This window comes from Rothia sp. LK2492 (genome assembly GCF_040946345.1).
Taxonomy (GTDB): Bacteria; Actinomycetota; Actinomycetes; order Actinomycetales; family Micrococcaceae; genus Rothia; species Rothia endophytica.
The window spans coordinates 1-115,343 of the sequence record NZ_JAYWLX010000007.1; the positions used below are offsets into that span (position 1 = coordinate 1).

Consider the following 115,343-nt stretch of genomic DNA (forward strand, 5'->3'; position numbering starts at 1 on the left):
TATATATCTTGTTTCAAACCTACCAGCAACCATATTTACCCAAGACATATGGACTCTTGAAATTAACAAGGCCAAAATCCAAATTTCAGCACCGTACAATGTATACATTGTATTGGAAACAATTGAATTGTTATCAACAAACCCAACAGGAATATAATCTCGGTTATCTGAAGTTATACTCGGGACTACAACGGCCGCACCCGTAACTTGTTCCCGAAATTTCCATGGAACGTCAGCGATTCTTCTAGCTCCCGAATCTTTACTTTCACTCCGAGCCTGGCTAACCAGCTTTAGCCTTCTTTGGATCTCATCAATGTTTTTTGCATCTTCTAGATTTCTTTCGTCAATCCAAATACAAACCCTATCAATGCCTTTAATAAAATTGTCAGAACCATAAAAATTTTTCAAAAAAGGCACACATTCTGGGTGCTTATCAATAAAAATAGGTGTTTCTTTAGCCGATAGAGCCAAGTGACCACCATCAACCGGCATATTTCCTCGCCTCATAAGTGGAAGTTGGTGTGAGATAGGTTTTTTTCTCGCAGACACTAAAAGATTTCTTCCACCCATAAGGTAACCGTTTATGTTTTCAACTTGTGTTATTAGTCCATCAGCAAAGATATATTTAGATTTGTTTGAAATATTCCTCAAACCAATAACTACAACCGTAACACCAGCATTTTTCTTAGCATTATTTTCCCACTTAAATGAGCTATATGCAAAATCAATTTCCACATCACAATTTAATATGTGTGGAAAAAAGAGACCAACCAAATCACCTTGCGTAATTGAATTTGTGCTGACAAATGCTAATTTCGACCTTGAATCACAGATATAGTCAGCTCCCTTTACAAACCAAAGAGCAATGTAATCTAGTTTTTTCGAGAATGGGCGGGCCCCAAAGACATAAGGAAAGTCCTGTTTCTGATCCTTCGTTTGCATCGAAGAGCCAACATAGGGTGGGTTACCAATCAGATAGATTTCATCAATTCTGTTGTTAGGGCACACTCTGTTCCAGTCCAGCCGGGTAGCATTCCCCACCACGATTTTGCCGTGTTCCTTCAGAGGAATCAAGGGAATGCTCACGCTGAACTTATCGTAGAACTCCCTGTTCATCTGGTGCTTAGCAATCCAGAGGGACAGCATCGCGACTTCTACTGCGAAGTCGTCAATCTCAATGCCAAAGAAGTTCTCGATAGAGATGCGGGAGTCGTGGAAAGCAAAGCCGTACTTGTTACCGCCAATGGTATGGAGCTGTTCCAGAATAGAGTGCTCCAGGCGGCGCAGCTCCTTATAGGCAATAATCAAGAAGTTCCCGGATCCACAGGCAGGATCAAAAATCTTAATTTCTGAAATCCGGTCGAGCAGTTTTTCCAGCTTCTTCACGTTATCGAAGGCTGCGTCGAACTCCTCGCGCAGCTCATCTAAGAACAGAGGCTCGATGGTTTTCAGAATGTTAGGCACCGAGGTGTAATGCTGACCAAGGTCTGAACGTTGGCCCGGGGTAACGATTGCCTGGAACATGGAACCAAAGATATCCGGGTTAATTTCCTGCCATTGCAAGGTTCCCAGTTCAATCAGAGCTTGACGCGCTGAGCTGGTAAATTGGGGAACGACCAGCCCATCAACAGAGCGGCTAAATAAACGTCCGTTCACGTAGGGGAAGTCAGCTACCACGCCACTTTTGTCATCGGGATTTGCAGTATCTAGGGCGTCGAAAACAGCTGTCAAGAACTCCTGGGCGTCGCTGCCGTCCTTCTGCGTATAGCTACTCACTGCATTGGTAAAGAGGTTATCAGTAAAGATACCGGTATCCTCTGCGAAGAAACAGAAAAGCAAACGGGTGAAGAAGACGTTGAGCATGTGCCTGTCATGCGCTGAAGATGTGACATGGGGGTTAGCGCTGATAAGCTCATCAAAGAGCTTGCCCATCTTCTCCGCTGCTTTAACATCTGCGTGAGCTTCAGAAGTGTACTGGGCTTTTTCCATACCTGCCCAGGGCAGGAAGAAGGTGAACTTCTCGTCAATCTGAGCAATAGGGGTAGCCAGGGTTTCACCGGTTTTAGTATCTGCCGCCAACAGTTCTCGATAGTCGGTAACCAACACAAAGCGGGGAGTGAAACGCTTGACGTGCGCAGCTGTGCGCAGTTCGTCCAAGGTAGCTAGGGTGTTTTCGCCTGGCTCAATTTCCTTGAAGTAGATGGTGTTTTTCAGGGCAATTTCATGCGTTGGGTCTTCGGCAACGTTGAGGTTACCGCTGCGGAGGCGGCTGATGGTGCTCTTAGGTTTGCCGTAGGCTCCTAGCAGGTCAAAGATAATTTCTTTATCGTAGTTTACGCGTTTGCCCAGTGGCTTCATGCGGTCTTCGATTGCTGCAAGGTTAAGCCTAGCCATGTGATCCCTTTCGAGGTGTAAGCGTGTCTATATCAGGATACCGCCACGATCAACAGCGCAGCAGGTATTACCCCAGCATGCTCAGTTCCAGCTCCCCTGCGCACGGAAGATTGGCTGGTTCTAAACGAAAACCTCAGCATGTTTTACTGGAACTATGGTTTGCTCAATCTTCATAGACCTTTGGTCTTTTCTCAAAACAGAAGCTGCGCCTCTCACAGTACTCACTGCGGTATTAGGCATCATCTTCGCTGTCCTCAACCTCATGAAACTAGTCTCTGATTCTCGCGAACGCACTAGGCCTTACATCGCTCTAGAACCGCGCCCGGGAGTTCATCTCAACGGATCAGTCGACCTGGTCGTCACGAACTATGGACAATCACCGGCACAGAATATTACTTTAAAACCACTTGAACCTTTAGAGCCGGGGGAAAATGAATACATCTTGCCACTTCTCAATAAATTGTTTGAAAGAAGTTTCTATATGGCTCCTCACGCTAGCTTTAGGCTTATGTGGCGTAGCGTTGCAAGCGGTGGAAAATGCGGAGCCCCTGAGGTGTGCCAGGTCGAAGTGGTCTACCAAAGCACAAAAGCTAACTAGCTTCGCAAGCAGAAAACCTATAAAGAAATTGTCATCGTTGATACTGGATTTATTGTTGCAGCACCGGAACCTGTCGACGGCGCTAACACGGCTGGGTCCGGCACACCGGAACAAAAAGCGCTCAAGAATATCAACCTAGCCCTTAGAACTCTCAACCAACACATTGCTAATCGTTACTAGGACTCAGAGTGAATAGAAGGCAGGGGTTGCTCATCCTGCCTCGCTGTTTACTCGTCCACCGATGTCCGGCATCTAGGCACTCGTATAGACTATGCGTATCGTTCTGCCCGTACCAGTTGAATTTCTTATCTCCCCACCACTGCAATAATTGTTCAACGTTCTCGCCATTATGCTCGGGCTCAAAAGCGTAATCCAAAGACAGAATTCTCCCCTAGGGGTCTTCAGCTGTAGCAGCCATCACGAACCCATACCCAGTTGAAGCGAATAGACCGCTACCAGCGTTCCGTTCATCCGACCAGTAATGTTTTTGTGTTTCACAACGATCACATTCCAATTGAGATACATCAACGCTGCAATCTTCCCACTCGATAGGTCCAAACTTTCCCAGTAGCTCAGGTGGGTAAGTCGGCTCTTCACCGCTGAAAGACTTCACATCAACCTCTCTAACAACATGTCGCTCCCAGCAGACCGGGAAAGAGCTCCCAACAGCGGTGCCATTGAGCCAGTAATTCATATTGAGGTTCATGCCAACCTGCCACCGGAGCTCTGGAGTCTCCGAGGTGGATTTATCTGTCGTCCAGTTATGAGCATCCACTTCAACATGTGGAGCGACTCCATGGTCTACGAGAAATTCAGAGAAAAGCTGCTCTGTTCTAGCCCGAATCTGCTCAACCAGAGGCATTAAATCTGCGGAAGGCTGCACTACAATAGACGTTGACATCAGCTTTGCTCCTTCGCAAAATTCAGCACATCTACGGTTGGGGTAATTCTATTCCAGCCACGCAATCTGAAGGCTGATTCTTTGATAACTAATGAGGCAGGACCCTTACCCCGAGACAGCGACTAGTACCCTCTGCCACGGAGCAAAACCCCTGCCTCATTGTTTTATGCACCTAAACCATAGAGTTCCGCCTTATTTATGGTCTTTAGACGTTTCTGGGAAGGCCAGTCCTCCCCAAAACCTAGGTATAACGGAGTATGTGCTGTATAGCTGGGGCAGCGTCGTCGTCCGAATCTTTGACCTAGCGCTGGTGCCGCGCAGGTCGATGGTGCGCAGCATTGGGGCTGCCGGGCTCTGGGTGCTATCGATGGTGCTCACACCTCCATTTTATAGGGGGCGTCAAATACAAGCATCTATGACAGGCATGACTCAGCGAGTTCAGTTGGTTAACACTTTTATCCTCTGAGCAATGTAACTAGGGGCACATTTCCCCTGCTACCATGGTGAATACCACTCGGGGTGCGCCGTCTCTGGCGCTGAGATCAAACCCGTTGAACCTGCTCTAGTTAGTATTAGCGAAGGGAATGTGCGATGACTTCATCCAGCATGCCAATTGAGACCATTAACCGTACTCTCCGGGATCGCAACCCTCTGGTGCACTGTCTGACCAATTCTGTAGTTCAGGAAATTTCAGCCAATGTTCTTCTGGCAGTGGGTGCCTCCCCCGCGATGGTGAGCCACCCCGAGGAATCCGGCCAATTCGCAGCAGTGGCAGATGCCCTGCTCATTAACGTGGGTAATCCAGACCCCTACTATGTGGAATCCATGCGTAGCGCCGTAAAAGTAGCGACTGACCACGGTACACCCTGGGTTCTTGACCCGGTAGCTGTTGGCGGATTGACGGTTCGCACTGAACTAGCTGTCGAGTTACTTGCCTCCAAACCCACCGTTATTCGCGGGAACCCCTCAGAAATTCTCAACCTTCACGCTGCTTTTACCCAGCAAGAACGCTCCGGAGGCCGAGGAGTTGACTCCACCGATTCTGCTGAAGCGGCCCTGGACGCGGCAATAGCCCTAGCTCGCGAAACCGGCGGGGTGGTTGCCCTCTCAGGGGCCACCGATATCATTGTCTCCGACCATCGAGTTACACGTATTAGCGGCGGCAGTGCCTTCATGCCTTTAGTAATCGGCACAGGCTGCTCTCTGGGTGCCGTCGTCGCTGCGTACTTGGCAGCCTGGGATGATGCCCACGAAGCCGCAGCCGCCGCTCACGCCACCTTCGCTACGGCTGCCGAATACGCCCACCCCCTTGCAAAAGGTCCGGGAACGTTCCGTGAGGCATGGCTCGACGGGCTTCATCTTGCTGAACGATGCACCGCCAGCTGTAAAACCGAGGTGCTCTAATGATAGGTAACTACGGCCTATACCTGGTGACGGATTCTGGTATGGCTGGCGGGTGGCAGAAGGTAGCAGGAGTGGTTGCCGAAGCCATTGACGGTGGCGTGAATACCGTCCAGGTACGCGACAAAGAGCTCGACGATACAACCTTCTCAGCTCTCGTTGAGTCAGTTCTTTCCGTCACCGAACCCGCAAAAGTTCCCCTCATCGTCAATGATCGGGTGGAGGTAGCTGCCCACTTTAGCCTTGATGTGCACATCGGTCAGGGCGATATGCCCCTGGAGGCCGCCCGTGAATTACTCGGGGCTGGACCCCGAATCGGACTGTCGGTGGGAACCCACGCCGAGCTCCGGGCAGCGCTGAGTGGTAGCGTCCGCCCCGACCTTGTCGGGATGGGGCCGGTCTACGCCACCAGCACAAAGAAGGATGCGGGCGCAGCGCTTGGCGTGAATACCTTGCAGGCGCTAGCGGCCGATGCCGCTGAATCAGATATTTGTTCGGTCGCCATTGGCGGGCTCAATACCAGCAACATCGCTGAGGTCAGCAGGACGGGTGTTGCAGGTTGCTGCGTGGTGTCTGCGATTATGGCAGCTACTGATCCGGCCGAGGCTGCCCGTTCTTTGAAGGAGTTGATGGCATGATGGCTCGTGTCCTTTCTATTGCCGGTACCGACCCCACGGGGGGGCGCAGGTTTACAGGCTGATGTGAAGTCCATTGCTGCAGCCGGTGGCTACGGGATGGGAGTGGTAACCTCTCTGGTGGTGCAGAACACCCGTGGGGTCCAGCAGGTGCATACCCCTGACCCGGATTTTTTGGAAGCCCAGCTACGGGCTGTCAGTGATGATGTAACTATTGATGCGGTAAAGGTCGGGATGATTGCCGACCCGGCCTCTGCTGCGGTGGTGGTGAACTGGTTGCGCAACCTGCCCGCCAATATCTCTGTGGTCGTTGACCCGGTGATGGTGGCAAGTTCGGGTCAGGCACTGGCTAATTCGGTGTCCGCTGACCTGCTTACCTGCGCCACCGTGCTGACCCCAAACGTGGACGAACTGGCAGCCCTCGTGGGTAAACCGGCGGCGAGCAACCGAGCTGAGCTGATTGCCCAGGCACGGGTTTTGGCAGAAAAGACCGGTGCCCTGGTGGTTGCCAAGGGCGGGCACCTGGCAGATGCTGACCGGGGCAACACCCTGGTGAACGCCACAGGCGAACTTGCCCACGCTGCATCCTGGTTTGTGGGTACCACGGCCTCCCACGGCACCGGTTGTTCTCTGTCTTCTGCCTTGGCAACCCGGCTGGGTCTGGGTGAGAGCCCGCAGGTAGCTCTTGAGTGGGCGACCTCCTGGGCACATGAAGCTCTGCAATATGGTGAAGCTCAGGCGGTGGGAGCAGGTAACGGGCCCATTGACCATTTCCATCGGTTGCGCCGACAGGCTAAATCGGGTCTGCAGAACCCGGCTGCTCCTGACAAATGTAACCGGCACCAGCCCGTAGTGAAGGCCTCCGGTGAGTACACTCGGGAGCTCTGGGAATATGCTGGCGAGTCCCTCGACCGTTTTGGGTCAGACGGCTTTATTTCCGCACTGATGCAGGGTACTTTGAGCGGGTCACAGTTCACGTTCTATATTGAACAAGATGACTACTACCTTAACGTCTACGCTGCGGTTTTGGCGCGTCTTGCTGCTGCTGCTCAGTCGGCTGATGAGCGTAGGTTCTGGGCGGAGTCAGTGACCGGTTGCATCGCAGTTGAACAGGGAATGCACGCTCAGTGGAATCTGGATCCCTCAACGGTACACCCCTCCCCTTCGACTCTGGCTTACACAGACTTTTTACGGGCTGAGGCTGGAAGCGACTACGTGGTTGCGGTCGCCGCGGTATTGCCCTGTTTCTGGTTGTACGCGCAGTTGGCGGCTTTCGTGCCTGATGCTATTCCGGAGGACCACCCTTACAAAGATTGGGTGGAGGCCTACAGGGATGAAGCCTTCCAGGCATCGACCGCTCGGGCAGTGCAGATTGCCGAGGGATTGCTGGCGGCAGCCTCTGATCGCCAGCGTGCGGCGGCGCAGCAGGCTTTCTGGCGAGCCTGCCAGCTGGAGGCAGACTTCTTTGCTCAGGCTCTGTTGCTAGATACGCTCTAGGCCGTCCTCTCAGTGGGCTCGGAGCATGGCGCCGTGTGAGCTCCTCAACGGGCCCACACTGCGCTCCGAGAACACGCCCAGGATCTACAACACAAAACCACGGCAATAAGAACAATAGTTACCATTGCAATGATTCAATCATCGCAACCACACCAGGCACAGCTTCAACTATAAGTTTGATTGAGGCGTGCACTCCCGCCAAGGTCCGGTCACCCCCTAGTCAGTTAGTCAGTAAACCTTACCTTGTGCTGGGTGGGGGCAACCAGAGGCATGGGCTCGTATTCGGCACGTAGCTCGCGCAGGCGCATGGCGTGCTGGTGCAGGGCACGGTCCTCATCGGTCTGCGGGGTGAAGGGGCGGGCAGGCAGAGTGTTGCCGTCATAATCCACCGCAACGTAGGTCATGGAGGCGTGGATAGCTAGGGGCAACTTCTCATTACGCTCACGCGGATCCCCAGCCCTCAGATGCACCATGACGCCCATAGTTCGGGCGTCTGTCCTCACCAGACGGGCGGTTACCTCCACCAGATCCCCAATATGCACCGGCCGGTAGAAGCGCACGCCGCCGGCATAGATAGCTACAGTTCGCTCCCCGCTCCATGCCATGGTCACGCTGGTGGCTGCCTCGTCGATCCACTCCATGGCGGTGCCGCCATGCACGTTGCCGCCCCAGTTAATGTCGGTGGGCTTGGCAAGAAAACGATGGGTAATTTCTGGTGCCGTGGAGTTTGAAGAATAGGTCTGCGCTATCATCTCGTCTTCAATAACCTTGCGCAAATCAATGCGCGAAATAGCTGCCTGTTGCACCCGCTTCTCTTCATCGGTGACCGGCACATAGGGGGTTACCGGCTGGGACTTACGGTTCTCGTCCATAGCTACGAAGATCACCAGACAATCGCAAGCACGTGTGAAGAGACCGTCACGAGGGTTAGCCGACAGCACTTCATTGACGATGTGCATGGTGGACCGGCCGGTGTAGACGATGCGCGAGCGCACCTCCACCATGTGCCCGGACGGGATGGGTCGGGTGAAGTGGATATGGCCAACGTAGGCGGTGACGCAGTAGGTGCCGGACCAGCCCACGGCACAGGCGTAGGCCGCCTTATCGATCCACTCCAGTACGCGGCCTCCGTGCACACCCTGGGAACCTGCTGACAGTACATCGGTGGGGGCCGCTAAAAAGCGCAGGGTGATGGAGGGCGAGGGGGTGGTAAGGCTGCTCTGGGTGCTGTTCATGATTGGATCTACTTCTTTGTAGGTGGGTGTTGATTGTTCATTCTAAGGCTGTTCTGCCTGTTTCTTCGTGTATTGGGGAGGGGAGTGGGAAAAACACCTGCTGGTTTGAGGCGAAAAAGGGGACGCGGGTTGCTGGAATCCATGAGAAAACCTGCGTTGGCCCCTGAATCAAGAGCAGAATCTCATGGTTCCCTACAAGTGCTGAATCCGTCCCCAAAACAGCAAGAAAAACCGATTTGACTAGTTTTTTTACCGCAGCAACTTCCCCTTTGAAGGCACCCATGAAAACAATCTCATTCCACTTTAATTTTCCTTTCATAATGCACTCATAGAGTTTTCTTAGGACAACAAAAGGTGGGTACCATCCCACAGCCCAGCCATTAGGGCGTGAACCGAGAAATCATGCAACATATACTCCCACAAGAAGCTAGCGCTCAACCTGTGCGCGTGGTGCTCTACAGCCACGATTCCCAGGGATTGGGCCACGTCCGCCGCAACCTATCCATCGCCCACCATATAGCCCGCCACTTCCCCAAGTTAACCGGCCGCCCGGTGGCGGGATTACTCGTCTCCGGTCTGCCCTATGCAAGCACCTTCCCACTGCCCGAAGGCTTTGACTGGGTCTTCATCCCCAGCATCCACAAGGCAGAGGGGGCTTATGCATCACGCTCACTGAATGCCAGCACCAAGCACCTGATTGGTCTTCGGTCGCAGCTCTTACATGCCTGCCTGCTAGGCTTCAACCCTGATTTGGTCATCATCGACCGCCATATCTTTGGTGTCATGCGAGAACTCCAGACCCCACTCATCACCCTGCGCCAACGCAACCCAGAGGTCCGCGTGGTACTGGGTCTACGTGAAGTTCTGGACGCCCCCGAGGTAGCACATGCCGAATGGTTCAAACACGGGGACCCCCAGAATCTCCGTCATCTCATTGACGCGATTTGGGTCTACGGAGACCGGAAGGTTCACAACCCTGTAGTAGCTGGCGAAGTCCCCGAATGTTTGGCTGATCTGGTGCGTTTTACCGGCTACCTTGCACAGGGCAGGGAGCTGACCGAAGTGCCGACCGACCCGGGGCTCACTACTCCTTTCATTCTCAGCACAGCCGGGGGCGGTTCTGACGGCTATCAGCTACTGCAGACGCTGGTTCGCACCGAGGTGCCAGATGGCTACCAACATCTGGTGGTTGCCGGGCCACAAATGAATAACCGCAAACTACTCAAGCTACAGGCCAAGGCTGCTGCTGGAACCCGCGTGGTTGGCTCCCTTCCTGGGCTCAGTGGGCTCATGGAACAAGCTGCCGCTGTGATTTCAATGGGTGGATACAACTCGGTCAACGAAATTCTTGCCACCGATACCCCAGCTCTGATTGTCCCTCGGGAAACACCGCGCACCGAACAGCTCATCCGTGCCCGTGCCCTGCAGAAAGTGGGGGCCGTGGATCTGCTCCAGGTGGGAAACCTAACGTCTGCTCTGACCGGGGCCTGGCTAGCACAAGCGGTCGGCAGCAGAGTTGATCGTTCAGGAATTAAACGGAATGGGCTAACCAAGACAGCCAAACTAGCAGCAGAAACTTTCACCAATACATACCCCGCTCCCCAGGAGGAAGCATGCACCGCATAGGTTACGTTCTTAAGGTTTACCCCCGCTTTTCTGAAACCTTTGTGCTGACAGAAATTCTTGCCCGAGAAGCTGCCGGAGCAGATCTTCGCATCTACGCGATGCGCCCCACCACCGATGCTCGTTTTCACCCAGAACTGGCCCGAGTCAAAGCGCCGGTCACCTGGGTGCCTCGCCCCACCAACGCCAACCGCTTCTGGCAGCAGGTCACCGCCTCTACCCAGGACCCCGAAATCCTAGCCAACTTTGCATCCATCCTCCCTGAGCTCACCGAGCTAGAGGCCAGCGATGTGGCTCAGGGTGTCGCGCTGGCGCAACGGGTCAAAGCTGACGGCATCACCCACCTGCACGCCCACTTCGCATCGCTGGCCGGGCGCATGGCCTGGGTTGCTTCCAAGCTAACTGGCATTCCTTATACCGTGACCACCCACGCTAAAGATATCTTCCACGAGTCGGTTGATCCCATCTGGCTACGCAGGATTTGTGGGGACGCCGCCCAAGTTCTAGCCATCAGTAGGTTCAACGAGGGCTATCTGCAGAAGGTTCTCACGGCCACCGGCGCCAACCTAGTCTTGCTCTACAACGCACTGGAGCTTTCACGTTTTGAGTACGTCAAGCCCTCCCTACCCACAGGTACGTTGCGTATCGTGGCTGTGGGCCGTTTTGTACCCAAGAAGGGTTTTAGCGAACTCTTGGGCGCTGTCGCCATCTTGGCTGAGCGAGGCGTAGATTTCTCTCTGACCCTGGGCGGGGACGGCGAGCTTGATGAGCAGCTTCGACAAAAAGTTGAACAGTTGGGGCTGACCCAGCAGGTCACCATGCCCGGGCCCCTCACCCAAGAAGAAGTACGCCAGCTGCTGCACAGCAGCGACGTTTTTGTAGCCCCCTGCGTGCCAGCGGGCGACGGCAACATGGACGGACTGCCCACGGTTGTTCTCGAAGCCATGGCCTGCGGCGCCCCGGTAGTTACCACGTCTGTTACCGGCCTACCCGAGGTGATCCGAAACGGTGAAACCGGTCTGCTTCTAGAACCGGGCGACGTGCCGGCTCTTGCTGATGCGCTGGCAAGCATCGCAGACGGGGATGTTGACACCCCGGCGCTGGCAGAGGCCGCCCGTCAACTCATTGAACAGAACTTCGATAGCAACTTTCAGGCACAGCACCTGAACACCCTAGAAACCACGGAGGCACCCTAATGCGTATCGCCTACCTCAGCCTTGACCCCGGCATCCCCATCTTTGGTAGCAAGGGTGCCTCCGTGCACGTCCAAGAAGTGGTGCGGGAATTTCTGGCGCTGGGCCACGAGGTCAGCGTTTTCACGACCCGCAAGGGCAAAGAAGTGCCCGCTGACCTTGCCGATCTGCCGGTGCACGAGTACAAAATCGGCACTAAAGACGCCGCCGAGCGCGAACTTGCCCAGCAGCAAATCACAGCGGCAATGGTAGCCGACATCGCTGAATGGGGTGCGGATTTTGTCTATGAGCGCTACTCCCTCTTCAGCACGGTTCTTGCAGACACCACCCTGCCCGGGATTCTTGAAGTCAACGCCCCTCTGATTGATGAACAGAAAACCCACCGCGTTCTAGTGAACGAAGACCAGGCTTTCACCGCCCTCACCCGTCAAGCTCAGGCAGCCAGTGCCGTCGTCTGCGTCTCTGACCCGGTCCGCGATTGGGTACTGACTCATGTTCCCGCTGCTCAGGCACACACCGTGCCCAATGGCGTCAGCATTAACCGTATCCAGCCCTCGCCTGAGGCAACCGGCACCCCCGTTGTCACCTTCGTGGGTACCCTAAAGCCCTGGCACGGGGTATCTGACCTCATTGAAGCAGCTGCCTGCGCCCAGCACGACTGGCTACTCCGCATCGTCGGTGATGGTCCAGAACGCGTGTCTCTAGAAACACAGGCCGCGAAGCTAGGGGTGCAGGTGGACTTCCGCGGTGCCGTCGTGCCCGAAAACATGCCAGCTGAAATTGCCGGCAGCGCTCTGGGCGTCGCCCCCTACCCCGCTCCCAGCAATAGCTCAGAGCACTACTTCTCCCCGCTGAAAGTCTACGAGTACCTAGCTGCTGGGTTACCCGTGGTAGCCACCGACATCGGCCAGATCCCCGAGCTCATTGACGGGGCAGGTTTACTGGTGCCAGGTTCGGACCCAGCGGCCCTAGCGGCAGCTATCGATCAGTTGGTAGCTGATCCCTCAATCCGTGCCCGGTTGGGCGCTACTGCCCGCAAATTAGCCGTGCAAAAGCATAGCTGGAGCAGCGTCGTTGCCCGAATCTTTGACCTAGCGCAGGTGCCTGCCTGTGGCTAAGTCTAAACGCATACAAAAACGCGCGCTGCGGCGCACCTTGGAGCTCCTTGCCCCAAATATTAAGCCGCAGAGAACCCTGGCAGCCGGTGGCGTCGTCGCCCTGCTCTTTGAGGTGGCCTTCCGCGTGCTAGAGCCCTGGCCCATGAAGTTCGTGATTGACGCGGTTTCGGTTTCTCTGGGTGCAAACCAGGCAGGCCCTGCAGCTTCAGTCTCCCTGCTCATCTGGTGCGGAGTTGCCCTGATTCTTATTGTGAGCCTGCGTGCGCTCTCCAACTACATGGCAACCGTCGCCTTCGCGTTGGTTGGGTCCCGTGCGTCCACTCTGCTACGCGCCCGCGTCTTTTCCCACGTTCAGGGCCTGCACCTGGGCTTCCACGCCCGCAACCGCAGCGCCGATACCGTTCAACGCATTGTGGGCGACGTGGGCAAGCTCCAGGAGGTAGCCGTTACCGCTGGTCTGCCTCTGATGGCTAATATGCTGACCCTGGTCATCATGCTGGTGGTCATGCTCATTATTGACCCGGCGCTCTCACTCGTGGTGGTACTGGCGCTGGTAGCCTTCCCGCTCCTATCGCGCGGCACAGCCAAGAAAATTACCACTGCCTCACGGAAGACCCGCAAGGCAGAGGGCCAGCTAGCCAATACAGCTCAAGAATCACTGTCCTCCATCAAGGTGGTACAGGCCTACGGGCTCGAAGAGCACATTGGCACCCGTTTTACCTCGGCTAATAAAAAGTCGCTCAAGGACGGCGTGCAGGCTAGACGTCTGGCTGCCCGTTTGGAACGCGGGACCGACGTCATCGTGGGTCTAGCAACAGCCGCAGTACTCGTGGGCGGCGCTCTGCGCGTCATGCAGGGAGCGATGACGGTGGGCGACCTTGTACTCTTCACCACCTACCTGAAAACCACCATGAAACCCCTGCGTGATATGGCAAAATACACTGGACGTATAGCCCGAGCCACCGCAAGCGGCGAGCGCGTTGCCGACCTCATGGACGTCGAAAGTGAACTGGCGGTTCTCGCTACCCCCGATGACCTCGGTGCCGTCAAGGGCGAGGTGTCCTTCAACGATGTGCACACTGACTATGAGGGGCACCCGGTCTTACGAGGTCTCAGTCTCACAGCTCGCCCCGGTGAGTTGGTAGCGGTCATCGGGCCTTCAGGAGCCGGCAAATCTACGCTGGTATCTCTCTTGGTGCGAGCTCAGGACCCCAACTGGGGCACCGTGACTATCGATGGTGTCTCGGTGGCTAGCGCCGATCTTGATGAGCTTCGTTCCAGTGTTTCCCTGCTCCATCAGGAGGCGGTGCTCTTTACCGGCACGGTTCGAGAGAACATTCGCTACGGCAGGTTTGATGCCACGGATGAGGAGGTTGAGCAGGCCGCACGGGCAGCCCATGCCCACGCTTTCATCGAGACCTTGCCCCACGGTTATGACACGGTGGTGGGTGAACGCGGTGGCACGCTCTCAGGTGGTCAGCGTCAGCGAATCGCCATTGCCCGCGCGCTGCTGCGCAACACCCCCATTGTGATTCTCGATGAGGCAACAACCGGTCTTGACCCGGAATCGGCATCACTGGTGATGGACGCTATCGAGAAACTCGTTGCGGGGCGAACCACCCTGGCGGTGACCCACGACACTGAGGTCGCTCTACGAGCTGACCGCGTGGTGTGGTTACAGGACGGTCGGGTTCTGCTCGATGACTCCCCCACCGCTTTGCTGGCTAACTCCAAGGAGTTCCGCCAGTGGGTCAATGCCGGCCAACAAAACCTTGATGATATTCGAATTGGAGATACACCATGAACGCTACGGTGATGTATACCGAGAAGATGCTGGACGCCAGCTGGCTCTCCGATGCTCTAGGGGCGCAGGTAACAGCGACTTCACTTCGTGCTAAGCCGGGAACCTCGCTGACAGCCTCCTTCACCTCTTCCGGTGCAGAAGGTCAGGACGCCTCAGGCTGGGTGCGTCTGATGTGGCCGGCCGGAGCAGGTAAGGCAGAAAAGCATAGACGCAAAGCAGCCAAGTTGGGCTTAAGCGTGCAGCAGAGTGAGTTGCCCGATGGTTTTACTCTCCAGTGGGGTGGGGTTAAAACCGACCCTAAGCTAATGATGCATCTCGTTTCCTTTGAGGGTCTGAATGACGGTGAAATTCTGCGCTATAACCCCTTGCGCCGCCTGGTGATCCGCAACGGTTATCGAGTCTCCCGCATCGTCACCTCCGCAGACCCCCACAGCACTGACCTCTACCGTTTTGTGGGTTTACATGTGCCTGTACCTGAAGTGCTGGACGCCGATACGGGCACCGGTATGGACGTGCTGCGTTTCGTGGGCACCAGGGATCTCAGCTCGGGTCTCTCCACCACTCAAGCTACGTCTGTCGGTACGCTCTTCGCTGGTCTGCATGCTTCGGTTGATTCTCTACCCAACTATCTCAATCGTCATCTGGCGGCTAAGAATATTTCTCCTGCTGTCCAGTTAGAAGCGCATGCTTCCCTCTTTGATGTGCTGGCCCCAGAACTTGCTGGCCGCACCCGTGCACTGGCCGCAGCGTTCAAGCCCCTATCAGGGCCGCCGGTATTGCTGCACGGGGATGCCTCACCGGACCAGGTTCTGACGGATGAGGCCACCGGGGCGCTCTGGCTTACTGACTTTGACCGGGCTTATCTGGGCCCAGCCCCCGTTGATATTGGTTCTTTTATGGCAACCTCACCCACCGAGGTCAGTGCCGCCTTCTTCGAGGGCTACAGCAGCGCGGCGGGGCACGGGCTGCCGGTTCTAGATCTTCAACATGCCTTGGCTGGAGCTCTTGCCCTGCGTCTGGCCGACCCGCTCCGCAGTGCTCAACCCGGTTGGAAGGCCGAGGTTGAGGCGGCCCTGAGCAGAATTGAGCAGATGCTATGAGTGCTAATACCACGGCTTTAGAAGCCCTGCGACGCTACCACCGCACTAGCCCGGTGCGCAGAGCGTGGCCGGCCAAAGACGGTGCCCTCATTTTTGAAACATTCGACACCCAGGGGCTCCTGCGCGCGGGGAAGGTCACCGCTGAAGGGAATATTTCCCTGCTCATCTATGGGGCTGATAAGAAGCTACCCTGGTTAGAAGCGGTTGTGGACGGCGGTGCGCAGCTTCTGGTGCACCGGGCCGGCAAACGCGCCGTCACCAGGGAACACCACGCAGTTACTAAGCACCTACGCCCCGGTAAGGCAGAAAAGGTAGCAGCTCTATCCAGCAGCTTGGGTGAGGTTTTTGAAGAGGCAGGTTTTAGCTCGGCCAGCGTCCTTGCGGTGCGCGAGCAATCTCTTGATTTTTCACTTCTACCCGGCCAGACCTTGTTAGAGCTGGGCGATGACTCTCTGCCGGCATGGGAGGTCTTTGCAGACTCCTGGAAACGGTTTTTGACCCTGGGGAAAGATCTGGCTGATGTGACTCACTACCCACTCCACGGCTCAGTGGAGGAAAAAAGGGTGCTAGCCCAATGGATTGAGTCTGCTCGCAACTTCGCCGCCCTCGACCGCATCAACGACCTCGAGGGGGCAGCAGAAGCCGTTGCAACCGCTCTGGCAGAAAAGCCGGATCAGCCCGTCCTGCTTCACCGTGATCTCCACGATAAGCAGTTGCTCTGGAACGGTTCGCAGCTGGGAATTCTTGACATTGATACCGCGGCAATCGGCGAAGCTGCCCTGGATGTAGGCAACCTTCTGGCTCACATTGAGCTGCGCCGAATTCAGGGGCATCTCACCGCTAAAAAAGCCGCCGAGATCACCGTGATTTTGTGGGATCTCGCCCAAGAGGCCGGAATCAGCTCTCAGAGACTCAGGGCTTACACCCAGGGTTCCCGCATTCGGATCACCTGCGTTTACGCTTTCCGCCCCCGCTCCGCCCCTTGGCTTGCTACCTGGCTTGATTGGGCACTAGCCCACACCCCCTCAGTTTTTTAAACATCACCATCTCAAAGGAACATTTCATGAAAATCTCAGTCATTGGTTGCGGCTACCTCGGTGCCGTCCACGCAGCGGCTATGGCTGATCTTGGTCACGAGGTCATCGGTGTTGACGTCGATGCCTCCCGCATCGAGGCGCTAGCTGCGGGTCAAGCCCCCTTCTTTGAACCGGGCTTCCCCGAGATTCTGCGCGCCGCCTTAGATTCGGGCAAACTCCGCTTTGCTCTGGCTCCCGCGTCAGAAGAACTCGCTGACGTTGACGTCCACTTCATCGCTGTGGGAACCCCGCAGTCTGAGGACGGCAAGGCAGCTAATCTCACCTACGTGAACTCCGCCGTGGACATGGTGCTGGCGGCTCTGCCCAGCTCTGATACCGCCGCTGAAGCTGGCCACCCCGTCATTGTGGGTAAGTCCACCGTTCCCGTGGGCACTGCCTCTGCCCTAGCCCCTCGCGTCGAAGCCGCCGGCGCCACCCTGCTGTGGAACCCCGAGTTCCTGCGTGAAGGCTTTGCGGTTGCAGACACTCTGCACCCGGACCGACTAGTCTACGGTCTGCCCCAGGATGCTGAACGGGCTGAGACCGGTGCTGCTGCACTGGAGATGATCTATGCTCCCCTGCTGGCAGAGGGTATCCCCCTCATCAAGACCAGCTACCCTACCGCCGAGCTGGTTAAGGTCGCCGCTAATTCCTTCCTCGCTACCAAGATCAGTTTTATCAACGCGATGGCTGAGCTCTGCGAGGCTACCGGTGGGGATGTCACTGAGCTTGCCACCGCTATCGGTTATGACGAGCGTATTGGCAACAAGTTCTTGAAGGCCGGTATCGGTTTCGGTGGAGGTTGCCTGCCCAAGGACATCCGAGCCTTTCAGGCCCGGGCTGAGGAGCTGGGCGTTGAAAGCGCGGTCAGCTTCCTGCGCGATGTGGACGCTATTAATCAGCGCCGTCGCGACCGCGTGGTCGCACAAGCAATCAAGATTTTTGACAGAGAGATTGAGAACGCAAAAATTACGGTTCTGGGTGCCGCGTTCAAGCCCAACAGCGACGACATCCGTGACTCCCCTGCTCTTGAGGTGGCCCTGCGTCTGGCGGACGCCGGCGCTCAGGTAACCATTACCGACCCCGAGGCACTACCGGGTGTTGCTACCCGCTACCCCCAGCTCATCACCGAGGCAGATGTGTTGACCGCACTGACGGGCAGTGATCTGGTGCTTCTGCTGACGGAATGGGCCGAGTTCGTCAACATTGACCCTGTGCGGGCGACAGAGCTGGTGGGCACCGCTCGTATTATTGACGGGCGTAATGCCCTTGACCCCCGCATCTGGCAGGACGCCGGCTGGAGCTACGCCGGACTCGGCAGGTAGCTTATGCGATCAAGCGTCACCGCCCGCCCCTTCTCTCTTTGACCGGAGAGGAAACCTCGGTCAAAGAGAGAAAGTACGGGCTAAGCAATAGGCTACCTTCTTGTGTTGTTAGCTATCGAGGCAGGCTGGGCCCAATAGCACCTTGAGGTCGCCAAAGAGCGCGGGGTTGGGGGTGACGCGCAGGTCAGGTGCCAGACGCAGTAGCAGTTTCTTGGTGCGGGTGGCCATGGCAATGCGCACCTCTGATTCACCGCGGTGATTCTTCAAAATGTCGCGCAGCTGGCCCAGGGTTTCCTCGGTCGCCTTGTACTCGGGAATAACAATGGTGACCGGGCCACCCGTGCCATCTGCCGAAATTTCGGGGATGTGCAGCTCCTGAGCGCTGAGGGTCACCGAACCGTCATCGCGGCGCTGCAGACGGCCCTTGATGGTACAGATGAGATCCTCAGATAAGACGCCGGCAATCGGCTCATAGGCGCGGCCAAAGAACATGACCTCAATAGAGCCGGTACGGTCTTCTAGTTCAAGGCGGGCATAGGGGTTACCGGACTGCTTGGCAATGCGGCGGGAGACCGAAGTGATCATGCCGGCAACGGTCACGATAGCCCCATCGGGCTTGACCGAATCCTCTGAGAGCAGTCCCTGAATCGTCGAGTCTGAGAGAGCATCGAGCGCCTCCTCTAGCCCGCGCAGGGGGTGATCTGAAACGTAGAGACCCAGCATTTCGCGTTCAAAGTTGAGTTTGTCGCGCTTTTCCCATTCGGGTACATCCGGGATGGCGACGGTGAAGTCCCCTACCGGGTTATCGTCTTCACCGCCCAGACCACCGAAAAGGTCAAACTGGCCGGCTGCCTCCTGGCGCTTGACCGAAACGGTGGCGTCAATGGCTTCTTCGTGAATCATGGACAGCGGGCGGCGGTCATGACCCAGCGAGTCGAAGGCACCAGCTTTAATAAGGGAGTCTACGGTGCGCTTGTTGCAGACCACCACGGGCACCTTACTGAGGAAATCGTGGAAGGACTCATAACGGCCCTTCTCTTCGCGGGTAGACACCATGGCCGAGACCACGTTGGCACCCACGTTGCGGATAGCGCCCATACCGAAACGGATGTCCTTCCCAACAGGGGTGAAGTTCAAGGCTGATTCGTTGACATCGGGCGGGAGCACCGTGATTTTCATGTGACGACACTCGTTGAGGTAGAGCGCTAGTTTGTCTTTATCATCGCCCACGCTGGTCAGCAGTGCTGCCATGTATTCTTGCGGGAAGTGAGCTTTGAGGTAGGCAGTCCAGTAGGAGACCAGACCGTAAGCTGCAGTGTGCGCCTTGTTAAAGGCGTAGTCAGAGAAGGGCAGCAGAATATCCCAGAGAGCTTTCACAGCGCCTTCGGAATAGCCGTTATCTAGCATGCCCTGATGGAAGGTAGCGTACTGCTTATCCAGCTCTTCCTTCTTCTTCTTACCCATGGCTCGGCGCAGAATATCCGCTTCGCCCAGCGAGTAGCCCGCTACCTTCTGTGCAATCGCCATAACCTGCTCCTGGTAGACAATCAGGCCGTAGGTGGTATCCAAGATTTCAGCCAGGGGCTCTTCGAGCTCAGGGTGAATGGGGGTAACGTCCTGCAAACCGTTCTTACGCAGGGCGTAGTTGGTGTGGGAGTTAGCGCCCATAGGGCCGGGGCGGTAGAGTGCGAGCACCGCGGAAATGTGCTCGAAGTGATCCGGCTGCATGAGCTTGAGTAGCTGACGCATAGGCCCTCCATCGAGCTGGAAGACACCCAGGGTGTCCCCTCGTGCCAGCAGCTTATAGGATTCCGCGTCGTCGATTTCCAAGGTTTCCAGATCAATCTCTTGATCGCGGTTCATTTTGATGTTCTCAAGGGCATCAGAAATGATGGTCAGGTTACGCAGACCCAAGAAGTCCATCTTAATCAGCCCCAGGCCCTCACAGGTGGGGTAATCAAACTGAGTGATAACCTGCCCGTCCTGCTCACGACGCATAATGGGAATAACGTCGATGAGGTTGTGGCTTGACATAATGACGCCCGCCGCGTGTACGCCCCACTGGCGCTTTAGCCCCTCAAGGCCCTTAGCGGTTTCAAAGACCTTAGCTGAATCGGGGTCGGTTTCGATGAGTTCACGCAGATCTCCGGCATCCTGGTAGCGCTTATCCTCGGGGTTGTACACATTGGCGAGAGCGATGTTCTTACCCATGACGTCATCCGGCATGGCCTTAGTCAGGCGCTCACCGGTAGAGAAGGGGTAGCCCAGGACGCGGGAGGAGTCTTTCAGCGCCTGCTTCGCCTTAATGGTGCCGTAGGTGACGATCATTGCCACCTTGTCTTCACCGTACTTCTCGGTCACGTAGTGAATCACCTCGGAGCGGCGGCGATCATCGAAGTCCACATCGAAGTCGGGCATGGAAACGCGGTCGGGGTTGAGGAATCGTTCGAAGATTAGGTCATGTTCAAGGGGATTGAGGTCGGTGATACGCATGGCGTAAGCAACCATCGAACCTGCACCCGAGCCTCGGCCCGGGCCTACGCGGATGCCCTGTTCTTTCGCCCAGTTGATGAAGTCGGCAACCACCAGGAAGTAGCCGGGAAAGCCCATCTGCGAGATGATGCCGACTTCGTATTCGGCCTGTTTGCGGACGTCATCGGGGATGCCTTTGGGGAAGCGGTAGTGCAGGCCCCGTTCGACTTCTTTGACGAACCAGGATTCCTCGTTTTCCCCTGCGGGTACGGGGAAGTTAGGCATGTAGTTGGCTTTGGTGTTGAATTCAACGTGGCAGCGCTCAGCGATTTCCATGGTGTTATCGCAGGCCTCAGGGAAGTCACGGAAGAGCTCGCGCATCTCAGCCGGGGATTTGAGGTAGAAGTCATCGGCATCGAATTTGAAGCGCTTGGGGTCCTGCAGGGTTGAACCGGACTGGACGCAGAGTAGCGCGGCGTGTGCCTTGGCGTCCTCTGCATGAGTGTAGTGCAGATCGTTGGTAGCGACCAGGGGTAGGTCTAGCTCCTTGGAGAGCTTGATGAGGTCGGTCATGACCTGCTTTTCGATGGACAGTCCGTGGTCCATAATTTCGCAGTAGAAGTTCTCTTTGCCAAAGATGTCCCGGAAGTCGCTGGCAGCCTGCACGGCTTCTTTGTACTGCCCCAGACGCAGGCGGGTCTGCACTTCACCCGAGGGGCAACCGGTGGTTGCAATAATGCCCTTGCCGTAGGTCTGCAACAGGTCGCGGTCCATACGAGGCTTATAGAGCTGACCTTCCAAGGAGGCCAGAGAGGATGCACGGAACATATTGTGCATGCCCTCGGTGGTCTCTGCCCACATAGTCATGTGGGTGTAGGCACCGCCACCGGAGACATCGTCGCGTCCGCCGTCTGCAAACTTGACGCGGGTGCGGTCCTGACGCGCGGTACCGGGGGTCAGGTAGGCCTCGACTCCGATAATGGGCTTAACCCCAGCCTGGGTGGCCTTGTTCCAGAAGTCAAAGGCACCAAAGAGGAAGCCGTGGTCGGTAGTTGCCAGGGCGTTCATGCCCAGCTCTTTGGAGTGGCTAAAGAGGTCCCCTAGGCGGGCAGCACCATCTAGCATGGAGTACTCGGTATGAACGTGCAGGTGGGTGAAGTCGTTATGAGCCACGAGGGTTTCCTGTTCGGTGCAAGGTGCCGGTTGGGGGTGCTTTAGAAGTTGCCGTCTGCCAGAGAGTCCAGAGCGAACTGCAGATCAGCTGGGTAGGGGCTCTCAAATTCAACGTAGTCGCCGGTACTGGGGTGGGCAAAGCCCAGCTTGTGGGCGTGTAGCCACTGTCGAGTCAGACCTAGGTTGGCTGAAATCATGGGGTCAGCCCCGTAGGTCAGGTCACCGGCGCAGGGGTGACGCAGGGCCGAGAAGTGAACACGGATCTGGTGAGTGCGCCCGGTTTCAAGGTGCACTTCGACCAGTGACGCCGGGCCAAAGGCCTCAATCAGCTCGTAGTGGGTCACGGCGGGCTTGCCCTCCTCGTTCACCGCGAACTTCCATTCGCTGCCGGGGTGGCGGCCGATGGGAGCATCAATGGTGCCCTTGACCGGGTCTGGTAGCCCCTGAACCAGGGTGTGATAAACCTTGGTGACGGTGCGGTCCTTGAAGGCATTCTTCATGACCGTGTAAGCCTTTTCGTTCTTGGTCACCACCATAAGACCGGAGGTGCCTACGTCCAAGCGATGCACAATGCCCTTACGTTCGGCAGCACCGCTGGTGGCAATTTCAACCCCGGCATGTTTGAGTGCTCCGACCACAGTAGGGCCGTGCCAGCCCATAGAGGGGTGGGCTGCTACACCGGTTGGCTTATCGACCACCACAATGTCATCATCCTCATAGACGATGCTAAAACCGTCTACCTGTTCGGCCTCAATCTGGGTCAAGTCCCTGGGCGGGGTGCCGTCCACCGAAACCTTATCGCCCTCGGAAACCTTAGATGAAGCTTTTGCTTTGAGGGGACGCCCGGTAGCAGCAACAGCGGTGACCTCACCGTTCTTGATCCAGCCGCTCACCGTGGTGCGGGCATGGCCAGATATTTCGGCCAGCAGGGCATCCAGTCGCATGGCTCCCTGAGTGGCCTCAACGGTATGTTCGATAATGATGCGTTCACTCACGACTTACTTCTCCTCTTGTACAGCAATTTTCTTGGCACTCACTTCACGGTTGCCGTCCATTCTGATTCCCCAAAAGGTCAGTAGGACAATGACGCCCATAGAAACGCAAATAGCTGAATCAGCTAAATTAAAGATGGCAAAGTTGGGAACTGAGATGTAGTCCACTACGTGCCCAATTCCAAAGCCAGGTTCGCGGAAGAGACGGTCATGGAGGTTGCCCACGATGCCGCCCATCAAAACTGCCAACCATACCGTCCACGCCAAAGAACGCGCACGCGCAATCAGTACCATGCAGACGAGAGCGCCCAGGGTAGAAATAATGGTGAAAATCCAGGTGGTGTTCTCCCCCATGGAGAAGGCTGCGCCGGGGTTGAGATAGTAGCGCCACCACAGCAAACCATCAATCACAGGGATGGACTGGCCCACATACATAGTGGTTTCAACAATATATTTAATGATTTGATCAGCGCCATAGACCAGAAGGAAGAGAAAAGCAGCGAGCACTAACTTTTTAACCCCGCTCACTCGTCGAACCGGAGTCAAAGCGGTATCTTTTTGCTGGACCTCTGTCACGGCACCCTTTCGTCATCCTTTGATTCTTAATCAGCCTCTAGCTTATCGCTTATCTCTCGCAGGTCGCACGAGATGCAGTATCTTAAACATCTCAGGCGGCAACCTTAATTGGTTGCCGCCTGAGCAGGAATTGAGAACAGTACCAATTCACAACTGACTCTTGAGCCGGGAAAGCCTTATTTTTCTTGGTCTGATTTCAGATCCAAAGCCTGCTGGCCTGTGAGAAGAGAAGGAGTCTCCAGGGGTTCAAGGTGAGGGGTTTGTTCCAAGGCCGACAGCTGCTCAGTAATATAGGTGCGCAGTGAAGAGCGGTAGGTGCTTTCAAAGCTACGCAGCTGATCTACAGACTGCTCAAGTTCAACCCTAGCCTGCTCGAGCTCGCCCAGAACCTGGTCTGACTCATCGCGAGCGGTAGATACCAAAAGGTTAGCCTCTTCGCGGCCCTCTACGATCAGACGTTCGCGCTCTCGCTTACCTTCGATGACATAGTCATCGTGAACCTTCTGAGCCAGGGCCAGAAGACCAGCAGCTTCGGAAGAAGTAGCAGACGTTACCTCTGGCTCGGAAGCAATTTCAGGAACATCACTTAATACCGGAGCTGTGGAGGCTGGAGATTCTGCGGCAGGGAAAGGAGCCTGAGCTTCTGCTTCTTTAAGCTGGTCCTTAAGGCTACTATTTTCAGCGTTCAAACGGCGTAACTCGATGACAATTTCATCGAGAAAATCGTCAACCTCTTCGGGGTTGTATCCCTCTTTAAACTTGGTTGGCTGAAACCTTTTATTGATAACTTCCTCAGGCGTAAGTGCCACGGTAGTTCACCTCTAATTCTATGTTTTACGCTTCTCATTCATCTCACTACCAAACTATTGGTAGGTGAACTTCATTGAGTTCTCAAATTTTTTATAAATTTTTGAACCATGAATATTGATGAAAGTGATGCTAGCTCTACTTGGTACGAGTCAGTAAAGCCGGTAGTTCCCCTTACTACAACAATAAACTACATGCTGTGTGGAACGGTTGCAAGAATAGAGACTGGCACCCCCCCATGAGCTAATCATCACGCTTAGAGCCTTGACTTTGAAAGTAATCTCGTGTTCTTATCACCTTTCAAAAGGGCAGAAAAGCGCTGTGCCTTATGAGGTACGAACAGTCAAGGACATAAGTACGGTTTGCAGAATAAACAGACTGATAAGCAAAATCATGAAACCTAAGTCAAGTGATATACCACCCAAACGAAGTGGCTTGATATAGCGCCTCGCAAGGTTCATGGGAGGGTCTGTCACACCGTAGACAAAGGACACAAGAATCAGCATAACCCCTTGAGGGCGCCAGTATCTTGCAAACATCTGAATCCAGTCAAGCACTAAGCGTGCCATAAATACCACAATCAGCAAATAAACTGCGATTGTTAGGAAAGCAAAAATATAACCCACGAAAAACTACTTCAATTAATCCTGGTTGAAGAGGTTGCTGTCATCGCTGTCCAAAGCAACCGGAATCTCAGTACCTTCGGCACCCAGGACCTCTAGGTTCGCCGGAGTCAGCAAGAAGACCTTATCGGTAACCCTCTCAATCGAACCGTGCAAGGCGAAAGCCAAGCCAGCTGAAAAATCAACCAGACGCTTAGCGTCGGTATCTCCCATATCGGTCACGTTCATAATGACCGGAATGTTCTCGCGGAAGGATTCACCAATGATTTTTGCATCGTTGTAAGAACGAGGGTGAATGGTGGTGATACGGCGCAATTCTTCGTCGCTTTCGTTGGGGGTATAACGGTTGGCAGGTCGCTCGACAGGAGCAAAATGAGCAGAGGACTGCTCTTGGTCGCGGTAGTTATCCGCGGAGAGTGAGGACGTGGCAGAGCTTTGGAACGGCGCATACAGATCATCTGACTCCGAGGCCCTCACCGATCGAGAGTTACCCAGGGTGCCCAGCAAAACATCCCGGTCATCTGTCACAGAGGCTTCTGCATGGGGCTCCTCGTAGGCAACCTCGTCGTCGAAGGGCTGGTAGGTATCATCTGCTTCGAATACGGTCTCTTCATAGACAGGTTCTAACCTTCTAGAAGCCTGTTGAGACCGTTCGGTCTCATTCTCTGCTAGCCCTAGGTAAGCCATTGCCTGATGCAAGGTACGAGCCATATTTATCTCCTTCAACAGGCAACCACCACTGGGCAGTTACACCGTTACCTCTTAAATCCTTAGGTTTTCACGCTATCAAAACGCACCCCCATTTCAGGGGAGGCCAGCAGCTTAAGTTTACCGGGTTAGCCCTCACTTCACAGCATTGGTCTTTTCCCCATGATGTGAGAACCTACTCTCACATTGGTAGACCCCCACCGAATAGCTGCCTCAAGGTCGCTACTCATGCCCGCTGAAATAGTCCTTGCCTCGGGGAAATCGCCCCATAGCTTTTCAGCGGTTCTATACAAACGCTCAAAAGCTACATCTGCGTTCTGATCCAGTGGCGCTACCGCCATCACTCCGCCCAAGACTAGTCCGGGTAAACGAGAGATCTGATGGGCCAGCTCCAGGGTCTCTTCTGGAGATGCTCCACCTCTGGCACCCAAAGAGGCTTGGCCCGCAGTCGAGGGAGCCTGGGGGTTCAGACCAACCTGGATAAGACACTTTAGCCCACCGTTTGCCAGGGAGGCAGGTGACGGTCCTTCCCCTGCCTCGTAGCGCTTGAGTTGGTTAAGGTAAGCCTTAGACAAAGACTCCGCTAACGATAGGCGATCAACCGACTGAACCTCATGCGCATATTTGACAACAGACTTGGCTTTATTGGTTTGCAGTTGTCCGATAAAAGACCAGCGCAGGGGATCGCCGGAAGGAGCGTGCAGTAATAGCTGGGTAGCCTTACCACTGGCCTCCTGGTCACGGTTCTCTCCTACCGACCGTACGCCCATGTCGTAAAGGGCAGCCACATCCTCTGCTGGAAATAATTTAGTCACCACCGTAAGCTCTGGTAACGCAGAAGTTCGAGCACGCACCGCGCTCAAATCCTGGGAGGCTACGGCAATCTGTGCCTGCACCTCCTGAAGATGATGTGATAACTCCTTGGCACGTGCCTCTGAATACATCAACATGATGAACCCAACCTATCCTTTTTCAACCCATACAAGTCCAGCGATTCTGCCTGCTTCCCTGCCGTGTGCTACGGCTCGGTGAGAAAACAGTTGCTCTGTTTCAAGCGTACAAGCGCTAAACTCATCTGATACTTCAGTGACAGCAGGCAGTTTGTGCAGGACGGCGTGGGCACCCGCAGGGAGGTCAAGAGCCGGCGTTCCCCAACTGGTGGTAGAAGCAACCTCCGGTAGCAAGCGGCTTGATGCCCGGTGCATCTCTGCGGGCACTTCATAACAGCGTCCGCAGATTGAAGGGCCAATCCACACTCGAATATTCTCTGCACTCCGTGCAAGGAGCTCTTGAACGGTGGCTTCAATCACGCCATCCAGTAACCCCCGACGCCCCGCGTGCGCTACCCCCAGAATCGGTGAACCGGTTGCCCGATGCTCCCCCACAAAAACCAGAGGGATGCAGTCTGCGACCATAATGGACAGCGCACGGGAGTCGCACGAGACAGCGGCATCGGCCACCGGCGCAGCAGACCTCAGCTGACGGGCTGCATCTTCATCCCCGGTTCTGGCGTGTCGCGCTACTACCACCTGATCAGCGTCGCATACCTCCGTTCCATGAACCTGCTCTAAATACATAAAGCCAACGGCAGCGTTGGGCCCCAGCAAAACATCTTCAAGATATGCTCTGTGGTCAGCTGCCTCAGCGGGGTTATCGCCCACGTGCAGACCTAGGTTACCGGCAGCGCGGGAGGTAAATCCCAGGTGGACCGTACTGCCATCAGCTGTGCTAACGGCGTAGCGGGAGTACAAAACATCGTGCATTGATTTGCTTTCTGAGGCCAAGGGTATGTGCTAAAAACTCTACCGCGCAAAAGTGGGGGTGAAGGCACATCTTGCCTTCACCCCCACCGCATCAAATTGTGATGGTCGATGCCTTACTTCAGGAAGTCGGGAACATCCAGAGTGTCGCGTCGGTTAGACGGCGTCTCTTCAACCACGGGGGGCAAATCAACGTCAAAGCCAGCGTTGGTGGGAACATCATTGTTGTTTGATTCCCAGGTGTTAGCAGCCGGTGCACTGAAACCGCGTGAAGCTGAAGAGGGAGCAGATGCGCCTCCGAAGCTCTGCTGGGTGCGTGCTGCCTGGTTGGCTGCTGCGTTGGTGCTATTGGAGTTGGTTTCGGGGTTGACCGAATCAAAACCAGCGGCAATCACGGTAACGCGTGCTTCATCGCCCAGGGCATCGTCGATGACGGCGCCAAAGATGATGTTGGCGTCGGGGTGGGCAACTTCCTGAACCAGGCGTGCTGCCTCGTTGATTTCGAAGAGACCCAGGTCTGAACCACCCTGGATGGACAGCAGAACGCCGTGAGCGCCGTCGATGGATGCCTCGAGCAGAGGGGATGCAATCGCCAGTTCGGCTGCCTTAACGGCACGGTCTTCACCGGAAGCTGAGCCAATGCCCATGAGAGCTGAACCAGCACCCTGCATGACGGACTTGACGTCTGCAAAGTCAAGGTTAATCAGCCCGGGGGTGGTGATGAGGTCGGTGATGCCCTGAACGCCCGAGAGCAGAACCTGGTCAGCTGACTTGAAGGCATCGAGCATGGAAACGTTGCGGTCTGAGATGGAGAGCAGACGGTCGTTGGGGATGACGATGAGGGTATCAACTTCATCGCGTAGAGCGGCGATACCGGTCTCTGCCTGGTTTGAACGACGGCGGCCTTCAAAGGTGAAGGGGCGGGTCACAACACCAATGGTTAGTGCGCCCAGTGAGCGGGCGATGCGGGCGACGACGGGTGCGCCACCGGTACCGGTGCCACCACCTTCACCAGCGGTTACAAATACCATATCGGCGCCCTTCAGCACCTCTTCAATTTCCTGCTCGTGGTCTTCAGCAGCCTGGCGTCCAACATCGGGGTTAGCACCAGCGCCAAGGCCGCGGGTCAGTTCACGGCCCACGTCGAGCTTTACATCCGCATCTGACATAAGCAGTGCCTGAGCATCAGTGTTGATAGCGATGAACTCAACACCGCGCAGACCGACCTCAATCATACGGTTAACGGCGTTTACGCCACCGCCGCCGATGCCGACTACTTTGATAACTGCCAGGTAGTTCTGGGGAGCTGATGTATCCATGGATTCCCTACTGTTTTTACTCTTAGACACAAATCTAAACCTTCACTTTAAAGTTTAGATTGGAACATTTTATTTACTCAATCAATGAAAGATTATCAACTTCACGGGTAGGTTGTCGCCCCAGTGTCGGTTCAAGCATTACTTTTTCAGAAAAAACGAAGATTGAAATATAATCTAAGCTTTAGGTTTAACTACTTGACGGTGGGGACAAGCGGGCTTGAAACGTCATAGACGGTCACGGCGCCCTCAGCGCCCACTGATTCCATCAGGGTCATCAAAACCTTAGCCTTAAGTTCACTTTCAGCAGGTGCTCCCCAAATAACTTGGGTACCATCAACCATCTGTAAGTTGATGGTTGACGTTGAATCAGCAGTCGCTTCAGAAACCTGAGACAGAATAGACGTTGGTAGAGCTGCGAGAACCCCCGTTACTGTTGTAAATTCCGGCGTACCCAAGATGTCCGTTCCTCCATCAACTAGAGGAACCCCAGCGCTCTCTACGGTTTCAGTAGTTCGCAACTGCTTACCTTCGTCATCAACGATCACATAAGCATCATCACTTTTGACTACGGCAACCGGTACGCGCTCATGAAGCTTGACGACCAGCTCGTGAGGTGGTCTCGCCTCAAGGCTGACACCCCGGAGCACCTCTTGGTTGCCCACTAAATCAGCGACTTGATCTTCAGTAACCCTGGTCATCGGTACGCCCTCTAGGGGCACCAGCTGATCCTTGACGTAGGAGGAGTCAAGCAAGGACGCCCCCTGCACCGTGATGGTGCGAGTGGCGAGGAGGGGGGAGAAAAAAACCACGCCTACAAACAGGGCAGCTACAGCTATCACCGTTGCAAGTCCGTAGACCCAACCTTTCCATCGGCGAACAGAGCGAGGTGTTCTTGCCGGTTGAGGTTGGCTCTGCTGATCGGCAGGTTGGCCCTCTTTATCAGCATCTTCTAGATGGGCCTGTTCGACGTAATCACGCCTCCACTGTGCAAACCGGCTATTGGTGGAGATATCAACCAGATTGTCTGTCTCACTGTTCAGCTGCTCAACCTTTGAAGAGTTGAGGCGGACCCATGGCGTCCGCTGCCGTCCGCTGTTCTTTGAGTCGGTGTGCTGATCCGGTGAGCTTTTTTTGGAGTGGCTCACTGGGCTACAGAGCTTTCCCGTGCACGCAGCTGGTTGACTAGGTCTTGGCCGTAGGCGGTAATATCACCGGCTCCAACCGTCATTATGATGTCACCGGGTAGAGCCGCAGCAACCATTGACCGGACAGCCTCGTGGGCATCTGGTGCATAGTGCACCTCTGAGTACCCGGCGTCTGTAATGAGGTGGCTGGTGACGCCCTCTATGGGTTGCTCACGAGCTGGATAGATATCTAGCACATAGGACCGGTCTGCCTGGGAAAGAGAACGGGCAAACTCAGTCGAAAACTCTTTGGTACGGGAGAAGAGATGGGGCTGGAACAACACGTAAAGGTTGTGCCCGGCTGCAACGGTCCTGCCCGTCTCCAGAGCACGCTGAACTTCAGTGGGATGGTGTGCATAATCATCAAAGACCTTCACACCGTCGGCTTCCCCGCGCAAAGTAAACCGGCGGTCAGTTCCGGTAAAGGTGCCGAGCGCTTGAACCGCATCCGAAGGTGAGGCTCCCGCAATGAGTGCACAGATAAATCCTGCGGTAGCGTTGAGCTGGTTGTGGACGCCCGGAACCGGCAGAGTGAGGGTGATATGCCCGGTGAAATTCTGCTGACCCACAGTGAAGTCCCAGACCAGATTTGATGAGCATTCAGTACCATGTGAGGTGATTCCAGTGAGCTGTACCTGGGCCTCAGAGGCTTCGCCGTAGGTGATGACATCTACTCCTGCTGAGCGGGCTCGCTGTGCTAACTGGGAGGCACCGGCGTCATCGGCGCAGGTGACAAGCACACCACCCGGTGCCATTGAGCCAATGAACCGGTTGAAAGCTTCTGTTACCCGTTCGGCGGTGCCGTAGAAATCCAGGTGGTCGGGTTCAGCGTTAGTAACCACCGCAATTTCTGGGCGGTACCGCACGAAGGAGCCGTCAGACTCATCTGCCTCAGCAACAAACCAACTTTCAGGACCAGCAGCCCCCAGGTGGGCGTTGCTCCCGAAGCCAGCGATAGTTGAGCCCACCGCAAATGAGGGTGAAAGCTCAAGACCTGACATCATCACCGAAATCATAGAACTGGTGGTGGTTTTACCGTGGGTGCCAGCAACAGCGATGACCTTTGAGTCCCGCATCGTAGCCGCAAGCGCCTCTGACCGGTGGATCACCAGCAGACCGGAAGCGCGAGCGGCAGCCAGCTCTGGGTTATCCTCACGAATAGCAGTAGAGATGACCACCGTCTGAGCACCGGTAATGTTCTGGGCTGCCTGCGGGGTGTAAATGGTAGCGCCTAGCTGCCTCAGGGATTCAAGGGCTGCTCCCTCTACCCTATCTGAACCGCTGACCGTCATGCCTGCCTGCAGCATCAGACGGGCAACAGCACTCATGCCGGCACCACCGATGCCAATGAAATGAACGTGTCCTAGCTGTTCCATCACAGGACGCTCCGGGAAGGGAGGGGTCAGCGGAGCGGGAAGGTCAATAGAAAGATTGATGAGTGAGCCATTCATGAGTGAGCTACCTCCAGTATTTTACGGGCCATCACAGCAGCAGCATCGCGAATACCGTGCTGGTACGAGGTGCTAGCCATGTCTTTAAGTTTCTTGTGGTCGGTGAGCAAAGCCGGTACATGCTGGCGGAACCAGTCCACGGTGAAGTCAGCGTCGGCGACGAGCAACCCTCCCCCGGCATCGACCAGGCTCTTAGCGTTCAAAGCCTGCTCTCCGTTGCCGATGGGTAGCGGCACAAAGATAGCAGGAACGCCCACAGCAGCTACTTCGCTGACGGTGGCGGCTCCTGAGCGCACAATCAACAGATCAGCAGCGGCATAGACATCTTCCATGGAAGTAATGAATTCAATCTGATGGTAGGCAGGTGCTTGACGAATCTCACCCTGCGGGGTGCGCAGTGCTTTATCTCGGCCCGTGATGTGGAGAACCTGAAAGCCCCACCCGGCGATATCATCGACGATCTCTTCGATCGTTTTATTAAGGCTGAGCGCGCCGAGCGAACCACCGGTTACCACCAGGGTTGGCAGGTGAGGGTCTAACCCCAGCCGCTCGCGAGCCGCAGTTGCTTCGCTGACTCGATCTAGCTCTGCAATGTTCTGGCGCATTGGCATGCCCACCAGTTGAGCGTTCTTAATGGGGGTATCAGGAAAGGCAGTGGCTACTACAGCAGCTTTTTTGGCACCGACTTTATTCGCCAAACCAGGCTTAGCGTTGGCTTCGTGGATCACCACCGGTAAGCCGAGCTTTTGTGCGGCCAAGTACATAGGGGTGCATACATAACCACCGACTCCAACCACAACGGATGCTGAATTGTTGGTCAGTATCTTCTCCGCCACATGCAGTGATTGCTTAAATTTGAGGGGAAATTTGAGCGCATTCAGAGTTGGACGTCGGGGAAAGGGAACCTTGGGGATGAAGCTTATCTCAAAGCCAGCAGCAGGGACCATGGTTGCTTCCATGCTTCCTTCGGTACCTACTGTCATGATGTTGACGCTGGGTTCTTGGTCCTTGAGCGCACGTGCTATAGCAAGCATCGGGTTAATGTGCCCGGCGGTTCCGCCCCCTGCAAGCACTACGGTTGGTGCCTTGGTCATTCATTCGCTCCCTGAAAAAGGTTGTTTACGCCTTACAGTTTACGCATTCAGCGCCCGGCGCACTATTCGCGGGGTGTCTTACCGCCCGATAGACCGCCCTTAGAATCCCTTGCTGGAACCTCGCGAGCTTTTTTGATAGTGCGCAAGCCAGCAGGAATTTTGGGTTCTGATTCTCGCTGCGCCTGAGGCGGGTTAGGCGCTGAGGGGGTTACATTCGAGGCCGGAGTGTTCTGCTTCCTTTGATGACCCTGCTTAGCTTGCTGGATGCGAGCAGAGGGGTGGGCTGGTGCAGTACCGGCTGGCCGTGGAGGGCGTGAGTTTTTCATGCTTTCGGGTGGTAGACGATCATCAGAGCGGTGCGCAGTCTTCGGTGACAGGCGTGCACCGGGGTCGGCTGAACCGCCGTGTTGCTGATGCAAGCTGACCTGCCCAGACTGGTGCTCATTTGCCCCAGCTGGCGCAGTACTACCGGCAATAGCGGAGGCGAACCTATCAAGGTTGAACCGCTGTATGAACTTTTCAAGAGTCCAGCCCGAGTTGTAGGGGTCAGCTGAGATTTTCTCCTGTTCAGCAGCCACTAACCGCCCGAGCTTTACTCGGCGAGCGGCGTCCTTTTGCACGGAGCTTCCGTTACCGACTCTAGACTCTTCCCCCATGATGGGTTGAAGCGGGGTTTGGCGCGCGAAAGCAATCAAAATACCCGCACCTATCAAGGAGGAGATCAGTGAGGACCCACCATAGGAAACGAAGGGAAGTGGCACACCGATCACCGGCATCATCCCGACGACCATAGCGATGTTCATCATGGCCTGCCCTACCAGCCAGGTTATTAGCCCAATAGTGGCAAAGCGGATGAACAGGTCTGAGGACCGAAGAATAATACGCATGGCACAGTAGATCAGCGCTCCGTAGAGCATCAGGACCGACAGGCTGCCCAGCAGCCCTAGCTCTTCACCAATGACGGCGAAAATGTAGTCATTATGAGCCTCGGGCAGGTAGTTGTATTTCTGACGTGACTGCCCCAGCCCGACTCCCCAGAAACCACCGGTGGCTAAAGCCGCTAAACCAGAATTCGCCTGGTCACAGGATGCCTCCACACACTCTTTCCAGAAAGCGAAGGTATTGAGAATTCGTTCGATACGGTTAGGGCTTATCGCTACCAGAGCCAGAGCTGCGAACCCTAGAATGCTGAAGGCCGATACGACCGTAATACGCGAAGGTTTAGCCGCCAATAGCATGGTGGAAAAGAAGAGACCGTAAACCAGCACTGTCCCCAAATCATGGCCTGCCAGAATCAAACCCACGATAGTAATGAGCCCTAATGCGGCAGGGAAGAGCGCCTTAAAGATAGTTTGAGCAGGGCGACCGCGGTCAATCTGTCCCTGCCGTGAAAAGACCAGCGCCAGCCACAGAATCATCACCGGCTTGGCAATTTCTGAAGGCTGAATTCTAATACCGCCCAGGGAAATCCAGTTCTTATTACCGCCGACCTCAACGCCTACAAAGATAACCGCCAGCAGCAGCACAGCGCATGCCCCGAGAGCTAAGTTCAGCGTCAAACGGTTGCGGTAAAGGCGCACAGGAACGAAATAACCTATCACCACCATGATCAGCAGACCCAGCACGGCGTAGAAGCCCTGAGAACGCGCCTGAGCGTAAGGCTGCAGACCTGCTGAAATCTGCTCTACGCTCGATGCTGAGAGCACCATGATGATGCCGAATGCGGTGAGCACTACCACCGTTCCAATAAGGACCAGGGGCACATCGCTCAGAACCATTGAGCTCAGGCGCAGCTGAACTCGCTCCCACTGCCCTTTAAGCCAGTGTGCGGTGCGGCGTACCCGTCCACCGTTCGATGGACCCGGCGTAGGTGTAGCAGTGAGGCTCACGGTGTCATCACTTCTTTCAGGAAGAGGCTCTCTGGTTGGGGTCTTAAAATGCAGGGGGCGGACCCCAAGGTGTGAAGCCCTCCCCGTGAGCACAAGCTAGGAGTTGATTTGATTGACCAGGTCTGTCACTGCATCGATGAAAGCGTTACCGCGATCAGCGTAGGATGCAAACTGATCCATCGAAGCCGCGGCGGGAGCCATCAGCACGGTATCGTTCTGTTCAGAAATCTCGTGGGCTTTGGCGACCGCCAGTTGCATGACGGCAGCACCGTCTGTCTGGTTGGATAGAAGGACGCTCTGCGTCATGTTGTGGACGGGCACCTCGGGTGCGTGGCGGTCCAGTGCGGACTGTAGCGCATCGGTATCGGTGCCTATCATCACTACCGCTTTGAGGCGGTCCTTATGGTTTTGTACCAGCTCGTCGTAGGTCACGCCTTTTGATAGGCCTCCGGCAACCCAGATGACCGGGTTAAAAGACGACAGTGAGGCGTTGGCAGCGTGGGGGTTGGTCGCTTTGGAGTCATTGACCCACAGCACCCCGTGAGTGTTAGCAACCAGCTGAATGCGGTGAGCTCCGGGCTCATAGTTTTGCAGGCCGGCTTTTACCTGTTCGGGGCTGATACCGGCGGCTCGAGTGAGTGCGGCAGCAACCAGGGCATTCTCAACGGTGTGCTTGGTGGGTAGCTGACCGGTATCAGAAACAGCTGCGATTTCAAGGGCCTGATGGCGTCGGTCATCTAAAAAAGCCCGGTCGACCAGCAGGCCATCAACCACACCGAACATTGACAATGCGGGGGTGTCGGCCCAAAAACCGATAGCTCGGCAGCCCTCAACCACATCAGCTTCTTCAACCATGCGCACGATTTCGTCCTGGTTGGCGTTGAAGATGCAGGCAACCTGTGTGTTCTCATACACGCGGGCTTTATCGGCCAGGTAGTTTGCGTAGCCCTCGTGCCAGTCCACATGGTCCTCAGCTACATTCAGCACCACTGAGGCAAGGGGTGAGAGGGAGTAGGTCCAGTGCAACTGGAAGCTGGAGAGTTCAACAGCAAAGAAGTCATATTCCACCGGGTCACGGAGGGCATCAAGAATGGGAGTGCCCACATTACCCACGGCGATGGCCTTGTGGCCAGCGGTCTGGAGGATGGCTTCAGTCATCCCCACAGTGGTGGTTTTGCCGTTGGTTCCGGTGATGCAGAGCCACTGAGCAGTCTTGCGTCCTTCGCGTTCGCGTACGCGCCAGGCCAGCTCAACATCGCCCCAAATTTGAATCTTTTGGTCCCGGGCGTCGGCCAGGATGCCCAGCGCCGGTGGTAGGCCTGGGGAGGTCACCACTAGCTCGGCAGGCTGACCTTCAACCAGGGGCAGAGAGTCCATGGAACCTGCGCCCAGCAGAGTCTTTGCTGCACCCACAATGCTCAAGGTGGTGGCTTTGGTCTGGTTGGCTTCGGTGTCGTTACCGTCCACCACCACAACGCGAGCGCCCAGTTCGATGAGGGTATCAGCAGCAGCGAAACCTGATACGCCTAGACCAGCTACAACGACGCGTAGCCCGGCCCAGTCTGAATCCCAGCTGGTCAACTGTTCAAGGCGGTCATAGGCATAGACCGGGTTTTCGTTATTAGCCTTCATTAGAAGGAGCCTCCATTACTCATGAGCCAGTCACCGTAGAAGATGCTCAGGGATACGGCAACAAAAAGACCGGCAAGAATCCAGAAGCGAACGACCACGTTAACTTCAGCCCAGCCCTTCAGTTCGAAGTGGTGTTGCAGGGGCGCCATGCGGAAGATTCGCTTGCCGCCGCTCATTTTGAAGTAGCCCACCTGCAGGATGACCGAGATAGCGATGATGACGAAAAGTCCGGCGATAATGGGCAGAAGCAGTTGGGTGCGGGTGATGATGGCAAAAGCAGCCAGGGCACCGCCGAGGCCCAGCGAGCCGGTATCCCCCATGAAAATGGTGGCCGGTGAGGTGTTCCACCAGAGGAAGCCGATAAGAGCACCGATGAGGGATGCCGCTAGCATGGCCATCTGCCCAGAGGCAGGGACCTCGTAGCAGACGGTGTCCATAGGGGCAGGGGTGCAGAGGTGCTGCTGCTGCCACATAGAGATCAGCAGGTAGCCGCTAAAGACCAAAATCGCAGCTCCCGTAGCCAAGCCGTCGAGGCCGTCAGTGAGGTTGACAGCGTTGGTGGTTGCGGTGGCAATGAGGTTAGCCCAAATGATGAAAAGAAGCAGTAGAACAATAGGGCCGGCAAAACTTAGATCTAACCAGGAGATATCCCTGGTGAATGAAATTTTGCTAGAGGCAGGAGCCCAGCCGCGGTCGTCTTTGAAGAAGAGGGCGCCGGCCGCGAAGAGGGTGCCAATCAGCCCCTGTAAGACAATCTTTCCTTTGGGGGTCAGACCTTCGCTCTGCTTCTTCCAGATTTTCTTGAAATCATCGATGAAACCCACACCGGCCATGCCCAGCATGAGGAACATGGCGAGCAAAACTGAAGCGGACGCTGCCCAGGAAGTACCAAAAATCGCTGCTGATAACCAGAGGGAAAAGAAGAAACCTAGCACCGTTGCCAGCATCATCATGACACCGCCCATGGTGGGGGTGCCTCGCTTGGTTTGATGGGAGGTAGGGCCATCTTCGCGGATGAACTGGCCAAACTGCTGTTTCACCAGCCATTTGGTGTACATCGGTGTTCCGACGATCGAGATGATCAAGCCGAAAGCTGCAGCCAACAGAATGGAAATCATACGGAGTCTGTTTCTTCCCGGTTATGAGTTTGTAGAAGTGGAAGGTGATGAGTCAGTTTCTTCACCATTGAATGAGTCTAGCGTGCCCACAAAGTCACCTGCGCTCAACCAAGATGCGGCGGTTGTCTCATCGGTGAGGGTTAGGTTGCCTTCGAAGTCAGCGACACGCTGGCCTAGCGCCCCTAAGCCAGCGCCGTTGGATGACTTAAAGAGGACGATGTCCCCTGGCTGAACCTCACCTTGGAGCAACGCGAAAGCCTCTTCGGGGGTAGCTACCCAGGTTGCCTCATTACCCCATGAACCTTCAAGGTGGGCCGTGTTGTAGATGGGTTTAGCAACATCACCTACAGCGATGAGCTTTGAGATATTCATACGAACCGCGAGCTGACCAATACGATCATGCTCAAAGAGGGAACGCTCCCCCAGCTCTAGCATGGCACCCAAAACAGCCCAGGTGCGGTTGGTCGAGGGCAGTCGCCCTAGTTGGGCTAGAGTTTGCAGAGCAGCGGTCATAGACTCCGGGTTTGCGTTATAGGCATCGTTGATGATGGTAACGCCGTCTGCACGGTCAGTACGCTGCATGCGCCATTTGGAGGTAGCTTGCGCACTGTTCATTGCCCTAGCGATCTCCTCGGGTAAAACGCCGCAGTTATAGGCCACGGTTGCTGCGGCGAGGAGGTTGTAGACATGGTGCTCACCGATCAGCTTTGACTGAATCTCGGCGCGTTCACCGTAGGGAAAGACCAGGGTAAAGAGCGGGCAGCCGGCGTCATCGGTGGTGAGGTTTTCAGCCACAATGCGTTTTTCTGCGACACCGGGATTGACGCTGGTGGTCACCTCGGCTTCCTGCCCCTCTACCCCGAAGTAGGTCACGGGTACGGACGCGCGGTTAATCATGCGGCGCACGCGGTAGTCGTCGATATTAAGGCCTAGGCCAGAAAGGACACCTTCTGCCATTTCACCCTTGGTTGCTTCGATATTATCGACGCCGCCAAACTCCCCAGCGTGGGCTGTGCCCACTTTGAGCACTACGCCGTAGTCAGGTTGGATCATATCGGTGAGGTATTTGATGTTCCCCACATGATCAGCGCCCATCTCGATGACGAGGTAGCGGGTATCTTCCTCAGCCCTGAAGACGGTCAGGGGCACGCCCACTTCTCCGTTGAAGGACCCCACGGGAGCGACGGTCTTACCTTTAGCGCCAAAAATGCTGGCTAGTAGATCCTTGGTGGTGGTTTTACCGGCTGAACCGGTAATACCCACCACGGTGATTTCTCCGCGAGCGCGTAGCCGCTTCACGATGTAAGCAGCGAGGCGCCCCATGGCTAAGACTACGTCGTCTACTAAGATTGAAGGGTAAAGCTCCCCGCTCTCAGCGGTCACTTCACGTTCAACTAAAGCTAGCGTGGCTCCAGCGGTGAAAGCTTGGTGCAGGTAGTGGTGCCCGTCGGTTACTTCACCGGGCTTGGCCAAGAAGAGAGTCTTTGCGCTCGCCTCTCTCGAGTCGGTCGTGGCCGAGGTGCAGGTAATGGTGTCCGCGGCTACAGCGGCGGCACCGAGTAGGGTACCTGCAACTGCCTCGGAAATCTCTTGGGCTGAAAGTTTAATCATAGGTTTACCTTTAGGTTTACTTTCGCTCGCTTGAGTAGGCTTCAAGCACGGTAAAACCGGCTTCTTCTAGTGCTTTTGCAGTCTCTACCCTGTCATCAAGCTCAATATCGGTGCCTGCTACGTCTTGGGCCACTTCGTGTCCTCGCCCTGCAATCAGAATGGAATCGGCAGGGCCTGCCAGGTTGATCGCTTCGGCAATTGCATGGGAGCGAGGCTCAAGGTTAAGAACCTGGCGAGCCCTAGCCCCGCCTTCAACTGCTGTTAGGGCGCCAGTCACTATAGCTTCGCGGATGGGTGCTGCCGCCTCACCGTGCGGGTCATCATCGGTAACCACCACAATATCTGCGTAGCTGGCTGCAATCTCACCCATGATGGGGCGCTTGGTCTGATCCCTTTCACCGGTGGCTCCAAAGACGATAATAATTTTGCCTTCAGAGCTAGCAGGTTCAATGGCCTCCAAAGCCCGCTTGAGAGCGTCGGGGTTATGGGCGAAATCGACCAGAGCAGTGGGCGCCGTGGAAATTAGCTGCATGCGACCAGGGACTACGGGAGTGAGTGTTGCTGGGTCAGCCAAAACTTTTTTGATGAGTTCGCGCTCTGCACCATCAAGGGCACTCTCATAAACCATGACTGCTGCCAGGGCAGCGTTGGAGACGTTGAAGTCAGCAGGTAGCTGGGTTGATGTGGTCAGCTTAGTGCCATCACCGCGCTGCACCGTGAAGGTATGCCCGATACCATGCCGAGCGACGTCCACCAGTGCCCAGTCCGCTGCCCCGCAATGAGCAGGCAGAGCAGTCAGACCGGCTCCGTGAGCTGTTGCCAGGCGCACAACGTTTTCTGCCCCCATCGCATCAGCGGCACCCTGCGCCATTTTTTCGCCCCATTCATCGTCAACGGTAATGACGGCGCGACGGGAGCGCTGAGGAGTGAAGAGCTCTGCCTTAGACTCAAAGTAGCTCTGCATGGTTCCGTGCTGATCAAGGTGATCCTGTGTCAGGTTGGTAAAGCCTGAAATGTCATAGCGGATGCCATCAACCCTGCGGTAATCCAGCGCATGCGAGGAGACCTCCATCGCGGCTGCGGTGATGTTTTGCTCACGCATGAGTGCAATCAGGGAGTGGACGTGGGGCGATTCGGGGGTGGTGAGTTTTGAGGCAATAGCTTGCCCACCGGCGAGAATTTCGATGGTACCGATCAGACCGGTCGTGTGGCCCAGCGCCTTCATGATGGAATTAATCATGTAGGTGGAGGTTGTTTTACCGTTGGTGCCTGTCATGGCAAAGAGCCGGGGCGCGCTACCGTCATCAGGCTGAGAATTATAGATGCGCGCTGACAGAGGCCCCACTGCCCGGCGCAGGTCTTCACAGACAATAATGCCGAAGTCATCGGGTATATCAGTGCTGGCTTGTGCGATTTCCAGCCCTTCAGCATCCGTCAGCAGCGCCGAGGCGCCTAGCTTCAGGGCGGCTTCAACAAAGGAAGCTCCGTGTGCTTTCGCCCCACCCAGAGCAACGTAGAGATCGCCCTCTTGAACTTCTCGGGAGTCCATAGTGAGACCGGTCATGACGCGAGTGCCTTGAAGTTCACGGGCGGTGAGATCTTGCTCTGCCAACCACTGCACCACCTGTGCGGGGGTGCAACCAGCGACCTGCGCAGGGCGCAGGGTTTGAGCATTACCTACGAGGTTCGTCTTCTCGGTCATTGGTTCACCCTCCGTTAGCAGTAAGAGCGGAAGTGCCCGCCTGGCAATTAAAACTGTTTTTCAACACGGTCTACTTTAGCCGGTTTCATCGTGACCCTCAGCAAACTTGGGAGTTTCAGTAGGTTCACTGGTCGATCGAGGAACCTTATAGGTATGCAGCACTTTCTCCATGATTTGGGAGAACTGTGCCGTGGTGCCAGCAAGACCAACCGCAGAAGCTGTAGTTTTAGGGCGATGTATGGTGACAGACACCAAGAAGCGAGGGTTTTCGGTGGGGGCGACACCAACAAAGGATGTGGTCCACCCGTCATAGACTGCAGAGCCTTCCCCTACGTTTTCAGCGGTACCGGTCTTACCTGCTACCCTGTAGCCTTCAACCTGGGCTGCTTCAGCACCGCCCTGATAGACCATGGCTTCCATGACTTGTAGGGTCTTGCGCGCCGTCTCTTCACTAATAACCCGCTGCCCTTCAGCTACAGGAAGCACTTCTTCAGTGCCATCGGTATCAATGATGGCATCAATAATTCGGGGCTTAAGTTTGATGCCTTTATTAGCGACCGTCTGGAAAATGAGGGAGGTTTGAAGCGCACTTTGTGCCAAGCCCTGACCAAAGAGGACCGTGTACTGCTGGCGGATATCCCATTCTCGCCAGTCAGCCACGAGCCCCTGCGACTCACCGGTCAATTCAACGCCGGTGTACTCACCCATACCAAATTTTTTGATCCAGTTATACCGCTGCTCGCGGCTGAGTTCACTACCCATCATCACTGTTCCGGTATTCATCGAGTTAGCGATGATACCTGCAACGGTGCGCTTCTGGGCGGGGTGGGTAAAGGCGTCAGTGATGGTCTGCCCTTCGATTTCTAGCTGGGCTGGCACGTCATAAACCGTTTCAGGTTCAGCCAGCCCCTCTTCGAAGACCGCGGCGGTGGTCAAAATTTTCTCTGTCGAACCGGGTTCAAAGACCTGGCTCAGAGCGCGGGAATTCATATCAGCCAACTCAAAACGCTCGGCGCCTGGGTCCATGGTGGAGGAATCTGCTAGAGCTAGTAAGGAGCCATCGCGCACGTCCATAACGATAGCTGTTCCCCACTCAGCCTTCAGCTCTTTGGCACGCGCTTTAACAACCTGCTGAGCAAAATACTGAATGTCCTGATTAATCGTCAGTCGAACGTTTTTACCGTCTACTGCTGGAGTCATCTGCTCATCACCGATAGGGATGCGAACACCGTCGGCTGAAATCTCATAGATACGCTTACCATCGCTACCCGCCAGGTGCTCGTGCATGGTGCGTTCGATACCTACCGAGTTGTTACGGGTGCGGGTTTCGGTGCTATCGGGGGCAACAGCCTCTTCAATTATGCTGAATCGGCCCACAACCGACCCCGCGACCTCACCATTGGGGTACTTACGGTCAGAGAGAATTTCACCGTAGATAAAGGGCGCACCCAAAGCCTGGACCTTGTTATAGACAGCAGGAGTTACGTTTTGCTTGACAATCCGGTACTTAAGATCACCGTCGAGAGCGTTCTTAACGTCGGTATCACTCATTTGAAGGATGTCGGCAAGCTCGTACACTAGCTCGGTGGGGCTCACTTCCACTGCTTCGTCGCTACCTTCTTGGTAGCGACGAAAAGGACCAACGGCACTTTGGTCAACCGTGACGTTATAGCGCTGTACGCTGCGGGCCATAACATGCCCGTTGATATCAAGAATCTCACCGCGCAGAGCGGGGACCGTGAGCTCACGCATGCGCTTCTCGCGAGCCTCATCAGCCAAGCCATTCGGATCAAGCCCCTGCAGATAAGCCAACCTCACTCCTAAAAGAGCAAGACCTCCGGTTGCGGCAGTCCCGGTGATAAACCCACGTCTGCCCACGGTACGCTTGATAGACCCGATGGGGTCTTGGCTGTTTTTACCGCTCATAGGTTCCCCTTCATGCTCGTGCGGTGGTTGAAGTGTTGGAACGGAACGCTCCAAGCAGACTTAAGGCAAAAGAATGCCTTACCTTCTTAGCGGTCGGCGGGTGCCTGTGTTGACTGAGCCGATGATGTAGGAGCTGCAGAGGCGCTAGCCGTGGCACTTGCTGAAGCCTTAGCTTCAGCCTCCTTAGCTTCTGCTTCCTTAGCTTCTGCTTCCTTCTTTTTACGCTCTTGCTCAGCACGAATACTGGCTTCTTCGTAAGCCTGCGTGTCAGCGAGTGCCGGAGGTGCAATGAGGTTATCGGTTGCCTCTGAAGGCTCCTGCGCAGCCATAGGAACACCGGAAATCTCACCGGTTGAAAGGTTAATAGTTGCTCTGCTAGGTGAAGTAACCATGCCCAACTGACTTGCACGGATGACCAGGTCCTGGGGTGCCTGATGGAACTCAATTTCTTGAGCTAAGGCTTCATTCTGCTGTGAAAGAGCCTGCTCAGTAGCACGCAGTTCAACGAGGTCATACTGGCGAGAGGCCATGGTGATGCTCAACCCCAGTACAATCAGCAAAGCTAAGAGCATAGCTCCCAAACCCAGAAAAACCCTCCATCGGTTGGACTGGCTACGGGTAGCCAGGGCGCGCGAAAGCGGCCTCCGCTGTTCTTTCCCTGGCTCAGATCGCTGATCAGGGACGACGGACAGGCGTGGTCTGCTGGCCCTAGCATCGTCTGCTGTGGCGGGGAATCTGGGTTCGGCGCTCATCGGGGTGCCTTTGTCACTTTAATTTTTTCAACTGCGCGTAGCTTGGCAGAAGCTGCACGCGAGTTCTCTTCAATTTCGCTCTCTGTTGGTGGTTCAGCACCGCGAGTAATAATTTTGAGCTCCGGCTTGTGCTCTTCGAGTTCTACCGGGAAACCCTTAGGAGCACTTGAGGTGGCTCTTGCGGTAAAGGCTCTTTTAACGATTTTATCTTCGAGGCTGTGGTAGCTCATAGCCACACACCGCCCACCCAAGTTGAGGGCCGAAATAGCTTCGGGAATAGCCCGTTCGAGGGCATCCAGCTCATGGTTTACCTCGATACGCAAAGCCTGAAAGGTGCGCTTAGCCGGGTGCCCACCCTTACGCTGGGCAGCCACAGGAACAGCCTGCTGTATCACTTTGACCAGTTCACCGGTCGTCTCAAAGGGCTTAGTTACTCGCGCGGCCACAATTTTCTGCGCAATGCGGGAAGCGAATTTTTCTTCACCCCACTGGCGAATGATGCGGCGAAGCTCAAATTCTTCGTACTCATTAACTACAGTAGCCGCAGTGAGTTCTTCAGTGCCGTCCATACGCATATCAAGGGGGGCATCGTAAGAGTAGGCGAAGCCTCTTTCACGCTCATCCAATTGCATGGAGGACACCCCTAGGTCGAACAAAACGCCGTCTACCCCGGTCACACCGGCTTCTGCCATCGCCCGAGGGATCTCATCATAGACAGCGTGGACCGGGATAAAACGGTCACCAAAACGCTGGAGGCGCTCACCTGCCAGCTGATGTGCCATCAAATCACGGTCAATACCGATGAGGGTCAGGTCGGGGAAGCGCTCTAACATAGCTTCAGAGTGGCCCCCCATACCCAGGGTTCCATCAATCACCACAGCCTGAGGGCGAGAAATAGCCGGCGCCAACAAATCAAGGCATCGGTCCAGCATGACCGGTACGTGCCTATCTTTGGCGTCTTTGCCAGTCTGAGGGTAATGCGCCTCGGTCACTGTCTCACTCCTTAGTTGTTTCTAAGTTCTTAGTTCTTTGCTACAGCAAAATGCCAGGTAGCAGGTCATCATCTGTTTCCGAGAAGGACTGTTCCTGTGCTTCTAGGTATGCTGCCCAGGCAGCTGAATCCCAAATTTCAGCTCGCGATCCTGCGCCGATCACGGTCAGCTCGCGATTCAGACCCGCGTACTCTCGAAGATTCTGAGGGATTGTAACGCGGCCTTGCTTATCCAGCGATTCATCAGAAGCTCCGGAAAGAAAGACACGAATATAATCCCTGGCCTGCTTAGAGGACAACGGTGCGCTGCGTAACTGCTCATGAATACGCTCAAATTCAGCAACAGTAAAAACATAGATGCAACGTTCTTGCCCACGAGTCAAAATGACCCCCGGCTCAAGTTGTTCACGGAATTTCGCCGGCAAGATGACCCTGCCCTTAACGTCCAAGCGCGGCGTGTGCGTCCCGAGAAACACATACACCACCACCTTTACTTGCCGAGTTCAGTTACCACAGCCCACACGAAACTACACTCATGTTGTTCTATTCCCTCCACTTTACTCCACTCCACTCCACACGTATGCCTAAAAGGGCAATTTCGTGAGCATTTTGAGAGTTTTCACAAGGAAGATATAAAAGAGCGGTGGCGATCTAACCTAAGTTAGATCGCCACCGCTAAGAAAAATGCTCACGAACAGGCGCCAGCTGTTATTTCCTGCCCCTTTTAGATACGGGGGCCTCCCTGTCGTTCATCCCATTTATTTTCAAGGTTTTGCATAAAACCGCTCTTGGGAGACTTCTGAGACGAAGGACTTTTCTGCCCAGCGGCAGCAGGTGTCTTTGGTTTGAGCGTTGCGAAATAAACCCCACCGGCGGCCATCAGAAAACCCAGCACCCCAACAATAATGAGTTTGGTCGCCACACCTGCAATGATGACCCCTAGCCCGATTACCGCAATGAGAGCACCCAGGGCTAGGTTTCGAGGCGAGGAAACCTGCGGAACAGCCCCAAAGACCTGCGGCTCAGAGGTAACAGGAATTGATGAGGTGAAAGCGGGGTCATCGCTGAGTTGCTTCTCAAGCTGAGAAAGCAGTTCCTGTTCGCGTTCTGAAAGCGCCATGAGGGTCTCCTTGTTTGCGGGCAGCTAGCCATTAAACCAAGTATGCAAGAAGCATAAGGTTAATACCGGATTTGCTGAGTGTGTCTTTATTTTAGCGGGTGAGCCTGGGTAGACACTAGGAAGCAGGCTAAGTTACGTAACCGACGGTTATTGCTTTGGGGGTGGATGTAGCAAGCGGGCAGGCAGTAGCCCCCTAGAGCCAAACTTGGCGTGAATCCGATCCATAGTTTCTTCAGCTTCAAGCCAGTGGGCACTCGCTTCAGGCACCGACTGCGCGAGGCTAGTTTCAAGGAGCGCAAGTTGCACTCCCGCATCGCTATCTTCTAATTTCTCGGCACGGACTCCTAAGAGCCTAAATGCCCTGGGGGCGTCACCTGCTGGATCAAGGAAATCTAGTTGGTGAAGCTGCTTCATCACCGCCTCGTACATCGCTTTACCGGAGGACGTTGGGGCATCGAGCGGGCAGGCTCGTGCCAGGGTTTCAAAATCAGAGAACCTGATTTTTAAACTGAGGGTGCGGGTTTGCCGGTGAGCCGTTCGCAGTCTGCGGGCTACCTTAAGGCATAGATGATAGACCGCTTGCGAGATATGTTCAGAATCGGTGACATCGACGGCGAAGGTGTGCTCAGCGCCCATGGATTTTTCTTCGCGGTGTGTCACCACCGGGCGGGGGTCCACGCCACGTGCCATGGCGTACAGATGTGCCCCTGCCGCCTGTCCAAATTTTGTCTGCAACCAGGGAAGTTCGTATTCCCTGAGCTGCTGTACGGTGTGAATGCCAAGACCCTCAAGCGCTGCTTCACTTTTCTTCCCCACGCCCCATAGATTGCCCACGGGGAGCGGGTCTAAGAACTCTTGCACCCTGGACGGTGGAACTACCCAGAGACCGTTAGGTTTGCTACCGGTTGACGCCATTTTGGCAATAAATTTACTGGAAGAAATACCCACTGAGCTGGGTAAGTTAAGCTCCCCAGCTATACGATCCCTGGCTTTTTGCGCAATGGAGGCAGGGCTCCCCTGCGTGCGGACGGCCCCGGTCAAATCAACAAAAGCTTCATCGACACTCACCTGCTCCACCCGATCTGTGATGTCCCGCAGAATATCCATGACCCTGGCTGAGTAGTCCCTGTAGTGGGCTGACGGCTCAACAATGGTGGCGCCGGGGCACATCTGTTGAGCTCGCGCCAGAGGCATGGCGGAGCCTACCCCGTAGCGTCTTGCCTCATAGGAAGCCGATAGCACGACCGACCGCGGGGAATCGCGGGCCACAATGATTTTCCGTCCCCGCAATTCCGGTCTACTCAGAAGCTCGACATTGACGAAAAAGGCATCCATATCGAGATGCATGATGATGGGGTGAGAGGGTCGCGCGGTGGTATCGCCACGATGGTGTGCTGCCACTAACTACCCCTCACTTTATTCGAACATATATTCTATTCAACCACATCTCCTTCACCCCTGTAAACCTCTTACATTTCTTCTCGCTGGTGCCGTTGCGCTATACGGTAGGAGGTTGGGGCGCTATCCAATACACTGGGTGTCAGACCCCGTATTCCAAAGCAAGGGATTGTAATGACCGCCCACACCTCCCTATCCACCATTGAGCAAGAACAGCGCGCCTATCTTGAGGCTCTTGAAGCAGAAATGCAATTGTTCTTTGACGAACAGGGTGAGCTAATGGCTGAGGTTTCGGCAGAGACTCTGCCCATTCTTGACGCTATTAAGAAGCTATCGACCGGCGGCAAAAGACTGCGAGCGCTCCTCGCTTACTGGGGCTTCCGAGGTGCCGGTGGACAAGCTGATGACCCCACCATTGTCAAGGCGGGCCTGGCCATTGAGCTCTTCCAGTCAGCTGCCCTTATTCACGATGACATCATTGATGCTTCCGATACACGCCGCGGCGCTCCCAGTGTCCATCGGCAATTTGAGGCTATGCACCGGCAGCAGGGCTTCAAAACATCACCTGAAGCTTACGGCGTCTCAGGCGCTATCCTGACCGGGGATATGTGTCTTTCTTGGTCTGAGATGGCCTTCTCATCTATTCCCCAGGCCGGCGCACATTCTGAGGCTCGACATATTTTTAACATGATGCGCACTGAAGTAATGGCAGGCCAGTACTTGGATATTGTGGGTGAAGCGGTCCAGGTTGAGAGCCCGCAGGTGGCGCTGGAGCGCGCTCTTAACGTCATCCGGTACAAGGCTGCTAAGTACACCTGTGAGCAGCCGCTGGCCTTAGGCGGTGCCCTTGGTTTAGGTGCCGCCCACGGCGAGCCCTCCCCCCTGATTGACCATTACCGAACCTTCGCCTTGCCATTGGGTGAGGGATTCCAGATGCGTGATGATGAGTTGGGAGTGTTCGGGGAACCTGAAGTGACGGGCAAGCCCGCTGGCGACGACCTTCGAGAGGGTAAGCGCACGGTTCTCACCGCTTACACGGCTATGCTAGCCAACAGTGCTGACCACGATTTCTTAGAATCCTCTTTGGGCAATCAGCAGCTGACGCTCACAGATATAGCACGGCTACAGGAGCTTATCCGAGTTTCTGGCGCTCTGGACGCTGTGGAACAACTGATTGAGGAGAAAAGCCAACAGGCGTTGGGGGCCCTGGCGACCTTGCAGGTCAGTGAGCATGTGCGAACAGCGCTGGAGGTTATCGCCGCTAAAGCGCTGAAGCGCTCGGCCTAAGGTAGCCTAGCCATTAAAAATCCCGCTTGCACGTCTGTGCAAGCGGGATGTGATTTATTTACCAGGCGAGGGCTGATGCGCGGCGTCTAATTTCGGTTTTGCGACCATTGATCAGAGCGTCGATGGGGCGGCCGGGCAACGAATCGTCCTCGGTGTAAAGCCAGACGATGGCTTCTTCATCGGTGAAGCCAGAATCATCAAGGACGGTCAGGGTGCCTTTGAGGGACTCAAGCACGCTGTTCTCTCGCATGAACAGGGCCGGAACCTTACGTACGCTGGTTTCCGGGTCGCGCACAGCGAGGAGGCTGCGCTCAGAAATCAGGGTATGCACTCGGGTCACTTTAAGATCGAGCATCTCGGCGATGTCGGGGATAGTTAGCCAGTCCCCCACGAGAGCCATTACTTCAGGTGTTGTCTTTTCTTCACTCACCCCTCCATTTTGCACCAAAGCTGCGCACAAAGCGAGACAGCTCTGATCCAGATTCCCCGCCAGTACCCAGAATTCACCCGTAAAATAATTGGGTGATGTCTGAGAACTCTAACAGTGCCCCCTGGCTGACCGGCACCGTCTTTGCCGGTCGTTATGAAGTCGGCCAGCTCATTGCCCGCGGCGGAATGGCTGAGGTTTACCATGCGGTAGATCTATGGTCCAACAATCCGGTAGCTGTTAAGGTACTGCTGCCACACCTATCCTCCGACACTGCACAGCGGCAAAAATTCTTTAGAGAGGGTAATGCCTTAGGCAAGATTCACCATGAGCACGTGGTGGGGGTGGTTCAGGACGGCACCCAGCAGATCCACGGTCAAGAGATCATGTTCCTGGTCTTAGAGTATGTGCACGGTTGCACCCTCGCCCAACTACTCACCCTGCGCCCTGTGCTGAGCGTAGGTGAGATGCTTGAGATTATGATGCCTACCGTTGAAGGGCTGTCAGAAGTTCACGCCCACCGCCTGATTCACCGTGATATCAAGCCTGCCAACGTACTTCTTGAAGATAGCAACAGGGGCATCAAGTTATCTGACTTTGGGCTGACACGGCGCACCGACCAGCAGTGGACCGGTGAGCTCATGGGCACCCCAGCCTATGTTGCTCCCGAGATTATGGACCCGGTCGCTGCTGTGGGTGCTCCTGCCGATATTTTCGCGGTGGGAGTCATGATGTACCGTATGCTCACCGGCAGACTCCCCTTCCCCGGCCTGGGCAACGATCAGCAGGTTCTCTATCACAACATTAATTCTGAGATCCCTTCAGTCTCGGTGATAGCGCCGGGTATTAGTTCGGATATTGCGGGGGTGGTGAGCTGGTGCACCCGTAGAGCTGTCAAAGACCGCCCTCAGGACGCCGCGGAGCTCTTCCGCGCCCTGCGCGATATTTCGTCCCGCATGGGTGCAGCCGAGAGAAGCTACCGCGCTGAGCTGGTAGAACCTCCCGTCACCGAGCTATGGCAGGACGTCACCGATATTGCCGAGAAATCGGGAATGACCAAGGCCTACAGGTCAACCCCTATTACAGGTTTTGGTAACGCCGATGATTTGCTCCATGACGATATCGAGGGGCACCTTTCAGAACATAAACAGGGGGTAATAGCTGCTGCTCAAGAAGAAAGCCAGGTCTATAAGCCCACCCGGATTTCCGGAGTGGGGCCACTGACTCAAAGCCAAGCTGCCGGTGAGGCAACTGAGCATGATGACGCCTCTGACTCCCCTGATGAGACTCTCTTCTGGGACGTTGCTCAAGACCCTGATGCCACGACGACTTTTTCTGCTGCACGAGCGCGAGCAGAGAAGGAGGCAGAAGAGAGGGCTCAGCAGCAGCGAGAGGGTTTTAGCCCTATCAGTGGGAGCTATAACCCGCGCAGACACCCTGCACCGCAATTTCAACACCAGCCCTCGGACACTTCGCGGGTGCAACCGCCGATCATCAATGAAGCTGAACGGCGCCGTGCGCAGACCCCCTGGAGAACCCCACTCAGCCCGGTTGCACTCATTATCATCATGGTCATCGGGCTGGTGGGGTTTACAGTGGCTGGTTTTGCCGGCTGGTGGCTAGCGGGCCTTCTTTACTAGCACCTGAGCACTAGCGCTTAGCCAGGTACTCTGCGACCTGGAACGCAATTTCCAGGGACTGCTGGTGGTTCAGGCGCGGGTCACAGAGAGTTTCGTAGCGGTCAGCGAAGGAAGACTCCTCAATGGGGTCAGAGCCGCCCAAGCACTCTGCAACGTCATCGCCGGTCATTTCGACGTGGATGCCGCCGGGGAAGCTTCCCAGTGCTTCGTGCACCTCAAAGAAGCCGCGGATCTCGTCGATGACGTCGTCGTAGCGGCGGGTTTTAAAGCCTGAAGGAACAGAGATAGTGTTGCCGTGCATGGGGTCGGTTACCCACACCACCTTGGCTCCTTCGCGCTGAACTCCCTCAACGATAGCGGGCAGATTATCGCGAATCTTATCTGCACCCATGCGGGTGATGAAGGTCAGACGGCCGGGTTCGCGGTTGGGGTCAAGCTTGTCAATCAGTGCCAGGGCGTCATCAGCGGTTGTGGTCGGGCCAAGCTTCACACCGATGGGGTTGCGTACCTTGGAAAGGAAGTTGACGTGGGCATCCTCCAGTCCGCGGGTGCGTTCACCAATCCACAAAAAGTGGGCGGAGGTGTCGTAGGGCTGATGGGTGCGGGAGTCAATGCGAGTCAGTGCACGCTCAAAATCAAGAAGCAGGGCCTCATGCCCGGTGTAGACATCGGTGTCTTTGAAGGGTGCAAAGTCAGCGCCGCAGGCCTCCATGAATTTGATGGCACGGTCAATTTCAGCGGCCAACGATTCGTAGCGAGCGTGAGCCGGGTTGGCTGTAAAGCCTTTGTTCCAGGAGTTCACCGAACGCAAATCGGCAAAGCCACCCTTGGTGAAAGCCCTAATCAGATTCAGGGTTGAGGCGCTGGTGTGGTAGCCAGTGAGCATACGGTTGGGGTCATGGATGCGCGACTTCTCATCGAAGTCAAACCCGTTCACCATTTCGCCGCGGAAGGACGGCAGGGTGATACCCTCACGCGTCTCATCGTTGGATGAACGTGGCTTGGAGAACTGACCAGCCATACGCCCCATCTTGACGACCGGCATAGAAGCACCGTAGGTAAGAACTACAGCCATCTGCAACAGAGTTTTGACGCGCCCAGAAATCTTATCTGCGGTGGCACCAGCGAAAGTTTCAGCGCAGTCACCGCCCTGCAGCAAGAAGGCCTCACCGTTGGCCACACGAGCTAGGTCAGAGCGCATCTGATCCACTTCACCGGCGAAGACGAGCGGTGGAACAGCACTGAGTTCATTCATCACGGAAGTAAAGTCTTCGTGCTCAGCCCACTGCGGGTGCTGATGAATAGTGAGTGAGCGCCACTCTTCGAGCTCTGGGAAGTCGTTGGTGGTGGGTACAGCGCCGGGTAGGGTCACGGTGCGCTCCTTGTCAGCTAAGAGGGCGTCTGCCCGCGGATATAAGGGTGTCTCTAAGTCTAGGCGGTCTGAGGTGCGAACCAAGAATCGTCCGTTATGTAGGACATGTTGCGTTCATCCTCAGAGGACTATTCCCCGGACTATTGCCGGCTCGCTAGCTGATCCGATGCTTGAAGAGCTGTCAGTCCCTGGCTTTCCATCAGTTTCTTAACGTCACCTGCGTACACCGGCACGATGGCTCGCCCGGTCATTTCGCTGATACGCTGCATGACGGTATCCGCCAGCTCCCTAGCGGCCGCCCAGTCGTCTTCCTTGCCTAAGTATGCAGAGGTATCGATGGGTTCACCGATGATGGTCTTGATACGAATGGGCTGACCTTTAGTGTTTTTGAGGCGCAATTTATTGGAGCCTGGCGCCTGCACCTCTTCGTTACCGAACTGGGCAACGGGCACAATGGGTACGCCTGCTGCGATGGCAAGCCGAGCAACACCCACCTTGGCGCGGTAGAGACGAGCGTCAGGGCTTCGAGTGCCTTCGGGGTAGATTCCCACCAGTTTGCCCTCCTTCAGCGCATCGATAGCGCGCTGCAAGGACGCGGTAGACGCTGCTCCTCCGGTTCGGTCCATGGGCAGCTGACCCACTCCCGTAAAGAACCACTTCATCATACGGCCTTTGAGGCCGGGTGTGGTGAAATAGTCGTTTTTAGCGAGAAAGAAAACCTGACGAGGTGCAGCCAGCGGAAGGAAAACGGAATCGATGAAGGAGACGTGGTTACTGGCCAGAACAGCTCCCGAGTCAGCAGGGATGTTATGAGCCCCCACTACCTCGTGATGGTAGAGCTTGGTCAGCAGGGGTTTGAGCACAGTATGTAGCTGGTTGTACATGGAGTTTCCTCGAAGGGGTCAGTTGTATTTGCTGTCTATTCTAAAACTGTTTTTCATCTATTGAGAGCCAGCTATTTTCAGCTGTCGGCACGCGTAATGAGTTCATCAGCTCCTTGCTGATAAAGGTAAAATTTATTGAAGTATCATCCTACTCACACCCCGGGCAGCGCTCGGGCACAACCTCAGCCCGCAGTTGCGGGTGCTACTTTTTAAGGCAGGGCTCCATCGTGAAAGAAATTCACTCACCTCCAGCTGTTGTGATTGACCCTTCGGTTAACCTCACCGATATGGTTGAGCGGCGTGCCCAAGACACCCGCAACCCCGTGGTCTACCGCATACAAAAGTCCACGGGTAACTGGGTAAACGTCACTGCCCAGCAGTTCAGGGCACAGGTCCTTGAGCTTGCCAAGGGCCTGGTTGCTGCGGGCATCGGTGCAGGGGATGTCGTGGGCATTATGAGCCGTACCCGCTATGAGTGGACGCTCATTGACTTCGCCTGCTGGTATGCCGGCGCTGTGGTGGTTCCCGTCTATGAAACGTCTTCACCGGCACAGGCCGCATGGGCACTGTCGCACTCGAAGGCAAAGGCAGTGTTTGTCGAAAGCGATAAACTTGCAGGGGTCATTGACCAGGCCAGGAACCTCACCGATGAAGAGCTTGAGCTCTCAGCGCTAAGCCATGTGTGGGTCATCGACTGTGAAGCCATTGCTGATCTGGTACGTCAGGGATCTTCGGTTACCGATGATGAAATTGAGCAACGCCGTTCCACCGCTAGCTGCGAAGACATTGCCACAATTGTCTACACATCAGGCACGACGGGGCGCCCCAAAGCCTGCCCTATCACTCACGGTAACTTTGTTCGACTGAGTGCCAATAGCAAAGCCACCATTCCTGAAATCGCTAACGAGACCAATTCGACTCTCCTCTTCCTGCCGTTAGCGCACGTATTGGGCCGCATTATCCAGGTGCTCACTTTTGATGCGGGCATGGTGGTAGGCCATGCGCCTGATATTAAGAACCTTTCCACTGATTTGGCGTCCTTCCAGCCCACCATGTTGCTGGTGGTTCCGCGTGTTTTTGAGAAGGTCTACGAGGGCGCGGTTAAGAAGGCTGAGAAGGGCGGAACGGTTAACGCTAAGCTCTTCCACCGTTCAGTTGATGTAGCCGTTAAGTGGTCCCAGGCAAAAATTGCCGGTGAAATGACTAAAAAACTGGCGCTGCAACATCGCTTCTACGACAAGCTGGTCTACTCCAAGCTGCGCGCTGCCATGGGAGGAAGAGTTAGGTTCGCCGTATCAGGCGGCAGCCGGCTAGCACCTCATTACGGCCATTTTTACCATGCTGTTGGCATTGAAGTAGTGGAGGGGTACGGTCTCACCGAGACCACCGCTCCTTTGGCTGTAGGGCGAATCCGAGATTTCGAGGTGGGTAACGTTGGCACCCTCATTCCCGGTGGCTCGGCACGCCTGGCAGATGATGGAGAACTGGAGTTCAAAGGCGTCGGCCTGATTTCTGGCTACCTCGATAACCCTGAGGAAAACGCCCTCGCCTTCACCGAGGACGGCTGGTTCCGCACCGGCGATCTTGCTCAAATTTCACAGGACGGTAAGATCACCATCACCGGTCGCAAGAAGGAAATTATTGTGACTGCCGGTGGCAAGAACGTCATGCCGGTCCCAGCCGAGGACAGGCTAAGGCTGGCACCTTTCGTATCGCAGGCCATGCTGGTCGGCGACGAAAAACCCTTCATCGCGGCTCTTATCACTCTTGACCCTGATGTGCTGCCCGATGAGCTAGAACGTATTGGTCTGCCGCGAACGCTGACCCCCAAAGAAGCATCTATCCACCCCCGCGTTCGCGAGTCCATCCAAAAGTTCATCGATGAGGCCAACGCTTTGGTTTCTAAGGCTGAGTCGATCCGTGAATTCCGCATTATCGACAAGGACTTCACCGAAGCAGAAGGCCATCTGACACCTTCCATGAAGGTACGCCGCAAGCAGATTTTGGCTGATTTCAGCTCCTATGTGGAGGACATCTATAACCGCACCAAGAGCACGGTCACCGAAACCGCCTCGCAGACCGCTGAGCGTATGCAGGAGTTGCGCGCTGAGCAGAGCGAGAAGTGGGATGAGTTCAAGGCAGACCAGGGTCAGAAAATCCAGGAGTTCACCGAGTCCCGGGGGCAGAAGCTACACGAGCTGGCCGATAAACTGCAGCAAGCCCGTGGCCCGAAGACCGATGAAAATGCTCTGGACCCCCAGACCCCGGTGGAGGCTCCAGATAACGGGCTAAAGCCCGGAAGCGACGGGGAAACCTCCCAGTAGGGTCTTTTGGAGCAACCTTAACTAACCCAAACTACCGATGGGCCCCACTCACGAGAGTGGGGCCCATCATTAGCTCCGGGAAGGTTTCAGGGCTGCCTAGCTACTGCTGAGCTAGAGAGAGCTCTTCGTCATGTGGAACTCATCGGCTTAGCCGTGCTTGTAGACCTGAACAATGGAGGGTCGGGGCAAAGCTACCGTGCCGTGGTGACGAGCCACGGTGCTCTTCTTGCCTCGGTTGCCGCTGGGCACGTAGTCCGGGAAGTAGGAGTGCGGCTGATCAAAGCTGCCGTCCTCACCGGGGTGCTGAACTGCCACGTAGACCATATTTTCGTGGTCGGCGATAACAGGACCGCAGGTTTCAGCTTCAATTGGCACTGATAGGAACTGCTCCACGTTACCGCGGTTGGTGCCGTCCAGACCGACGCGGAAAAGGCCGTCGTTCTTCTGGATTTTGTCAGGTGCCCCATCAGTTGAAATCCAGAGGTTGCCCTTGGAATCAAAGGCAACGTTATCGGGGCAGGAAATCGGAGAAACCCTAGCGGGGTCGAAGCCCGAGAAGTAGACCGGCTCATCTCCCTGGGGGTCACCGCAGAGGAGCAAAAGGTTCCAGGTGAAGCTGGTGGCTTCCACATCGTTGCCGTCTTCGATCATTTCAATGACGTGACCTGAACGGTTATTGTTACGGGGGTTAGCTTCATCAGCTGCTGCCGAGCCAGATACCCCGCGCTGGTTGTTGTTGGTGAGAGCTGCATAGATTTTACCGGTGATCGGTGAAGGCTCGACGTCCTCGGGGCGGTCCATCTTGGTGGCGCCCATGAGGTCAGCGGCCTGGCGGGTGAAGACCAGAACCTCTTCGATGCTCATGCCGGGCACCAGTGAGCGGTTACCCTCGGTAAGCTGCACCCAGCGTCCTGCCCCGTCAAAGCTACCATCAGCGGGAACCGTGCCGTTACCGTCAATCTCTGCTTCTGAATTACCGGTGAAAACAGCCACATAGAGTGAACCGTTTTCTAGCAGGGTCATGTTGTGGGCCTTATTGCCCTCGATGTGGCGGTCGCGGGAGACGAACTTGTAGATATATTCAAACCGAGCGTCATCACCCATGTAGGCGGCGACGCGGCCGGTGACGGGGTCAACGTGGATGTTGGCGCCCTCGTGCTTGAAGCGGCCCAGGGCAGTGTGCTTGCGGGGAGCCGCCGTGGGATCCTGCGGGTCTAGCTCAACGATGTAACCAAAACGGTGAGCTTCATTTTCGTAACCGGGATTGTTGGTATCGAAGCGGGGGTCAACCTCTTCCCAACCGTGAGGTGAACGCTGGTTCTTGATGGTGTAGCGCTTGAAACGCTCGGTGTTCTGACCCACGAAGTAGCTATCGAAGTTCTCTTCACCTGACAGTACGGTACCCCAGGGGGTGTAGCCGCCGGAGCAGTTATTGTTGGTGCCCAAGACAATGGTACCGGTGGGGTCATCCACCGTTTTGAGCAGGTCAGAACCGGCAGCGGGACCAACCAGGGTGAAGGGGGTGTCGGTGGTGATGCGGCGGTTGCGAGCGCCGTCCACCACGTAGGTCCAGGGTGAGCCTACCTTCTTGCGGGTCAGTTCAACCACAGACAGGCCCTGGGCCATCATGGAAATGCGGGCGATGGCGTAAGGATCAACCGAGAAAAGATCAGCCGGGTACATAGCTTGTTCGTTGATGTACTCGTGGTTGCAGACCAGAACACCCTGGAGGGGGTTGTGAGCATCAGGGATAATGGCCAGATAGTCGTTGTTGTAGCCAAACTGTAAAGCTTGGGCCTCTTCGGTTGGGTGGTAGGGGTCAAAAGCCGGTGCGTGAGAGAAAAGTGGATCGCCCCAGCGGATAACGGGTTCCCATTTGAACCCCTCGGGCACGGTGAACTCATCGACGTCTGAGGAGACGGGGGCGATGGGCTTAAAGTTGAAATGGGCACCAGATGTGCCGCGCCCCCAGGAGTTGGGGTTCTGCGAAGCGGCTTCAGCAGACTGGGGAGATAGACCCTCAGTGCCGATGACGATAGCGGCGCCAGCGGTGACGCCTAGGGCGGCTCGGCGCGAGATGGTGCTCTCAAGAATGTCTTTGAAGTAGCTGTTACTTGAGCAGTTGGCATCCGGCTCAAGGCAGGCATTGTTGCATTTGAGGGCGCAGGTGACAGCTGAACGTTTGCCCTTGACGTGATTCCACATGGGTAGGAAACGGCGGGTGGGGTTGGGCAGCAAAGTTTTTTCAGACAAAACGTTCTTCCTTCAAGCAGTGTGGGGGGGGTGTGGCTGGTGGGAACAGCCTCACTGACTATGTCAAAGCAAGGTGACGCTTAGGGAGCAACCTAGTAAACAGAAGGTTATAGAACATTAAACACGGCCCCACTAGCCTCAACGGATGTGGGCTAGTGGGGCTGTATCAGGTGTGATTGGTTTTAGTCGAGTTCCAAACCGAGGAGGGCGTTTTCAACGACCTCAGTAAGTGCGGGGTGAATCCAGTATTGACCGCGCGCCATGTCCTGGGCGCTTAGCCCAAAACTCATGGCTTGAATCAGGGGCTGAATCAGGTTCGCGGAATCCTCACCGATCAGGTGAGCGCCCAAGATTTCGCCGGTGTCCTTGCGGGCGATGATCTTGCAAAGCCCCACCGTGTCCTCCATCGCCCAACCGTAAGCGACATCTCCTATGTTCTGCACCTTGACGGTGATCTCATACCCTTCAGACTCAGCCTGCTGGCGAGCCTGGGTTTCGGTGAGCCCTACGGCAGCAATCTGGGGGTGGGTGAAAACAGCCGACGGGACGTAGCGGTGGTCGGTAGATTCCAAGTGATCTGGGTTCAACAGGTTGTGCTGGATCGTACGCATCTCGGCATTCGCCACGTGCTTGAGCTGGTAGGGTGACGATACATCGCCCAGCGCCCAGACACCCTTGACGGGGCTGCCACCCGAGAGCACCCGCTGGTGCTGGTCTACGGTAATCAGGCCGCGGTCATCCATATCAAAGAAGGGCGCCGCATTGACGGTATCAGAGTTGGGGGTGCGACCGGTGGCCACCAGCACCAGGTCAGCTTCCACTTCGACGCGCTGCCCTCGGTGGTCAAAGGTAACCGTCACCGCGCCGTCCCCGGTCTTTTCGATGCTCTGTAAGCCGTGGTTCAGTCGCAGGTCCCAGTGCTTGGGGGCCTCCTGTGCAAACCGTTCCGCAATGGTGTCATCGTGGGCGCGCAACAGACGGTCCGAACGTACAGCCTGAGTTACCTGAGCACCCAGACCGCTAAAGACGTGAGCGAACTCAGCGGCGATAAACCCGCCGCCAATCACCACGACGCGGTCCGGTAGCTCATCAATGCGCATCACGGTGTCGGACGTGTGGACCTGGGGCAGATTAATACCTGGCACCTGGGGCAGGGTCACCCGTGAGCCGGTGGCGACTACAATCTGGGGAGCGGTCAGCTGCACACCGCTATCGGTCATCAGGGTGTGAGAATCGGTAAAGCGGGCGTACTCCTCGTAGACATCGACGGAGGGTTGACGCTTGCGCCAGTCCAAACCGCCCTCGCTGATAGCGTCAATGCGGGAGAAGATACGGTCGCGTATTTGCTGCCAAGCAGTGTTCTTGTGCTCAACCTCGATACCGAGTTTGGTGGCGTCCTTCGCTCGGGCAATCACTGAGGCAGGGTAAACATACATCTTGGTGGGGATGCAGCCAAAGTTAAGGCAGGTTCCACCAAAGCGCCCGCCGTCAATCATGGCGACCTTTTTGCCGTCCCAGTCCTCGTTAATCAGCGAATTACCTGAGCCCGAACCAATAATAATAAGATCGTATTCTTTTACCGCTGTCATAGTGCCCTTTCAGTGGCTTTACCTGCGTCTGGATGTTCGTATCAGATAACGCGCAGGAGGCAGCTTTCATTCCCGGCTCCCTCTACTATGGTAGCTTCATCAACTGCAGGCTAGAGCTGTTCTTTGCGTTCTGCTAGGCGGGCGTCAGCATCAGCCATGTTCTGGTCAAAGTTGCGCTTCATCTGCCGGAAGACCAATATGTTCCCGACCAGTACGTGCAGTACACCCAGGCCAATGACGTAGATGTTCCAGCCGGCTTGCGGCAATACGGCTGCCACAATAATTAGCAGGGCGCCAAAACCAATAATTATCAAATGTGTAGGATTCATAGCCACTACCCTACCTTTCCTTCCCCCCGCCTCACGGTAATCACAGCTTCCTGGCGTGGGTCCTCGGGACACGGGAAACGGGAACATAAAGCAAAAGCCCTGCTCCTACCTTCGGATGAAGGTGAGAGCAGGGCTTTGGCAAAGGGCCGGTGTTACTTGACGTTGACCACGATCAACAGGTCACCGCCAGCTACCTGGGCTACATCGTTGTAGACGATGCGCTCAACGGTGCCAGCTACCGGTGAGGTAATAGACGCTTCCATCTTCATCGCCTCAATGGTTGCGACCTGGTCGCCCACAGCAATCTCATCCCCTGGCTTAGCGGTGATGGTGACGCCACCGGCGAAGGGTGCTGCGATATGGCCGGAGTTTGACGCATCCGCCTTCTCGGCTTCCTTAACGTTAGATTCAATCGAGTTATCACGCACTTTGACGGTGCGCTGCTGGCCGTTGAGGGTGCACATAACCTCGCGCATCCCCTTTTCGTCAGCCTCAGAAATCGCTTGCAGGGTAGCAATCAGACGAACGCCCTTGCCCAGCGAAATCACGTGCTCGCGCTTGAGCATCATGCCGTAAAGGAAGTCGCGGGTGTGCAGAATAGACACATCGCCGAACTCCTCACGGGTCTTCTCAAACTCGCGGGTGGGAGCCGGGAAGAGCAGACGATTCAGGGTTGATCGGCGACCCTCAGAGTCACCCTCAAGAGCTGCCAGGTCTTCAGCTGAAAGCTCGTTGACCGAAGGCTTGGACAGCTTGCGACCCTCCAGAGCGCGGGTACGGAAGGGCTCAGGCCAGCCTGCGGGCGGAGTGCCCAGCTCGCCGTTCAAAAAGCCGATGACCGAGTCAGGCACATCGAACTTCTGTGGGTCCTTCTCGAAGTCCTCGGGTGAGACGCCCATACCTACCAGCTGCAGGGCAAGATCGCCCACTACCTTGGATGAAGGGGTTACCTTGACGATATGACCCAGCATGCGGTCAGCGGCAGCGTACATATCTTCGATATCTTCGAAGCGTTCCCCCAGCCCCAGTGCATTTGCCTGGGCACGCAGGTTAGAGAGCTGCCCGCCGGGAATCTCGTGGGTGTAAACACGGCCGGTTGGTGAGCTCAGACCCATCTCGAAGGGCTTGTAGATGGCGCGCAAAGCTTCCCAGTAGGGTTCCAGAGCGCAGGCTGCTTCCAGCGAAATACCGGTGTCACGGTCGGTGTACTGAAGTGCACCAACGAGAGCTGAGAAAGAGGGCTGGGAGGTGGTACCAGCCATGGAGGCACTTGCCACGTCCACGACGTCCACACCGGCTTCAACCGCTGCGAGCAGGGTGCCCACCTGGCCACCGGCGGTGTCATGGGTGTGCAGGTGAACCGGCAGGTCAAAACGCTCACGCAGGGCGGTCACCAGGCGGCGGGCTGCTTCAGGACGCAGAAGACCGGCCATGTCCTTGATAGCAAGGATGTGGGCACCTGCTTCAACTACCTGGTCAGCAAGGTCGAGGTAGTAATCCAAGGTGTAGGTCTTCTCATCGGGTGAGAGCATGTCACCGGTGTAGCAGATAGCTACTTCAGCCACCGCGGTGCCGGTAGCACGCACAGCCTTAATCGCCGGGGTCATCTGTGAGACATCATTGAGCGAGTCAAAGATGCGGAAGATATCGACGCCGGTTTCTGCTGCTTCCTTGACGAAAGCGTCGGTGACCTCGGTGGGGTACGGGGTGTAGCCCACGGTATTGCGGCCGCGCAGCAGCATCTGGATGGGCAGGTTGGGCATAGCCTCACGCAGGTGAGCCAGGCGCTCCCAGGGATCCTCTGAGAGGAAGCGCAGAGCAACGTCATAGGTTGCACCGCCCCAGGCTTCAACCGAGAAGAGCTGCGGGATGGTGTGGGCTACCGCGGGTGCCGCTGCCAGCAGGTCGCGGGTACGCACACGGGTTGCCAGCAGGGACTGGTGGGCATCGCGGAAGGTGGTATCGGTCACCAGTACTTCCTGGGTGTCACGAACAGCCTTGGCAAAGCCCTCAGGGCCCAGCTCTAGAAGCTTCTGTCGCCAGCCAGCAGGGGGCTGGTGATCAGAGGCGTCAAAGGGTGAGCGGAAGGGCTCTTCAACTTTATCGCCGGGGAAACGGGGCAGCTTTTTGCGGGGGTCGATACCCTCAATACGCTCACCGTGGGGCTTATTGACGGTGATGTTGGCCAGGTACTGTAGAGCCTTGGTGCCGCGGTCAGCCGAGGGCTTCTTGGTCAACAGCTCAGGGTGCTCATCGATGAAGGGGGTGGAGACATCGCCGGCACGGAAGGTGGGGTCCTGCAACACTGCCTGGATGAAGGGAATGTTGGTGGAGATACCGCGAATACGGAACTCTGCCAGTGCACGGGAGGCTCGCTGGACGGCTGCCTCAAAGGTACGACCGCGGCAGGTGAGTTTCACCAGCATAGAGTCGAAGTGGGGTGAGATTTCAGCACCGGTGTAGATGGTACCGCCATCTAGACGGATGCCGGAGCCACCTGCTGAGCGGTAGTAGGTCACCTTGCCGACGTCCGGGCGGAAGCCGTTGGCGGGGTCCTCGGTGGTGATGCGAGACTGCAGCGCAAAGCCGCGGACGTGTAGCTCATCCTGGCGGATGTTCAAATCTTCGAGGGTTTCTCCCGCTGCGATGCGCATCTGGGACTGCACCAGGTCAACATCGGTGACCTCTTCAGTCACGGTGTGCTCCACCTGGATGCGGGGGTTCATCTCGATAAAGACGTGCTGGCCAGCGCGCTCGCCGGCGGTGTCCACCAGGAACTCCACGGTGCCAGCGTTGACATAGCCCAGCTCTTTAGCAAATTTCACCGCGTCGCGGAAGAGTGCCTGGCGGATCTCATCGTCCAGGTTAGGCGCAGGTGCAATCTCAACGACCTTCTGGTGGCGGCGCTGCAGGGAGCAGTCACGCTCAAAAAGGTGCACGATATTGCCTTCGCCATCAGCAAGGATCTGAACCTCAATATGGCGGGGGCGCAGTACGGCCTGCTCAAGGAAGACGGTGGGGTCACCAAAGGCGGTTTCAGCCTCGCGCATAGCGGCTTCCATGGAAGCCCGCAAGTCTTCGCGTTTTTCTACGCGGCGCATACCGCGGCCACCACCACCAGCGACAGCCTTGACGAAGATGGGGAAACCAATTTCTTCAGCTTCAACCAGCAGCTTTTCAACGTCAGCGCTGGGCTCGGTTGATTTCAGGACGGGGATGCCGGCGCGGCGAGCAGCCTTGAGTGCTTCGACCTTATTACCGGCAAGTTCCAGCACCTCCGGGGGCGGGCCGATAAAGGTAATGCCGTTAGCGGCAGCGGCACGAGCTAAATCCGGGTTCTCCGAGAGAAAACCGTAACCGGGGTAGATAGCATCCGCGCCGGCATCTTTGGCAACACGAATAATCTCATCAATATCCAGGTAAGCCCGAACGGGATGCCCTTCTTCGCCAATGGGGTAGGCTTCATCTGCCTGCTGGCGGTGAATGGAGTGGCGGTCTTCGTAGGGGAATACGCCAACGGTCTTAGCGCCGAGCTCGTAAGCCGCGCGGTAGGCGCGGATTGCGATTTCGCCGCGGTTTGCGACCAAAACTTTTGAAAACATATTTTTCCGTTCCGTTCCGTTGCCTGGGGTCCCAGTGGAACTTTAGCCACGACTGTGTGTGTGAACACCTCAAATATATAGCTCAGAGCAAGCTCTACCCGAGTTTTGTCTCATTTTTGGTCATGTTGGGCGTAACGAAACCGCTTATTGTGAAGCTCATAACATGCTTGAATATAGAACACATCTGTGGCCTGACCATCAGCTTTGCTCTTGTCCCCAGGCAGGATGCGGTTATTAGGTAGCATAGAGCTAAGACTTAATAACCATTTGTGAGAGGCAGACACCAATTTGGCAAGCATAGTGAGTATCAGTAGCCTCAAGGGCGGGGTGGGTAAAACATCCGTTACCCTGGGGCTAGCATCTGCAGCTCAGGCTTCTGGTTTTAGGGTGCTGGTGGTTGACCTCGATCCCCATGGTGATGCCTCAACCGGCCTTGGTGTGAGCAGCCAGCAGGGCCGCGATATCGCTTCGTTACTACTGGAGCCGAGAGAGACCGGGATTGATGATGAGCTGGTAGCCTGCAGCTGGGTTTCACTGGGCAGTCTAGGTAACGCCTCGAGCACGGGTTTGGACGCCGGGGTGTGGGTTGTTCGCGGTTCCGCCCGCTCAACAGCGTTAGAATCCCTCGATTCTCAGGTAACGCTCCCCTTGCTCAGTAACCTGCTAGTGGGCGTCCGCGATATCTTTGACCTGATCCTCATCGACTGCCCGCCCACCCTAGGTCGGCTCACCGAAATGGCATGGGCTGCCAGCGATAGAGTCATTTCAGTAGCTGAGCCCTCACTCTTTTCCGTTGCCGGTTCAGAGCGCACCCTTCGAGCGATTGCCAGGTTTGAAGCTAACACCGAATACGCTGTGAACTCAGCTTCTATTGTGGTCAACAAGGTGCGCGACTCAGACCCCGAGCACGATTATCGCACCGAAGAAATGCGCACCCTCTTTGGGGACCTGGTTGCTTCAACCACCCTGCCCGATGCCCCCATACTGCAAAGAATTCAGGGATCGGCCTACCCGGTGCACTACTGGCCTGAAGCAGAAGCTCAGCCACTCGCGTCCGCTTTTACACACCTTCTACAGGGGCTCTTCCCTCAGCAAGCATTAGGCATAACGGCAGAATAGGCTCAGCGCCCACCCAACACCGAGGGCCCCTCTTTTTAGAGAGGGGCCCTCGACCTTTTTAAGCTGAGAAAAGTTTATGCGCCAGCCTTGCGGGCTCGCCGCGCGGAAAGTTCATCATGAATCTCGGTGCTGGCTTCTTCAACGGCAGTGTTTTCACCCGGTAGCTCGCTGAGCGATATTTCAAGCTCACGCCATACCCTGCCAATAGCAATACCGAAAACGCCCTGCCCTGCCTGGACTAGGTCGATAACTTCCGAGGCTGAAGTGCACTCATAAACGCTAGCACCGTCTGACATCAGAGTAATGCCGGCGAGATCCTCTACCCCGCGAGTACGCAGGTGCTCTACCGAGGTGCGAATCTGCTGAAGGGAAACGCCGGTGTCTAGTAGGCGCTTAACAATTTTGAGCACCAAAACATCGCGGAAAGAATAAAGACGCTGAGAGCCCGAGCCCTTAGCCGACCGGACGGTAGGTTCCACCAGCTGGGTGCGTGCCCAGTAGTCCAGCTGACGATAGGTGATACCGGCAGCCTTGCAAGCAGTGGGCCCGCGGTAGCCCAGGTTTTCATCCACCAACGAGACGGGGTCATCGAAGAGAACACCTTGCTGGCCTACGGGAGAAGCGCGGTGGAGCACTTCATCAAAACCTAGCAGCGGTTGGTCCATAGAAGAAGGTACGCCTCGCAGCGCGCTATGCTCTACTGTTGGGTCATGATGCTTCACGATAACAGTGATTCCTTCCTCTACAACGATTTGAACTGTACCTATCCTACCCGGCGCACACGCATTTTCCGGTTTAAAGCGCCCTAGCTCAGCACGGCGTTTTAACATGGTTCTCGTCATCAAGCCAGACTGCGCCCACGGCACCCCAAGAGGGGTGATCAAGGAGATTCTTCCCTCAGTAGCAGTAACCTACTCGTACGTAGGCATTGAGCCAGCAACCAGACCCATATGCAGGCGCAATAAGAGCTGAGCGATATCCCCCGCTAGTTCAGCTGCTCGAGCACGGGATGTCTCATCCTTACGCAGGGCAAGCGGCCCCACCGCGGTTTCCACCAGATCAACCTCACGATCAGCTGCAGCCCTAAAAGCCCGCAGGTGGCGAGGGTGCAGGCCGTGAGCGGTCAGCTGATTACAGACCTTAGTAACCGCTAGGTCATATTCATCGTAGGCATCTTTATTCTCTAAGAGTAGGCCATACTTCATGAGCTCACGAAGCAGCGGCATATCAACCTCTGCCTCCTGCCCCAACTCACGCAGGGTGAAAGTGCGGGAAGGCGCAGAAGTCTCAGCAGTTTGAGCTTCTACAACTTCAACCTCGGAATCAGCAACCTGCACCTTGCCAGCGTCCAGATTAGCCAAGCGCTCCCTAATCACCTTGAGAGGGAGATACTGATCGCGCTGCAGCTCTAAAACGTAGCGTAGTCGCTCGATGTCTTGGGCCGAATACTTGCGGTAGCCGGTATTGGTGCGCTGGGGACTCACCAAGCCCTTGTCTTCCAGGAAGCGGATTTTTGAGGCGCTAATACCGGGAAAGTCAGACTCAAGAGCAGCGAGAACCTGGCCAATTGTCTTATTTTTGACCTGCCCATCAGCTAGCTCAGTTTGAACTGATTCGCCGGCCATTACCGCCCCGTGCCCAAGTAGAAAGCAAAGTGGAACTTGCCGATGTGCACTTCATCGCCGTTCTTAAGGTAGGCCTCATCGACTCGATCACCGTTGACGTAGGTGCCGTTCAGTGAGTCAGCGTCAGTCAGAATGAAGCTACCTGCGTTGGGAATAAACAGAGCGTGGCGGCGTGAAACCGTAACGTCGTCCAGGTAAATATCAGATTCGGGGCTACGGCCAGCAATAATGGGCTCTACTGCGCCACTTTCATCAGAATCGGCGGTGAGCAAGAAACGTGCACCTTTGAACTGACCATCAATGCCGATGAGCACAGCTGAACCGCCGGGCAGGGTAGCGATAACCGACAGCTCTTCATCAGTGGGGTTGTGTGAACTAGCAATATCAGAAATGGACAGCGGGATAGTGGTGGTGGAAGGGTGCGCTTCGTGGTGGGACATGCTGGGGTCCTTGATGTAGTAGATCTCTGTTCGGTATGGGAACATACGCGAAGCGAGGGGGTTTCAGGCTGGTTCAAAGGTCACAAAATGGTAAACAGTGAACCGTTTGTTTAATCTTAGCCAGAACCCCTGATTATTGCCCCATTCACACCGCTTTCTGGGCAGATTTTTTACAAACGGAAACCTATCAGCGCCCGGACAAGAAAAGAGCCACCGCTTTTGGCGGTGGCTCGGGGAAGAGATCTCCCTTGACTAGGCGGTCTCAGCCTCGTAATCAGCTGCAGACATTAGGTTTTCGAGATCGGCTGCGTCAGCAGGGCGAACCTCAATGAGCCAACCCGCGCCATAGGGGTCTGAGTTTACAGTCTCGGGCGCCGCTTCAAGCTCCTCGTTAATAGCAACGACTTCACCGTTGATAGGAGCGAACAGATCAGAAACACTCTTGGTGGATTCGATCTCGCCAAAGGTAGCGTCGGCCTCCAGGGTTCCGCCCACCTCGGGCAAGTCAACGTAGACAACGTCGCCCAGGGCGTCCTGAGCATGATCGGTGACACCGATACGCACGGTACCATCAGCGGTGAGTGCGCTCACCCACTCGTGTTCTTTGGTGTACTTGAGTTCTGCAGGAATGTTGCTCATCGGAGATTTCCTTTTCTGTTGTGAAAGATGCCGATCGAGGCGCGTGAAACTCGAAAGTTTAGGATTGAAACCATCGCGAGGGAGCAACGGCTTCTTACCTCTTATTCTATGACACAGCCGATAGTGAACGTAACGCAAGACACCGTGTTGCCTACCGGTGGCCAGAAAAGAGAATAAAGAAGCCGCCCCTCACTCCCCTGCTGGTTGAGCAGCGGCGCGAAAGGCGGCATCTACCTTATGGCAGTCTGAACCCTAGATGACCTTCTCTGAGAACTTGTCGGGGTTACCAAAGCGGTGGGCGGTGATAGACACTGCCTGCTCACGCAGGAAGGGCAGCATCTCGATACGTCCTGCCTCGGTCACGGGCTGGAAGTAAACCGCGATATCGGGGCGTCCGTCCAGAGCTTCGTAGAGTGAGGTGGAATCATCACCGATGTAGCGAATACGGGCACCTTCTAAGGAGGTTCCTTCCAGATCCTGAGTAGTTGCCTTAGCAATGCGTTGCAGGGAAGCGCGGTAGTCTGCATCGCTCTGCTCGATGATTGTGACCCCGGCTGAGGTGACGGCGTCGCGCACTGCCACAGGCAGAGCAAGAGCGGTGCTGAACTCAATCTTCGCCCCGGCCGCTATGCCCGCCAGCAGCACACGGATGGCGTGATCCATACTGCCCGTGGAGTCCAGGCGCACCTGAACGACGGTGGGCAGATAACGTAGAATGTTGCGCTCAACGCCCAGGTTGCTGGGATCATGCCCCACACCGAACTCGGTGGCCCATGCTGCGGCGTCTGAGCTGGCTGAGCGGGTGAGGAACTCGATGCCGCCATCGTTGGTGGCGGTGGGTTCACGCAGGGCTGCCAGGATTTCGCGTACCTCTGTTTTATGGGGGGCAGTGGTAGCGGTCGAGGGCTCGCTGACCCAGTCGGTTAGTGCTACCAGGTAGTTGGGACCGCCAGCCTTAGTGCCTGAGCCGACGGTTGACTTCTTCCAGCCGCCGAAAGGCTGACGCTGAACGATAGCGCCGGTAATGCCGCGGTTGACGTAGGTGTTACCTGCCTGAACTTTGGAGAGCCAGAAGGCAAGTTCTTTGGAATCCAGTGAGTGCAGACCGGCGGTGAGGCCGTAGTCGGTGGCGTTCTGCAGCTCAATGGCTTCTTCTAGGGTTTTTGCCTTCATGACGCCCAAAATGGGACCGAAGTATTCGGTCAGGTGGTATTCACTGCCGGGCTTCACTCCTGCGCGGACGCCGGGTGACCAGAGTCGGCCGGTTTCATCGAGCTGCTGGGGCTTGATGACCCAGGTTTCACCTTCACCTAAGGTGGTGAGGCCGCGCTTGAGCTTGCCCTCGGGCACCTCGATAACCGGGCCCATTTCTGAGGCGATGTCCTGCGGGTGAGCCACGTGCAGTGACTTCACGGCGTCTACCAGCTGGTTGTAGAAGCGCTTGGACTCCCCTACGCTACCGACCAGAATCACGGTGGAGGCTGCTGAGCACTTCTGGCCTGCGTGGCCAAAGGCGGAGGCAACGACGTCCTTGACCGCCAAATCGAGGTCAGCGTTGGGGGTGACGATGATGGAGTTCTTGCCCGATGTCTCACCGAAAAGCGGTAGGTCCTTGCGCCAGGAACGGAACATCTCAGCGGTCTCGTAGCCACCGGTCAGAATCAGTCGATCAACGCGGGGATCTGCAATCATTGTGGAGCCAGCATCGCGGTCGGTGACCTTGACGAGGCGCAGTACGTCGCGGGGCACGCCAGATTCCCACAGCACCTCAGCGATGAGGGCGCCGATGCGGGCGGTGTTGGAGGCGGGCTTAAAGATCACACCGGAACCGGCTGCCAAGGAGGCAATCACACCGCCAACGGGGATAGCTGTGGGGAAGTTCCAGGGTGGAATCACCAGAGTGAGCTTGGCGGGCACGGGGCGCGCGCCGTCCATCTCATCTAGTCGTTCTGCCAGCTTGGCGTAGTAGTACGCAAAGTCAACGGCCTCAGAAACCTCAACATCGCCCTGGTCCAGGGTCTTGCCGGCTTCGTACGCCATGATTTCCATAAAGTCACCGCGGCGAACTGCCAAACCGACTGCGACCTTGCGCAGAATCGCGGCGCGTTCGCTGGCGGGACGGGCGCCCCATTCGGCACCGGCGGTCAGGGTATCTGCGACTAGATCATCAGCCTGTTCTGCCGAGCCTAGCTCATTATCAGCCAGGGTGTCGATGCCGATGCGGGTGGTCGCTGAGCGTTCCAGAATAGCCCGGCCCCACTCGCGGTTAGCGGCGAGCGCGGAGTCGGTATCCGGGGTGTTCTCGAAGTCACCGGCGGGCGTGAAGACGGTGTCTTCGGTTTCGGTCAGGCGGTTCTGCGTGCGCTGTGGGGGCTGAACCTCATCGGTGACGTCTGCCAGTGAAGCCAAGAAGCGCTGCTTCTCACGCTCGAAGAGAGCTGGCGATGAGTCCAGGTCGAAGACAGCGCTCATGAAGTTCTCGCTGGATGCATTCTCTTCGAGGCGGCGCACCAGGTAGGAGATAGCGACATCGAATTCTTCGGGGCGCACCACGGGGGTGTAGAGCAGCAGGTGACCGACGCGCTGGCGAATGACCTCAGCTTGCTGGGAGGCCATACCGATGAGCATTTCGAACTCGACGTCGCGGGCAACACCGCGGTCTTCTGCCAGGAGCAGGGCGAAGGCAACATCAAAGAGGTTGTGGCCAGCTACGCCCAGGCGGACGTTCTTGGTGTGCTCGGGTTTGAGCGCATAGTCGAGGATGCGCTTGTAGTTAGTGTCTGATTCCTGCTTGGAGTTGCAGGTGGTTAGGGGCCAGCCGTGAACCGCTGCCTCTACCTTTTCCATAGAGAGGTTGGCGCCCTTTACCAGGCGAACCTTGATGCGGGCACCACCGGTGGCTACGCGCTGGGCAGCCCATTTCTGCAGGTGCTGCATGGCGGCCAGGGTATCGGGTAGGTAGGCTTGAAGAACGATACCGGCTTCAAGGTGCTTGAGCTGGGGCTGATCCAGAATCTTGGTGAAGACCGCAATGGTCATATCCAGATCCTTGTACTCTTCCATATCCAGGTTGATGAATTTCTTCTGGGCAGAGTTAGCTGCCAGCTCGTAGAGCGGGGTCAGGCGGATGACGGCTTGTTCAACGATCTCATCAAAGGCCCAGTGAGAGTGGGGGCCTGACACAGAGGAAACCTTGATGGATACGTAGTCAACGTCATCGCGGGCCAGCAGACGCTTGGTTTCACTCAAACGGCGTTCCGCTTCGCGGTCACCCAGCACTGCTTCACCGAGCAGGTTGATGTTGAGCTTGTTGCCGCTAGCGGTCAGGTGCTTGATGGCGGGGCCAAGCTTCTCATCACGGGCGTCCACAATCAGGTGGCCAACCATCTGGCGCAGCACGGTGCGTGCGATGGGCACGGTAGGCCAGGAGACCTTACCAGCTAGCTTGCCGCCGACGCCTACGGCTGCCTTCATATAGCAGGGGAGGAAGGACGGGACGATGGGGGCAATGCGTTCTAGGTTTTTACCGGCAACGCTCTGATCTTCAGGGCGCACAACGCCGTCTACGAAGCCCACGGTGAAGTCGAGACCGTTGGGGTCTTTGAGGACGCCAGCTAGTTTTTCTGCGGCGGGGTCTGCAGAAATATTCTGGGCTTCTTTGACCCACTGGGCAACGAGTTCGGTTGCTTGGATGGCTAGTTTCTGGTGGCGTTCATCAGCGAACGGCTGGGCCATAGTAGGACCTCCTCTAGGATGCGCGGTGTGCGCACAACTTGGCACTTGTTACCCATTTCACCATGTTTAGGTTAGTAAAACACTATTAGAAAAAGTGAATCTTCTTGATGTATTTGATTTAGATTTGCTAAATTGTAATGACACCATAAGGAGGGCTTCCCATGTTTGATCTGCGCCGCCTCGCCATGTTGCTTGAAATTCACGAGCGAGGGACACTGGCCGCAGCCGCCAAGGCACTGCACCTCACCTCATCAGCAGTCTCGCAGCAGCTCTCCACTCTTGAAAAAGAAGTGGGCGCTCCCCTGCTGCGCAAGGTGGGCAGGCACGTTGAGCTGACCACTGAGGCGCTAATTTTGGCTGAAAGTACTCGCAATGTGCTCTCAGAGTTGGACGCCGCTCGCACGCGTATTTCCCTTTTGGAGGGCACCCCTGCCGGGCAGGTGCGCCTAGCAATATTTCAGTCTGCAGCGCAGGCTCTGCTGCCCGGGGCGCTAGACTACCTGGCAGAAGACGCGCCCCAGGTGGAACTTCACGCGGTGCAGATTAACCCTGAGACCGGCCTCATTCTGACGCGTAGCCGCGAGTTCGACATGGTGATTTCAGAGTCCTACCCCCACCGCTTCATCCCCGAGCATGCGGAGCTCACTTCTGAGCTGCTGACCCACGACACTCTTCATCTGGTGGTTGCGGCTGATTCTGGGGTGGAAGACCTAGCTGGGGCTGCTCACCTGCCCTGGGTTTTTGAAGGTAAACATAACACTTCCCGAGTGTGGGCCATTGACCAGTGCAGGGCAGCAGGGTTTGAGCCTCAGGTTCGCTACGTCATGGACGATCTGGGCACTCACCTGCAGCTGGCAGCGGCGGGAGCTGCCGCCGTCCTGCCGGGCTTTGCTCTGGCCAACCTACCCAGGAGTGCCGAAGCGGATTCGGTGACGGTATTACCTTTACCCGGGAGCCCCAAGCGCAAGATTTTTGTGACCGTGCGGTCCGAGAGCGCAGAGCAACCTGCCATTAAGGCAGTTAAAGAGGCTTTGCGGCACGCGGTGAATAGCGCTCCCCACTAAGCACAAACTCTGAGGCTCGCAGTTAGCCCTCCAGCAACACCATCTCTTCAAAGTCAGCGGTCATACCCTTCGGGTATTACTGGTGCCGGTCAGTGCCGGCAATGGTGCGCCAAGCGCAGGTGAGAGCAAACCAGCCACCCGTTACCCAGAAAGCAATCAGAGCCCAGAGCGGACGCTCGGGTGCTAGGGCGACCAAGTAGGCGGTGGCGGCAAGCCAGAGGGTAATGGCAACGATATTGACCGCCATGAACCTCTTCACCCTAAAGGGGTGGGTGTAGTAGGTGGGAGTCAGAGTAAGCACCGCGAGTACCAGCACAGCGATGACGTTGAAGATGGTACCGGTACCCATCACGTACATGAAGACCGCCACAATGTTCCAGGCAGCGGGGAAACCCACGAAGTAGTAGTCGCTGGACTTCCAGTGTTGGTTAGCGTAGCAGAACATGGAGGATACCAGGATCAGAATAACCAGCGCTAAGGCCAGAGGCTTTGGCCCTAGAGGTAGCGCCAGGTACATGAAGAGGGCTGGGATGAAGGTCCAGGTCAGATAATCAACGGCGATGTCAACGATTCCCCCGTCGAACCAGGGCAGCACTTCTTTAACGCGGGCTTTTCGTGCCATGGTCCCATCGACGGAGTCCACGACTAGGGCGACGCCGAGCCAGAGCCACATGGCGGTGTAGTCGCCTTCAATAAGGGCGAGGGTTGCTAGGGTTGCCCAGGCTAACCCTGAGAGGGTGAAGGCATGGACGAACCAGGCAGCGGCGCGCTGAGTGGCGGTGCTCTGAGGTGCAGTGGGCACGGATGTCCTTTCGTATGCGGCTTATTTAGACGCAGGATTCAAGGGGTAAGTTCCTACTCTAGCCTTTTCGCGGTGCAAGGGTGGGTTTTCGTCGGGTTCTGGCCGGGGCTCTCCTTTACAATCGTGTGTAAGGCTCCTCACCTGGGGCTGGCAGTTAGCTAGAGGATTTTCTGTGTCGTCTTTGAATTATTCGCAGTTCATTTGGAATGTTGCTGATGTGCTTCGCGGTACCTATAAGCAGCATCAGTATGGGCAGATTATTTTGCCGTTTACGGTGCTTTTCCGTTTGGACGCCACGCTGGCTCCTACCAAGGATAAGGTGCTTAAAGCTGCCGCTGGCTATGAGCTGGACGGGGCACCCACCGCTATGCTGCCGGCGCGGGCTAACCATGACTACAGTTTTTACAACCTATCGCGCCACAATCTGAGCACCATCACTACCAACCCAGATACCCTAGCGCTCAATCTGCGCGATTACATCAACCGTTTCTCTGAGAACGTGCGGGACATTTTTGAGAAGTATAAGTTTGAGGACACCATCGCAGACCTCGAAGCCAATGACCTGCTCTACCAGGTCATGTTGCACTTCTCTAAGGTGGACCTGCACCCCAGCAAGGTCAGCAATGAGCAGATGGGCAACATCTTTGAGGAGCTTATCCGTAAGTTCGCGGAGGCATCTAATGAAATATGATTTTATCTAAAAATGCTTGCCCATAAACAAAGGAACAACAATGGAAACCGGGCCGGGCGGCGCTGAGGCCCCTAACCGCGCTCTAACTCTAACCCTGCTTTAAAGCAACAACTCAGCCAGGTCGCTGCCCACCACCAAGTCGGTGATGACACCGGTTTTTAGTGCCCCGCGCAGGGCAGCGGCGCGGTGAGTGCCCGCCGCTACGCAGACCCGCCTGCCCACCTTCACCAGCTCAGCCGGGGTTGGCCCGGTCGCCCGGCGATTAACGTCCAAGTCAGCCCAGGTGCCGTTTTCCCTAATCATGACCGTGCAAATATCACCAGCGATACCCTCCCCTCGCATGGACGCCAGTTGCTCCCCATTAAAGTAGCCACCGACATAGACGTGGGAGGGAATAGAGCCACCAAAGGCACCCACCCCAAAGAGCGCCACATCAGCAGACCGTTGCACCGCCAGGACACCGCGCACACTGCGCTCTCGCCACATGGCCGCCTTGGTCTCGGCAAAGTCAAAGAAAGCCGGCACGGGGAAGTGCACCATGCGGGCGTTATAGGCAGACGCCACCTGACCCAAAATTGCCCCCGAATACGGGATGCCGGTGTGGTGGGCATTGCCCGCCCCGTTGAGCTGCACCACGGTGACATCATTCAGCGGACGTTTGGGCAAAAAGTGTGCCACCTCCGTCACGGTAGAGCCCCAGGCAACGCCCAGCACGGTGCCATGGTGTACCAGTGAATCCAAGAGCTTAGCGCCTGCCGCCGCTACACTGCGCATGCGCACCGTCTCACTGGCTCCCGCTGGCACCTGAGCCATGTGGACGCGAACCCGGTACAGGTCGGCTAGCCGGTTCGCCAAAGGCTCCTTGGGTCGTAGCTCCTCATTGAGCCGAATAGTCACTACACCGCTTTCACGCGCATTCTGCAGAAGCCTGGACACAGTAGGCCGGGAAACCCCCAACCTGGCAGAGATCGCCGCCATGGTTAGGTGTTCTACGTAGTAGAGGTGCGCGGCGTCAAACATCAAATTTTTACTTTTGCTCATCACTTTCCTATTCTAAGTGAAATTTTGCTCAAACATTTTGCATTTTTTTGCACTTCGCAGTTCAAATGGTAACAGACTTCACATCCATCGTATTTTTTTCTGGAGAGCTATTATGAGCGCAACATTCACAGCTAAATCCCATCTCACCGCCGCTTCCCGCACCGCCGCCCTTGAGGCCATGACCGACGATGCTGGAGTCGACATTCTCGTCATCGGCGGTGGTGTCACCGGTGCGGGTATCGCTCTGGACGCCGCCACCCGTGGCCTGCGCACCGCTATCGTTGAGGCTGGTGACTGGGCTATGGGCACCTCCGCCTGGTCATCTAAACTAGTGCACGGCGGTCTGCGTTACCTCTACAACCTAGATTTTAAGCTCGTTTCTGAGGCGCTTAAAGAACGTGGCCTGCTGCTCGAGCGCACCGCTCCCCACCTCGTCAAGGCGCAGCCCTTCCTCTGGCCCCTCAAGCTACCCCTCATTGAGCGTGCCTACTCAGCAGTAGGCATCGGCATGTACGACACCCTAGCTTTCGTTGGTGCAGGCGGCCGCAAGACCGTGCCCGCCCAGCAGCACTTCACCAAGTCCGGCACCAAAAAGGTTTTCCCCGATATCAAGGATTCCGCTTTCTCTGGCGCCATCCAGTTTTACGATGCCCGCGTGGACGACGCCCGACTGGTTATTGACCTGGTCCGCACCGCCGCCGGCTACGGCGCACTAGCAGCCACTCGCGCCAAGGTCACCGGCGTCGAAAAGGACGCTAGCGGTAGGGTCATCGGCGCTAAAATTCTAGATCTTGAGACCGGCACCGAAAAGACCGTCAAAGCCAAGCACATCATTAACGCAACCGGCGTATGGACTGAAGAAACCGAAGCTCTAGCCAACCAGGACGCCGGGCTTAAGGTACTTGCCTCCAAGGGCGTGCACATCACCGTGCCCCGCGACCGTATTAAAGCAACCAGCGGCATCTTCACCAAGACTGAAAAGTCCGTTCTCTTCATCATCCCCTGGCAGCGCTACTGGATCATCGGCACCACCGACACCCCCTACACCCAGCAGGATCGCCTCAACCCCGTGGCAACCCGCGCGGACATCGATTACGTGCTCATGCAGGCCAACAAGCTCATTGCCGATGAACTGACCCACGAAGACGTTATCAGCACCTTCGCTGGCCTACGCCCGCTGCTGCAGCCGGTGCTTAAGGACGGTTCAGATAAGTCCTCCACCAAGGTCTCCCGCGAGCACACCGTCACCCAGATCGCTCCGGGCATGAGCGCCATTGCCGGCGGTAAACTCACCACCTACCGCGTCATGGCAGAGGACGCTGTGGACTTCGCCCTGGGTGAGCGCGCTAAGACCCTGCCCTCGGTCACCGAGAGGATCAAGCTGGTCGGTGCAGAAGGCTACGAGGTTCTTGCATCCCGCGCTGAGGCCCTGGCTGCAGAAAACGGTTGGGATGCTGCCCGCACCGATCACCTACTTGAACGCTACGGCGCTGAACTGACCGACATCATCGATCAGATTGGAAAGGACCCCTCACTGGGTGTTCCCCTGGCTGCCGCACCCCAATTCCTGCGTGCTGACGTCCTGCAGGCTGTGCGGGCAGAAGGTGCCCTACACCTGGAGGATGTGCTCATCCGCCGCGTTCGCCTAGACCTTGAAGCTAAGGACCGTGGCCTGGCTGCTGCCGAAGAGATTATCTCAATCATGGCACCAGAACTGGACTGGGACGAGGCAACTCAGCAGCGCGAGCTAGCCACCTACCGCGAGCGCGTCGAGGCTATTGAGGCAGCTTCAACTGAAACCTCAGAGAACGGGCAACCGACCATCTGATGAACGTCCCCACTATCGTAGGCTAACCAGCGGAACGGCACTCTACACACAAGATGTTGTGGCTTGGGATCAGAGGTGATACCGAGCCACCGCAATAGAGGGTGCGGGCCTACCCGCACCCTCAACTCAATTCAATTCAATTCAATTCAATTCAATTCAATTCAATTCAATTCAATTCACACTATCAATACAGTTCAAGGACGAACACATGCAAGACTCTCAGCACCGCTCTACCCTCGGTGTCTTGTCAGCCCCACCGGCAGCGCCGCCGGTTGCTGAACATAAGGTAGCCCAGCTGTACAAAAAATACCGCTTCAGCGTGTTTATGGGCATTTTCATTGGGTATGCAGGCTTTTACCTGATTAGGAATAACGTTTCCCTGGTCTCAGCTATCCTCAAAGAGTACGATGTGCTCACCCCGGTCGGCATCGGCATTGTTGCCAACGCCGTGCTATTTTCTTACGGTCTGTCTAAGTTCTTCATGGCGATGCTATCTGACCGCGCGAATGCCCGCTATTTCATGCCTCTTGGACTGGCGCTGTCAGCTATCGTCAACCTCTTCATTGCTTTTGTGCCGGCCGTTTCTGCCAGCATCACTCTCTTCGCCACCATGATGTTCATTAACGGCTGGGTTCAGGGTATGGGCTGGCCACCCTCTGGCCGTGTGCTGGTGCACTGGTTCTCCACCAAAGAACGAGGCGTTATGACCTCTATTTGGAACTGTGCTCATAACGTGGGCGGTGCCGCAGTTGGCGGTATCGCTGTGTGGGCACTGCACGTTTTTGCCGTCAATGAAGCTGACTGGCGCCCCGCTTTCTGGGCTCCTGCTATTGTGGCGCTCCTGGTGGCTGTCTTTGCCTTCTTCACCATTCGTGACCGCCCTGAAGCAATGGGCCTGCCCACCATCGAGGAGTACAAGCAGGACCCCGCCAAAGTTGAGGCCGAAACCGGTGAGGGCAACTGGAAGCAGCTGCTTTTCAAGCACGTGCTCACCAACCGCGTAATCGTACTGCTCGCCATCACCAACGTCTTTGTGTACACCCTGCGTTACGGCGTGCTTAACTGGATCCCCATCTACCTCACCGACCAAATTCACGGTACCAACGTCAAAGACGGCATCCTCGGCTTCGCTATCTACGAGCTCGCTGGCATTGTGGGAACCCTTCTGTGCGGCTGGCTCTCCGATAAGGTCTTTAAGGGTTGGCGCTCAGGCGCTGGTCTGGTCTTCATCGCAGGCGTCGGCATCGCTCTGGGCGTCTACTGGTGGTTGCCTGCCACCACCCCCATCGGCTGGTTCTACCTGCTGATTGCTATCATCGGCGGTCTCATTTACGGCCCCGTGATGCTCATCGGTCTGCAGGCCATCGACCTTTCACCGCGCAACGTAGCTGGTACAGCTGCCGGCTTCACCGGCCTATTTGGTTATCTGCTGGGCGCTTCTCTAGCCTCAACCGGTGTAGGCCTGCTCATCCAGTACTACGGGTGGAACGTAGCCTTCGCCAGCCTTATGGGCATCGTAGTGCTCGCCCTGATACTGATGGCAATCATCGGCAAGGACGAACGAGCACTGCTCAAGAAGGCTGAGCAAACCCACTAACCCAATAATCACTCAGCCATAATGGTCTGGCTTGAAATCAGCGATAGTTTCAAGCCAGACCCAATGAATTCAAAATCTGAAAAATTTACCCGCCTAGAGCGCTAGATTCAACTCAATGATGAAGCCCTACGTCGGTACACTGAAAAAATCTTCTAAAGAGGAGCTGGTTCGCCCATCTTTAGATGCCAGCCCAGCTGGCACCCTGAACCAACCGATAAAACTCAAAACAGTTTGTGGAACGTCCACCGGACGTTTTCTTCACACCTATGTGAAAGAGGTCTCTATGAGCTCACTATTAGCAACTGGCACTGAAGCCAGCGTGCAGGCAAGTGCCCTCGTCAATGCTGACGGCACCGCCACCCTCCTAGGTGCATTCGCATCAGAAACCCTGGGCACATTCATCCTGCTTCTTCTGGGTGCAGGCGTTGTAGCAGCAGTGAGTTTACCCAAGTCTGGCGCTAAGGGCGCTGACTGGATCAACATCGCTTTCGGCTGGGGCTTCGCTGTTTTTGCTGCAGTCTACGTTTCAGGGCCCTCCGGTGCTCACCTCAACCCCGCCGTCACGGTGGGCCAGATGGTTGCCGGGAACGATTTTGCACCCGGTATCGCACCAAGTTTCACCGCCATGCTGGTCTACTTTGCCGGCCAGTTCCTCGGTGCCTTCTTGGGAGCCTGGGGCGCCTACCTAGCCTTCAAAAAGCACTTCGATATTGTTGAACCCGGTGTCTCCCGCGGCGTCTTCTGCACCGCACCCGCTATTCGCTCCTACGGTTGGAACATCCTCACCGAAGCTATTGGTACCTTCGTGCTGGTAGGTTTCGTGGTTGCTTCCGGCCAGACCCCCTCAGGCCTTGGCCCCCTGGCTGTTGCTATCATCGTTGTGTCCATCGGTCTCTCCCTGGGCACTCCCACCGGCTATGCCATCAACCCTGCCCGTGACCTTGGTCCGCGTATTGCCCACGCCCTGATGCCTATCAAGAACAAGTCAGCTTCAGACTGGTCCTACTCTTGGGTACCCGTCGTCGGCCCCCTCCTGGGCGCAACTGCTGCTGCCCTTATCGTTCCCGCGGTTCTTGGCATCGCAGGCGCATAACCTCCTTCATATATAGAGCGGCAGGACGCCGCGGCTCACCCCGCTACCGGTAGCTACCTACCCGGTGTCCTGCCCCACCCACCCACCCACCCATACACAAGGAAGTGTCACCATGACTAAGACCGAACTGCCCGAGCGTAAGAAGTACATTCTTTCCATCGACCAGGGCACCACCAGCTCACGCGCCATCCTCTTCACCAAGGCGGGCGAAATCAAATCAGTGGGCCAGCTAGAGCACGAACAGATTTTCCCTAAGGCAGGCTGGGTTGAGCATGACCCCCTCGAAATCTGGAAGAACGTTCGCCAGGCTGTCGGTGAGTGCTTGACCAAGGCTGAGGTCAACCACCACGAAATCGCTGCCGTCGGTATCACCAACCAGCGCGAAACCGCCGTGGTCTGGGACAAGACCACCGGCAAACCCATCTACAACGCCATCGTCTGGCAGGACACCCGCACCCAGAAAATCTGTGACGAGCTGGGCGGCGAAGAGGGCGCAGGTAAATACCACGACATCGTAGGTCTGAACCTCGCCACCTACTTCTCAGGCCCCAAAATCAAGTGGATTCTGGATAACGTGGAGGGCGCCCGCGAAAAGGCAGAAGCCGGCGACCTACTCTTCGGCAACACCGATACTTGGGTGCTCTGGAACATCACTGGCGGCGTGAAAGGCGGCGTGCACGTTACCGACGTCACCAATGCCTCCCGTACCCTGCTTATGAATATCAAGACTCTGGAGTGGGACGAGTCCATCGCTGCTGACATGAGCATCCCCATGAGCATGCTGCCCGAGATTAAGTCCTCTTCAGAGGTGTACGGCTACGGCCGCAAGAAGGGCCTACTCAATGGCACGCCCATCGCCGGCATCCTAGGCGACCAGCAGGCAGCGACCTTCGGTCAGGCCTGCTTCGAAAAGGGCATGGCGAAGAACACCTACGGCACCGGTAACTTCATGCTCATGAACACCGGCACCGAACCCGTGATTTCAGAAAACGGTCTGCTCACCACCGTTGCCTACAAGCTGGGCGACGCTGACCCGGTCTATGCCCTCGAGGGTTCAGTTGCAGTCTCCGGCTCCCTGATTCAGTGGCTACGCGATAACCTCCACATGATCGACAACGCTGCAGAGTCAGAAGAACTGGCAACCAGCGTAGAGAACACCGGCGGCGCCTACGTCGTTCCTGCTTTCTCTGGTCTCTTCGCACCCCACTGGCGCTCAGATGCCCGCGGTGTCATCGTTGGCCTCACCCGCTATGTCAACCGGGCCCACATCGTCCGCGCAGCCTTGGAGGCAACTGCCTTCCAGACTCGCGAGGTGCTGGATGCTATGAACGCTGACGCAGAGGCAGCCGGCACCAAGGTTTCCCTCGGAGAGGTGCGCGTGGACGGCGGCATGACCGCCAACGAGTTCCTCATGCAGTTCCAGGCAGACCTCCTTGGTGTACCCGTCATCCGCCCCAAGGTCATCGAGACCACCGCTCTCGGTGCAGCCTACGCCGCCGGTATCGCCGTTGGTTTCTGGGACGGCGAGCAGGATGTCATCGACAACTGGGCAGAAGACAAGCGCTGGGAACCTGCAATGGACCAGGACGAAGTCGAACGCCAGTACCGCCTCTGGAAGAAGGCTGTAGCCCGCACCCTCGAATGGGTCGATGAGGACGTTGAGCAGGACTAGTCTCCAGCTGAAATCCCCATAAAAGTACCCGCTGTCTGCACAGACAGCGGGTATTTTTATTCAGGTCGGAAGGCTAAAGGGTGCCGCAGGCGCTCAGCACCGTGAAGGTGCCATTGCGGCCCAGCTGCTCCACCTCCTCAAAACGGTCTTCTAGCTGGGCGCGGTAGCGCAGGTGCGAATTGTGCACCAAAAGCAACCGCCCGCCCGGGGCAAGGAGCCGAGTGGCGGCGTCCAGCAGCGGACGCACCATGGTGGCATCCAGCCGGGTGCCCTCGTGGAAGGGCGGGTTGAGTAGCAGCAGGTCAAAGCTACCCGACGCTGAACCAGCGGCAGCATCGTCCCAGGTGACCGTGGCGGTCTGCTCCCCTGCTCGGTAGGGAGCCAGGGTCTCCGTAGCCGAACGCACGGCGTCCGCATCTAAATCGGTCGCGGTGAGCACCAAAGGTATGCCAAGTTCTTGCGCCCGATGCAGGAGTCGCAGAGATACCGAGCCGTTACCGCAACCAAGGTCGAGGACGCGTAGCGCTGCGCCATCAGCTGGACGGTCTAAAGTAGATAGGAGGTCGCAGGCAATATCTGCCAGATAAGAACCCCCGCGGTCTTCACGTCCACCGGAGAAAACCCCGCCCAGACCCCGCAGAGTGCCCGCCGGCATCTGGGTCTCTTCGACGGTATGGGCCAGGACGCTCTGGCGGGGTGCCTTTGCTAGTAAGGCACGGAACTTTCCCTGGCCGCGTCCAGCCCAGACCTCGCTAAAGCTTTGCTCTAGCACCGTGTTCATGGTGCGGGTCATGTGCTTGGTGTTGCCACCCAGGCAGAGCGAAACATCGGTAGTAGTCTGCGCGCTGTGGCGGTCTAGAGCACGGCTCCAGTCATCGAGGGCGGCCAAGGCTTTAGGGAGGCGACCCAGGGCCAGAGTGGGCTTCAGCGAGCACTCCGCTAGAGCTCCTTCAAGGTCCAGAGCTTCGGTGTCCAGACCGGCAACCACCAGCCGAGCTGCGGCATCTTGCCCCAGATTCTCGAGTAGCCGGTGAGCCAGGGCGCGCATAGCGTGGGCCTGCTGGTAGGAGCGATAACGCACCAGCACCCTTGGTGCAGTGTCAGATTCATCTAGAACCCTTGCCAGGGCTTGCAGGGTCAGTGCCTCGCTACTGTCTTCTAGCACTACGATATCCCCGGCATCCACGCCGGTGAGCTGCTGGTCAGCGTCCCTCAGAATCAGGCGGTCCAGAGCTTCAGCGCGTTCATCGGCTGCGTCTATGAGGTTCTTCACCATATCGATACTTCGCTTAGCTGCAGCAGGTGCCAAATTCCCCCGCTAGGTCATTGACGCGCTCGCGCAGGTCATCGCGCAGCTTGTCCATGCGGGCATCTCCCTTAGCCCCAAAGACTGAAGGGTCGATGATGTTCCAGCGCACGTATTTGACGCCTTCGAGTTCGGGGGTAGCCGCGTCCCCCACCGTGACCACCACATCAGCTGAGCGCTGCATGTCGTCAGTCAACTGGGTGGGTGTCTTGGAGGCCATATCAGCTCCAATCTTCGCCAGGGAGGCAGCTGCCTGCCCGTTCACGGCATCAGCGGGGGTAAGGCCGGCTGAGATAGCGGTGAAGACGTGGGGAACGTCCAAGGTTGCCAGCGCGGCAGCCATCTGAGACTTGCCGCCGTTGGTGTTGCAAACAAAAAGTACGGTGGGGTGAGTATGTGCCATAGGGGCTAGTCTACGCGGTTGGGTAGCAGGGCGGGAGACCACCGAATCGGCTCATGCCGCCCAAGTTCTCCCTGACCTAGAATAATCTGCTGGCCCAAGAGGTAGGACCCCCTGCCTCATAAGCTCCATTGAAGCAGGAACCTCAACGATGACGTCCAAGCCCATATCCTTGAAGTCGCTGATGTTTTCAGCGGCTCCTACTATCACGTTAACAACGGCTTCGCCGTCACCAGCCCTGCCATGTCACGTGTCACAATAGAGTTATGAGTGAAACTGACCTGGCCCGGCGCGTCTACGGTATCTTTGAGTCGCCTCTTGGAGGCATGTATCTGGTTGCTGAAAATGAAGCAATCACTGGTGCTTACTTTGAAGGTCAGGCGCACTTTCCCATGGCTCGTGATTTAGGCAAACGCAAAGACCTCACCGACCACCCGGTCTTGGAGCAGGCAGCCCGAGAACTCGCAGAATATTTCGCTGGAACCCGCACCGCCTTTGAGGTCACTTTGCACCCCGAAGGCACCGACTTTCAGCTAGCGGTTTGGGAGCATCTCAAGGGCACCGCCTACGGTTACACCACCACCTACGGAGCTATTAGCAAGGTGGTGGGCCCGCATGCACCTGCGCAGGCGGTGGGCCAGGCAGTGGGCCGCAATAAGTGCTCCATCTTCATACCCTGCCACCGCGTTCTATCAGCTGATGGTAAGTTGACAGGTTACGCCGGTGGGCTGGACCGCAAAGAATTTCTGCTGAATTTAGAATCCCCTTCAGCGGAAGAAAAGGGTCAGCTCTTCTAGTGGTCGATGCTCTCTTCACCGACAGCCTCTTGCCCCGCCAGCCGCAGGAGCTGGCACCCGGCGTCATTCACCTGCCCGGCTGGCTCACCGTTGAGCAGCAGGATTTTCTGGTTACTCAGTTCCACCGCTGGGGTGCTGGCAGCATACCGCCCCACCACCCCGAAATTTACGGCAAGAAAATGTCGGTTAAGCTCACCTCCCTGGGCTGGCACTGGAGCAACTACAGCTACAGCCGGTCAGCACCAGAATTTGGCGGACGCGCACCAGCCCCGGTGCCAGATTGGCTAGTGGGGGTTGGTAGAAAGGCACTACAGGACGCCTATAGTAGCTCCCACGCCAGCTCGTGGCCCCAGCTTTCCGTGCCTGAATTAGCAACGTGGGCTGGTACCTACAGCCCAGATATGGCACTTATCAATTACTACGCACCGGGAACGTCCATGGGCATGCACCAGGATAAAGAGGAGCGTTCCAGCGCCCCGGTCGTCTCGCTTTCCATTGGCCAGACGGCGCTGTTCAGAGCGGGCAATACCGAAACAAAAACGAGGCCCTACCAAGATATTCTGCTTGCTTCCGGTGACCTTCTGGTCTTTGGCGGGCCCAGCCGTTTCATGTATCACGGGGTACCAAAACTTCTGGAGGGCACTACCCCATCCGACTGCTTGCTACCGGAGGGGCGCATCAACATCACACTGCGCGTCACTGGCCTGCACGCATCAGAGAAACTGGCTTAGAGTTTTCAAAGAGCAGAAGGAGAATGGGATATGAGCACACCGGGTAACGATGGGCTGGTTCGGCCAAACTGGGCTGAAGCCGATGAGCTGATGCGGCTCTACTACGATACCGAGTGGGGCATGCCGGTCACCGATGAGCGCGGTGTCTTTGAGCGGCTCTGTTTAGAGGGTTTCCAGGCAGGGCTCTCCTGGCGCACGATTCTTACGAAAAGAGATGCCTTCAGGGAACTTTTTTCCGGTTTTGAGCCCGAGCAGGTAGCAGCTCTCACTGATGAGGACGTAGAACGGTTAGCTAGCGACTCCAGAATTATTCGCCACCGGGGTAAGATTCGGGCAGCTAGATCCAATGCGAGAGCCACGCTCAGGTTACGCGACCTAACTTCTCTTCAAAAACCGGATGGCAGCAGTATTTCCTTACAGACCAGGGTGCTGGCTAACGGCCTGCAGGTAGCGCCAGGTTTGCCCGCCCTCATCTGGTCTTTTCAGCCCTCCAGCACGTATAGGCCCCACGCTGTTTCTGACATACCTACACACAGCAACACTTCGACTCAACTGGCAAAGATCCTCAAACAGCAAGGGTTCTCATTCATTGGCCCTACCAGTGCTTTTGCCCTCATGGAGGCCATCGGCCTGGTCGATACCCACCTGCTGACCTCCCATAGACGCGGCTCATCAGAGCTGTGGGAACCGGGCGGGCAAGCACGTTAGACTGGTGTAAACACTGAAAGGCTAAGAATGCACCTGCTGCAGTATGCGCAGAAAACCTTCGCTATCCCCCTAGACGAGCTGCCCTTGACCGAAGCCGATCTTTGTCTGCTCAACGAGCTAGCCTACCTCCCCTTGGACGATATCGCAGAGGACCATCGCGGCTTTGCCCGGGGCATCTCAGCAGCCCAGATTTATCAGGAGTTCGTCACCGACAGCACGCTACGGACCAACTGGTTTCTTGCCACCAACCAGCGTCTGCAACTGCTCAAGATGGTAGCCACATCACCCCGTTTTGCTACCCTACGTTTCTTTCATTACCGGGCACATTTAGACGCCACAGAACAGGTTCAGTTTGCGGCGCTCACCCTGGTTGTTCCGGGAGTCTTCAGGCAGGTCGTGTTTCGAGGAACCGATGATTCCCTGGTCGGGTGGAAAGAGGACTTCCATCTGGCAGCGCAGAAGGAAATCCCCTCCCAGCTGTTAGCGGTCAATTATTTGGAAGATAACCTCAAGCAGGATGCCTCCACCCCCATCTATGTGACCGGCCATTCTAAGGGCGGGCATCTTGCCGTGTTCGCTACTGCTGCCCAGCCGCAGGAGCTAGAAAGACGGGTGGAAAGCGTCCTCGCCTTTGATGCCCCCGGCTTCACCGAAGCTTTTCTGAAAAACCCGGGGTATCTGCGCCTGCTCCCCAAAATCAGGGACTTTATACCCGAGGACAGCATCGTGGGCCGGCTCATGTTCCGCAAAACCCAGCAAGAGGTGGTAGCAAGCGGCGGCATCGGGCTCATGCAACATTCGGTCTTTTTCTGGCAGGTCGATGAGACGGGCACCTTCAAACATAAGGACGCCACCACCAGTGCCAGCGAGCGCGTGGCGAAGGTGACCTGTGAGTGGCTCACCCGACATGCACCGGAAGATATCGAAAAGGTGGTGGATGTGTGTTTCGATCTTGCCATGGGTGAGGGCTATGGCAGCCTGCTCGATATTGGGATCAAGGTGCTCCCCTTTATCCAGCTCATGCGAACCAAGACCGCGGAACTTGAGCCGGAGACCGCTGAACTGGTGAGCCGGTTAGCGGATGACTATGTGCAGCTGTGGAAGGAACAGAAGAAGGCTGAAAAGCAGCAAATTAAAGAGGGCCGGTCTGTACCGGTCTGGCTAGCAGCCCCACCTAAGTTCCCTCAAAAACTCCTGATGCAGCAAGTAACAAAAACCGGTGTGCCACTGAGCTTACAAAAACTACTGGAACGGGACGCTGCACCGGCAGAGAAACAGCCAGGTGCCTAGCGGGTTGCTAGGCACCCGGTCACTGACGACGCTCGGCGGTACCGATGTGTTCAAGGGTTTATCTCCCCGAGGGTTTACTTCCCTACGCGACGCTGACGCGCACGCCGGTGCTGGGGCGGGTCAGTAGCTGGGTCATGCTGAAGGTGGTGTCATCGGCTTCCTGGGCGATGGTCACGTTGTCAGCTGAGAGCGCTGCGATGGTAGAGGACAGAGCCGCCACGGCGATTTTCTCGCCGGGGCAACGGTGCCCGTCCTGTACGCTGCCGCCACCCTGGGGCAAGAAGCCCTTGACCTGCTCGTAGTCCTCAATATCCAAGAAACGCTGGGGGTTGAACTCGCTGGGGTTCTCCCAGACCTTGGGTGAAGTGTGGGTTCCCAGGATGTCCATGAGTACGCGCTGCCCCTTCTGAACGGGGCAGCCCGAGACCTCGGCGTCCTTAGTGACGAAGCCAGGTAGCATGGGCACGAACGGGTAGACTCGTCGGGTTTCCTGGGCAAAGGCTGTAGCAATCGGCAGGTTGATGAGGCGGCCGCCGTTTTCTTCAACCTCAGCCTTCACCTTCTGCGCCCACTCGGGGTTCTGTACCAGAGCCACGGCAGCAAAGGCAGCGAAGCGAGAGACAGCCACGGTGGGGCGGGTCAGGTTTTGCAGCTCGATACCGGCCAACTTAGCGGAAACCAGCTCGCCCTTTTCATCGCGCAAATCAGCCATGTGCTGCACAACGGAGTCGGCGTCAACGGCGGTGGCACCTGAGCGCACACCCTGAATGAGCTCTTCAGCCCACTTATCCAGTTTCTTGCGGTCAATCCAGGCCAGAACGTTCTGCTTAACCTCACCGAAAGTATCTAGCAGGTGGCTCATCTGGGTGGCGCGCTTGTTCAGTTCTTCATCGGACGCCGGTACGCCGGCCCAGCGGAAGGCTGCACGACCGTAGGCTACGGCAACGTCATCGTAGATGTTCCCTGGCTTAGTCTTCCAGCGCTCGATGACGGCCTTCATTTCTTCTTCAACGTACTCGCGGAAGGTATCTACTCGGGTGTCCTCGTAGGCCATGGCTACCATGGCTGCCTTGCGCACCTTGTGGGCTTCGCCATCCAGGGTGTGCACGGCGCCTTCACCAAAGAGAGGGCCCTGCACCAAGGAGGGCATAGCACCATCGCGTTTGATGATGCTCTCATCATAGAAGAAATCCACGGCGTCCTCACCGCGAATGATGGTTGCCTTGCCGCCCAGGGCATTGATGGTAACCGGGCAGTGCGAATCAGCCGGCAGGCCTGCCTTGCTGCGCTGACGGGAGGCAAAGAGATAGCCGTCCTTAAAAAAGGTAAGAAGCTGGTCTTTGAAGGGGTTTTGCTTAATGGTGATGCTCATACAAAAAGTCTACTTTCTTTTGCAGGTTTAGAGCGCACCCTCGCCTTCGTGTTACTTGTGAGTAATTTGTCTTTGCAATTCAATTTAATCTTCAATTTTTTATAAAGTGCGACGAGCAACAATTAAACAGTCATCGATAGTTGCGTGGGTACCATCCGCGCTAAAAATGTCACGGGTGATGAGTTCAGCGCGCACCAGCTCCCAGCCTTCAGCGTCCAAACCTAGATTGCGCCGTTCGTCCTCGGGGGTAATAAAGTGATCGGGGATTTCCCCTTCGTACCAGCTAGGTGGCGACGCGTGGGAAATAAGCACCAGGTGACCGCCGGGCACTAATTGACCGGCAGCTTTCTTAACAATTTCATCCCGAGCTAAAAAGACCGGGGATTGAAAGAAACTCGCGGTAACCAGATGAAAGGTTTCTGCCTCAGCAGGCTGCCAGTCTTGCGCGTTGTGCGCCCTAAAGTGAGCCCGTTCCACCAGCCCCCTAGCTTGAGCTTCTGCCCGGGCGCGCTCAACCGCTATATCAGAGATTTCAAACCCGGTAGCCTGCCATCCCTGCTCCGCCAACCAGAGGACGTCCCCACCCTCACCACATCCCAAATCAAGAGACCGGCCAGGTGGTAGCTCTGAAACAACAGCAGCCAGCGTCTGATTGACTTTCCCGGACCAAACTTGCTCCTTGGACAAGTACAGCCCGTTCCAAAATTCTAGAGGGTTTTCATGGGGGTCTACATCGAGCACGACGTTTCCTTTCTAAGGGTTTACTATCGGGTTCTAGCTTATCCCGCACCATCCCCGATCATCCCACTATTGAGAATTATTCGCAGTAGGCATACAAGAGAGGACGCCAGTCACTTACCCCGCCCAAGCGAAGCCGGCACCGGCGTCCTCACATGTTCTTCTCTAGAAATACTAGGCTGGCATGATCATCGAGAGCACGAAAACCCAGAGGCAGAGAATTGCAAGGAGAACCAAGGAGACCTTGATAGCTGCGTTGGTAATCTTTGATTCCTGCCCAGCCATGTTCACTGAAGCTGCCGCAATGGCAATAGACTGCGGCGAAACAATCTTCGCCATCACCCCACCGGCCGTATTAGCAGCCACCAGTAGCGAGGGGCTGGCACCAATCTGGGAGGCAGTGGTCGCCTGAAGACCTGCAAAAAGAGTGTTGTTATTGACCACTGATCCGGTCACAAACACACCAATCCAACCGATGACGGGTGAGAGCAGCGGGAACACGGAACCAACTGCTGCCAGCGCTAGCGCCAGAGCAGATGACATGCCGCCGAAGTTCATGACATTAGCAACGGCCATCACCAGGCAGATCATGAGAATCGGCTTCCAGAGCTGCTTCCAGGCACCACCGAGTTCTTCGAAGGCGGCTTTCCAGCTGATGTTAGAGATCAGAATAGTTATCAGTGCCGCGAAGAGAATAGCTGTACCCGATGCCGCAAAGCTGTTCCAGTTCCAAACAGCCTTCATGGGGGTTTCCTGAGCAACAATTGGGGCGACCTGGGAGATAGCACCGTGCAGATTGGGCATCTGAACGGGAACGGTTGTCCAGTTCAACAGACCTGCAGCGGTGGTATCGGTGGCGGGGCGTACGAGAGTCTTGATCGTGGGTGTGCTCCACAGCAGAATCATGGCGGAAAGGATAATGAAGGGGCTCCAGGCCTTGAAGATTCCAGTGAAGCTAAACCCGGCAGCGTTACTCCCCAACTCTTCGAGGCTGGGGGCACCGGGCTCACGGTAAATATGGGCAGGCTGCCACTTCATCATGATGAGAGCAAGAAGGACCAAGCCCAAGAGGTAGGGGATAATATCAGCCAGCTCAGGCCCCAGAGCTACCAGGACGCCAGACTGAACAGCCGAAACAACCACGCCCAGTCCCAGAGCAAGAAGACCGGTCTGCTTTAGGCCACGCAAACCGTCCAACATCATGACCAGAAGAACGGGGATAAAGGCAGAAATAATCTGCAGAACCCACACCATCATGCCATTAAGGTCGGCCTGGGGCACTCCTGAAACGGTTGAGCCGGTCAGCACAGGGATACCGATAGCACCATAGGCGCCGGAAGCCACGTTAGAGACCAGCGCGACCAGGCAAGCCTTGACCGGCTCAAAGCCTAGAGTTACCAGCAGGGCAGCACAAATCGCGATGGGGATACCAAAGCCTGCCGCCCCTTCGAGAAAACCGCCGAAGCAGAAGGCAATAAGGAGCACCTGAATACGCTGATCAGCTGAAATCGCTGAGACCGAGCCACGGATGATCTCAAAGTTACCGGCGCGTACGGTGATGCGGTAGAGCCAAACAGCCATGAGTACGATCCATCCAATGGGCCACATACCCGAGAGGAATCCGTAACCGATAGCAGAAAGGGAGGACGCCGCGGGCATGCCAAAAACAAAAATGGCTAGAAGCACCGCTGATGCTAGCGACACTAAGGCTGCGTGGAGGCCTTTCATCTTGAGCACGGTAAGACCGAGCAAGAAAATGAGGATGGGAATGGAGGCTACGAGAGCTGAGAGAGCCTGATTATTCAGTGGGTCATAGACCTGCTGCCACATGTGGGTAGGTTTCCTTTTCTAGGAGCAACGTGTCGTTCTTGGGTAATAGTGTGTGTGCTTGGGGCACCTTCATCTCCTAAATTACCACTTATTCCAACACGAAATACGAATAAACAACACATGCAGTCCCGCGATAATTGCTCTGAAATAAGAAGACTCAACACCCCCTCTACTCCCATTCAGCTGACCCTCCAACATTTGTTTATCAACACAAGTCAGAGCCATATTTTGGGAATAGCACTCACTCATATGACCGCCTTTTGGGGCTCTTGCACCCTAAGTCAATGTTCTTCGTCTCATTTCGATGAGCAGATTCAAGCAGTTAGCAATGTAGCCCAAAAGCCACACAAAACCATATTTGCGCTATTCTTCTCTGCCCTAATGTCCATTTAAGCTTCAGCTATACAACCGTGTCTTGACCAGCCAAAGCAGTAAAATCAGTTTTATCTCCTTTCGTTTACTGGAGCCTACCTCCTCGCGAGCTCACCTCACTCACATATCAAGGAAACTCTAATGACCCCTACCTCTAAGAAACACCTTTGGAAGGCACCAGCGCTGGCCGCATCTGCCTCCCTTATCATCAGCCCAATGATGGCTATACCCGCTTTCGCTGCGGAGACCACCAGTATCGCTGCCATCCAGGGTACCGGGGCTGCCAGCCCACTGGTCAACCAAACTGTCACCACCCGCGGTGTAGTAACCGCTGTCTACAACCAGGGTGACCTGAGAGGCTACTTTATTCAGACGCAGGGCACCGGAGCAGCAGGCACCACGGAAGGGGCTTCAGATGCGATTTTCATCTACTCACCCAATACCGTAGCTCAGGTCAGCCACGGCCAGTTCGTGGAGGTCACGGGCACCGTCTCAGAGTATTTTGGTCAAACTCAAATTACTGTAAACAGCGCAGCTCAGTTGTTAGTCCTAGCAGAACCTTTCTCACCGGTTACTCCGCTGGCTATCCCGCTGCCTGAGGACGAAACACAGCGTGAAGCACTTGAAGGTATGCTCCTGCAGCCCAACGGACCCATTACTGTCACCGATAACTACAACACCAACCGCTACGGTGAAATTGGGTTGGTCAACGGCACTCAGCCTCTGCGTACCGCCACCGATGTTGTAGCCCCGGGCGAAGCTGCTCTGGCCTATGAAGCCGAGAATGCTGCTAAGGCATTCGTTCTAGATGACGGAGCCACCACAGACTACACACGCAGTAATAAGGACACCCCCCTGCCCTACCTCAGCGCCAGTGACCCTTTGCGAGTCGGTGCGCAGGTGACCTTCAATAACCCTGTTGTGCTCTCATACTCACACCAGATGTGGCGCCTGCAGCCCACCAGCCGCGTTACCGGTGATACTGACCCGGCAGCGCTACCGGCGTCCTGGTCCAATACCCGCTATGAGGCACCGATCCTGGGGAGCCGTCAGACAGCATCCAGCTTCAACGTGTTGAACTACTTCACCACCGTGGGTGATACTGTAGCGGGTTGCAAGTTCTTTACGGACCGAGAGAATAACCCCATCACGGTGAGCGGTAGTTGTGCGGTGCGCGGCGCTGCCACTCTTGCCAGCTTTGAGCGGCAAGAATCCAAGATTGTTAAGGCAATCAACAAGATCAATACCTCGGTGCTCTCTCTGGAAGAGATTGAGAACAGTCTAGCTACCGGCGGCACCGATAGGGACGCCGCCCTCAACGCCCTGGTCGCGGCTCTCAACGAAGACGCGGGTTACGAAAAATGGGCCGCTGTGCCATCCCCCTCCCAGCTCCCAGCTTCAGAGGACGTCATCCGCACGGCCTTTATCTACCAGCCAGCTCAGGTCAGGACCGTCGGTGAATCGGTGATTTATGATGATCCAGCCTTCAGCAATGCCCGCCAGCCCCTGGCTCAGGCTTTCGCTCCCGTCAATTCTCAAGAGGACCACGGATCCGAGGTATTTGTAGCTATCGTCAACCACTTCAAGTCCAAAGGCTCAGGTAGTGGTGAGAACGCTGATCAAAATGACGGCCAAGGCGCCTCCAACGCTTCACGTGTGGCTCAGGCTGCTGCGCTGGTTGACTTCGCACACGGCCAACGCGAATCCGTGGCTACCGACAACGTAATGCTCCTGGGAGATTTCAACTCCTATACCGAGGAAGATCCTATGAAGGTTCTTTACGAGGCGGGTTACACCAACCTGGGTAAGAAGTTTAGTGCTGGTAACACCTACCTATTCGACGGCAGAGTAGGATCCATAGACCATATTCTGACTTCACCAGAGCTCACCGAGAAAGTTGAATCAGCGCAGGTATGGAACATCAACTCGGTGGAGCCAGTCGCCCACGAGTACAGCCGCTACAACTACAACATCACCAATCTCTATGAAGAGAACGAGTTCCGCTCCTCGGACCACGATCCCCTCCTCGTAGGGATGAACATGTACCCGCATGATGCCATTATGTTCACCGACGTATCTGAGGGCGACCTTTTCCATCAAGAAATTGAGTGGATGGCTCAACAGGGTATCACCACAGGCTGGATTGAAGAAGATGGCACCCGTACCTTCCGCCCCAAGGAGGGTATACAGCGTGATGCTATGGCAGCCTTCTTCTACCGTCTGGCTGGTTCACCCGATGTCCAGTTGCCGTCGCAGCCTTCTTTCTCCGATGTTCCTACCACCCACCCCTTCTACAAAGAAATCGAGTGGATGAAGACAGAAGGTCTCGCTAACGGTTGGTCTGATGGAACCTTCCGCCCCTCATCAGAGATTACCCGCGAAGCAATCGCAGCCTTCTTCTACCGGTACGCAGGTAGTCCTGACTACCAGGTTCCAGCTCATTCTGGGTTCTCCGATATCAGCCCCTCCCACTACTTCTACAAAGAAATTACCTGGCTCCACTCAACAGGTATCACCAACGGATGGGTTGAAGCTGACAGCTCAAAGACTTACCGCCCCTACACCTCAGTCAGTCGTGAAGCAACCGCGGCCTTCATCTACCGCTACTCACACGAGGTAGAGAAGAAAAACTAGGGTAAATTAACCTGGTGCTAAGGGGGCAGACCTATTGGGGTCTGCCCCTTAGCTTTATCTTCCGCGCCACTGTGAGGTTAGAGCTTGACCCAGGCACCGGGCTTTTTATCGTGGGCCAAAGCCAAATCTTCAAGTGTGCGATATAGGCTAGTGACTCTAATGCCGGGCAGGAAGACAGTGGTTTCGGTAGGCATATGAAGCCTACCGTGATGAACCTTTAGCCCCTGGGACCGCACTCTGTGTGGGACATAAAGGTGCACATACTCAGGGACGCCGCTCGTGGGCAAACCGTGAATAAGAGCAGCTGTTTGGTGAGAAAAAATTGCTCCCGGAAGTGTGTCAGCTAGCCCGATGATACGCGCCAGATACTGCTCTTCTTCGGTGAGTTGAGCCCAATAACGGGTGCGCATGTATTTGCCCCGCGTCAAGCGTTGATAAACGCCCCGCCCCAATCTAGATTCAAAGGGATACCTGCCGCCCAGTTCCTCAAGAAGGTCTGTGTAATCAAGAACGTTGTCTGAAATATCTTTGAACTTAGTCATGACAGCAGGTTAGCCATGGCCCATGTAGACAGGGGCAGCATCGCCATCCTGTGGATGAAGCGACACTACCCCTGCCGGTAGGTTTACTGGTGGCCGCAGATCAATGGTGAAAAGAAGACAGGTTGATGACTAGTCTTACCTAGTTATCAACAGTTCTTCTTCACCGTGTGATCCGGCCACAGTAGATCGGCTAGCCGCGGTAGGCAACTCCTGCCAGCGGAGTGGTTTCAAAGTTCCACATGGTCACCTTTCGTACCCTTATTTCGCTACGTTGTGCTGTGCGAGACGTAGGATAGCCTCCCCAGTTTCCACCTGCCTGCAGGCAGATTCGTAGATCAAAGGGGGTACGAGCCGGGTAAGCAGCTCCCCACGCTTTGGGCCTATCAGCACGAGTGATGCGATGAATTTCTTTGCGATCCAGATAAATGATGATTTCCTGGTCGCTCTTGAACATCCCATACGTATGAAAAGTGGTGCTCAAAGGTTTTTGGGTGTTCGGGCTAATAAGTTTGCTGGAGTGACGGTAGTCAGCAGTTTTAGATAGTGTGCGGTTCTGAGTAAAGTGAACCGTTGAAGTGAATCCTTCAGCCCTTGAATGGCGGGTCTCGGCGCCCTCGTGACCAAAAGCCTCTGCAGGGTCAATCTCACCGCCGACCCCACTGGCGAAGGGGCGAGACCAGATACCGCTCCATACACCGGCACTAATATGAGGAGCTGTAGGCAGGATTGCCTCCACCTCATAGGCTCCATAGGTAATACCGTAGGCAGGTTTGGTGGAAATCCAACCAGTATCCCACCAGCGTTGCGTTTTCGTATCACCGCTGAATGTGCGAGGTTTTGAACGCTTCGTCATCGCAACCACCAGCTCATTGTTTCGAACTGAGACCTGTTTGCCGCGGATTACACCACGGTCATATTTAACGTAATCATCGTGTTGAGCTCCCCACACATTCCATACTTTAGTGTTTATACCGTTACGGAAGGTATCAACATAAACGGGCTTCAGCGCGAGTACTGAAGATTTCATTGGAGTCCCCCTGAAAAAAAGGCTAGGTATCGGCATATGTAGCCAACCTAGCCCTGTAATTGTAGCTAAACCGTTTGTTTACAAATGGGGTGCAAAAAAGCCCCTCTCACTAGTTTATCTAGTGAGAGGGGCCTTGTCTGTCGCCCTTATTGACCACTATTCCAGTAAATATCCGACAGGGGTAGAAACTGAGAATCTGCGCCGAATCAGGGATTCTCGCGCCAGCACTCGGACAACTGGTGCGAACACCTTGCCGGACGACGCTCAAACCTCTCGCGCCGTCACGGCTCCTCGCCGCAAGTGGAAGCCCCTGAACAACGAAGCCGGCGCGCGTCGTCCGTCGCCAGCCGATGACGGCAGAGCAGGTGAGCGAAGCTGCCCGCTTGTACGATTCTGGCCTCTCCTTGTCACAGGTTTCCGAAGCCCTGGGAGTAAACCGGGAAACAATGCAGGTAGCGGGCGTCAAAGTTCGCCCGGCTACGGGAGCGGAGTGGGCTTAGGCGGCTCGCTACTGAAGAGCAGTTACGTGCTCTTCAAGGCGTGAGCAGACATGGGATAGACGCGCGAGGGAGGCATTGGTGCCCTGGGCGAGAGTGGTCATCCGCAGTATCGCCAGCACCATGAACTCGAAGTGGGTGATATCCGAGTCGCGTTGCATCTGAGCATCGAGAGCCGGTGGCAGCAACTCAATCACTCGGATGAGTCCACGCCATGCCCAGGACTCAAGCTCGTCCATACTCGGCATCTGGCAATCCATGCGAGCAGTTTAACTAACTTTGCTTGTTGCGATAATTATCCCCTGTTATACTTGACATTACAAGTAATATTCTGGATTGGCGGCCTTACTCCCGTCACGCGAGGGTCCCGACGCTTCCACTCGCAGAACGGAACCGTCAAGCTCATCGGCGCGATCGAGGTCCTCGGCTCCGTTGGCCTCATCGCCCCCCTGGTGACCCACATTCGTCGCAAGAACCCCCCGCAGTTCCCCGCCATTCTCGGCGTGCTGGCCGTTGCCAGCGCAGTGCTCGGGTTCATCGTCCTCACCCATTAAGTCGTCAACAACTAAGGAGAGTCCCATGTCGGATTCATTAATCGCCGTCACCGGCGCCACCGGCCACCTCGGCAGCCTCGTCATCGACAAGCTGCTCGAGTCCCGACCGGCGGCAAGCCTGGTCGCAATCGTGCGTGACCCGGCGAAAGCGCAGCCCCTGGCGGAAAAGGGTGTGCAGGTACGCGTCGCCTCGTACGTAGACCGCGCCGCCCTGGAGTCGGCACTGACCGGCGTGGAGACGCTGCTGCTGGTCTCGGGTAGCGAGGTCGGACAACGGGTACCTCAGCACGTCAACGTCATCGACGCCGCTCGGACCGCGGGAGTGGGTCGCGTCGTCTACACCAGCGCATCCAAGGCGACCACGAGCGAGCTCGTGCTCGCGCCCGAGCATAAGGCCACCGAAGAATACCTGACTGCGTCAGGACTGGACTACACGATCCTGCGCAACGGCTGGTACACCGAGAACTATCTGCCGCAGGTGGCGACTGCCCGCCAGACCGGAGCCGTTGTCGCGGCGGTCGGCGACGGACGCGTCGCGAGCGCCTCCCGGCGCGACTATGCCGATGGTGCCGCCGCCGTGCTGGTCGGTGAGAGTCATAGTGGCAAGGTGTACGAGTTCTCCGGAGACCAGGCGTGGGATTACGACGAGCTTGCGGCCACAATCGGGCACATCATCGGGAAACCTGTTACTTACCAGCGCGTGGACGGGCGGACGCTTGTCGAGATACTCGTCGGGACTGGGATGCCCGAGGAGGTCGCGCAGTTTATGGCGGCCCTGGATGAGAACATCGCCGATGGTCTCCTCGCGGGCACGACTGGCGAGCTCTCTACGCTCATCGAGCGGCCCACCACCAGCCTCAAAGACGGACTCCTCGCCGCACTGGTCTAAACTACCCGGCCAGCGCCCGAGCACATACGCCGCCAATTCAACCAGATGCTCTTCGAACGCATTTCGGATTATATTGGAGCTTGTAGCCACTTCTCCAGCCCCGTCCAGCGTGGCCGTGTCCGCAGTATGCAGTGACGTGTCTTACTGTGTCCTGTGATACGATCGTGCCCAAGGTCACGGCCCACGCGACCTAGAAAGAGGTGACGTCATGAGCGTAACAAAGGGACTATTGGTCACGTTGGAGGCCCTACCCGGTAAGGAAGATGAGGTCCAGGAATTCCTCGGCATCGGGCGAGGGCTCGTCGAGGAGGAACCGGCCACCGTCGCGTGGTTCGCGATCCGTCTTGGACCGTCCTCATTCGGGATCTTCGATGTGTTCCCCGATGACGCCGGCCGCGACGCGCACCTGTCGGGCGCAGTCGCAACCGCTCTCGGCGAACAAACCGGCAAACTGTTCAGCGAGCCCACGATCGAGAAGTTGGACGTCCTGGCTTCTAAGCTCCCCGCCTAAGACCACGAATTCGTCGAGTGTGTCGCTGTGCGATCTGAACATCGCACAGCGACACCTTTATCCGCGACGTGCTCGGCCCGTTCCAGTTGCAACCATGGTCCCGCCAGCGTCGCCCGCACCGGGCCCTAGACCGATCACGCGGTCGTCCGCCGCAATGACACGCATATCGAGCTCTACTGCGACAACAGTATTACCCGCCTCGACGAGCGTCTGAAGATGCGCGACCAGGCGATCCGTGCCGGCGCAGTAAAAACCCGACGTCGGCTCGTCCACAACGTACAGCGTGTCCCCACGCTACAACTCGGTAGCCAGTTTAACGCGCTGCCCCCCCCCCGAGAGCTCAGTTGCCGGTTGACCCTGTCGAAGGTCATCGAGTCCAACGCCTGACAAAGCGGCTAGGGACCGAGTGATCTCCTCATCGCCCACGAAGAAGAGGTTCGCCTCCTCTAGGCTCATCGACAACACGTCCGTGACCGTACGCCCCCTCTATATGACCTCGAGCGTTGACGCCTTGTATCGGGTGCCGTGGCAGTCTGGGCATTCGGTACACGCTGAAGGCAGGAAGAGGAGCTCGACCATCACCGATTCCTCACCCTCACAGGTTGGGCAGCGCCCGCCAGTGACATTGAAGGAGAATCGGCCAGGCTTATACCCGCGCAAACGAGCTTCCGGGGTGTCTGCAAATCGACGGCGGACGTGGTCGAATAGGTCCGGTGTAGGTGGCAACGTTCGACCGCGGCGTCCGGCCGATGTCAACCAACCAATCCGCATGCCACATCACAGCCACGGAGTGTTCGACGATGAACAGGCTGTTCCCTCGCCCCCCCTGAGTCCATCCAGGATCCCGAGGAGCGCCGCCACATCCTGCGGATGTAGCCCCGCTGACGGTTCGTCGAGGATGTAGACCACCCCGAACAGATCAGAGCTGAGTTGCGTCACGAGCCGTAACCGCTGTAGCTCACCACCAGAGAGCGTCGGCGTCGTCCGACTCAATGAAAGGTAGCCCAGCCCCAAATCGACCAGTGGACGAAGTCGCTGCGACACCCCCGCGGCGAGCTCGACCGCAGCAGCACGCTTTCTCTGGTGAGGGACGTACTGTGTGTCGCACATTTGACGCGGAGGCCTGCGAGGACCCGCCACCAGCGATTTGATCAGCGCCTCGGGCTTCAGCCGTTTGCCATGACAGACCGGGCAGATCGCAGCTTTGGACTCGGAGAAGGTGAGCCTGGAGTGGACCGGAACGAAGGGGGTCTCATCGGTGTAGAGAATCCAGTCCCGATCCTCTTTCGGAAGGTCCCGCCACGGCTCATCGTGTCACCTCCCCTCGAGTGGGGAAGCCGGAGCGTCGTCGCGTTTCTGTTCGATTCAGACACGCACGTCGGAGACGGCGAACTTCAGGTGTATGCCGAAGCGGTACGCGGGCGGGCCGAGGCCGCGGGTGCGCCAGTCGTAGATCGTCGAGACGGGGATGCCCAAATACGTGGCCAGCTCGCCGACATCGCTTGCGGGAAGCTATTAATCGATCGCCCCAGCGCAGCTCCGCTCAGTCCGGGGCGAGTCGGATCGCCAGGGTCAGGTTATGGCGCGCTTGAGCCCCGTCGACACGGGCGAGCGCGAATGCTGCGATGACGAGCGCGACGATGTTCTCCCTCAGATCATCCGTCTGCGCGGGTGACGATGCGGGGCGCTGGGCGCGCACGCCCCGCCCGATCGCCGAGGCGAGCTCGGCCCGATAATCGGCGACGACCCGAACCACGGCGGGGTCGCGAGCGATCGACTCTCGCGCGGTGTTCACCAGAAGGCATCCGTTGGTGGCGGACATGGAGTCGAGATTCTCGAACGCGTCCCGCAGCCCGGTCAGGTAGCCCGTGAGGGCATTGGGTGCGACCGGGTCGTCTTGGAGGGGGCGCAGGCGGGGGCGGATGACCTCGTCGAGGTACGACTGAACGGCCGCATCAAAGAGTCCGCGTTTGGAGCCGAAGGTGTTGTACAGGCTGGAGCGGCGGATACCGGTGGCGTCCTCGAGGTCAGGGATAGAGGTGCCGTCATAACCGTGTTCCCAAAAGACGGTGCGGGCGGCGCGCACAACGGTGTCGCGGTCGAAGGTCTGCGTTCGGGCCATGGTCTACCTCACTCTTTCCGTAACGATCAGTCCAGTATATACTGGAAGAGTCATTACAGAACGAGCGGGAGCCCAGTGAGGGGAAACGCATCATGGTCATCGCAGGTCTCGTGCTTGCCGGGTTGGCGGCGCTGATCCACGTCTACATCTTCTACATGGAGTCCATCGCCTGGACGGGCGCGAAGGCACGCGCCACGTTCGGCACCACGATAGAGGAGGCCGAGGCGACCAAGAGCCTCGCGTTCAACCAGGGCTTCTATAACCTGGTCCTCGCGATCGCCGTCGCCGTCGGCATCATCTTCTTCGCCTCAGGCGCGACCGCGGTCGGCGCAACCCTTGTGCTCACCGGTGCCGGGTCGATGGCTGCCGCAGCACTCGTACTTTTTGCCTCCAGCCCTGACAAGCGGGGCGCGGCTCTCAAGCAGGGTGTCCTGCCGCTGCTCGGTGTCATCGCCTTGATTATCGGGCTTGTTTTCTGACCCTCACGCTCCGTTCGGGATCACGGTTCGATCCCCCAACGCATCCATCTACACGTCACAAATACGCAGGAGTACACCGCACATGTCCACGCCTATCAGTACCCAGATTCAGCTCGCTGCCCGCCCGGAGGGCTGGCCTACCCACGACGATTTCCGCACCGTGACGGTGCCGTTGGGGCAGCTTGAGGCCGGGCAGGTGCGGGTGCGCAACGAGTTCGTGTCGGTCGACCCATACATGCGGGGCCGAATGAACGATGTCCGCAGCTATGTCGCCCCGTATCAGCTCGGTGAGACGATCACTGGCGGTGCAATCGGCCGCGTCATCACCTCGGAGGCGTCGGAGCTGCCGGTGGACACCCTCGTGCTGCACCAGCACGGGTGGAGCGACGTCGTGCAGGATACCGCCGCGACGTTCCGTGCCGTGCCGGATCTGCCCGGCGTGTCCTCCTCGCTGCGCCTGCACATCCTCGGGATGACGGGGCTGACCGCGTATGTCGGGTTGACCGCGATCGCGAACCTCCACCCGGGTGAGACGGTGTTCGTCTCCGGTGCGGCCGGTGCGGTGGGCACAGCGGTCGGGCAGATCGCGAAGCTCCTCGGCGCGGGCCGGGTCATCGGTTCCGCCGGCAGCGACGAGAAGGTCGCTCTGCTGACCGAGAAGTACGGCTACGACGCGGCGTTTAACTACAAGAACGGTGACGTGCGCGGCCAGCTCGCGCAGGCCACGCCCGAGGGCATCGACGTGTTCTTCGATAACGTCGGCGGCGACCACCTCGAAGCCGCCCTCGACGCCTTCAACGACGGCGGACGAGCAGCCCTCTGTGGGGCGATCGCCGGATACAACACCACCGAACGCGCCCCCGGGCCGGACAACCTCGCCAACATCATCACCCGCGCCCTCACCCTGAAGGGCTTCACCCTGGCCGCGTACCTGCACCTGGGTGCGGAGTTCCAGGAGAAGATCAACCCGTGGTTCGCCGCCGGGAAGATCGCCTACGACGAGACCATCGTCGATGGCATCGACCACACCGTCGACGCGTTCCTGGACATGATGCGCGGCGCCAACACCGGCAAGATGCTCGTCCGCATCCCCGCCGACACCGAGAGCGAGAGCGAGGCGGACGCGTGAACGACGACAGCCTCGTCGTTCACGTCGACGGCGGCCTCGTCCGGAGGCAATGATCCGGCGGAGTGGAAACCTGGCGCGGGGTCCCGTTCACCGCACCTGTCACCGGCCAGCTGCGCCTGCGAGGCCCGCAACCGGCGGAGCCATGGGATGGCGTGCGGGACGCGACCCAATCCGGGTCCAATCCTCGCCAGCGGATCGGAGTGGGCGCGACACACCGCGTAGACGTTCGATCTGACTCTGCGTCAACCTTTCCTGATAGCACAGAGGCAGCTCCGGTTTCGTGAGAGCCTCCGAACACAGGGAACGATGCCGTGTATCGTCTCTCCCCGCCCGCGATCCATATCTGCGAAGGGCGAGCAATCGCCGAAATGTCGACCGCAGTAAGATCTCAGATCGATTGGGAAGGACTACCTGCACGCCTTCCCATTCACTCGACTGAAAAACAGCCTCGCCTGCCAGGCGGATACCTGGTCAAACTAAGCGTTTGACGAGTTCCAGGAACGTGTCACTCCCAGCCTGCCATTCCTGGGCAGCAGATCGCGATCAGCCCCGCGGCGCAGCGTCGCATGAGCCCAGTTAATCGACTACTCGCCATCCACCTATCCCAAATGGACACACAATCGCCGCCGAGCTTGTTGGTAACGGCCCACCTCGCCTCGCGGCTGCCTTCTACGCGGATCAACGCGACTGCGGAGCCGAACTTTGTTAGCTGAGCCGCATCTGTACCCGGTCGGAAATCCCGACATGCGGGGTATGTTCGAGAACATGTCGAGGGGGTCGGTGGCGTTAGTAGAGTTGGACGTGCCTCGCACCGCTCTCGGTCAGAGCCCGCGGAGTGCGCCTTCCAGCTCGCGCTCTGTATCGCGGTCGGCCTGGACACCAGCGGCGAGCTACCTTAGGCGAACTCGGTGACCCCCGGGCCCTAGATGCCCATTTCCTGTGGGGCCCCTCTAGCTGGTATGCGGAGACGTCTTCGGAGGGTACGGAAGCCTTTACGACCTGTGTGATCGCTAAGACGATCGCCGCGACTTGAATCGGCCTGACTCTTTCTCCGTCACGATTGGAACGAGAGTCAGGCCGATTCAGTTCAACGCATGAGTCCGAGCCGGTCGCGCCCCTGTGTCCGGTGCGTGTTTGCCGCTGACGCCTGCGCGGCAATGTCGCGAAGCCGTGTCAGCGCAGCAGCTGCCCGTGCGAAATTGATCTTCTGAGCATCACTATCCGGGGCTCGACCTAGTGGCGATTTCGCAGTGTCCCGTAACGATCGCGGTACGCCGCTACCGTGCGCGCTTCGCGGCGCCACGTCGCCGTTGCTCGCTGTTCGGCAGGTGACTCTCCGAGTCCAAGCGCCCAGTCCTGCTTCTCGCTGACAGCGCGGTCGAGTATCTCGTTAGCACGTTGCTCAATGAGCTCCCGGCACTCGGTGAGAGCATCCTGCATCTCGGCGCTCATCTCACCAGTGGCCTCGGGGATCAAGCCCGCGATCAGCTGAGGCGCCTTGCGGGCGCGGCCTGATCCTGCCGGTCGTGCGGTGGCTCGTGCGAGGCGATAGTGAAGCACGGAGGCGATGTCGTCAGCGTCGCCGAACCCACCAAGAGCCGCAAAGAACGCCGCGTGCCGATCCTGGAGCCGCTGCGTCCTGTGCTCGAACGCCTCGCAGAGGGGAAAGAGCCCGACAATCAGCTCCTGGTCGGACCGAAGGGCGGCGTGTTGACGACGGCGACGGTGCGGGATGCGACGAACTGGGACACGATCGTCGCGAACCTCGGCCTGCCCGACCTCACCCGTCACGGCCTCCGACACACGGGTGCGACGTGGATGGCCGACGCCTGTGAGGGCTGAAACGATGCTGGGAGCGGTTCTGGCCCCCTTTTGGTCCCCTTATGCACAGGCCGGCCCATTTCGGCCCGATCTCCGGTGCCCAAGAGCCAGCCCGGAACCGGTCAGGGGGACCAACAAAAACCCGTCGACGGAAACGATGAAGCCCAGGTGAGAAACCTGTTCTCACCAACGAAAAAATCGCGGAAACCTTTAAGTTTCCGCGATTTCTTAGTCGGGTTGACAGGATTTGAACCTGCGACCCCTTGACCCCCAGTCAAGTGCGCTACCAAGCTGCGCCACAACCCGATTGTCTCTGTTTAGCCTTGCGGCTTCCCTGAGCACTCGTATTACTATACACAGTTTTTTCTGACTGTGCCAAATTCTGCGAGGCCCTTTTTAGGAGTTTCACGACGCGTTCTCCATCACACCTCAACCTGCCTGAACAGTGAAATATTCTGCAGGAAGTAAAGCCGGGGTAGAGCTCCTAGCGAGCCCTCCCCCGAACGATTACTACCGGTTCCGGTCTTCTGCCCTAGCGGCGTCCACCCTTAGAACTCTTGCTAGCTTGACGCTCACCGAGAGTTCGGCGCTCGCGCACACGCATGGTGATTTCAATGGGAGTGCCGGTGAAGTCGAAGGTTTCACGCAGACGGCGCTGGATGAAGCGGCGGTAGCCGGGGTCCAGGAAACCGGTGGTGAAGAGAACGAACTTAGGCGGGCGGGATGAAACCTGGGTGCCAAAGAGGATGCGGGGCTGCTTACCGCCACGCAGGGGGTGCGGGTGGGCAGCAACGATTTCACCCAGGAAGGCATTGAGGCGACCGGTGGGGATGCGGGAATCCCAGCTATCCAGCGAGTGTTCCAGCGCTGGGACCAGCTTGTCCTTGTGCCAGCCAGTTTTTGCCGAAATATTGACGCGAGGTGCCCACTTGATATGGGCCAAATCGCGGTCAATTTCGCGCTCTAGCAGCTCACGGCGGTCTTCATCGAGGGTGTCCCACTTGTTGAAGACCAGCACCATGGCACGGCCAGAATCGATACCCATCTGGATGATACGAACGTCCTGCTCAGAGATCGGCTCTGAAACATCCAGCAGTACCACGGCTACCTCAGCACGCTCAATGGCAGTCTGGGTGCGCAACGAGGCGTAGAAGTCTGCGCCCTTGGCCATGTGAACGCGGCGGCGGATACCGGCGGTGTCAACGAAACGCCAGGGACGTCCACCCAGCTCCACGATCTCGTCCACGGGGTCGCGCGTGGTGCCTGCCAGTTCGTTCACCACGGCGCGCTCTTCGCCTGCCAGCTTGTTGAGCAGTGAGGACTTACCGACGTTGGGGCGACCGATTAGGGCGACGCGGCGGGGGCCACCGAGAGCTTCGGGCTCAGCGTACTGGGAGTGCTCGGGCATAACCTCTAGCACGGCGTCCAGCAGGTCAGCCAGACCGCGACCGTGCAGACCAGATACCGGGTAGGGCTGGCCCATACCTAGTGCCCAGAGAGCGTGTACGTCCGGCTCCTGGTGGGTATCATCGATCTTGTTGGCAATCAGCAAGATGGGCTTATCCACGCGGCGTAGCATGCGCACAATGGCCTCATCGGTTGCCGAAATGCCGACCAGGGCGTCAACTACCAGCAGTACAACATCGGCGTGTGCCACAGCAATTTCTGCCTGTGCAGCAACCTGAGCATCTATACCCTTAGCATCGGCTTCCCAACCACCGGTATCGACCAGGGTGAAATCTTTACCAGACCATTCGGCTTTGTAAGAAACGCGGTCACGGGTAACGCCAGGTTTATCTTCAACCACTGCTTCGCGTCGGCCCAGAATACGGTTGATGATGGTGGATTTACCGACGTTGGGGCGACCGACAATCGCCACCACGGGGTCAGCTTCTTGGTCATCGTCCTCATCCACGTCGAAGCCCCAGGCGCTCAGCATGGCGCGGTCTTCTTCGTTGAGGTCGTAGTCCTGTAGGCCTGCTAGCAGGGCTTCAGCGCGCTGGTCAGCAGTTTCATCATCAATCTCAGCTAGGCGTTCTGAGACGTCATCCTCACCGCCGCCCAGAAATTTTACTTCGTAGTCATCATGGGGTGCTTGTTCTTCTGCCATGTGCCTCTCCTTCTATCCCTGCTGCGGCACATGCCGCAGCAGATTCTTCGTTCTTGTGTAGTCTAATCGATGGTGCGAACGGGCTCGCCGTTAGCGGCCCAAAGCAGTATTAACTGCCGCAATCACTGCATCGATGGTTTCTTCAAAGTTTAGGTCGCTGGAATCCACCAGGGTGACACCGGGGGCTGCTTCGGTGAAGCTAGTGGTCTTTGAATCCTTCTTATCACGCTCTGACACCTGATGAACCAGCTGATCTTTGTTCTGGGTACCCCCCAGCTGAAGGCCGCGGCGAGCCAGACGCACCTCTTCACGAGCGGTGAGCAACACACGAGCATCCGCATCGGGGGCGACCACGGTGGTGATATCGCGCCCTTCGGCTACCATGCCATTCTGTGCCTCAGCAATAAAGCGGCGTTGCAAGTCAATCAAAATCTGACGTACTTCCAGGTTGGAAGCAACCGATGAGACGGCTTCAGAGATACGGGGCTCGCGGATCGCTTCTCGTACGTCCGCTCCCCCCACCTCAATGATCTCTTCATCGGGGCTGGTGCCCTGCACGTAAGGGAAAGTACGAGCGGCGGTAACCAGCGCTGTGGCGTCCTCTACGTCTACTTTTTCGTTCAGGCAGTACCAGGTCAGGGCACGGTACATAGCACCCGTGTCCAGGTATTCCAGGTTGAAGTGGCGTGCAACTGCCTTAGATACCGAGCTTTTACCCGAGCCGGAGGGGCCGTCGATTGCAATAACAAGTGTGTCAGTCATAGTTTTACCTTACGTGACAACCTTCCAGCCGCGGCCGGTAAGATCATCAACTAGTTTTTCGTGTTCACTAGGGTTAACAGAAATTTCTGCCATACCTACGGGGGCACCTGGCGAGTGTTCCAGCCGTAGATCTTCGAGGTTGACGCCCAGCTCGCCAATCTCGTGCAGTAGCCGAGATAGCGTGCCGGGGGTGTCATCCACCAGCACGGTGAGCTGGGTAAAGGCGCGTGGTGCCCCGCCGTGCTTACCCGGAATGCGGGCTACACCGTGGTTGCCTTCACTCATCAGCTGGGCAATATCGAGCCGGGATCCTGAGTCTGTAGGAGCCTCAAGCGTTGAAATAAGACGCTCTAGGTCTTCCCGTACCCCGTAGAGAGTTTGAACGACAGGCTGCGCGTTGGCCGCCAAAATCTGCACCCAGAGGTTGGGGTCGGACGCCGCGATGCGGGTGGTATCGCGCAGCCCCTGCCCTGCCAGCCCGAGTGCGTAGAGCGGAGTGTCCTGCAAGCGGGAAGCTAGCAGGGAGGACATCACCTGGGGGACGTGAGAAATCAGTGCCACGGTGCGGTCGTGCTCGCTGGCGTCCAAGAAGGTTACAGTTGAGCCCAGCTCAACGGCTACCTGCTGGGCTAGTTTAACCAGTTCCCGGCGCACCAGTGGGTGCTCGCAAAGGACCCAGGGGCGGGCTGCGAAGAGCTCGCCGCGGGCAGCTACCGGCCCAGATTTCTCGCGGCCAGCCATGGGGTGGGTGCCCAGGTAGCGGGTAGCATCAGCACCCGAAGCCAGCACATCAGCCAAGATGGCGGACTTCACCGATGCCAAATCAATGACGAAAGCCTGCGGGTATTCGCCCAGAGCCTTAACGACCAGTTCAGCGGTGACATCCGGTGGGGCTGCCACCACTACCAGTTGCGGTTCTAAAACGAAGCCGGCTTCTGCGCCCCACTCTTCTGCAACAGCTCGCAGGGAGGTACCGGCCCCAATATCCTCAGCGACAGCCTCAACCGTAGGCGAGATATCGCTGATATAAACCGTGTAGCCCAGGTTGCGCAGCCCCAGCCCGGCAGATGCTCCCAGGAGCCCCGCGCCAATCACCAGCACGGGGCCGGTCAGTGTAGCCGAGAAAGCGCTCATTACATATCCACCGATGCCAGCAACTTACCGATTTCTACCTTAGAGAGATTACGCACGGTACCCTGCTTCTGTGAGCCGATGTGTAGCGGGCCCATCTCTACACGGACCAGCTTCTCGACGGGGTAGCCTACCTGCTCGAACATACGGCGAATAATGCGGTTCTTGCCGGAGTGGATGGTCACTTCAACCAGCACGTGGCCGGGAGTAGAGTCAACCAGCTTGAACTCGTCCACGCGGGTTACGCCATCTTCAAGGCGCAGACCCTTTTTCATGGCAGCGCCGATACCGGGCTCCATAGGGCCGGGCACCTGCACCAGGTATGTCTTGGGCACCTCGTAGGAGGGGTGGGTCAGGCGGTTAGCCAGTTCACCGTCGTTGGTCAGCAAGAGCAGACCCTCGGTTTCGACGTCTAGGCGGCCTACGTGGAAGACGCGCTCGGTCATGGATGAGCGCAAAAAGTTGCTGATGCAGGGGCGGCCATCGGGGTCTTCCATGGATGAGACAACGCCCTTGGGCTTGTTGAAGACCATGTAGACCAGCTTGTCGTTGGTCTGGATGGTCATGCCGTCTACCTGGATGCTGACCTTATTGGGGTCAACGCGCACGCCCAGTTCGGTGACCAGCTGGTCATTGACGGTCACGCGGCCTTCTTCAATCATTTCCTCACAGACGCGGCGGGAGGCCACGCCGGCTGATGCCATGAGCTTCTGCAGGCGGACGCCCTCGTGGTCGTAGAACTCGTAGTGGTCTACCGGTGCGTTCTTAGGACGGCGGGGGCGGTGGGGGCCAAAGTTTTTGGTAGCGCGGTGGTTGGGGCGAAATTCGCCCATCTCACCGGCGAAGGGCTGACCCGAACGGAACCTGGGGCCTTTACCGGTACCGGCCTTGCGAGGTCCGCCAGCAGTGCCGGGCTTGGCGCCGCGGTTGCTCTTGAAGCCGCCGCCGGATGAACCGCCGCGGCCACCTTCACCGAAGGAACCGTAGCCGCGCTCTGAACCACCGCGTGAAGACCCACCGCGCTCTGAACCACCGCGCGAGGAACCTCCGCGACCGGCACCGCCAGAGCGGCCACCGCCGCGGTATTCGTTGCTCTTGCCGTAGCCGCGTCCTGCGCCGCCACGGCCTGTGTTACCGCTTCGTCCTGAATTGTTTCCATATGCCATTGTGATGACCTCTTTCATTCGTGGGTGGGCGCTTTTTGCGCCCGTTTCGTTGTCTAACCGGGCTGGCCGGTACATCTTTAGGTGGTGGTGAGTTCTGGATCGCTTGCTACCTGGTCCACATCAGGCAGGTAGGGGGCGAGCGCCGGTAATTGGTCAAGGGATTCTAGCCCGAGTTTCTCTAACAGGGTGTCAGTGGTGATGTACTGGGTGATGCCCTTTTCATCGGGCACTGTCTCTGTAATCAACCCGCGGGCTTTGAGGTTGCGGATTGCCGCGTCCACATTCACTCCGCGCACCTGCGCCACGTAGCTGCGGGTGGCAGGTTGCTGGTAGGCAATTACGGCAAGGGTTTCCAATGCCGCCCTGCTGAGCTTGGAGCTCTGAGCGCCTCCCACGAATCGTCCCACCCAGGGTGAGAAGTCCTGCCGAGCGTAGAGTCGCCAGCCTCCGGCGATGCGGCGCAGTTCAAACCCTCGAGGTTCATGCACGGTCTCACCATCGTCATAGCCGTTATATTCACGGTAGAGCTGATCTAGGGCTGTCTCAATAGCAGGTTCTGAGACAATCAGAGCTGCCGAAAATTCCCGTGCTGAAACAGGGACGTCTGCCACGGCTAGAATCGCTTCAATGGCGGCCTTGATCCCGCCGGGTTGAAGTTCTACCCGGGATAGCTGGTTCTCTGCTTGAACCTCTTGTTCTGCCGTAGGTTCTGAGGCTTCCTCATCCCAAGGGTTGTCTTCCTCTACCGAGGCTGGTGAAGCTTCAGCAGCAGAATCTGAACTCTCGTCCTCACTGTCAAAGCCCCATGACCCACTGTTGAGAATATCGAGGTCATTGGCAGTGTAGTCAGGGTGTTGCGCCTTATTCTCACTCATGCGCTCTCCCTTTCCTCGTGTTGAGCAGTGGGCGGCGCGCTGACGGTGATTGGCCCCAGTGTCTGCGGTTGGTTCACGAGCAACGCTCCCTCCTTGAAGAGTTCAAGCACCGCTAAAAACCGCACGATCGCCACCTCTACCGCAGAAGCACCGGTGATGATCTCGGTAAAGGTCACTTTGCCCCGCTCTTCTAGTTGCGCCATGATATGAGCTTCTTCGGCTGCGATAGTCGTTAAGGGTATGTGCAGGTGGTCGGTCTCGACTTCGGAGTTTGGCGTCGAGGAGTCTTCATTATCACGTGCAGGGTTAATCGCTGCAGCCGCAATACGTGCAAACTCTTCTGGGCTCAGGTCAAAGACAAGCTCCGGCAGCACCTTGCTAAAGCGGGGGTCCAGGGCAACGGTACGGGGGAACCGGTGGGCTTCGACAACGTACCGTTCTTCTAGAACAGCAGTCACTTCGCGGTAGGCACGGTACTGCAAGAGCCGAGCAAAGAGCAGATCGCGTGCCTCAAGCAGGTCGGTATTAGCTGAGATGTGCGCGGCACCTCGGGGTAAAAGGCGAGCGGCCTTGAGATCCAGCAGGGTGGCTGCAGTGACCAGAAATTCGCTGGCGGTGTTAAGGCCTCGGTCGGTGTCTGCATCAAAGACACCGCTGATGTAGCTGAGAAATCCATCGGTTACCTCAGCAAGTGCGATATCGGTGATATCCAGTTTCTTGCGGGTAATAAGGTGGAGCAACAGGTCAAAGGGCCCTTCGAAGTTGCTCAGGTGAAGGGCAAAGGGAGCGGACGCCGGTGTCTGCGGGGGTGCGTTGAGCTCTTGTACTGGTGTCGGTACCATCACGGCAGCGAATCTTTCTGTGTCAGTCGGCTCAGGGTGAGACCGGTTGAAACGTATCTTTCTCTATTGTGCCAACTGACCCAGTGGCTTTCAAGGCTTAGTGAGCGATAGCTCGCCCACAGCAACCCCCTAAAGATACACCAGGACGCCCGCTGAGGCGTCCTGGTCTTGAAAGCAAGTGGTGGTAGGTTGCCCTGATGTTAGGGCGCTCCGCCCCGTGAAATGAGTTCTCGGGCCAGCTGGCGGTAGGCGTCCGCGCCAGGGTGATTCGATGCGTAAGAGAGGATGGGCTCTGCGGAAACCGAGGCGTCGGGGAATTTGACGGTTCGTTTGATGACCGTGTCAAAGACCTTGTCGCCGAAGGCATCAACAATGCGGGCTAGCACCTCTTTGGAGTGCAGGGTGCGGGAATCAAACATGGTGGCCAGCACGCCGTCAATTTCCAGCTTGGGGTTGAGGCGGTCCTGCACCTTTTCGATGGAGTCCACCAGCAGGGCAACGGCACGCAGGGCAAAGAATTCGCAGATGAGCGGAATGATAACGCCATGGCTGGCGGTCAGGGCGTTGACGGTCAGCAGCCCCAGGGAGGGCTGGCAGTCAATCAAAATGACGTCGTAGTCGTTTTCGACCCCGCGCAGGGCAGAAGCAAGAACCTGCTCACGGGCGACCTCGTTGACCAGCTGCACTTCTGCCGCCGAAAGGTCAATGTTAGCGGGCAACAGGTCGACGTTGGGCACGCCCGTTTCTAAAATGACGTCACGCACGTTGACCTTGCGGTCCATCATGACGTTGTAGACGGTCAGCTCAAGTTCGTGGGGGTTGGCTCCGAAACCTGCCGAGAGCGCGCCCTGGGGGTCAAAGTCCACCAGGAGAACGCGACGTCCGACTTCAGCCAGTGCAGCGCCCAGGTTGATGGTCGAGGTTGTTTTGCCGACGCCACCCTTTTGATTCACCATCGAAATGATGCGGGCCGGGCCGTGGGTGTCAAGCGGTGCGGGGTCGGGGTAGACGCGCAGGGGGCGGCCGGTGGGGCCGAGCTGCTCTGCTCCGGTTTCAGTCACTGGTACTCACCTTTAGTTTTATTTGAACACTTTTACCCATCAGTCTACTGGGTACGGCAAACCGAGGGTATTTATCAGGGCCTCAGCGGTTTTTGGAGGACAATACTGCACCCTCAACCCTCACCCCCTCAGTGCGTAAAATGACCGTGTTTGTTGCGGTCGAGCGTGGAGCTAAAGGCTAGACACTCAACCGCAACAAGCACGGTCATCTCTTCACTGATGTGCTGCCCCTATTGGGACTTAAGTACCTTGGCAATATCGTCCAGCACCGCCATATCCTCAATAGTTGAAGGCACCTTGTAGTCCTCTCCATCAGCAATCTGCCGCATGGTTTTACGCAGAATCTTGCCTGATCGGGTTTTAGGTAGACCCTCAACGATTTTGACGTCCTTGAAGTCAGCAACCGCACCAATATCGTTGCGGACGCTGGCAATGAGCTCGCTGGCCAACTGCTCTTCACTAATGTCAGCCCCTGTTTTGAGCACCACGTAACCAGCGGGACGTTGGCCCTTGAGCTGGTCGGCGAGACCGATGACCGCGCACTCAGCAACTGCCGGGTGCGCTGCCAACACCTGCTCCATGGCACCGGTTGAAAGGCGGTGGCCTGAAACATTGATGACGTCGTCCGTGCGTCCCATCACGAAGACGTAGCCGTCCTCATCAATGTAGCCACTGTCGCCGGTGGCGTAGTAGCCTTCAAACGCTTCGAGGTAGGAGGAGATAAAGCGGTCATCGTTTCCCCAGAGCGTGGGCAGGTTACCCGGAGGCATGGGGAGCTTAATGGCAAGGTTGCCTTCCTTCCCCGGGCCGACTGGTTCACCGAAGGGGTCTAACACCTGCAAGTTATAGCCAGGACTAGGCACTGAGGGTGAACCAGGCTTGAGGGGTAGAGCTTCAAGCCCGCGAGGGTTAGCTGCGATAGCCCACCCGGTTTCGGTCTGCCACCAGTTATCGATCACGGGTACACCCAGCTTCTCGGTGGCCCAGTGGTAGGTTTCGGGGTCTAGGCGTTCCCCGGCAACAAAGAGCAGTTTCAGTGAAGATGTGTCATAGTCTGCCAGCAGTGAAGCCTCAGGGTCAGCTTTACGGATAGCGCGCAGGGCAGTGGGGGCGGTAAAGAGAGACTTTGCGTTCGAGTCCTGAATAACGCGCCAGAAGGCACCGGCATCGGGGGTGCCTACCGGTTTGCCTTCATAGAGCACACTGGTTGCGCCAGCGATGAGGGGGCCGTACACGATGTAAGAATGCCCAACCACCCATCCGACGTCCGAGGCACACCAGAGCACCTCACCGGGGCCAACATCGTAGATGTTCTTCATGGTCCAGGCGAGGGCGACTGCGTGCCCGCCGTTATCTCGCACGACGCCCTTTGGCGCGCCGGTGGTACCCGAGGTATAGAGGATGTAGAGAGGGTCGGTTGCCTTGACGGTCACCGGCTCATGGGGCTGGGCCGCTGCCATGGCATCACCTGCAGACTGCCAGGTAACCGCACCGCCAGTGTCTTTAGCCTTCTGCTCAGCTTCTTCTACCGTATGCTCGAAGCCTTCCCGCTCGAAGACCAGCACTGCGCTGGGTTTGCTCGCCGATAGATCTATCGCCTTTTCTACCGCGGGGATGTACTCAATACGACGGCGAGGTTCAACACCGCCTGAAGCGGTCACAATCACGGTGGGCGAGCAGTCATTGATACGGGAGGCCAGTTCAGCAGGTGCGAAGCCGCCGAAAACCACCGAGTGGACGGCTCCCAGGCGGGCTGTTGCCAGCATAGCGACGTGAGCCTGGGGAATCATGGGCATATAAATCAGCACACGATCCCCCTTACCTACACCGGCGTTGGCGAGCGCTCCGGCGAAAAGCTCAACATCTTTCTTGAGTTCGGCGTAGCTGATTTCTTGGCGGGTGCCCAGCATGGCTGAATCGTAAATAATTGCGGTCTGATTGCCTCGCCCTGCGTCAACGTGCCGGTCTACTGCGTTGTAGCAGGTGTTAAGTTCACCGTCAGGGAACCAGCGGTAGATGGGTGCAGCACTATCGTCGATGATGGTCTGAGGTTTGGTGACCCAGGTGATGTTCTCGGCTTGCTCAAGCCAGAATTTTTCTGGGGTTTCAATACTTGCCCGGTAGGTTTCTTGGTAGGTGGTCATCGGATTACTCCTGAGGGGCGTTGGGTGATGTGTGGCGGGAGGGGTTGAGATAAATTTAGTGCTAGCAATCACAATAAGCAATAATTTGTATACAAAATTTCAGGTTTTTTCATGTTTTCCGTAAAAATCCACCATTCGGAAGAAATATTGGCGCTCAATGTATACAAAAGAGGTGGTTGCGTTTTATGGTGGTGTCAGCACAAGACCATGTGCCGTATCACACCGAGAGGATGAGCTGATGAGAGCTAGCGATCTTGCCTACCAAAGCCTGCGCAGCGACATCATGGAGGGAACGCTCTCCCCCGGTTCTGTGATTGCAGAAGTAGAGCAGTCTGAACGACTGGGAGTTTCACGTACACCTGTCCGTGAAGCAATCTCGCGGTTACTCTCGGACGGCCTTGCGGAACCAGCACCGGGGCGCGGCGTCATCGTTGCCCCTATTTCTCTTGAAAATGTCTACTCGCTCTTTGAGTTAAGGGTTTCATTAGATTGCGCCGCCGCCGCTCTAGCTGCCGGCCGTGGGGATGCCACCCGCTTTATGCGTCTTGCTGAGCGGTTTAAGCAAGCGGCAGCTGTTCTATCTGCGGGTCAAGGGAATATTGCTGAGTACTATGCTCTAGTTGATGAGTTAGATACTGCCATTGATGCGGCGGCAGCTAACCGCTATCTCTACCAGGCTCAATCGAGCTTACGCATCCAGCTCACCCGCATCAGGAAGCTGTCAAAGACTAACCCCGTCAGGTTGGCCCAGGCCGCTGATGAACATGCCCAGATAGCTCGTTGCATTGCCTCTCAGGACGCGCAACTGGCTGAAGCCGCTACACGGCTGCACCTGGCCAACGCACTCTTCGCTATCGAAGAGGCAGCCGCCTCCCAAGAGCAGCACGGTCTCTTTGAAGTAGCTGCCCACCCCTAAATCTACCGCTGGCAGCGGAGTTGCTACCGGCGTCCACCTCTACAGAACGACATGATGAAAGAGAGATAACCCTATGACCGTCAACCACAAGGTTCGTGTTTACCGCTCAGAAGAAAACCTCCCCCGCGAAGAGCAGCTTGCCTACAAAATGGCTCTGGTTGCTACCGATCCGGTAGAGGTGCTCCCCGAAGTTGAAGAGATGGTGATTAACCGTGTCATCGATAACGCTTCGGTTGCTATCGCTTCCCTTAACCGCGGGCCTATCATTTCTGCTCGCGACCAGGCACTGGCCCACGCGGCTGGTCCCGGTGGTAGCGGCGCAGGAATTTTCGGTGTAGACGCTGCCAGCAAGAAGGTCTCTCCCGAATGGGCAGCCTGGGCTAACGGCGTTGCGGTCCGCGAGCTGGACTACCACGACACTTTCCTGGCAGCTGAGTACTCTCACCCCGGCGATAATATTCCCCCCATCCTGGCAGTTGCTCAGCACGTGGGTAGCAACGGCCGTGACCTCATCCGCGGTATCGCTACCGGTTACGAGATTCAGGTAGACCTGGTTAAGGCGATCTGCCTGCACAAGCATAAGATTGACCATGTAGCCCACATTGGCCCCTCAGCTTCAGCCGGTATCGGCACCCTGCTGGGTCTGGACACGGAGACCATCTTCCAGGCCATTGGCCAGGGCCTGCATACCACCACCGCTACCCGCCAGTCGCGTAAGGGCGAAATCTCAACCTGGAAGGCACATGCCCCCGCCTTCGCCGGCAAGATGGCGGTTGAAGCTGTTGACCGTGCAATGCGCGGCCAGACCTCCCCCGTTCCCATCTACGAAGGTGAGGACGGCATCATCGCTTGGATGCTGGATGGCCCCGACGCCCGCTACGAGGTTCCTCTGCCAGAGGCAGGCGAAGCCAAGCGCGCGATCCTAGACACCTACACCAAGGAACACTCGGCGGAGTACCAGGCCCAGGCTTGGATCGACCTCGCACGTAAGCTTAACCGCGAACACCCCGAGTTTGCTAACCCCGAGAACATCGAATCCATCGTGCTGCACACCAGCCACCACACTCACTACGTCATTGGCTCGGGCGCAAATGACCCTCAGAAGTACGATCCCACTGCTACCCGCGAGACCCTGGATCATTCCATCCCCTACATCTTCACCGTCATGCTGCAGGACGGCGAGTGGGACCACGTTGGCTCCTACGCCCCCGAGCGGGCTCAACGGGCGGACACTGTAGCTCTCTGGCACAAGGTCACCACCGCTGAGGACGCCGAGTGGACCCGCCGCTACCACTCCACCGACGTTGCAGAAAAAGCCTTCGGTGGCCGCGTAGAAATTAAGCTCACCAATGGTGAGACCTTCAGCGAAGAAATCGCTGTTGCTGACGCCCACCCCCTGGGGGCACGCCCCTTCGCCCGCAAGGACTACATCGGTAAGTTCCGTAAGCTGGCTGAGGGTAAGGTTTCTGAAGCTGAGCAGAACCGCTTCCTGGAGGCTGCTGAGAACCTGGCTCACCTCAAGGACGGTGAGCTGGACGCTCTGAACATCACCGCCAGCATCGAGCTGGAAACCGGTAAAGGAGGTATCTTCTAATGCTGTACGCTCAGAAAACCGCTGCTCAAAAGCGCCTAGAGCTCCGCAAAATGCTGGCATCTGGTGACATTAAACAGTTCCCGGGTGCTTACACCCCCCTCTCTGCTCGCCTGATTGAAGAGAAGAAGTTTGACGGAGTCTACATCTCGGGTGCTGTACTGGCTAACGAGCTGGGTTTCCCCGACGTCGGGCTAACTACCCTCTCTGAGGTTGCCCAGCGCGCCGGGCAGATTGCCCGCGTCACCAACCTACCTGCCATTGTGGACGCTGACACCGGCTTCGGCGAACCCATGAACGTTGCCCGCACTATTCAAGAATTTGAAGAGTATGGGCTAGCTGGCTGCCACATTGAGGACCAGTTCAACCCCAAGCGCTGCGGCCACCTTGATAACAAGAACATGGTTGATCTTGAAACCGCTACGAAGCGTATTAGAGCGGCGGCAGAAGCCCGCAGGGATCCCAACTTCCTCATTATGGCGCGCACCGACTTGCGCGGTATCTCATCGCTGGAAGAGACCATCGACCGTATCAAAGCTCTCGTGGACGCTGGGGCCGATGCAATCTTCCCCGAAGCGATGAAAGATCTCAGCGAGTTTGAGGCTGTCTGCAACGCGGTGGATGTGCCGGTCCTAGCCAACATGACGGAGTTTGGTAAAAGTGAGCTCTTCACCAAGGAGCAGCTAGCGGCCGTAGGTATCAATATGATCATCTACCCCGTCACCCTGTTGCGTTCCTCCCTGGGAGCAATGGAAGGTGTCCTGGACACCATCGCCTCAACGGGAACCCAGGAGGGGTACGTCGATAAAATGCTGACCCGCGCCCGCCTCTACGACCTCGTTGATTACGAGGCCTACAATCAGTTCGATACCGGCATCTTCAACTTTGAGGTCCCTGACCGGTTCACATCCTAGCGGTTCCCGCGCCCCAGCGTCCGCCCGGTATTAACGCTCGGCCGGGCGGACGCCTCCACTTTCGAGCACTGACAGATTCAAAGGAGAAACCCATGTCAGAACAGTTGGACGTCAAACGCGGACTAGCCGGCGTCGTTGCCGACTACACCGCTGTTTCCAAGGTCAACGCTGAGACCAATTCCCTGCTCTACCGCGGCTACCCGGTGCAGCAGCTCGCTGAGATTCCTTTTGAAAAGGTAGCCCTCCTCCTCTGGAACGGTGAGCTTCCCACCGCTGAACAACTAGAAGAATTTACTGCTTTCGAGCGTAGCCATCGTGCGCTCTCCCCCGGCCTCAAAGCTGTAATTGATGCTTTGCCCACCGACTGCCACCCCATGGATGTCTGCCGCACCGCAACCTCCTTCATGGGCGCTACCGATCCCCAGAGCGAAGACCTCTCCCCCGAAAACGAGCTACGCAAGGCATGGGAACTTTTTGCCACCATGCCGGCCGTGGTCTGCTACGACCAACGCCGCCGCCGGGGCCAGGATGTTATCGAGCCTCGCGAGGACCTGGACTACTGTGACAACTTCCTCTACATGGCCTTCTGTGAGGTACCGGTAGCTGAGGTCAAGACCGCTTTCAACGTTTCCATGGTCTTGTACGCTGAGCATTCCTTCAACGCCTCGACCTTCACCGCCCGCGTCATCACTTCTTCCCTGTCTGACCTTCATTCCGCAGTCACTGGTGCCATCGGTGCCCTCAAGGGCCCCCTGCACGGCGGCGCGAATGAAGCAGTCCAGCACACCTTTGATGAAATCGGTGTGATTGAGGGTGAGAGCGAAGCTGATG

95 protein-coding genes, 1 tRNA gene and 1 riboswitch (1 of these 97 running past the window's edge) are annotated in these 115,343 nt (G+C 56.8%); of the genes, 35 read left to right on the plus strand and 61 right to left on the minus strand.

Annotation, left to right across the window (positions count from 1 at the left end):
* The 3 genes from VVR27_RS08520 to VVR27_RS08530 form a co-directional block, all read right to left on the minus strand.
* The coding region (locus tag VVR27_RS08520; protein ID WP_368547959.1) for a DNA methyltransferase at positions 1-2,394 on the minus strand (2,394 nt) is incomplete at its 3' end.
* Positions 2,395-3,383: 989 nt separating this feature from the next.
* Entirely contained in the window at positions 3,384-3,893 is a 510-nt protein-coding gene (locus VVR27_RS08525) for a hypothetical protein (protein ID WP_368547960.1), read from the minus strand.
* A 192-nt stretch (positions 3,894-4,085) separates the two neighbouring features.
* Positions 4,086-4,271 (minus strand): hypothetical protein, encoded by a 186-nt coding sequence (locus VVR27_RS08530; RefSeq protein WP_368547961.1) that lies wholly within the window; start codon positions 4,269-4,271, stop codon positions 4,086-4,088.
* Positions 4,272-4,398: 127 nt separating this feature from the next.
* A riboswitch (TPP riboswitch) is annotated at positions 4,399-4,495 on the plus strand.
* Between VVR27_RS08530 and thiM the strand changes: the two genes are divergently transcribed.
* From thiM to VVR27_RS08545, 3 genes are all read left to right on the plus strand, one after another.
* On the plus strand, positions 4,485-5,297 hold the full coding sequence (thiM, locus tag VVR27_RS08535; protein WP_368547962.1) for a hydroxyethylthiazole kinase: 813 nt from the start codon (positions 4,485-4,487) through the stop codon (positions 5,295-5,297). Its footprint overlaps the riboswitch before it by 11 nt.
* On the plus strand, positions 5,297-5,932 hold the full coding sequence (thiE, locus tag VVR27_RS08540) for a thiamine phosphate synthase (RefSeq protein ID WP_368547963.1): 636 nt from the start codon (positions 5,297-5,299) through the stop codon (positions 5,930-5,932). The genes thiM and thiE overlap by 1 nt, the downstream gene beginning before the upstream one ends.
* Before the next feature lie 6 nt (positions 5,933-5,938).
* Positions 5,939-7,426, plus strand: a complete 1,488-nt coding sequence (locus tag VVR27_RS08545; protein WP_368547964.1) for a bifunctional hydroxymethylpyrimidine kinase/phosphomethylpyrimidine kinase — start codon at positions 5,939-5,941, stop codon at positions 7,424-7,426.
* 224 nt (positions 7,427-7,650) lie between these two features.
* Here VVR27_RS08545 and VVR27_RS08550 read toward each other — a convergent pair whose 3' ends face one another.
* Complete coding sequence (locus VVR27_RS08550; RefSeq protein WP_368547965.1) at positions 7,651-8,661, minus strand: acyl-CoA thioesterase; 1,011 nt, start codon at positions 8,659-8,661, stop codon at positions 7,651-7,653.
* Between the two features lie 37 nt (positions 8,662-8,698).
* A complete protein-coding gene (locus VVR27_RS08555; protein WP_368547966.1) occupies positions 8,699-8,980 on the minus strand; it encodes a hypothetical protein in 282 nt (93 codons plus the stop codon).
* A gap of 83 nt (positions 8,981-9,063) precedes the next feature.
* Between VVR27_RS08555 and VVR27_RS08560 the strand changes: the two genes are divergently transcribed.
* From VVR27_RS08560 to VVR27_RS08590, 7 genes are read left to right on the plus strand one after another with little or no spacing between them, the layout of a single operon-like run.
* Complete coding sequence (locus tag VVR27_RS08560) at positions 9,064-10,287, plus strand: glycosyltransferase family protein (RefSeq protein ID WP_368547967.1); 1,224 nt, start codon at positions 9,064-9,066, stop codon at positions 10,285-10,287.
* Positions 10,275-11,480: a glycosyltransferase gene (locus tag VVR27_RS08565; protein WP_368547968.1), complete on the plus strand. Its 1,206-nt coding sequence runs from the start codon at positions 10,275-10,277 to the stop codon at positions 11,478-11,480. Before VVR27_RS08560 ends, VVR27_RS08565 begins: the two co-directional genes overlap by 13 nt.
* Positions 11,480-12,595 carry a glycosyltransferase family 4 protein gene (locus tag VVR27_RS08570; RefSeq protein ID WP_368547969.1) on the plus strand — a complete coding sequence of 372 codons (1,116 nt, stop codon included), beginning with the start codon at positions 11,480-11,482 and terminating at the stop codon, positions 12,593-12,595. Before VVR27_RS08565 ends, VVR27_RS08570 begins: the two co-directional genes overlap by 1 nt.
* Positions 12,588-14,399, plus strand: a complete 1,812-nt coding sequence (locus tag VVR27_RS08575; RefSeq protein WP_368547970.1) for an ABC transporter ATP-binding protein — start codon at positions 12,588-12,590, stop codon at positions 14,397-14,399. Before VVR27_RS08570 ends, VVR27_RS08575 begins: the two co-directional genes overlap by 8 nt.
* Positions 14,396-15,499 carry an aminoglycoside phosphotransferase family protein gene (locus tag VVR27_RS08580; protein WP_368547971.1) on the plus strand — a complete coding sequence of 368 codons (1,104 nt, stop codon included), beginning with the start codon at positions 14,396-14,398 and terminating at the stop codon, positions 15,497-15,499. Before VVR27_RS08575 ends, VVR27_RS08580 begins: the two co-directional genes overlap by 4 nt.
* Positions 15,496-16,536, plus strand: coding sequence for a phosphotransferase (locus VVR27_RS08585; RefSeq protein ID WP_368547972.1), 1,041 nt, complete (start codon positions 15,496-15,498; stop codon positions 16,534-16,536). Before VVR27_RS08580 ends, VVR27_RS08585 begins: the two co-directional genes overlap by 4 nt.
* Positions 16,537-16,562: 26 nt before the next feature.
* The gene (locus VVR27_RS08590; protein WP_368547973.1) at positions 16,563-17,900 is read left to right on the plus strand and encodes a UDP-glucose/GDP-mannose dehydrogenase family protein; all 1,338 of its coding nucleotides are present in this window, start codon (positions 16,563-16,565) and stop codon (positions 17,898-17,900) included.
* Positions 17,901-18,008: 108 nt separating this feature from the next.
* On the opposite strand, the gene dnaE is transcribed toward VVR27_RS08590, so the two are convergent.
* From dnaE to dinB, 23 genes are all read right to left on the minus strand, one after another.
* On the minus strand, positions 18,009-21,545 hold the full coding sequence (dnaE, locus tag VVR27_RS08595; RefSeq protein ID WP_368547974.1) for a DNA polymerase III subunit alpha: 3,537 nt from the start codon (positions 21,543-21,545) through the stop codon (positions 18,009-18,011).
* 41 nt (positions 21,546-21,586) lie between these two features.
* Entirely contained in the window at positions 21,587-22,489 is a 903-nt protein-coding gene (locus tag VVR27_RS08600; protein WP_368548049.1) for an RluA family pseudouridine synthase, read from the minus strand.
* Between the two features lie 54 nt (positions 22,490-22,543).
* The gene (lspA, locus tag VVR27_RS08605) at positions 22,544-23,113 is read right to left on the minus strand and encodes a signal peptidase II (RefSeq protein WP_251379796.1); all 570 of its coding nucleotides are present in this window, start codon (positions 23,111-23,113) and stop codon (positions 22,544-22,546) included.
* 176 nt (positions 23,114-23,289) lie between these two features.
* Complete coding sequence (locus VVR27_RS08610; protein ID WP_368547975.1) at positions 23,290-23,922, minus strand: DivIVA domain-containing protein; 633 nt, start codon at positions 23,920-23,922, stop codon at positions 23,290-23,292.
* 324 nt (positions 23,923-24,246) lie between these two features.
* Positions 24,247-24,546, minus strand: coding sequence for a YggT family protein (locus tag VVR27_RS08615; RefSeq protein ID WP_368547976.1), 300 nt, complete (start codon positions 24,544-24,546; stop codon positions 24,247-24,249).
* Positions 24,547-24,561: 15 nt separating this feature from the next.
* Entirely contained in the window at positions 24,562-25,254 is a 693-nt protein-coding gene (locus VVR27_RS08620; protein ID WP_368547977.1) for a cell division protein SepF, read from the minus strand.
* Between the two features lie 137 nt (positions 25,255-25,391).
* Positions 25,392-26,201, minus strand: a complete 810-nt coding sequence (locus VVR27_RS08625; RefSeq protein WP_368547978.1) for a YggS family pyridoxal phosphate-dependent enzyme — start codon at positions 26,199-26,201, stop codon at positions 25,392-25,394.
* Positions 26,202-26,213: 12 nt separating this feature from the next.
* Positions 26,214-27,014 carry a polyphenol oxidase family protein gene (locus tag VVR27_RS08630; protein ID WP_368547979.1) on the minus strand — a complete coding sequence of 267 codons (801 nt, stop codon included), beginning with the start codon at positions 27,012-27,014 and terminating at the stop codon, positions 26,214-26,216.
* 113 nt (positions 27,015-27,127) lie between these two features.
* Positions 27,128-28,330: a cell division protein FtsZ gene (ftsZ, locus tag VVR27_RS08635; protein WP_346924286.1), complete on the minus strand. Its 1,203-nt coding sequence runs from the start codon at positions 28,328-28,330 to the stop codon at positions 27,128-27,130.
* A 191-nt stretch (positions 28,331-28,521) separates the two neighbouring features.
* A complete protein-coding gene (locus VVR27_RS08640) occupies positions 28,522-29,475 on the minus strand; it encodes a cell division protein FtsQ/DivIB (RefSeq protein ID WP_368547980.1) in 954 nt (317 codons plus the stop codon).
* Positions 29,472-30,965: a UDP-N-acetylmuramate--L-alanine ligase gene (gene murC / locus VVR27_RS08645; RefSeq protein WP_368547981.1), complete on the minus strand. Its 1,494-nt coding sequence runs from the start codon at positions 30,963-30,965 to the stop codon at positions 29,472-29,474. Before murC ends, VVR27_RS08640 begins: the two co-directional genes overlap by 4 nt.
* Positions 30,962-32,059 carry an undecaprenyldiphospho-muramoylpentapeptide beta-N-acetylglucosaminyltransferase gene (murG, locus tag VVR27_RS08650; RefSeq protein ID WP_368547982.1) on the minus strand — a complete coding sequence of 366 codons (1,098 nt, stop codon included), beginning with the start codon at positions 32,057-32,059 and terminating at the stop codon, positions 30,962-30,964. The genes murC and murG overlap by 4 nt, the downstream gene beginning before the upstream one ends.
* Positions 32,060-32,121: 62 nt before the next feature.
* Positions 32,122-33,948 carry an FtsW/RodA/SpoVE family cell cycle protein gene (locus VVR27_RS08655; protein WP_368547983.1) on the minus strand — a complete coding sequence of 609 codons (1,827 nt, stop codon included), beginning with the start codon at positions 33,946-33,948 and terminating at the stop codon, positions 32,122-32,124.
* 96 nt (positions 33,949-34,044) lie between these two features.
* A complete protein-coding gene (murD, locus tag VVR27_RS08660; RefSeq protein ID WP_368547984.1) occupies positions 34,045-35,580 on the minus strand; it encodes a UDP-N-acetylmuramoyl-L-alanine--D-glutamate ligase in 1,536 nt (511 codons plus the stop codon).
* Positions 35,580-36,698, minus strand: coding sequence for a phospho-N-acetylmuramoyl-pentapeptide-transferase (mraY, locus tag VVR27_RS08665; RefSeq protein WP_368547985.1), 1,119 nt, complete (start codon positions 36,696-36,698; stop codon positions 35,580-35,582). Before mraY ends, murD begins: the two co-directional genes overlap by 1 nt.
* Positions 36,699-36,719: 21 nt before the next feature.
* Positions 36,720-38,309 (minus strand): UDP-N-acetylmuramoyl-tripeptide--D-alanyl-D-alanine ligase, encoded by a 1,590-nt coding sequence (murF, locus tag VVR27_RS08670; RefSeq protein WP_368547986.1) that lies wholly within the window; start codon positions 38,307-38,309, stop codon positions 36,720-36,722.
* Between the two features lie 16 nt (positions 38,310-38,325).
* Positions 38,326-40,011, minus strand: a complete 1,686-nt coding sequence (locus VVR27_RS08675) for a Mur ligase family protein (protein ID WP_368547987.1) — start codon at positions 40,009-40,011, stop codon at positions 38,326-38,328.
* Positions 40,012-40,086: 75 nt separating this feature from the next.
* Entirely contained in the window at positions 40,087-41,937 is a 1,851-nt protein-coding gene (locus VVR27_RS08680) for a peptidoglycan D,D-transpeptidase FtsI family protein (RefSeq protein ID WP_368547988.1), read from the minus strand.
* Positions 41,938-42,023: 86 nt separating this feature from the next.
* Entirely contained in the window at positions 42,024-42,689 is a 666-nt protein-coding gene (locus VVR27_RS08685) for a hypothetical protein (RefSeq protein ID WP_368547989.1), read from the minus strand.
* Positions 42,686-43,681, minus strand: a complete 996-nt coding sequence (gene rsmH / locus VVR27_RS08690; RefSeq protein WP_368547990.1) for a 16S rRNA (cytosine(1402)-N(4))-methyltransferase RsmH — start codon at positions 43,679-43,681, stop codon at positions 42,686-42,688. Before rsmH ends, VVR27_RS08685 begins: the two co-directional genes overlap by 4 nt.
* 40 nt (positions 43,682-43,721) lie before the next feature.
* Positions 43,722-44,156, minus strand: a complete 435-nt coding sequence (gene mraZ / locus VVR27_RS08695; protein WP_346871635.1) for a division/cell wall cluster transcriptional repressor MraZ — start codon at positions 44,154-44,156, stop codon at positions 43,722-43,724.
* Positions 44,157-44,404: 248 nt separating this feature from the next.
* Positions 44,405-44,800: a DUF3040 domain-containing protein gene (locus VVR27_RS08700; RefSeq protein ID WP_368547991.1), complete on the minus strand. Its 396-nt coding sequence runs from the start codon at positions 44,798-44,800 to the stop codon at positions 44,405-44,407.
* Positions 44,801-44,947: 147 nt separating this feature from the next.
* Positions 44,948-46,201, minus strand: coding sequence for a DNA polymerase IV (gene dinB, locus VVR27_RS08705; protein ID WP_368547992.1), 1,254 nt, complete (start codon positions 46,199-46,201; stop codon positions 44,948-44,950).
* 171 nt (positions 46,202-46,372) lie between these two features.
* On the opposite strand from dinB, the gene VVR27_RS08710 reads away from it, so the two are divergent.
* Positions 46,373-47,485 (plus strand): polyprenyl synthetase family protein, encoded by a 1,113-nt coding sequence (locus VVR27_RS08710; RefSeq protein ID WP_368547993.1) that lies wholly within the window; start codon positions 46,373-46,375, stop codon positions 47,483-47,485.
* A gap of 58 nt (positions 47,486-47,543) precedes the next feature.
* Here the strand turns inward: VVR27_RS08710 and VVR27_RS08715 are convergent, their stop codons facing one another.
* A complete protein-coding gene (locus VVR27_RS08715; RefSeq protein WP_345447296.1) occupies positions 47,544-47,885 on the minus strand; it encodes an Rv2175c family DNA-binding protein in 342 nt (113 codons plus the stop codon).
* Positions 47,886-48,010: 125 nt separating this feature from the next.
* On the opposite strand from VVR27_RS08715, the gene VVR27_RS08720 reads away from it, so the two are divergent.
* Positions 48,011-49,552 carry a serine/threonine protein kinase gene (locus tag VVR27_RS08720; protein WP_368547994.1) on the plus strand — a complete coding sequence of 514 codons (1,542 nt, stop codon included), beginning with the start codon at positions 48,011-48,013 and terminating at the stop codon, positions 49,550-49,552.
* A gap of 10 nt (positions 49,553-49,562) precedes the next feature.
* Here VVR27_RS08720 and VVR27_RS08725 read toward each other — a convergent pair whose 3' ends face one another.
* Together VVR27_RS08725 and VVR27_RS08730 are read right to left on the minus strand one after the other, a co-directional pair.
* On the minus strand, positions 49,563-50,924 hold the full coding sequence (locus tag VVR27_RS08725) for a class II 3-deoxy-7-phosphoheptulonate synthase (protein WP_368547995.1): 1,362 nt from the start codon (positions 50,922-50,924) through the stop codon (positions 49,563-49,565).
* 140 nt (positions 50,925-51,064) lie between these two features.
* Entirely contained in the window at positions 51,065-51,808 is a 744-nt protein-coding gene (locus tag VVR27_RS08730) for a lysophospholipid acyltransferase family protein (RefSeq protein WP_368547996.1), read from the minus strand.
* Positions 51,809-52,035: 227 nt separating this feature from the next.
* On the opposite strand from VVR27_RS08730, the gene VVR27_RS08735 reads away from it, so the two are divergent.
* Positions 52,036-54,132, plus strand: coding sequence for a long-chain fatty acid--CoA ligase (locus VVR27_RS08735; protein ID WP_368547997.1), 2,097 nt, complete (start codon positions 52,036-52,038; stop codon positions 54,130-54,132).
* Between the two features lie 147 nt (positions 54,133-54,279).
* Here the strand turns inward: VVR27_RS08735 and VVR27_RS08740 are convergent, their stop codons facing one another.
* From VVR27_RS08740 to VVR27_RS08755, 4 genes are all read right to left on the minus strand, one after another.
* Positions 54,280-56,385 (minus strand): PhoX family phosphatase, encoded by a 2,106-nt coding sequence (locus VVR27_RS08740; RefSeq protein WP_368547998.1) that lies wholly within the window; start codon positions 56,383-56,385, stop codon positions 54,280-54,282.
* A gap of 182 nt (positions 56,386-56,567) precedes the next feature.
* Complete coding sequence (locus VVR27_RS08745) at positions 56,568-57,974, minus strand: mycothione reductase (protein WP_368547999.1); 1,407 nt, start codon at positions 57,972-57,974, stop codon at positions 56,568-56,570.
* A gap of 110 nt (positions 57,975-58,084) precedes the next feature.
* Complete coding sequence (locus VVR27_RS08750; protein ID WP_368548000.1) at positions 58,085-58,303, minus strand: hypothetical protein; 219 nt, start codon at positions 58,301-58,303, stop codon at positions 58,085-58,087.
* Between the two features lie 152 nt (positions 58,304-58,455).
* The gene (locus VVR27_RS08755; protein WP_368548001.1) at positions 58,456-61,905 is read right to left on the minus strand and encodes a pyruvate carboxylase; all 3,450 of its coding nucleotides are present in this window, start codon (positions 61,903-61,905) and stop codon (positions 58,456-58,458) included.
* A gap of 300 nt (positions 61,906-62,205) precedes the next feature.
* Between VVR27_RS08755 and VVR27_RS08760 the strand changes: the two genes are divergently transcribed.
* A complete protein-coding gene (locus VVR27_RS08760) occupies positions 62,206-63,024 on the plus strand; it encodes a ParA family protein (RefSeq protein WP_368548002.1) in 819 nt (272 codons plus the stop codon).
* Positions 63,025-63,098: 74 nt separating this feature from the next.
* Here VVR27_RS08760 and VVR27_RS08765 read toward each other — a convergent pair whose 3' ends face one another.
* The 5 genes from VVR27_RS08765 to VVR27_RS08785 all read right to left on the minus strand — a co-directional run bounded on the left by VVR27_RS08765 (position 63,099) and on the right by VVR27_RS08785 (position 69,463).
* Entirely contained in the window at positions 63,099-63,689 is a 591-nt protein-coding gene (locus VVR27_RS08765) for a MerR family transcriptional regulator (RefSeq protein ID WP_368548003.1), read from the minus strand.
* 246 nt (positions 63,690-63,935) lie between these two features.
* Entirely contained in the window at positions 63,936-64,649 is a 714-nt protein-coding gene (locus VVR27_RS08770; protein WP_368548004.1) for a MerR family transcriptional regulator, read from the minus strand.
* Positions 64,649-65,089, minus strand: coding sequence for an FHA domain-containing protein (locus tag VVR27_RS08775; protein ID WP_368548005.1), 441 nt, complete (start codon positions 65,087-65,089; stop codon positions 64,649-64,651). Before VVR27_RS08775 ends, VVR27_RS08770 begins: the two co-directional genes overlap by 1 nt.
* A gap of 252 nt (positions 65,090-65,341) precedes the next feature.
* Positions 65,342-65,728: a glycine cleavage system protein GcvH gene (gene gcvH, locus VVR27_RS08780; RefSeq protein ID WP_346871621.1), complete on the minus strand. Its 387-nt coding sequence runs from the start codon at positions 65,726-65,728 to the stop codon at positions 65,342-65,344.
* Between the two features lie 252 nt (positions 65,729-65,980).
* On the minus strand, positions 65,981-69,463 hold the full coding sequence (locus VVR27_RS08785; RefSeq protein WP_368548006.1) for a bifunctional proline dehydrogenase/L-glutamate gamma-semialdehyde dehydrogenase: 3,483 nt from the start codon (positions 69,461-69,463) through the stop codon (positions 65,981-65,983).
* A gap of 161 nt (positions 69,464-69,624) precedes the next feature.
* Here VVR27_RS08785 and VVR27_RS08790 point away from each other — a divergent pair, with 161 nt between their 5' ends.
* Positions 69,625-70,527: a LysR substrate-binding domain-containing protein gene (locus tag VVR27_RS08790; RefSeq protein ID WP_368548007.1), complete on the plus strand. Its 903-nt coding sequence runs from the start codon at positions 69,625-69,627 to the stop codon at positions 70,525-70,527.
* Positions 70,528-70,603: 76 nt separating this feature from the next.
* Here VVR27_RS08790 and VVR27_RS08795 read toward each other — a convergent pair whose 3' ends face one another.
* On the minus strand, positions 70,604-71,329 hold the full coding sequence (locus tag VVR27_RS08795; protein ID WP_368548008.1) for a phosphatidylcholine/phosphatidylserine synthase: 726 nt from the start codon (positions 71,327-71,329) through the stop codon (positions 70,604-70,606).
* 172 nt (positions 71,330-71,501) lie between these two features.
* Here VVR27_RS08795 and VVR27_RS08800 point away from each other — a divergent pair, with 172 nt between their 5' ends.
* Entirely contained in the window at positions 71,502-72,020 is a 519-nt protein-coding gene (locus VVR27_RS08800; RefSeq protein ID WP_368548009.1) for a type I restriction-modification system subunit M N-terminal domain-containing protein, read from the plus strand.
* 99 nt (positions 72,021-72,119) lie between these two features.
* On the opposite strand, the gene VVR27_RS08805 is transcribed toward VVR27_RS08800, so the two are convergent.
* The gene (locus tag VVR27_RS08805) at positions 72,120-73,061 is read right to left on the minus strand and encodes a sugar-binding transcriptional regulator (protein WP_368548010.1); all 942 of its coding nucleotides are present in this window, start codon (positions 73,059-73,061) and stop codon (positions 72,120-72,122) included.
* A gap of 112 nt (positions 73,062-73,173) precedes the next feature.
* Between VVR27_RS08805 and VVR27_RS08810 the strand changes: the two genes are divergently transcribed.
* From VVR27_RS08810 to glpK, 4 genes are all read left to right on the plus strand, one after another.
* Positions 73,174-74,889, plus strand: a complete 1,716-nt coding sequence (locus VVR27_RS08810) for an FAD-dependent oxidoreductase (protein ID WP_368548011.1) — start codon at positions 73,174-73,176, stop codon at positions 74,887-74,889.
* 208 nt (positions 74,890-75,097) lie between these two features.
* The gene (locus VVR27_RS08815; RefSeq protein ID WP_368548012.1) at positions 75,098-76,486 is read left to right on the plus strand and encodes an MFS transporter; all 1,389 of its coding nucleotides are present in this window, start codon (positions 75,098-75,100) and stop codon (positions 76,484-76,486) included.
* Positions 76,487-76,769: 283 nt separating this feature from the next.
* Positions 76,770-77,579, plus strand: coding sequence for an MIP/aquaporin family protein (locus VVR27_RS08820; protein ID WP_346871608.1), 810 nt, complete (start codon positions 76,770-76,772; stop codon positions 77,577-77,579).
* A 112-nt stretch (positions 77,580-77,691) separates the two neighbouring features.
* Entirely contained in the window at positions 77,692-79,251 is a 1,560-nt protein-coding gene (gene glpK, locus VVR27_RS08825; protein ID WP_345447192.1) for a glycerol kinase GlpK, read from the plus strand.
* A gap of 73 nt (positions 79,252-79,324) precedes the next feature.
* Here the strand turns inward: glpK and VVR27_RS08830 are convergent, their stop codons facing one another.
* Both VVR27_RS08830 and VVR27_RS08835 read right to left on the minus strand, forming a co-directional pair.
* A complete protein-coding gene (locus VVR27_RS08830; protein WP_368548013.1) occupies positions 79,325-80,560 on the minus strand; it encodes a class I SAM-dependent methyltransferase in 1,236 nt (411 codons plus the stop codon).
* Entirely contained in the window at positions 80,541-80,960 is a 420-nt protein-coding gene (locus tag VVR27_RS08835; protein WP_368548014.1) for a low molecular weight phosphatase family protein, read from the minus strand. Before VVR27_RS08835 ends, VVR27_RS08830 begins: the two co-directional genes overlap by 20 nt.
* 263 nt (positions 80,961-81,223) lie before the next feature.
* Here VVR27_RS08835 and VVR27_RS08840 point away from each other — a divergent pair, with 263 nt between their 5' ends.
* The 4 genes from VVR27_RS08840 to VVR27_RS08855 are packed head-to-tail and all read left to right on the plus strand — an operon-like array spanning position 81,224 to position 84,483.
* Complete coding sequence (locus VVR27_RS08840; protein ID WP_368548015.1) at positions 81,224-81,754, plus strand: methylated-DNA--[protein]-cysteine S-methyltransferase; 531 nt, start codon at positions 81,224-81,226, stop codon at positions 81,752-81,754.
* Positions 81,754-82,485 (plus strand): alpha-ketoglutarate-dependent dioxygenase AlkB, encoded by a 732-nt coding sequence (locus VVR27_RS08845; RefSeq protein WP_368548016.1) that lies wholly within the window; start codon positions 81,754-81,756, stop codon positions 82,483-82,485. Before VVR27_RS08840 ends, VVR27_RS08845 begins: the two co-directional genes overlap by 1 nt.
* 30 nt (positions 82,486-82,515) lie before the next feature.
* A complete protein-coding gene (locus VVR27_RS08850) occupies positions 82,516-83,193 on the plus strand; it encodes a DNA-3-methyladenine glycosylase I (RefSeq protein WP_368548017.1) in 678 nt (225 codons plus the stop codon).
* A gap of 27 nt (positions 83,194-83,220) precedes the next feature.
* The gene (locus VVR27_RS08855; RefSeq protein ID WP_368548018.1) at positions 83,221-84,483 is read left to right on the plus strand and encodes an Mbeg1-like protein; all 1,263 of its coding nucleotides are present in this window, start codon (positions 83,221-83,223) and stop codon (positions 84,481-84,483) included.
* A gap of 82 nt (positions 84,484-84,565) precedes the next feature.
* Here VVR27_RS08855 and VVR27_RS08860 read toward each other — a convergent pair whose 3' ends face one another.
* The 3 genes from VVR27_RS08860 to VVR27_RS08870 all read right to left on the minus strand — a co-directional run bounded on the left by VVR27_RS08860 (position 84,566) and on the right by VVR27_RS08870 (position 88,423).
* A complete protein-coding gene (locus tag VVR27_RS08860; RefSeq protein WP_368548019.1) occupies positions 84,566-85,855 on the minus strand; it encodes a cytochrome P450 in 1,290 nt (429 codons plus the stop codon).
* A 99-nt stretch (positions 85,856-85,954) separates the two neighbouring features.
* On the minus strand, positions 85,955-86,596 hold the full coding sequence (locus VVR27_RS08865) for a class I SAM-dependent methyltransferase (protein ID WP_368548020.1): 642 nt from the start codon (positions 86,594-86,596) through the stop codon (positions 85,955-85,957).
* Positions 86,597-86,767: 171 nt separating this feature from the next.
* Positions 86,768-88,423: an L-lactate permease gene (locus tag VVR27_RS08870; RefSeq protein WP_368548021.1), complete on the minus strand. Its 1,656-nt coding sequence runs from the start codon at positions 88,421-88,423 to the stop codon at positions 86,768-86,770.
* A 513-nt stretch (positions 88,424-88,936) separates the two neighbouring features.
* On the opposite strand from VVR27_RS08870, the gene VVR27_RS08875 reads away from it, so the two are divergent.
* Positions 88,937-91,429: an ExeM/NucH family extracellular endonuclease gene (locus VVR27_RS08875; RefSeq protein WP_368548022.1), complete on the plus strand. Its 2,493-nt coding sequence runs from the start codon at positions 88,937-88,939 to the stop codon at positions 91,427-91,429.
* A 77-nt stretch (positions 91,430-91,506) separates the two neighbouring features.
* Here the strand turns inward: VVR27_RS08875 and VVR27_RS08880 are convergent, their stop codons facing one another.
* The 3 genes from VVR27_RS08880 to VVR27_RS08890 all read right to left on the minus strand — a co-directional run bounded on the left by VVR27_RS08880 (position 91,507) and on the right by VVR27_RS08890 (position 93,755).
* On the minus strand, positions 91,507-91,971 hold the full coding sequence (locus tag VVR27_RS08880) for a hypothetical protein (RefSeq protein WP_368548023.1): 465 nt from the start codon (positions 91,969-91,971) through the stop codon (positions 91,507-91,509).
* A gap of 190 nt (positions 91,972-92,161) precedes the next feature.
* The gene (locus tag VVR27_RS08885) at positions 92,162-92,998 is read right to left on the minus strand and encodes a family 16 glycosylhydrolase (RefSeq protein WP_368548024.1); all 837 of its coding nucleotides are present in this window, start codon (positions 92,996-92,998) and stop codon (positions 92,162-92,164) included.
* Between the two features lie 508 nt (positions 92,999-93,506).
* Positions 93,507-93,755, minus strand: a complete 249-nt coding sequence (locus tag VVR27_RS08890; RefSeq protein WP_368548025.1) for a hypothetical protein — start codon at positions 93,753-93,755, stop codon at positions 93,507-93,509.
* Between the two features lie 319 nt (positions 93,756-94,074).
* On the opposite strand from VVR27_RS08890, the gene VVR27_RS08895 reads away from it, so the two are divergent.
* Both VVR27_RS08895 and VVR27_RS08900 read left to right on the plus strand, forming a co-directional pair.
* Positions 94,075-94,938 (plus strand): SDR family oxidoreductase, encoded by an 864-nt coding sequence (locus VVR27_RS08895; protein ID WP_368548026.1) that lies wholly within the window; start codon positions 94,075-94,077, stop codon positions 94,936-94,938.
* A 208-nt stretch (positions 94,939-95,146) separates the two neighbouring features.
* Positions 95,147-95,449, plus strand: coding sequence for a putative quinol monooxygenase (locus tag VVR27_RS08900; protein WP_368548027.1), 303 nt, complete (start codon positions 95,147-95,149; stop codon positions 95,447-95,449).
* Positions 95,450-96,814: 1,365 nt separating this feature from the next.
* Here the strand turns inward: VVR27_RS08900 and VVR27_RS08910 are convergent.
* Both VVR27_RS08910 and VVR27_RS08915 read right to left on the minus strand, forming a co-directional pair.
* Positions 96,815-96,937: a helix-turn-helix domain-containing protein gene (locus VVR27_RS08910; protein WP_368548050.1), complete on the minus strand. Its 123-nt coding sequence runs from the start codon at positions 96,935-96,937 to the stop codon at positions 96,815-96,817.
* A 55-nt stretch (positions 96,938-96,992) separates the two neighbouring features.
* A complete protein-coding gene (locus tag VVR27_RS08915) occupies positions 96,993-97,571 on the minus strand; it encodes a TetR/AcrR family transcriptional regulator (protein WP_368548028.1) in 579 nt (192 codons plus the stop codon).
* Positions 97,572-97,663: 92 nt separating this feature from the next.
* Here VVR27_RS08915 and VVR27_RS08920 point away from each other — a divergent pair, with 92 nt between their 5' ends.
* From VVR27_RS08920 to VVR27_RS08935, 4 genes are all read left to right on the plus strand, one after another.
* Positions 97,664-98,050 carry a DUF1304 domain-containing protein gene (locus tag VVR27_RS08920; RefSeq protein ID WP_368548029.1) on the plus strand — a complete coding sequence of 129 codons (387 nt, stop codon included), beginning with the start codon at positions 97,664-97,666 and terminating at the stop codon, positions 98,048-98,050.
* A gap of 82 nt (positions 98,051-98,132) precedes the next feature.
* Positions 98,133-99,179 carry an NADP-dependent oxidoreductase gene (locus VVR27_RS08925; RefSeq protein ID WP_368548030.1) on the plus strand — a complete coding sequence of 349 codons (1,047 nt, stop codon included), beginning with the start codon at positions 98,133-98,135 and terminating at the stop codon, positions 99,177-99,179.
* A gap of 62 nt (positions 99,180-99,241) precedes the next feature.
* Positions 99,242-99,463, plus strand: coding sequence for a carboxylesterase family protein (locus tag VVR27_RS08930; protein WP_368548031.1), 222 nt, complete (start codon positions 99,242-99,244; stop codon positions 99,461-99,463).
* A 1,267-nt stretch (positions 99,464-100,730) separates the two neighbouring features.
* Positions 100,731-101,021: a tyrosine-type recombinase/integrase gene (locus VVR27_RS08935; RefSeq protein WP_368548032.1), complete on the plus strand. Its 291-nt coding sequence runs from the start codon at positions 100,731-100,733 to the stop codon at positions 101,019-101,021.
* A 211-nt stretch (positions 101,022-101,232) separates the two neighbouring features.
* On the opposite strand, the gene VVR27_RS08940 is transcribed toward VVR27_RS08935, so the two are convergent.
* The 9 genes from VVR27_RS08940 to VVR27_RS08980 all read right to left on the minus strand — a co-directional run bounded on the left by VVR27_RS08940 (position 101,233) and on the right by VVR27_RS08980 (position 111,091).
* Positions 101,233-101,306 (minus strand) — tRNA-Pro (locus VVR27_RS08940).
* Positions 101,307-101,532: 226 nt separating this feature from the next.
* On the minus strand, positions 101,533-103,110 hold the full coding sequence (der, locus tag VVR27_RS08945; RefSeq protein WP_368548033.1) for a ribosome biogenesis GTPase Der: 1,578 nt from the start codon (positions 103,108-103,110) through the stop codon (positions 101,533-101,535).
* Between the two features lie 90 nt (positions 103,111-103,200).
* Complete coding sequence (cmk, locus tag VVR27_RS08950; protein WP_368548034.1) at positions 103,201-103,872, minus strand: (d)CMP kinase; 672 nt, start codon at positions 103,870-103,872, stop codon at positions 103,201-103,203.
* A gap of 9 nt (positions 103,873-103,881) precedes the next feature.
* Positions 103,882-105,006, minus strand: a complete 1,125-nt coding sequence (locus VVR27_RS08955; RefSeq protein WP_368548035.1) for a prephenate dehydrogenase — start codon at positions 105,004-105,006, stop codon at positions 103,882-103,884.
* Positions 105,006-106,169 carry a pseudouridine synthase gene (locus tag VVR27_RS08960; RefSeq protein ID WP_368548036.1) on the minus strand — a complete coding sequence of 388 codons (1,164 nt, stop codon included), beginning with the start codon at positions 106,167-106,169 and terminating at the stop codon, positions 105,006-105,008. Before VVR27_RS08960 ends, VVR27_RS08955 begins: the two co-directional genes overlap by 1 nt.
* Positions 106,170-106,246: 77 nt before the next feature.
* On the minus strand, positions 106,247-107,044 hold the full coding sequence (locus VVR27_RS08965) for an SMC-Scp complex subunit ScpB (protein WP_368548037.1): 798 nt from the start codon (positions 107,042-107,044) through the stop codon (positions 106,247-106,249).
* Positions 107,041-107,886, minus strand: coding sequence for a ScpA family protein (locus tag VVR27_RS08970; protein WP_368548051.1), 846 nt, complete (start codon positions 107,884-107,886; stop codon positions 107,041-107,043). Before VVR27_RS08970 ends, VVR27_RS08965 begins: the two co-directional genes overlap by 4 nt.
* A gap of 200 nt (positions 107,887-108,086) precedes the next feature.
* Positions 108,087-108,947, minus strand: a complete 861-nt coding sequence (locus tag VVR27_RS08975) for a ParA family protein (RefSeq protein ID WP_368548038.1) — start codon at positions 108,945-108,947, stop codon at positions 108,087-108,089.
* A 230-nt stretch (positions 108,948-109,177) separates the two neighbouring features.
* Positions 109,178-111,091 (minus strand): propionyl-CoA synthetase, encoded by a 1,914-nt coding sequence (locus VVR27_RS08980; protein WP_368548039.1) that lies wholly within the window; start codon positions 111,089-111,091, stop codon positions 109,178-109,180.
* Between the two features lie 238 nt (positions 111,092-111,329).
* On the opposite strand from VVR27_RS08980, the gene VVR27_RS08985 reads away from it, so the two are divergent.
* From VVR27_RS08985 to VVR27_RS09000, 4 genes are all read left to right on the plus strand, one after another.
* Positions 111,330-112,007, plus strand: coding sequence for a GntR family transcriptional regulator (locus VVR27_RS08985; protein WP_368548040.1), 678 nt, complete (start codon positions 111,330-111,332; stop codon positions 112,005-112,007).
* Positions 112,008-112,080: 73 nt separating this feature from the next.
* Positions 112,081-113,601: an MmgE/PrpD family protein gene (locus VVR27_RS08990; RefSeq protein ID WP_368548041.1), complete on the plus strand. Its 1,521-nt coding sequence runs from the start codon at positions 112,081-112,083 to the stop codon at positions 113,599-113,601.
* On the plus strand, positions 113,601-114,512 hold the full coding sequence (gene prpB, locus VVR27_RS08995; RefSeq protein ID WP_368548042.1) for a methylisocitrate lyase: 912 nt from the start codon (positions 113,601-113,603) through the stop codon (positions 114,510-114,512). Before VVR27_RS08990 ends, prpB begins: the two co-directional genes overlap by 1 nt.
* A 92-nt stretch (positions 114,513-114,604) precedes the next feature.
* Positions 114,605-115,343, plus strand: the 5' portion of a protein-coding gene (locus tag VVR27_RS09000) for a bifunctional 2-methylcitrate synthase/citrate synthase (RefSeq protein WP_368548043.1). 401 nt of this gene lie beyond the right edge of the window; 739 of the gene's 1,140 nt are visible here — the first part of the coding sequence; it begins with the start codon at positions 114,605-114,607; its stop codon lies beyond the right edge, outside the window.

What these genes read in the sequence shown, in the direction of transcription:
- VVR27_RS08525 (WP_368547960.1), bottom strand. Translation starts at nt 3,893, where the DNA reads ATGTCAACGTCTATTGTAGTGCAGCCTTCCGCAGATTTAATGCCTCTG.
- thiM (WP_368547962.1), top strand. Translation starts at nt 4,485, where the DNA reads ATGACTTCATCCAGCATGCCAATTGAGACCATTAACCGTACTCTCCGG.
- thiE (WP_368547963.1), top strand. Translation starts at nt 5,297, where the DNA reads ATGATAGGTAACTACGGCCTATACCTGGTGACGGATTCTGGTATGGCT.
- VVR27_RS08550 (WP_368547965.1), bottom strand. Translation starts at nt 8,661, where the DNA reads ATGAACAGCACCCAGAGCAGCCTTACCACCCCCTCGCCCTCCATCACC.
- VVR27_RS08555 (WP_368547966.1), bottom strand. Translation starts at nt 8,980, where the DNA reads ATGAAAGGAAAATTAAAGTGGAATGAGATTGTTTTCATGGGTGCCTTC.
- VVR27_RS08560 (WP_368547967.1), top strand. Translation starts at nt 9,064, where the DNA reads ATGCAACATATACTCCCACAAGAAGCTAGCGCTCAACCTGTGCGCGTG.
- VVR27_RS08565 (WP_368547968.1), top strand. Translation starts at nt 10,275, where the DNA reads ATGCACCGCATAGGTTACGTTCTTAAGGTTTACCCCCGCTTTTCTGAA.
- VVR27_RS08570 (WP_368547969.1), top strand. Translation starts at nt 11,480, where the DNA reads ATGCGTATCGCCTACCTCAGCCTTGACCCCGGCATCCCCATCTTTGGT.
- VVR27_RS08580 (WP_368547971.1), top strand. Translation starts at nt 14,396, where the DNA reads ATGAACGCTACGGTGATGTATACCGAGAAGATGCTGGACGCCAGCTGG.
- VVR27_RS08585 (WP_368547972.1), top strand. Translation starts at nt 15,496, where the DNA reads ATGAGTGCTAATACCACGGCTTTAGAAGCCCTGCGACGCTACCACCGC.
- VVR27_RS08590 (WP_368547973.1), top strand. Translation starts at nt 16,563, where the DNA reads ATGAAAATCTCAGTCATTGGTTGCGGCTACCTCGGTGCCGTCCACGCA.
- VVR27_RS08600 (WP_368548049.1), bottom strand. Translation starts at nt 22,489, where the DNA reads ATGCGACTGGATGCCCTGCTGGCCGAAATATCTGGCCATGCCCGCACC.
- VVR27_RS08620 (WP_368547977.1), bottom strand. Translation starts at nt 25,254, where the DNA reads ATGGCTCGTACCTTGCATCAGGCAATGGCTTACCTAGGGCTAGCAGAG.
- VVR27_RS08625 (WP_368547978.1), bottom strand. Translation starts at nt 26,201, where the DNA reads ATGTTGATGTATTCAGAGGCACGTGCCAAGGAGTTATCACATCATCTT.
- VVR27_RS08630 (WP_368547979.1), bottom strand. Translation starts at nt 27,014, where the DNA reads ATGCACGATGTTTTGTACTCCCGCTACGCCGTTAGCACAGCTGATGGC.
- ftsZ (WP_346924286.1), bottom strand. Translation starts at nt 28,330, where the DNA reads ATGGATACATCAGCTCCCCAGAACTACCTGGCAGTTATCAAAGTAGTC.
- murC (WP_368547981.1), bottom strand. Translation starts at nt 30,965, where the DNA reads ATGAATGGCTCACTCATCAATCTTTCTATTGACCTTCCCGCTCCGCTG.
- murG (WP_368547982.1), bottom strand. Translation starts at nt 32,059, where the DNA reads ATGACCAAGGCACCAACCGTAGTGCTTGCAGGGGGCGGAACCGCCGGG.
- murD (WP_368547984.1), bottom strand. Translation starts at nt 35,580, where the DNA reads ATGAAGGCTAATAACGAAAACCCGGTCTATGCCTATGACCGCCTTGAA.
- mraY (WP_368547985.1), bottom strand. Translation starts at nt 36,698, where the DNA reads ATGATTTCCATTCTGTTGGCTGCAGCTTTCGGCTTGATCATCTCGATC.
- murF (WP_368547986.1), bottom strand. Translation starts at nt 38,309, where the DNA reads ATGATTAAACTTTCAGCCCAAGAGATTTCCGAGGCAGTTGCAGGTACC.
- VVR27_RS08675 (WP_368547987.1), bottom strand. Translation starts at nt 40,011, where the DNA reads ATGACCGAGAAGACGAACCTCGTAGGTAATGCTCAAACCCTGCGCCCT.
- VVR27_RS08680 (WP_368547988.1), bottom strand. Translation starts at nt 41,937, where the DNA reads ATGAGCGGTAAAAACAGCCAAGACCCCATCGGGTCTATCAAGCGTACC.
- VVR27_RS08685 (WP_368547989.1), bottom strand. Translation starts at nt 42,689, where the DNA reads ATGAGCGCCGAACCCAGATTCCCCGCCACAGCAGACGATGCTAGGGCC.
- VVR27_RS08700 (WP_368547991.1), bottom strand. Translation starts at nt 44,800, where the DNA reads ATGGCGCTTTCAGAACGCGAACAGGAACTGCTTTCTCAGCTTGAGAAG.
- VVR27_RS08710 (WP_368547993.1), top strand. Translation starts at nt 46,373, where the DNA reads ATGACCGCCCACACCTCCCTATCCACCATTGAGCAAGAACAGCGCGCC.
- VVR27_RS08715 (WP_345447296.1), bottom strand. Translation starts at nt 47,885, where the DNA reads ATGGCTCTCGTGGGGGACTGGCTAACTATCCCCGACATCGCCGAGATG.
- VVR27_RS08720 (WP_368547994.1), top strand. Translation starts at nt 48,011, where the DNA reads ATGTCTGAGAACTCTAACAGTGCCCCCTGGCTGACCGGCACCGTCTTT.
- VVR27_RS08730 (WP_368547996.1), bottom strand. Translation starts at nt 51,808, where the DNA reads ATGTACAACCAGCTACATACTGTGCTCAAACCCCTGCTGACCAAGCTC.
- VVR27_RS08745 (WP_368547999.1), bottom strand. Translation starts at nt 57,974, where the DNA reads ATGACAGCGGTAAAAGAATACGATCTTATTATTATTGGTTCGGGCTCA.
- VVR27_RS08750 (WP_368548000.1), bottom strand. Translation starts at nt 58,303, where the DNA reads ATGAATCCTACACATTTGATAATTATTGGTTTTGGCGCCCTGCTAATT.
- VVR27_RS08755 (WP_368548001.1), bottom strand. Translation starts at nt 61,905, where the DNA reads ATGTTTTCAAAAGTTTTGGTCGCAAACCGCGGCGAAATCGCAATCCGC.
- VVR27_RS08765 (WP_368548003.1), bottom strand. Translation starts at nt 63,689, where the DNA reads ATGGACCAACCGCTGCTAGGTTTTGATGAAGTGCTCCACCGCGCTTCT.
- VVR27_RS08770 (WP_368548004.1), bottom strand. Translation starts at nt 64,649, where the DNA reads ATGGCCGGCGAATCAGTTCAAACTGAGCTAGCTGATGGGCAGGTCAAA.
- VVR27_RS08775 (WP_368548005.1), bottom strand. Translation starts at nt 65,089, where the DNA reads ATGTCCCACCACGAAGCGCACCCTTCCACCACCACTATCCCGCTGTCC.
- gcvH (WP_346871621.1), bottom strand. Translation starts at nt 65,728, where the DNA reads ATGAGCAACATTCCTGCAGAACTCAAGTACACCAAAGAACACGAGTGG.
- VVR27_RS08785 (WP_368548006.1), bottom strand. Translation starts at nt 69,463, where the DNA reads ATGGCCCAGCCGTTCGCTGATGAACGCCACCAGAAACTAGCCATCCAA.
- VVR27_RS08790 (WP_368548007.1), top strand. Translation starts at nt 69,625, where the DNA reads ATGTTTGATCTGCGCCGCCTCGCCATGTTGCTTGAAATTCACGAGCGA.
- VVR27_RS08805 (WP_368548010.1), bottom strand. Translation starts at nt 73,061, where the DNA reads ATGAGCAAAAGTAAAAATTTGATGTTTGACGCCGCGCACCTCTACTAC.
- VVR27_RS08810 (WP_368548011.1), top strand. Translation starts at nt 73,174, where the DNA reads ATGAGCGCAACATTCACAGCTAAATCCCATCTCACCGCCGCTTCCCGC.
- VVR27_RS08815 (WP_368548012.1), top strand. Translation starts at nt 75,098, where the DNA reads ATGCAAGACTCTCAGCACCGCTCTACCCTCGGTGTCTTGTCAGCCCCA.
- VVR27_RS08820 (WP_346871608.1), top strand. Translation starts at nt 76,770, where the DNA reads ATGAGCTCACTATTAGCAACTGGCACTGAAGCCAGCGTGCAGGCAAGT.
- glpK (WP_345447192.1), top strand. Translation starts at nt 77,692, where the DNA reads ATGACTAAGACCGAACTGCCCGAGCGTAAGAAGTACATTCTTTCCATC.
- VVR27_RS08835 (WP_368548014.1), bottom strand. Translation starts at nt 80,960, where the DNA reads ATGGCACATACTCACCCCACCGTACTTTTTGTTTGCAACACCAACGGC.
- VVR27_RS08840 (WP_368548015.1), top strand. Translation starts at nt 81,224, where the DNA reads ATGAGTGAAACTGACCTGGCCCGGCGCGTCTACGGTATCTTTGAGTCG.
- VVR27_RS08850 (WP_368548017.1), top strand. Translation starts at nt 82,516, where the DNA reads ATGAGCACACCGGGTAACGATGGGCTGGTTCGGCCAAACTGGGCTGAA.
- VVR27_RS08855 (WP_368548018.1), top strand. Translation starts at nt 83,221, where the DNA reads ATGCACCTGCTGCAGTATGCGCAGAAAACCTTCGCTATCCCCCTAGAC.
- VVR27_RS08860 (WP_368548019.1), bottom strand. Translation starts at nt 85,855, where the DNA reads ATGAGCATCACCATTAAGCAAAACCCCTTCAAAGACCAGCTTCTTACC.
- VVR27_RS08870 (WP_368548021.1), bottom strand. Translation starts at nt 88,423, where the DNA reads ATGTGGCAGCAGGTCTATGACCCACTGAATAATCAGGCTCTCTCAGCT.
- VVR27_RS08875 (WP_368548022.1), top strand. Translation starts at nt 88,937, where the DNA reads ATGACCCCTACCTCTAAGAAACACCTTTGGAAGGCACCAGCGCTGGCC.
- VVR27_RS08880 (WP_368548023.1), bottom strand. Translation starts at nt 91,971, where the DNA reads ATGACTAAGTTCAAAGATATTTCAGACAACGTTCTTGATTACACAGAC.
- VVR27_RS08885 (WP_368548024.1), bottom strand. Translation starts at nt 92,998, where the DNA reads ATGAAATCTTCAGTACTCGCGCTGAAGCCCGTTTATGTTGATACCTTC.
- VVR27_RS08890 (WP_368548025.1), bottom strand. Translation starts at nt 93,755, where the DNA reads ATGGATTGCCAGATGCCGAGTATGGACGAGCTTGAGTCCTGGGCATGG.
- VVR27_RS08895 (WP_368548026.1), top strand. Translation starts at nt 94,075, where the DNA reads ATGTCGGATTCATTAATCGCCGTCACCGGCGCCACCGGCCACCTCGGC.
- VVR27_RS08900 (WP_368548027.1), top strand. Translation starts at nt 95,147, where the DNA reads ATGAGCGTAACAAAGGGACTATTGGTCACGTTGGAGGCCCTACCCGGT.
- VVR27_RS08915 (WP_368548028.1), bottom strand. Translation starts at nt 97,571, where the DNA reads ATGGCCCGAACGCAGACCTTCGACCGCGACACCGTTGTGCGCGCCGCC.
- VVR27_RS08920 (WP_368548029.1), top strand. Translation starts at nt 97,664, where the DNA reads ATGGTCATCGCAGGTCTCGTGCTTGCCGGGTTGGCGGCGCTGATCCAC.
- VVR27_RS08925 (WP_368548030.1), top strand. Translation starts at nt 98,133, where the DNA reads ATGTCCACGCCTATCAGTACCCAGATTCAGCTCGCTGCCCGCCCGGAG.
- der (WP_368548033.1), bottom strand. Translation starts at nt 103,110, where the DNA reads ATGGCAGAAGAACAAGCACCCCATGATGACTACGAAGTAAAATTTCTG.
- cmk (WP_368548034.1), bottom strand. Translation starts at nt 103,872, where the DNA reads ATGACTGACACACTTGTTATTGCAATCGACGGCCCCTCCGGCTCGGGT.
- VVR27_RS08955 (WP_368548035.1), bottom strand. Translation starts at nt 105,006, where the DNA reads ATGAGCGCTTTCTCGGCTACACTGACCGGCCCCGTGCTGGTGATTGGC.
- VVR27_RS08960 (WP_368548036.1), bottom strand. Translation starts at nt 106,169, where the DNA reads ATGGCATATGGAAACAATTCAGGACGAAGCGGTAACACAGGCCGTGGC.
- VVR27_RS08965 (WP_368548037.1), bottom strand. Translation starts at nt 107,044, where the DNA reads ATGAGTGAGAATAAGGCGCAACACCCTGACTACACTGCCAATGACCTC.
- VVR27_RS08970 (WP_368548051.1), bottom strand. Translation starts at nt 107,886, where the DNA reads ATGGTACCGACACCAGTACAAGAGCTCAACGCACCCCCGCAGACACCG.
- VVR27_RS08980 (WP_368548039.1), bottom strand. Translation starts at nt 111,091, where the DNA reads ATGACCACCTACCAAGAAACCTACCGGGCAAGTATTGAAACCCCAGAA.
- VVR27_RS08985 (WP_368548040.1), top strand. Translation starts at nt 111,330, where the DNA reads ATGAGAGCTAGCGATCTTGCCTACCAAAGCCTGCGCAGCGACATCATG.
- VVR27_RS08990 (WP_368548041.1), top strand. Translation starts at nt 112,081, where the DNA reads ATGACCGTCAACCACAAGGTTCGTGTTTACCGCTCAGAAGAAAACCTC.
- prpB (WP_368548042.1), top strand. Translation starts at nt 113,601, where the DNA reads ATGCTGTACGCTCAGAAAACCGCTGCTCAAAAGCGCCTAGAGCTCCGC.